Origin of the sequence: Vibrio aquimaris, assembly GCF_009363415.1 — a bacterium.
In the GTDB taxonomy this organism is placed as follows: Bacteria; Pseudomonadota; Gammaproteobacteria; order Enterobacterales; family Vibrionaceae; genus Vibrio; species Vibrio aquimaris.
In genome coordinates, this window is record NZ_CP045350.1 from 863,770 (window position 1) to 979,112 (window position 115,343).

General features: G+C 43.1%; 113 protein-coding genes and 2 pseudogenes (2 of these 115 only partly in view). 53 read left to right on the top strand and 62 right to left on the bottom strand.

The window, feature by feature from the left end:
• Positions 1-321 carry the beginning of a beta-barrel assembly-enhancing protease gene (bepA, locus tag FIV01_RS04085; RefSeq protein ID WP_152429851.1) on the bottom strand. It extends 1,134 nt beyond the left edge of the window, so the window shows 321 of its 1,455 coding nt (coding positions 1-321); it begins with the start codon at positions 319-321; its stop codon lies beyond the left edge, outside the window.
• A gap of 276 nt (positions 322-597) precedes the next feature.
• On the opposite strand from bepA, the gene FIV01_RS04090 reads away from it, so the two are divergent.
• From FIV01_RS04090 to FIV01_RS04100, 3 genes are all read left to right on the top strand, one after another.
• Positions 598-834 carry a sulfurtransferase TusA family protein gene (locus tag FIV01_RS04090; RefSeq protein WP_152429852.1) on the top strand — a complete coding sequence of 79 codons (237 nt, stop codon included), beginning with the start codon at positions 598-600 and terminating at the stop codon, positions 832-834.
• On the top strand, positions 827-1,903 hold the full coding sequence (locus tag FIV01_RS04095) for an AI-2E family transporter (RefSeq protein ID WP_152429853.1): 1,077 nt from the start codon (positions 827-829) through the stop codon (positions 1,901-1,903). Before FIV01_RS04090 ends, FIV01_RS04095 begins: the two co-directional genes overlap by 8 nt.
• A 203-nt stretch (positions 1,904-2,106) precedes the next feature.
• Entirely contained in the window at positions 2,107-3,978 is a 1,872-nt protein-coding gene (locus tag FIV01_RS04100; RefSeq protein WP_152429854.1) for a methyl-accepting chemotaxis protein, read from the top strand.
• Positions 3,979-4,061: 83 nt separating this feature from the next.
• On the opposite strand, the gene hydA is transcribed toward FIV01_RS04100, so the two are convergent.
• The 5 genes from hydA to aptA form a co-directional block, all read right to left on the bottom strand.
• Complete coding sequence (gene hydA, locus FIV01_RS04105; protein ID WP_216649455.1) at positions 4,062-5,504, bottom strand: dihydropyrimidinase; 1,443 nt, start codon at positions 5,502-5,504, stop codon at positions 4,062-4,064.
• A 52-nt stretch (positions 5,505-5,556) separates the two neighbouring features.
• Entirely contained in the window at positions 5,557-7,029 is a 1,473-nt protein-coding gene (locus tag FIV01_RS04110) for an NCS1 family nucleobase:cation symporter-1 (RefSeq protein WP_216649456.1), read from the bottom strand.
• A gap of 55 nt (positions 7,030-7,084) precedes the next feature.
• Complete coding sequence (locus FIV01_RS04115) at positions 7,085-8,353, bottom strand: Zn-dependent hydrolase (protein WP_152429856.1); 1,269 nt, start codon at positions 8,351-8,353, stop codon at positions 7,085-7,087.
• A gap of 184 nt (positions 8,354-8,537) precedes the next feature.
• Entirely contained in the window at positions 8,538-10,034 is a 1,497-nt protein-coding gene (locus tag FIV01_RS04120) for a CoA-acylating methylmalonate-semialdehyde dehydrogenase (protein ID WP_152429857.1), read from the bottom strand.
• A 19-nt stretch (positions 10,035-10,053) separates the two neighbouring features.
• A complete protein-coding gene (gene aptA / locus FIV01_RS04125) occupies positions 10,054-11,376 on the bottom strand; it encodes an omega-aminotransferase AptA (protein ID WP_152429858.1) in 1,323 nt (440 codons plus the stop codon).
• 67 nt (positions 11,377-11,443) lie between these two features.
• Here aptA and FIV01_RS04130 point away from each other — a divergent pair, with 67 nt between their 5' ends.
• The 9 genes from FIV01_RS04130 (at position 11,444) to FIV01_RS04170 (ending at position 19,918) form a co-directional block, all read left to right on the top strand.
• Entirely contained in the window at positions 11,444-12,445 is a 1,002-nt protein-coding gene (locus FIV01_RS04130) for a LysR family transcriptional regulator (RefSeq protein WP_202408469.1), read from the top strand.
• Between the two features lie 11 nt (positions 12,446-12,456).
• Complete coding sequence (locus FIV01_RS04135) at positions 12,457-13,119, top strand: TetR family transcriptional regulator C-terminal domain-containing protein (protein WP_152429859.1); 663 nt, start codon at positions 12,457-12,459, stop codon at positions 13,117-13,119.
• 301 nt (positions 13,120-13,420) lie between these two features.
• Positions 13,421-14,566, top strand: coding sequence for a 7,8-didemethyl-8-hydroxy-5-deazariboflavin synthase CofG (gene cofG, locus FIV01_RS04140; RefSeq protein ID WP_216649457.1), 1,146 nt, complete (start codon positions 13,421-13,423; stop codon positions 14,564-14,566).
• A gap of 20 nt (positions 14,567-14,586) precedes the next feature.
• The gene (gene cofH / locus FIV01_RS04145) at positions 14,587-15,825 is read left to right on the top strand and encodes a 5-amino-6-(D-ribitylamino)uracil--L-tyrosine 4-hydroxyphenyl transferase CofH (protein WP_152429860.1); all 1,239 of its coding nucleotides are present in this window, start codon (positions 14,587-14,589) and stop codon (positions 15,823-15,825) included.
• Positions 15,822-16,781, top strand: a complete 960-nt coding sequence (gene cofD, locus FIV01_RS04150; protein WP_152429861.1) for a 2-phospho-L-lactate transferase — start codon at positions 15,822-15,824, stop codon at positions 16,779-16,781. The genes cofH and cofD overlap by 4 nt, the downstream gene beginning before the upstream one ends.
• Positions 16,757-17,404 (top strand): 2-phospho-L-lactate guanylyltransferase, encoded by a 648-nt coding sequence (gene cofC / locus FIV01_RS04155; protein ID WP_152429862.1) that lies wholly within the window; start codon positions 16,757-16,759, stop codon positions 17,402-17,404. Before cofD ends, cofC begins: the two co-directional genes overlap by 25 nt.
• The gene (gene cofE / locus FIV01_RS04160; protein WP_152429863.1) at positions 17,397-18,209 is read left to right on the top strand and encodes a coenzyme F420-0:L-glutamate ligase; all 813 of its coding nucleotides are present in this window, start codon (positions 17,397-17,399) and stop codon (positions 18,207-18,209) included. The genes cofC and cofE overlap by 8 nt, the downstream gene beginning before the upstream one ends.
• Positions 18,206-18,886, top strand: a complete 681-nt coding sequence (gene npdG / locus FIV01_RS04165; RefSeq protein ID WP_152429864.1) for an NADPH-dependent F420 reductase — start codon at positions 18,206-18,208, stop codon at positions 18,884-18,886. Before cofE ends, npdG begins: the two co-directional genes overlap by 4 nt.
• Positions 18,887-18,910: 24 nt before the next feature.
• A complete protein-coding gene (locus FIV01_RS04170) occupies positions 18,911-19,918 on the top strand; it encodes a TIGR03842 family LLM class F420-dependent oxidoreductase (RefSeq protein ID WP_152429865.1) in 1,008 nt (335 codons plus the stop codon).
• Between the two features lie 75 nt (positions 19,919-19,993).
• On the opposite strand, the gene bcp is transcribed toward FIV01_RS04170, so the two are convergent.
• Together bcp and FIV01_RS04180 are read right to left on the bottom strand one after the other, a co-directional pair.
• Positions 19,994-20,461 (bottom strand): thioredoxin-dependent thiol peroxidase, encoded by a 468-nt coding sequence (bcp, locus tag FIV01_RS04175; protein WP_152429866.1) that lies wholly within the window; start codon positions 20,459-20,461, stop codon positions 19,994-19,996.
• Between the two features lie 13 nt (positions 20,462-20,474).
• Positions 20,475-21,017: a glycine cleavage system transcriptional repressor gene (locus tag FIV01_RS04180; RefSeq protein ID WP_152429867.1), complete on the bottom strand. Its 543-nt coding sequence runs from the start codon at positions 21,015-21,017 to the stop codon at positions 20,475-20,477.
• Positions 21,018-21,267: 250 nt separating this feature from the next.
• On the opposite strand from FIV01_RS04180, the gene dapA reads away from it, so the two are divergent.
• Positions 21,268-22,146, top strand: a complete 879-nt coding sequence (gene dapA / locus FIV01_RS04185) for a 4-hydroxy-tetrahydrodipicolinate synthase (protein ID WP_152429868.1) — start codon at positions 21,268-21,270, stop codon at positions 22,144-22,146.
• A gap of 53 nt (positions 22,147-22,199) precedes the next feature.
• Positions 22,200-23,225 (top strand): outer membrane protein assembly factor BamC, encoded by a 1,026-nt coding sequence (gene bamC, locus FIV01_RS04190; protein ID WP_152429869.1) that lies wholly within the window; start codon positions 22,200-22,202, stop codon positions 23,223-23,225.
• A gap of 70 nt (positions 23,226-23,295) precedes the next feature.
• On the opposite strand, the gene FIV01_RS04195 is transcribed toward bamC, so the two are convergent.
• Both FIV01_RS04195 and rnt read right to left on the bottom strand, forming a co-directional pair.
• Positions 23,296-24,621 (bottom strand): Na+/H+ antiporter family protein, encoded by a 1,326-nt coding sequence (locus tag FIV01_RS04195; protein ID WP_152429870.1) that lies wholly within the window; start codon positions 24,619-24,621, stop codon positions 23,296-23,298.
• A 26-nt stretch (positions 24,622-24,647) separates the two neighbouring features.
• Entirely contained in the window at positions 24,648-25,307 is a 660-nt protein-coding gene (rnt, locus tag FIV01_RS04200; RefSeq protein ID WP_114786834.1) for a ribonuclease T, read from the bottom strand.
• 194 nt (positions 25,308-25,501) lie between these two features.
• Here rnt and motY point away from each other — a divergent pair, with 194 nt between their 5' ends.
• On the top strand, positions 25,502-26,386 hold the full coding sequence (gene motY / locus FIV01_RS04205; protein WP_152429871.1) for a flagellar protein MotY: 885 nt from the start codon (positions 25,502-25,504) through the stop codon (positions 26,384-26,386).
• Between the two features lie 57 nt (positions 26,387-26,443).
• Here the strand turns inward: motY and gloA are convergent, their stop codons facing one another.
• From gloA to FIV01_RS04270, 13 genes are all read right to left on the bottom strand, one after another.
• A complete protein-coding gene (gene gloA / locus FIV01_RS04210; protein ID WP_152429872.1) occupies positions 26,444-26,860 on the bottom strand; it encodes a lactoylglutathione lyase in 417 nt (138 codons plus the stop codon).
• A gap of 12 nt (positions 26,861-26,872) precedes the next feature.
• On the bottom strand, positions 26,873-27,514 hold the full coding sequence (gene nth / locus FIV01_RS04215; protein ID WP_152429873.1) for an endonuclease III: 642 nt from the start codon (positions 27,512-27,514) through the stop codon (positions 26,873-26,875).
• Between the two features lie 33 nt (positions 27,515-27,547).
• Positions 27,548-28,240, bottom strand: a complete 693-nt coding sequence (locus FIV01_RS04220) for an electron transport complex subunit E (RefSeq protein ID WP_152429874.1) — start codon at positions 28,238-28,240, stop codon at positions 27,548-27,550.
• 1 nt (position 28,241) lies between these two features.
• Positions 28,242-28,868 carry an electron transport complex subunit RsxG gene (gene rsxG / locus FIV01_RS04225; RefSeq protein WP_152429875.1) on the bottom strand — a complete coding sequence of 209 codons (627 nt, stop codon included), beginning with the start codon at positions 28,866-28,868 and terminating at the stop codon, positions 28,242-28,244.
• Between the two features lie 8 nt (positions 28,869-28,876).
• Complete coding sequence (gene rsxD, locus FIV01_RS04230) at positions 28,877-29,923, bottom strand: electron transport complex subunit RsxD (RefSeq protein WP_152429876.1); 1,047 nt, start codon at positions 29,921-29,923, stop codon at positions 28,877-28,879.
• Complete coding sequence (gene rsxC / locus FIV01_RS04235) at positions 29,923-32,319, bottom strand: electron transport complex subunit RsxC (RefSeq protein WP_152429877.1); 2,397 nt, start codon at positions 32,317-32,319, stop codon at positions 29,923-29,925. Before rsxC ends, rsxD begins: the two co-directional genes overlap by 1 nt.
• An 8-nt stretch (positions 32,320-32,327) precedes the next feature.
• Positions 32,328-32,912, bottom strand: a complete 585-nt coding sequence (gene rsxB / locus FIV01_RS04240; protein WP_152429878.1) for an electron transport complex subunit RsxB — start codon at positions 32,910-32,912, stop codon at positions 32,328-32,330.
• On the bottom strand, positions 32,912-33,493 hold the full coding sequence (gene rsxA / locus FIV01_RS04245) for an electron transport complex subunit RsxA (RefSeq protein ID WP_114786865.1): 582 nt from the start codon (positions 33,491-33,493) through the stop codon (positions 32,912-32,914). Before rsxA ends, rsxB begins: the two co-directional genes overlap by 1 nt.
• Positions 33,494-33,742: 249 nt before the next feature.
• Positions 33,743-34,423: a lytic transglycosylase domain-containing protein gene (locus tag FIV01_RS04250; protein WP_152429879.1), complete on the bottom strand. Its 681-nt coding sequence runs from the start codon at positions 34,421-34,423 to the stop codon at positions 33,743-33,745.
• A gap of 7 nt (positions 34,424-34,430) precedes the next feature.
• On the bottom strand, positions 34,431-34,871 hold the full coding sequence (gene flgN / locus FIV01_RS04255; protein WP_152429880.1) for a flagellar protein FlgN: 441 nt from the start codon (positions 34,869-34,871) through the stop codon (positions 34,431-34,433).
• A gap of 20 nt (positions 34,872-34,891) precedes the next feature.
• Positions 34,892-35,173, bottom strand: a complete 282-nt coding sequence (gene flgM, locus FIV01_RS04260) for a flagellar biosynthesis anti-sigma factor FlgM (protein WP_152429881.1) — start codon at positions 35,171-35,173, stop codon at positions 34,892-34,894.
• A gap of 236 nt (positions 35,174-35,409) precedes the next feature.
• The gene (locus FIV01_RS04265) at positions 35,410-36,918 is read right to left on the bottom strand and encodes an MFS transporter (protein ID WP_152429882.1); all 1,509 of its coding nucleotides are present in this window, start codon (positions 36,916-36,918) and stop codon (positions 35,410-35,412) included.
• 478 nt (positions 36,919-37,396) lie between these two features.
• Complete coding sequence (locus FIV01_RS04270; protein ID WP_152429883.1) at positions 37,397-37,924, bottom strand: EthD domain-containing protein; 528 nt, start codon at positions 37,922-37,924, stop codon at positions 37,397-37,399.
• A 243-nt stretch (positions 37,925-38,167) separates the two neighbouring features.
• Between FIV01_RS04270 and FIV01_RS04275 the strand changes: the two genes are divergently transcribed.
• Entirely contained in the window at positions 38,168-38,533 is a 366-nt protein-coding gene (locus FIV01_RS04275; RefSeq protein ID WP_152429884.1) for a winged helix-turn-helix transcriptional regulator, read from the top strand.
• Between the two features lie 294 nt (positions 38,534-38,827).
• On the opposite strand, the gene flgA is transcribed toward FIV01_RS04275, so the two are convergent.
• Complete coding sequence (flgA, locus tag FIV01_RS04280) at positions 38,828-39,625, bottom strand: flagellar basal body P-ring formation chaperone FlgA (protein WP_152429885.1); 798 nt, start codon at positions 39,623-39,625, stop codon at positions 38,828-38,830.
• 79 nt (positions 39,626-39,704) lie between these two features.
• Between flgA and flgB the strand changes: the two genes are divergently transcribed.
• The 12 genes from flgB to FIV01_RS04340 are packed head-to-tail and all read left to right on the top strand — an operon-like array spanning position 39,705 to position 49,710.
• The gene (gene flgB / locus FIV01_RS04285; RefSeq protein WP_152429886.1) at positions 39,705-40,061 is read left to right on the top strand and encodes a flagellar basal body rod protein FlgB; all 357 of its coding nucleotides are present in this window, start codon (positions 39,705-39,707) and stop codon (positions 40,059-40,061) included.
• A gap of 2 nt (positions 40,062-40,063) precedes the next feature.
• Complete coding sequence (gene flgC, locus FIV01_RS04290; protein ID WP_152429887.1) at positions 40,064-40,498, top strand: flagellar basal body rod protein FlgC; 435 nt, start codon at positions 40,064-40,066, stop codon at positions 40,496-40,498.
• Complete coding sequence (gene flgD / locus FIV01_RS04295) at positions 40,498-41,178, top strand: flagellar hook assembly protein FlgD (protein WP_152429888.1); 681 nt, start codon at positions 40,498-40,500, stop codon at positions 41,176-41,178. Before flgC ends, flgD begins: the two co-directional genes overlap by 1 nt.
• A gap of 27 nt (positions 41,179-41,205) precedes the next feature.
• The gene (flgE, locus tag FIV01_RS04300) at positions 41,206-42,402 is read left to right on the top strand and encodes a flagellar hook protein FlgE (RefSeq protein ID WP_152429889.1); all 1,197 of its coding nucleotides are present in this window, start codon (positions 41,206-41,208) and stop codon (positions 42,400-42,402) included.
• A gap of 11 nt (positions 42,403-42,413) precedes the next feature.
• Positions 42,414-43,145, top strand: coding sequence for a flagellar basal body rod protein FlgF (locus FIV01_RS04305; RefSeq protein WP_152429890.1), 732 nt, complete (start codon positions 42,414-42,416; stop codon positions 43,143-43,145).
• A gap of 21 nt (positions 43,146-43,166) precedes the next feature.
• Entirely contained in the window at positions 43,167-43,952 is a 786-nt protein-coding gene (gene flgG / locus FIV01_RS04310) for a flagellar basal-body rod protein FlgG (RefSeq protein ID WP_152429891.1), read from the top strand.
• 31 nt (positions 43,953-43,983) lie between these two features.
• The gene (gene flgH / locus FIV01_RS04315; protein ID WP_152429892.1) at positions 43,984-44,652 is read left to right on the top strand and encodes a flagellar basal body L-ring protein FlgH; all 669 of its coding nucleotides are present in this window, start codon (positions 43,984-43,986) and stop codon (positions 44,650-44,652) included.
• Between the two features lie 53 nt (positions 44,653-44,705).
• The gene (locus FIV01_RS04320; protein WP_172971843.1) at positions 44,706-45,812 is read left to right on the top strand and encodes a flagellar basal body P-ring protein FlgI; all 1,107 of its coding nucleotides are present in this window, start codon (positions 44,706-44,708) and stop codon (positions 45,810-45,812) included.
• Positions 45,813-45,821: 9 nt separating this feature from the next.
• Complete coding sequence (locus tag FIV01_RS04325; RefSeq protein WP_152429893.1) at positions 45,822-46,367, top strand: rod-binding protein; 546 nt, start codon at positions 45,822-45,824, stop codon at positions 46,365-46,367.
• Positions 46,368-47,741, top strand: coding sequence for a flagellar hook-associated protein FlgK (gene flgK, locus FIV01_RS04330; protein WP_152429894.1), 1,374 nt, complete (start codon positions 46,368-46,370; stop codon positions 47,739-47,741). It begins immediately after the preceding gene.
• Positions 47,742-47,756: 15 nt separating this feature from the next.
• Positions 47,757-48,653 carry a flagellar hook-associated protein FlgL gene (flgL, locus tag FIV01_RS04335; protein ID WP_152429895.1) on the top strand — a complete coding sequence of 299 codons (897 nt, stop codon included), beginning with the start codon at positions 47,757-47,759 and terminating at the stop codon, positions 48,651-48,653.
• A 13-nt stretch (positions 48,654-48,666) separates the two neighbouring features.
• The gene (locus FIV01_RS04340; RefSeq protein WP_152429896.1) at positions 48,667-49,710 is read left to right on the top strand and encodes a flagellin; all 1,044 of its coding nucleotides are present in this window, start codon (positions 48,667-48,669) and stop codon (positions 49,708-49,710) included.
• Here the strand turns inward: FIV01_RS04340 and FIV01_RS04345 are convergent.
• The gene (locus FIV01_RS04345) at positions 49,707-50,708 is read right to left on the bottom strand and encodes a metal-dependent hydrolase (RefSeq protein WP_152429897.1); all 1,002 of its coding nucleotides are present in this window, start codon (positions 50,706-50,708) and stop codon (positions 49,707-49,709) included. The two genes, FIV01_RS04340 and FIV01_RS04345, sit on opposite strands and share 4 nt — an antisense overlap.
• A gap of 200 nt (positions 50,709-50,908) precedes the next feature.
• On the opposite strand from FIV01_RS04345, the gene FIV01_RS04350 reads away from it, so the two are divergent.
• Positions 50,909-51,679: a substrate-binding periplasmic protein gene (locus FIV01_RS04350; protein ID WP_152429898.1), complete on the top strand. Its 771-nt coding sequence runs from the start codon at positions 50,909-50,911 to the stop codon at positions 51,677-51,679.
• A 147-nt stretch (positions 51,680-51,826) separates the two neighbouring features.
• Here the strand turns inward: FIV01_RS04350 and FIV01_RS04355 are convergent, their stop codons facing one another.
• Positions 51,827-52,261 carry an Ail/Lom family outer membrane beta-barrel protein gene (locus FIV01_RS04355; RefSeq protein WP_343040065.1) on the bottom strand — a complete coding sequence of 145 codons (435 nt, stop codon included), beginning with the start codon at positions 52,259-52,261 and terminating at the stop codon, positions 51,827-51,829.
• Positions 52,262-52,611: 350 nt separating this feature from the next.
• Between FIV01_RS04355 and FIV01_RS04360 the strand changes: the two genes are divergently transcribed.
• Positions 52,612-56,211, top strand: a complete 3,600-nt coding sequence (locus tag FIV01_RS04360; protein ID WP_152429899.1) for a hypothetical protein — start codon at positions 52,612-52,614, stop codon at positions 56,209-56,211.
• A gap of 87 nt (positions 56,212-56,298) precedes the next feature.
• Here the strand turns inward: FIV01_RS04360 and FIV01_RS04365 are convergent, their stop codons facing one another.
• From FIV01_RS04365 to fliD, 10 genes are all read right to left on the bottom strand, one after another.
• On the bottom strand, positions 56,299-57,252 hold the full coding sequence (locus FIV01_RS04365) for a catalase (protein WP_246210420.1): 954 nt from the start codon (positions 57,250-57,252) through the stop codon (positions 56,299-56,301).
• A 156-nt stretch (positions 57,253-57,408) separates the two neighbouring features.
• On the bottom strand, positions 57,409-57,696 hold the full coding sequence (locus tag FIV01_RS04370) for a hypothetical protein (protein ID WP_114786884.1): 288 nt from the start codon (positions 57,694-57,696) through the stop codon (positions 57,409-57,411).
• Between the two features lie 50 nt (positions 57,697-57,746).
• Positions 57,747-58,742: a flagellar motor protein MotB gene (locus FIV01_RS04375; RefSeq protein WP_152429901.1), complete on the bottom strand. Its 996-nt coding sequence runs from the start codon at positions 58,740-58,742 to the stop codon at positions 57,747-57,749.
• A gap of 2 nt (positions 58,743-58,744) precedes the next feature.
• Complete coding sequence (motA, locus tag FIV01_RS04380) at positions 58,745-59,599, bottom strand: flagellar motor stator protein MotA (RefSeq protein WP_152429902.1); 855 nt, start codon at positions 59,597-59,599, stop codon at positions 58,745-58,747.
• Positions 59,600-59,608: 9 nt separating this feature from the next.
• Positions 59,609-60,337, bottom strand: coding sequence for a FliA/WhiG family RNA polymerase sigma factor (locus FIV01_RS04385; RefSeq protein ID WP_152429903.1), 729 nt, complete (start codon positions 60,335-60,337; stop codon positions 59,609-59,611).
• A gap of 11 nt (positions 60,338-60,348) precedes the next feature.
• Positions 60,349-60,846, bottom strand: a complete 498-nt coding sequence (locus tag FIV01_RS04390) for a flagellar basal body-associated FliL family protein (RefSeq protein ID WP_152431651.1) — start codon at positions 60,844-60,846, stop codon at positions 60,349-60,351.
• A 20-nt stretch (positions 60,847-60,866) separates the two neighbouring features.
• Entirely contained in the window at positions 60,867-61,880 is a 1,014-nt protein-coding gene (locus FIV01_RS20700) for a flagellar hook-length control protein FliK (protein ID WP_246210421.1), read from the bottom strand.
• Between the two features lie 2 nt (positions 61,881-61,882).
• A complete protein-coding gene (locus tag FIV01_RS04400) occupies positions 61,883-62,197 on the bottom strand; it encodes a LafD (RefSeq protein WP_114786889.1) in 315 nt (104 codons plus the stop codon).
• Positions 62,181-62,567: a flagellar export chaperone FliS gene (gene fliS / locus FIV01_RS04405; RefSeq protein WP_152429904.1), complete on the bottom strand. Its 387-nt coding sequence runs from the start codon at positions 62,565-62,567 to the stop codon at positions 62,181-62,183. Before fliS ends, FIV01_RS04400 begins: the two co-directional genes overlap by 17 nt.
• A 9-nt stretch (positions 62,568-62,576) precedes the next feature.
• Positions 62,577-63,923, bottom strand: coding sequence for a flagellar filament capping protein FliD (gene fliD, locus FIV01_RS04410; protein ID WP_152429905.1), 1,347 nt, complete (start codon positions 63,921-63,923; stop codon positions 62,577-62,579).
• Between the two features lie 611 nt (positions 63,924-64,534).
• On the opposite strand from fliD, the gene FIV01_RS04415 reads away from it, so the two are divergent.
• Genes FIV01_RS04415 through FIV01_RS04425 form a run of 3 tightly spaced genes read left to right on the top strand, consistent with a single transcriptional unit; the run spans position 64,535 to position 70,326 of the window.
• Complete coding sequence (locus FIV01_RS04415) at positions 64,535-64,990, top strand: hypothetical protein (RefSeq protein WP_152429906.1); 456 nt, start codon at positions 64,535-64,537, stop codon at positions 64,988-64,990.
• A gap of 56 nt (positions 64,991-65,046) precedes the next feature.
• Positions 65,047-69,381, top strand: coding sequence for a PAAR-like domain-containing protein (locus tag FIV01_RS04420; protein ID WP_152429907.1), 4,335 nt, complete (start codon positions 65,047-65,049; stop codon positions 69,379-69,381).
• 12 nt (positions 69,382-69,393) lie between these two features.
• On the top strand, positions 69,394-70,326 hold the full coding sequence (locus FIV01_RS04425; RefSeq protein ID WP_152429908.1) for a hypothetical protein: 933 nt from the start codon (positions 69,394-69,396) through the stop codon (positions 70,324-70,326).
• Positions 70,327-70,464: 138 nt separating this feature from the next.
• Here FIV01_RS04425 and FIV01_RS04430 read toward each other — a convergent pair whose 3' ends face one another.
• From FIV01_RS04430 to FIV01_RS04440, 3 genes are read right to left on the bottom strand one after another with little or no spacing between them, the layout of a single operon-like run.
• Positions 70,465-71,535, bottom strand: coding sequence for an RES family NAD+ phosphorylase (locus tag FIV01_RS04430; protein WP_152429909.1), 1,071 nt, complete (start codon positions 71,533-71,535; stop codon positions 70,465-70,467).
• Positions 71,536-72,447 carry a sce7725 family protein gene (locus tag FIV01_RS04435; RefSeq protein ID WP_152429910.1) on the bottom strand — a complete coding sequence of 304 codons (912 nt, stop codon included), beginning with the start codon at positions 72,445-72,447 and terminating at the stop codon, positions 71,536-71,538.
• Positions 72,405-73,292 (bottom strand): sce7726 family protein, encoded by an 888-nt coding sequence (locus tag FIV01_RS04440; RefSeq protein WP_152429911.1) that lies wholly within the window; start codon positions 73,290-73,292, stop codon positions 72,405-72,407. The genes FIV01_RS04435 and FIV01_RS04440 overlap by 43 nt, the downstream gene beginning before the upstream one ends.
• Positions 73,293-73,617: 325 nt before the next feature.
• Here FIV01_RS04440 and FIV01_RS04445 point away from each other — a divergent pair, with 325 nt between their 5' ends.
• On the top strand, positions 73,618-77,931 hold the full coding sequence (locus FIV01_RS04445) for a toxin VasX (protein ID WP_246210422.1): 4,314 nt from the start codon (positions 73,618-73,620) through the stop codon (positions 77,929-77,931).
• Between the two features lie 9 nt (positions 77,932-77,940).
• On the top strand, positions 77,941-78,885 hold the full coding sequence (locus tag FIV01_RS04450; protein WP_152429913.1) for a hypothetical protein: 945 nt from the start codon (positions 77,941-77,943) through the stop codon (positions 78,883-78,885).
• Between the two features lie 91 nt (positions 78,886-78,976).
• Here FIV01_RS04450 and FIV01_RS04455 read toward each other — a convergent pair whose 3' ends face one another.
• Positions 78,977-79,399 (bottom strand): PD-(D/E)XK nuclease superfamily protein, encoded by a 423-nt coding sequence (locus FIV01_RS04455; RefSeq protein ID WP_152429914.1) that lies wholly within the window; start codon positions 79,397-79,399, stop codon positions 78,977-78,979.
• 278 nt (positions 79,400-79,677) lie between these two features.
• A complete protein-coding gene (locus tag FIV01_RS20575) occupies positions 79,678-79,848 on the bottom strand; it encodes a hypothetical protein (RefSeq protein WP_172971808.1) in 171 nt (56 codons plus the stop codon).
• Positions 79,849-80,061: 213 nt separating this feature from the next.
• On the opposite strand from FIV01_RS20575, the gene FIV01_RS04460 reads away from it, so the two are divergent.
• Positions 80,062-80,991 (top strand): WYL domain-containing protein, encoded by a 930-nt coding sequence (locus tag FIV01_RS04460; protein WP_246210423.1) that lies wholly within the window; start codon positions 80,062-80,064, stop codon positions 80,989-80,991.
• Positions 80,992-81,123: 132 nt separating this feature from the next.
• A complete protein-coding gene (gene aphA, locus FIV01_RS04465; protein WP_152429915.1) occupies positions 81,124-81,813 on the top strand; it encodes an acid phosphatase AphA in 690 nt (229 codons plus the stop codon).
• A 171-nt stretch (positions 81,814-81,984) separates the two neighbouring features.
• Here the strand turns inward: aphA and FIV01_RS04470 are convergent, their stop codons facing one another.
• Entirely contained in the window at positions 81,985-82,233 is a 249-nt protein-coding gene (locus FIV01_RS04470; RefSeq protein WP_152429916.1) for a hypothetical protein, read from the bottom strand.
• A gap of 41 nt (positions 82,234-82,274) precedes the next feature.
• Positions 82,275-82,766: a hypothetical protein gene (locus FIV01_RS04475; protein WP_152429917.1), complete on the bottom strand. Its 492-nt coding sequence runs from the start codon at positions 82,764-82,766 to the stop codon at positions 82,275-82,277.
• Positions 82,767-83,141: 375 nt separating this feature from the next.
• Here FIV01_RS04475 and FIV01_RS04480 point away from each other — a divergent pair, with 375 nt between their 5' ends.
• The gene (locus tag FIV01_RS04480) at positions 83,142-84,593 is read left to right on the top strand and encodes a hypothetical protein (protein WP_152429918.1); all 1,452 of its coding nucleotides are present in this window, start codon (positions 83,142-83,144) and stop codon (positions 84,591-84,593) included.
• 134 nt (positions 84,594-84,727) lie between these two features.
• Here the strand turns inward: FIV01_RS04480 and FIV01_RS04485 are convergent, their stop codons facing one another.
• On the bottom strand, positions 84,728-85,354 hold the full coding sequence (locus tag FIV01_RS04485) for a LysE family translocator (protein WP_152429919.1): 627 nt from the start codon (positions 85,352-85,354) through the stop codon (positions 84,728-84,730).
• 296 nt (positions 85,355-85,650) lie between these two features.
• Here FIV01_RS04485 and FIV01_RS04490 point away from each other — a divergent pair, with 296 nt between their 5' ends.
• On the top strand, positions 85,651-86,349 hold the full coding sequence (locus FIV01_RS04490) for a cytidine deaminase (protein ID WP_152429920.1): 699 nt from the start codon (positions 85,651-85,653) through the stop codon (positions 86,347-86,349).
• Positions 86,350-86,437: 88 nt separating this feature from the next.
• On the opposite strand, the gene FIV01_RS04495 is transcribed toward FIV01_RS04490, so the two are convergent.
• On the bottom strand, positions 86,438-87,055 hold the full coding sequence (locus FIV01_RS04495; RefSeq protein ID WP_152429921.1) for an acyl-homoserine-lactone synthase: 618 nt from the start codon (positions 87,053-87,055) through the stop codon (positions 86,438-86,440).
• 293 nt (positions 87,056-87,348) lie between these two features.
• Here FIV01_RS04495 and FIV01_RS04500 point away from each other — a divergent pair, with 293 nt between their 5' ends.
• Positions 87,349-88,113 carry a PAS domain-containing protein gene (locus FIV01_RS04500; RefSeq protein WP_152429922.1) on the top strand — a complete coding sequence of 255 codons (765 nt, stop codon included), beginning with the start codon at positions 87,349-87,351 and terminating at the stop codon, positions 88,111-88,113.
• Positions 88,085-89,374, top strand: a complete 1,290-nt coding sequence (locus FIV01_RS04505) for an MFS transporter (protein ID WP_152429923.1) — start codon at positions 88,085-88,087, stop codon at positions 89,372-89,374. Before FIV01_RS04500 ends, FIV01_RS04505 begins: the two co-directional genes overlap by 29 nt.
• 80 nt (positions 89,375-89,454) lie before the next feature.
• On the opposite strand, the gene FIV01_RS04510 is transcribed toward FIV01_RS04505, so the two are convergent.
• Entirely contained in the window at positions 89,455-90,183 is a 729-nt protein-coding gene (locus tag FIV01_RS04510; protein WP_152429924.1) for a hypothetical protein, read from the bottom strand.
• 405 nt (positions 90,184-90,588) lie between these two features.
• Here FIV01_RS04510 and FIV01_RS04520 point away from each other — a divergent pair.
• Positions 90,589-91,290, top strand: a pseudogene (locus tag FIV01_RS04520) (IS5 family transposase).
• Between the two features lie 308 nt (positions 91,291-91,598).
• The gene (locus FIV01_RS04525; RefSeq protein WP_152429925.1) at positions 91,599-91,928 is read left to right on the top strand and encodes a hypothetical protein; all 330 of its coding nucleotides are present in this window, start codon (positions 91,599-91,601) and stop codon (positions 91,926-91,928) included.
• 293 nt (positions 91,929-92,221) lie between these two features.
• Here the strand turns inward: FIV01_RS04525 and FIV01_RS04530 are convergent.
• Both FIV01_RS04530 and FIV01_RS04535 read right to left on the bottom strand, forming a co-directional pair.
• A pseudogene (locus FIV01_RS04530) lies at positions 92,222-93,302 on the bottom strand (ISAs1 family transposase).
• Between the two features lie 141 nt (positions 93,303-93,443).
• Positions 93,444-94,160 carry a class I SAM-dependent methyltransferase gene (locus FIV01_RS04535; RefSeq protein WP_152429926.1) on the bottom strand — a complete coding sequence of 239 codons (717 nt, stop codon included), beginning with the start codon at positions 94,158-94,160 and terminating at the stop codon, positions 93,444-93,446.
• Between the two features lie 555 nt (positions 94,161-94,715).
• Between FIV01_RS04535 and FIV01_RS04540 the strand changes: the two genes are divergently transcribed.
• Positions 94,716-95,534 (top strand): alpha/beta hydrolase, encoded by an 819-nt coding sequence (locus FIV01_RS04540; RefSeq protein ID WP_152429927.1) that lies wholly within the window; start codon positions 94,716-94,718, stop codon positions 95,532-95,534.
• Positions 95,535-95,700: 166 nt separating this feature from the next.
• On the opposite strand, the gene FIV01_RS04545 is transcribed toward FIV01_RS04540, so the two are convergent.
• Positions 95,701-96,219 (bottom strand): hypothetical protein, encoded by a 519-nt coding sequence (locus FIV01_RS04545; RefSeq protein WP_114786906.1) that lies wholly within the window; start codon positions 96,217-96,219, stop codon positions 95,701-95,703.
• A gap of 420 nt (positions 96,220-96,639) precedes the next feature.
• Positions 96,640-97,128 (bottom strand): substrate-binding periplasmic protein, encoded by a 489-nt coding sequence (locus FIV01_RS04550; protein WP_152429928.1) that lies wholly within the window; start codon positions 97,126-97,128, stop codon positions 96,640-96,642.
• Between the two features lie 207 nt (positions 97,129-97,335).
• Between FIV01_RS04550 and FIV01_RS04555 the strand changes: the two genes are divergently transcribed.
• The 3 genes from FIV01_RS04555 to FIV01_RS04565 all read left to right on the top strand — a co-directional run bounded on the left by FIV01_RS04555 (position 97,336) and on the right by FIV01_RS04565 (position 99,081).
• A complete protein-coding gene (locus tag FIV01_RS04555; protein ID WP_152429929.1) occupies positions 97,336-97,881 on the top strand; it encodes a glutathione peroxidase in 546 nt (181 codons plus the stop codon).
• Complete coding sequence (locus FIV01_RS04560) at positions 97,878-98,345, top strand: DUF3429 domain-containing protein (protein ID WP_152429930.1); 468 nt, start codon at positions 97,878-97,880, stop codon at positions 98,343-98,345. The genes FIV01_RS04555 and FIV01_RS04560 overlap by 4 nt, the downstream gene beginning before the upstream one ends.
• Positions 98,346-98,595: 250 nt before the next feature.
• Positions 98,596-99,081, top strand: a complete 486-nt coding sequence (locus tag FIV01_RS04565; protein WP_152429931.1) for an outer membrane beta-barrel protein — start codon at positions 98,596-98,598, stop codon at positions 99,079-99,081.
• Between the two features lie 84 nt (positions 99,082-99,165).
• On the opposite strand, the gene FIV01_RS04570 is transcribed toward FIV01_RS04565, so the two are convergent.
• Positions 99,166-100,182 carry a bifunctional glycosyltransferase family 2/GtrA family protein gene (locus tag FIV01_RS04570; RefSeq protein WP_172971809.1) on the bottom strand — a complete coding sequence of 339 codons (1,017 nt, stop codon included), beginning with the start codon at positions 100,180-100,182 and terminating at the stop codon, positions 99,166-99,168.
• A gap of 430 nt (positions 100,183-100,612) precedes the next feature.
• On the opposite strand from FIV01_RS04570, the gene FIV01_RS04575 reads away from it, so the two are divergent.
• Both FIV01_RS04575 and FIV01_RS04580 read left to right on the top strand, forming a co-directional pair.
• A complete protein-coding gene (locus FIV01_RS04575; RefSeq protein WP_152429933.1) occupies positions 100,613-101,116 on the top strand; it encodes a Spy/CpxP family protein refolding chaperone in 504 nt (167 codons plus the stop codon).
• Positions 101,117-101,459: 343 nt separating this feature from the next.
• On the top strand, positions 101,460-102,383 hold the full coding sequence (locus tag FIV01_RS04580) for a protein-glutamine glutaminase family protein (RefSeq protein WP_152429934.1): 924 nt from the start codon (positions 101,460-101,462) through the stop codon (positions 102,381-102,383).
• A gap of 161 nt (positions 102,384-102,544) precedes the next feature.
• Here FIV01_RS04580 and katE2 read toward each other — a convergent pair whose 3' ends face one another.
• Positions 102,545-103,981 carry a catalase KatE2 gene (gene katE2, locus FIV01_RS04585; RefSeq protein ID WP_152431653.1) on the bottom strand — a complete coding sequence of 479 codons (1,437 nt, stop codon included), beginning with the start codon at positions 103,979-103,981 and terminating at the stop codon, positions 102,545-102,547.
• A gap of 418 nt (positions 103,982-104,399) precedes the next feature.
• On the opposite strand from katE2, the gene FIV01_RS20860 reads away from it, so the two are divergent.
• Positions 104,400-104,531: a hypothetical protein gene (locus FIV01_RS20860; RefSeq protein WP_281361357.1), complete on the top strand. Its 132-nt coding sequence runs from the start codon at positions 104,400-104,402 to the stop codon at positions 104,529-104,531.
• 456 nt (positions 104,532-104,987) lie between these two features.
• Positions 104,988-105,239: a hypothetical protein gene (locus tag FIV01_RS04590; protein ID WP_152429935.1), complete on the top strand. Its 252-nt coding sequence runs from the start codon at positions 104,988-104,990 to the stop codon at positions 105,237-105,239.
• A gap of 98 nt (positions 105,240-105,337) precedes the next feature.
• Here the strand turns inward: FIV01_RS04590 and FIV01_RS04595 are convergent, their stop codons facing one another.
• On the bottom strand, positions 105,338-105,520 hold the full coding sequence (locus FIV01_RS04595; RefSeq protein ID WP_152429936.1) for a hypothetical protein: 183 nt from the start codon (positions 105,518-105,520) through the stop codon (positions 105,338-105,340).
• Positions 105,521-105,539: 19 nt separating this feature from the next.
• The gene (locus FIV01_RS04600) at positions 105,540-106,172 is read right to left on the bottom strand and encodes an alternative oxidase (protein WP_152429937.1); all 633 of its coding nucleotides are present in this window, start codon (positions 106,170-106,172) and stop codon (positions 105,540-105,542) included.
• 524 nt (positions 106,173-106,696) lie between these two features.
• On the opposite strand from FIV01_RS04600, the gene FIV01_RS04605 reads away from it, so the two are divergent.
• A complete protein-coding gene (locus FIV01_RS04605) occupies positions 106,697-107,368 on the top strand; it encodes a hypothetical protein (protein WP_152429938.1) in 672 nt (223 codons plus the stop codon).
• A gap of 174 nt (positions 107,369-107,542) precedes the next feature.
• On the opposite strand, the gene lafA is transcribed toward FIV01_RS04605, so the two are convergent.
• The 8 genes from lafA to FIV01_RS04645 all read right to left on the bottom strand — a co-directional run bounded on the left by lafA (position 107,543) and on the right by FIV01_RS04645 (position 114,886).
• Positions 107,543-108,412 (bottom strand): lateral flagellin LafA, encoded by an 870-nt coding sequence (lafA, locus tag FIV01_RS04610; protein ID WP_152429939.1) that lies wholly within the window; start codon positions 108,410-108,412, stop codon positions 107,543-107,545.
• Positions 108,413-108,625: 213 nt separating this feature from the next.
• Positions 108,626-110,716, bottom strand: a complete 2,091-nt coding sequence (flhA, locus tag FIV01_RS04615; protein WP_152429940.1) for a flagellar biosynthesis protein FlhA — start codon at positions 110,714-110,716, stop codon at positions 108,626-108,628.
• Positions 110,717-110,747: 31 nt separating this feature from the next.
• A complete protein-coding gene (gene flhB / locus FIV01_RS04620) occupies positions 110,748-111,875 on the bottom strand; it encodes a flagellar biosynthesis protein FlhB (protein WP_152429941.1) in 1,128 nt (375 codons plus the stop codon).
• Complete coding sequence (gene fliR, locus FIV01_RS04625; RefSeq protein WP_152429942.1) at positions 111,872-112,648, bottom strand: flagellar biosynthetic protein FliR; 777 nt, start codon at positions 112,646-112,648, stop codon at positions 111,872-111,874. Before fliR ends, flhB begins: the two co-directional genes overlap by 4 nt.
• Positions 112,648-112,917, bottom strand: coding sequence for a flagellar biosynthesis protein FliQ (fliQ, locus tag FIV01_RS04630; RefSeq protein WP_152429943.1), 270 nt, complete (start codon positions 112,915-112,917; stop codon positions 112,648-112,650). The genes fliR and fliQ overlap by 1 nt, the downstream gene beginning before the upstream one ends.
• A 12-nt stretch (positions 112,918-112,929) precedes the next feature.
• Complete coding sequence (gene fliP / locus FIV01_RS04635) at positions 112,930-113,688, bottom strand: flagellar type III secretion system pore protein FliP (RefSeq protein ID WP_152429944.1); 759 nt, start codon at positions 113,686-113,688, stop codon at positions 112,930-112,932.
• Between the two features lie 14 nt (positions 113,689-113,702).
• Positions 113,703-114,071 carry a flagellar motor switch protein FliN gene (fliN, locus tag FIV01_RS04640; protein ID WP_152429945.1) on the bottom strand — a complete coding sequence of 123 codons (369 nt, stop codon included), beginning with the start codon at positions 114,069-114,071 and terminating at the stop codon, positions 113,703-113,705.
• A 2-nt stretch (positions 114,072-114,073) separates the two neighbouring features.
• Positions 114,074-114,886, bottom strand: coding sequence for a FliM/FliN family flagellar motor switch protein (locus FIV01_RS04645; protein ID WP_152429946.1), 813 nt, complete (start codon positions 114,884-114,886; stop codon positions 114,074-114,076).
• Positions 114,887-115,300: 414 nt separating this feature from the next.
• Here FIV01_RS04645 and FIV01_RS04650 point away from each other — a divergent pair, with 414 nt between their 5' ends.
• Positions 115,301-115,343, top strand: the 5' portion of a protein-coding gene (locus FIV01_RS04650) for a MotY family protein (protein ID WP_152429947.1). Its footprint extends 869 nt past the window's final position; 43 of the gene's 912 nt are visible here — the first part of the coding sequence; the start codon lies at positions 115,301-115,303; the stop codon falls past the right edge of the window.

Genomic DNA, 115,343 nt, shown 5'->3' on the forward strand with positions numbered 1-115,343 from the left:
GAAAAAGGCAAACGCATTGATGTTGCGATCGCGAATCATAAAAAAAGTGAAGGGCGTTTTGACGTCATTAGCATTAGCAACCAGTTGATGACCAAGGCTGTCAATGTACTCATTGATAACAGGATCGCTGATGATCGGATGGCTACTACGCAGCATACGCATATAGGCATCACCATATTGAAGTTCCTGATCTATGGTTAGTGTACTGCTAGCAGTCGTACCTATATCAGGTAAATCGATATTATTTGCGTAGATAGGGAGTTGCATGCCTAGAGAGGCCGCTACACATAAGCAGACGAGTGAGCGTGTACGTTTAAACATATATTAATGAATGTACTCCATAATCGTAGGGCGTTTTGCTGAGCCTACTATCTATAATAACAGGGTTGAGTATGGGATATCGAGTTTGACTCTCTTTTTGTGATAAGGTTTCACTTGCTTATGCACACAGTCGACCTTCACATAATGAATTTTAGGGTAATTCTTATGTTGACAGTCAGTATAATGTGAAACTTGCATTGTTGAGGGAATTTGCCCTGACGTTGAAAACAAAACACTATACAATATTCGGCTCAATGTTACACATTAGGCTAAATAATGGAACAGAATGTGTTGGACTTACGTGATGAACGTTGTCCAATGGCTTTATTGCTAGTGAAACGTCGAGTCAAAGATATGGTCACGGGCCAAGAGGCGATCATATACGTGGCAGACCAGCAGTCTTTCTTTGATATAAAACGCTTTTTGCTTAAGCAATCTTTTCGTGTGTTCTGTGAAGAGTGTGATGATTATTATCGTGTAAAGCTAATTAAAGGAACCCTACCGAATGTTTGAAATGGTGAGTCGCTGGTATAAACGACGCTTTTCCGATCCACATGCCGTAAGCTTGGTCGCGATCCTATTGGTTGGCTTTGTCACGATTTATTTTTTTGGTGATTTAATTGCGCCGCTTTTGGTTGCGATCGTTTTGGCCTATTTATTAGAGTGGCCAGTGACGCAGCTTTCTCGCTTTCACATTCCAAGAAACCTCGCTGTTATATTGGTGATTGCGGGTTTTACCAGCCTAATGCTAATCGCTGTATTTGGGCTTGTTCCGACGATTTGGAAACAGGTAGGAAATTTGATTAACGATATCCCAACCATGTATCAGGGAGTGCAGAGAGCGATTGCTGAGCTGCCGCAGCGATACCCGGAATTAGACAATTTTCAGATTGTCGAATCGGTCGTAACTAACGCGAAAAATCAAATTATTGTAATGGGAGAGACAGTGGTAAAAGGCTCTCTTGCATCCTTAATAAGTATCGCTACTTTGGCTGTCTATCTGATTTTGGTACCTTTACTGGTTTTTTTTCTGCTTAAAGACAAGCAGGAGATGATTTCTCTTGCAAGCAGGGTTCTGCCGAGAAATCGTAAGCTCGCGACTAAAGTATGGCATGAAATGAATGAGCAAATCTCAAACTATATTCGTGGAAAAGTCATGGAGATCCTTATTGTTGGTAGCGTAAGTTACGTGACATTCGCTCTTTTAGAACTGCGTTATTCTGTATTGCTTGCGGTAGCTGTTGGTCTCTCGGTACTTATTCCGTATATAGGAGCGGCTGCTGTGACAGTTCCCGTAGCAATCGTTGGCTTGTTCCAATGGGGCTTTACTCCAGAGTTTTACTGGTTACTTTTGGCATATGGCATCATACAGGCTCTTGATGGTAACGTGTTGGTTCCCATTCTCTTTTCAGAGGCCGTAAATTTACATCCAGTGGCGATCATTGTTGCCGTATTAGTATTTGGTGGTTTGTGGGGGTTCTGGGGGGTGTTTTTTGCCATTCCTCTGGCCACTTTAGTCAAGGCTGTATGGAATGCTTTGCCAAGTCACGACGAAGAAGATGCTTATAGCCATCCAGGTTAATGATAATTTTCATATATATACAACAAAAAGCTCGAATGCATATGCATTCGAGCTTTTTTATTGCGTAGAAGGTATATACTTTTTAAAAGAGTGTTTTACAAAACATCAGTTTTGTAGGAAATTTCTTAAGTCTGCGTTGGTTAGGACGATAATAATAAATGACAAGATAACAACTACAAACGAATTACTCTTTGAGGGACACTATGAGATTCAGTCAAAAGATTGTCGCAGCATCTTCACTGCTGTTGTTGGTCACCGTTGTGTTACTGTCTATTCAGCAGTTAAGCACTGTTAAAGAAGAAGTTGAAGACTTGGTTGATACCAGTCTAACGGAGATGGTGAAAGGGGTAAAAAACACCGTCGTATCTGAAATGGCGAGTAAAAAATCCCTCGCTATGTCGACCACCGAAGTGCTGGAGCTTGACCCGCAGAACAAAACTCGAGTTAAGGATGTACTTGAAAAGCCCAACCTTAAAGGTACTTTTTTAGCGGTCGGTTATGCCTATGAAGCTGATGGTTTTGTAGTTGAAAATGACGATGGTTGGGAAGCTGGTTCTGACTATGATCCAAGAGTTCGCCCTTGGTATAAGGCGGCGAAAGCACAGGGCAAGTTAGTAGTTACAGCACCTTATGTCGATGTTTCCTCAAAAAAGGTCATCATATCAATCGGTACTCCAGTGAAAGATAGCGGCCAATTTACCGCTGCTATGTTCTATGACTTAGAATTAACTGGCTTGGCTGATTTGGTCAATAGTGCCAATCTTCTAGATGCTGGCTATTTATTTATTGTGTCATCTGATGGAACCACAATTGCCCACCCTGAAGCGGAGAACAACGGTCAAAAGCTATCGACTTATCTTCCCGATATTACACTTAAAGAAGGTGAGCAACGGTTTGAAAAAGATGGACGTTCATATATGGTGCATCTTACCCCAGTTCCTAGTGAAAACTGGTTTATAGGAGCTGTTGTCGATGAAGATATCGCCTTTGCCGCTGTTTCAGATATGCGTAACAGCTCTATTCTTTACACAATTATCAGTGTTGTTTTAAGTGTCATTGTACTCAGTTTCTTAATTAAAGTGCTGATGCGCCCACTTGGTACCTTAAACGAAGCCATTAAAGATGTTGCCTCAGGCCAAGGAGATTTAACTAAGCGGCTAGATACCAATACTGATAAAGAGTTCGCTGAACTTGCTGAAGGCTTTAACACCTTTACTGAGACACTGCAAAAGCAGATCCAGCAATCGAAAGCCATCGGTGCTGAAATCTTACGCGGCACAGAAATGACAGTTCAGGGTTCAGAAGAGTCTGCTGAAGCGATGCGCAGTCAGCTTCATGAGCTAGAGCAGTTAGCAACAGCGATGAACGAGATGGCCGTGACAGCGACGGAAGTTGCCAACAACGCCCAAGGAGCTGCTGGGGCGGCAAAAGAAGCCGATGAGGCGACACAAATGGGGTCGTCTGTGGTGAGTGATACTACAGCATCAATAGATGCGCTATCTGCCAGAATTGACCAAGCGGTGGAAGAGGTGCAAGGGCTTGAGTCGGCGACGGCAAACATCGAAACCATTTTGAAAGTAATTAACGATATCGCTGACCAAACGAATTTACTCGCATTGAATGCTGCCATCGAAGCTGCAAGGGCTGGTGAATCTGGCCGAGGCTTTGCGGTGGTTGCTGATGAAGTGAGAACCTTGGCCCAGCGCACTCAGGAATCAACAACTGAAATTCGCAATATGATTGAGCAGCTACAATCTGGTGCTAGTTCAGTATCTGCTGCGATGCGTGAGAGTAAAACTACGGCTGTCGATGCGGTGGAAAAAGCAAAAGCTGCTGATGAGTCTCTACAGCGCATTCGCGAGTCAATTCAGAGTATCACAGATATGAATATGCAGATTGCTTCAGCGGCAGAGGAGCAAAGCTTAGTGGCAGAGGAAATCAATGCGAATACAGTGAAGATTAAAGACCTGTCCACTCAAGTTGCCGATGCTGCAGAAGACGCCAATGTTGCAATGCAAGTTCAAACCGAAAACGTGCGTGAGCAAGATTCTATCTTAAATAAATTTATTGTTTAGAGTGTTGATAAAAGTACAACGCCAGCGACATCGCTGGCGTTTTTTTCAGTGCTTACCATCACTCACTTTATTAACAGTAGCACTCAGCGACTCACCGCTTCTGGTTCTTCAAGCTGATTGCGCTTGAGTTGACTTTGATAGAAACTCGCATACGGAGGGCGGGTAATGTATTGACCATCGCCTGGTGCTGATTTCAGCTCTCCTTTATCCCAAGCAACCTTACCATTACAGATGGTCATAACGGGTTTACCTTGAACCTGCATACCTTCAAAAATATTGAAGTCGATTTTAGACATCTGTTCGCTAACCGTGAAGGTTTTCTCCTGCTTAGTATCCCATATAACGATATCGGCATCGGACCCAACAGCAATCACGCCTTTACGAGGGTATAAATTAAAGATTTTGGCAGCATTAGTGGATGTCATTGCAACGAACTCATTGGGTGTGATTTTACCTTGATTAACGCCTTTATCCCACATCACCATCATGCGCTCTTCCACTCCTGATGTGCCATTTGGGATCATGGTGAAATTGTCTTTGCCCATGGCTTTTTGCGAGGCGCAGAAAGCGCAATGATCAGTGGCTGTGGTCTGAATAGCATCACTTTGCAAGCCTTTCCACAAAGCGTCTTGATGCTTTTTAGGCCGGAAAGGAGGACTCATTACGTGCGCGGCAGAGTAGTTCCAATCTGAGTTTTTATAAACGCTATCATCAATGACTAAGTGACCAGCAAGACACTCGCCAAATACGATTTGTCCATTGTCTTTGGCGTATTTTATCGCATCAACGGCTTCTTCCGTTGAAACATGCACTAAGTAAATAGGCGCTCCTAAAGTACCTGCAATATTGATGGCACGATTAGCGGCTTCACCTTCAACCGCTGGTGGGCGAGAGAGTGGGTGTCCTTCAGGACCTGTGATCCCTTTTTCTAACAGCTTTTGTTGCAGATGATGAACCAGCTCACCATTTTCTGCGTGTACAGTCGGTATTGCCCCCAACTCAAGGCAGGTACTAAAACTTGACACCAAAATATCGTCGGTAGCCATGATGGCATTTTTGTAGGCCATAAAATGCTTAAAACTATTCACACCATGGTCTGCAACCAAGGTTTTCATTTCATTTTTTACCGATTCATCCCACCATGTAATCGCAACGTGAAAGCTGTAGTTACATTGAGATAGCGACGCCCAATCTTGCCATTGGTGATAAGCTTCGATTAATGACTGTTTGGGAGAGGGAATAACAAAGTCAATAATGGTTGTTGTGCCGCCAGCAAGGGCGGCTGCTGTCCCTGAGGCAAAGTCGTCGGAAGCCACTGTGCCCATAAAAGGCAATTGCATATGAGTATGGGGGTCGATTCCGCCAGGCATGACCAGTTTGCCATGGGCATCAACTGTTTCAGTGTCTTTTGGAATATCAAGGTTTTGACCTATCTGACTTATTTTGCCATCCACGCACAGTATATCGGCTGAGTAGGTTTGTTCATGGGTGACGATATCGCCCCCTTTGATTAAAAGATTCATCATAACTCCTTGTTTAATATGGCCACTAGCGCTAAGCACTAGTGGCCGTTCTTGTTCAGGCTTTTTCCGGTTGAGCATTGATTGCTGGATGTGTACTGGCCGAGGCGATTAGGTAGTACAACATTGCCCCAGAAAAGGCGCCGGTAAACCATCCGTAGTTGTAAAACCAAATTAAGACATCAAAAGTGAGGGCAATAATGGTTAGGGTTACTGGGATGAAGAAGGCAATGAAGCCTGCATAGTTAATTGATGGGCTTTGTTCTTGGTCAGAGTAGAGTGCGGGAATATCTAAGTGTTGTTTTTTGATCAGAAAATAGTCGACAATCATGATCCCTGCTATTGGTCCTAGAAGGCTAGAATATCCAAGTAGCCAATTAGAATACATAGCTTCGACGCTGACATCAGACTCTATCCAGTTGAGCTTTTTTAGAAGCTCCCAACTCATCAGTCCCAAACCAACCAGTCCTGTGAGCATGACTCCACGAGTATGGTTGATTTGTTTAGGAGCGATATTTTGAAAGTCATTGGTCGGCGATACCACATTAGCTGCCGTATTGGTCGATAGCGTCGCAATTATAATCAAAACCATGGCAATAACGACCCAAAATGGGCTTTCAATTTTACTGATCAGAGTGATGGGATCAGATATGGTTTCGCCGAACAGTGTGTATGAGGCAGAGGTAAGTACAACGCCTAATGCAGCAAAAAAGAACATGGTCAGAGGTAGGCCAATGATTTGCCCGACAATTTGATCCTTTTGCGATTTTGCGTAGCGGCTAAAGTCTGGAATATTGAGCGATAGTGTTGCCCAAAAGCCGACCATAGCCGTGAGTCCTGCAAAGAAGTAACTGGCCAGTCCCGCTTCTTCAGGGCGATTGGCTGGAGTCATAATGATTTCTGTATAAGAGACCTTATCACTTGCCCAAAATATCAGACCGAATCCCACTGCAAGCAGCAGCGGTGCTGAGAGAGTTTCGAGCCATTTTATAGACTCAGAACCTTTGAGCACTATACCTATATTGAGCACCCAAAAGATAAAGAACCCGAGTACTTCTCCGACACCTGCAAGGCTGGCCCAGCTTGTCGAAAGCTCTGACAAAAGTAGGTGAATGGCTAAACCACCGAACATGGTTTGGATACCAAACCAGCCACAAGCAACTAGCCCTCGGATTAGACATGGAACATTAGAGCCGAGAGTACCAAATGACGAACGCAGAAGAATTGGAAAAGGTATGCCGTATTTGGTGCCAGCAAAGGCATTGAGAGTGAGGGGGATTAATACAATGATATTAGCAAGTAAAATGGTAAACAAGGCTTCAAGTACTGACAGGCCAAAGTAGGCCGTGAGTATGCTTCCGAGTGTATAAGTTGGCACACAGATGGCCATACCAACCCACAATGCGGCAATGTTTACTTTACTCCAAGTACGCTCTGAGACTTTGGTGGGGGCGAGGTCTTGATTAAAGTATTTACTATCGATTAAATCTTTGGCGACCTCTAGCTCGTAGAAGTTGCCAATTTTTTTCATGCTTGATTGCTTCATTAACTTCTCATCCGTTTGAGAATTTGTTTCGAGCAGAGATTTACCCTGCGGTGTCATATTCAGCCGGGCTAACAGATTCTTTTGCAATCCGTTCGCTCGCTTCGAGCATGGTATGGAGAAGAACGTTAGCTCCAGCCTCACACTCTTCAGGAGAAGTATTTTCGATTTCGTTGTGACTAATGCCATTTTCACAAGGGGTAAAGATCATGCCAGTAGGAACTAGGTCAGCCATATAGCAAGCATCGTGTCCTGCACCTGCGTAGATATCCATATTCGAATAGCCAAGCTTTTCTGCAGCAGATTTAACATCGTCAGAGGCATTAAATTCAACAGGAGCAAAATACCAGAAGGGGTCAATATCGATTTGTATCTCGCGCTCTTTCGCTACCGACTCGCAGTACTTGGTAAATACGCTGTCCATCTCAGCCAGTGTATCGGCATTGGGGTTGCGTAGGTCGACACTAAAGGTAATTTCACCTGGGATCACATTGCGAGAATTTGGAAAAACTTGCATAAAGCCGACTGTACCAAGTCCATTTTCGTAGCGGTGAGCGATTTCCTCAACCTCGGTAATAATTTTGGCACTCGCTACCATGGCGTCGTTACGCAAATACATAGGCGTGGTGCCTGAATGAGACTCACGACCTTTAATTGTCACGTTATACCATCGAATACCTTGCCCCAGTCGTACTATACCTATGGTTTTTCCTTGGTCTTCCAAGATTGGGCCTTGCTCTATATGAGTTTCAAAAAAGGCACCAATGTTGCGGCTGCCGGGCTCTTCCTTACCTAAATAGCCGATTTTCTCTAGCTCATCTTTTAATCGAATGCCATCGACATCTGTTTTGTTTAACTCTGTTTCTAAATCGAACCGACCAACATAGACCCCAGAGCCTTGCATGGCTGGCTGAAATCGAGAGCCTTCTTCGTTGGTCCACACCGTAAACTCCATTGGTGTTTCGGTGACAATATTGTTGTCATGCAAGGTGCGCAGCACTTCAACTCCTGCCAATACGCCAAACACGCCGTCAAATTTACCACCGGTTGGCTGAGTGTCTAAGTGACTGCCCGTTGCAACGGCTGGCAGTGAATTGTTTTTGCCTTCACGGCGAGCAAAAATATTACCCATTTTGTCGACACTGACAGTGCAGCCGCAGGCTTTACACCAGTCGACAAACAAATCTCTGGCTTTACCATCTAATTCGGTTGCGGCTAAGCGAGCGCATCCCCCTTTTTCCGTTAATCCAAATTGAGCCATCTCCATAAGGCTTTGCCATAGTCGATCGCCATTGACGCGTAAGTTTTGCATACAAACTCCTTTTTACTTGTTTTTAGGCCATGCTCAGGCCGTGAACTCTTGGCCGTCATTCATTGAAATAACAGAGCTTGAGTGTTCAAATAGACAATAAATGGATACTTTAAATCTGACATTGGCCTGTGGATTGTTCAGCCGCAGGCCAATGTTAGGCTTGATAATTTGTTATTGTTACAGGTTACAAACTTGGGAAGGAAAACAAGGTTCCATCCTTCGCTTCGCCTGTTGGCCACCTTTGACTGATGGCTTTACGTCTAGTGTAAAAGCGAACCGAATCAGGACCATATGCATGCAAGTCACCAAACAAGGAGCGCTTCCAGCCACCAAAACTATGGTAAGAAACAGGGACTGGCAGAGGTACATTGATCCCCACCATGCCAACCATAACTTGGTCAGAGAAATAACGGCTAGCTTCCCCATCTCGGGTAAATATACAAGTGCCGTTGCCATACTCATGTTGGTTAATAAGTGAGACTGCTTCTTCTAAAGAGTTGACTCTTACCACCACAAGCACAGGACCAAATACCTCTTGTTGATAGATGTCCATGGCGGGTGTTACTTTGTCAAACAGCGTGCCGCCAAAGAAGAAACCTGACTCATAGCCTAGAACAACAAGGTTTCTGCCGTCAACAATAAGTTCGGCTCCCTGCTCAACGGCCTGAGTCACATAGTTAGTGACCTTGTCCTTTTGTGCTGCTGTGATAAGTGGCCCCATCTCATTGGTATCATCACTGCCAGGGCCAACTTTAAGTGCTTCTACTTGATGCTTGAGTTTGTCTACAAGAGCATCGGCAACCTTATCACCAATAGCAACTGCAACTGAGATAGCCATACAACGCTGACCGCAAGAGCCGTAGGCTGCCCCCATTAACGCACTGGTTACATTGTCAATATCAGCATCTGGCATAATGACCGCATGGTTTTTTGCACCGCCCAGAGCTTGGCAGCGTTTCCCTTTCTCTGATGCGCGTTGATAAATGGTTTCTGCAATTGGGGTCGAGCCGACAAAGCTAATTGCTTGAATCGTGTCATCATCAATCAGTTGATTGACCGCATCAGCCCCCCCGTTAACCACGTTAAGCACCCCTTTGGGTAGACCAGCTTGTTCAGCGAGCTGAGCAATGTATAGCACACAGGAAGGGTCGCGTTCAGATGGTTTGAGCACAAAAGTATTGCCACACATTACTGCACTTGGCCACATCCAAAGTGGGACCATGGCTGGAAAGTTAAAGGGGGTAATTCCAGCTACTACACCTAAAGGTTGTAGCTCGCTCCAAGCATCAATATCGCGTCCAACATTGCGGCTATGCTCTCCTTTGAGTAACTCTGGGATCCCACAAGCAAACTCGACATTTTCTATACCACGAGCCAATTCGCCTTTTGCGTCGCTAAGTACCTTACCATGTTCTCGTGAGACCAATTCACAAATGGTATCTTGGTTGTCTTCTAGTAGTTGTTTAAAGCGATACATAACCTGAGCGCGAACCGCTGGTGGAGTATTTCGCCAAGCAGGATAAGCTTGCTTAGCCGCGCTAATTGCCATAGCGACGGTTTGTTCTGATGCCATACATACTTGCGCACATGGCTCGCCCGTTGCTGGGTTATATACAGCTTGCGCTTGTTCTTCTTCTGAGTGGATCTCGCCGTTAATCAGGTGACCAATACTTTCTAACATGTTTACTTCCTTATGGGGTTTAAGCTGTTTGCTCTATGGCGTCGCCCATTGCATTGATTAGGCGGTCTATTTCATGTTCTTGAGTGATAAAGGGCAGGCCGAGTTGAATGGTGTCTCCTCCATAGCGCACATAGAAACCCTGTTGCCATAAAGTGGTGGCGATTTCGACGGGGCGAATGGTTGGGTCTCCATCACGTGGCGCTATGGTAAGACCTGCTGCAAAGCCAAAATTACGAATATCTAAGATGTGTTTGGTGCCTTTAAGACTGTGGATAGACTTTTCAAACACAGGAGAAAGCTCGGCAACTTGCGGTATAAGCTGCTCTTTTTCCAATATATCTAAGGTAGCCAGTGCACAAGCGCAGGCGACAGGGTGTCCAGAGTATGTGTAACCGTGAGGTAACTCGATATTGTGTTCAGCCCCTCCAGCATGCATGAAAGTGTCATAAATGCCTTGTTTAGCCAATACGGCTCCGAGAGGAATGGCGCCATTGGTGATTTGCTTAGCAATACAAATCATGTCAGGAGTGACGCCAAAAGTTTGTGCGCCAAAGTAGTCGCCAGTACGGCCGAAGCCTGTGATCACCTCATCGAAGATAAGCAGAATGTCATGTTGATCACAAATCGTTCTCAAGCGCTGTAAGTAGCCTTCGGGGGGCACGATAACGCCAGCCGAGCCAGAAAAAGGCTCAATAATGACAGCAGCAATGTTGGAGGCATCATGTAATGTGATAAGTTCAAGTAACTCGTCTGCCATCTCAGAACCTGTCGGCGCCATACCTCTGGTAAATGCCATGTTAGGCTGTAGGGTGTGGGCGAGGTGGTCTGCTTCCATTGCTTGACCCCACATTTTGCGATTGCCGTTGATGCCTCCCCAACTTACGCCTCCCCAACTCGCGCCATGGTAGCCCTTGATACGGCCGATAATACGAGTTTTAGTGGGCTTTCCTCTCTGGCGCCAGTAAGCGCGGGCAATTTTGGTTGCGGTATCCGAGGCTTCAGAACCTGAGTTAACAAAAAAGACTTTATTGATATCTTCAGGTGCTAAAGCTGCCAAACGTTCGGCCAGCTCAAAGGCTTTAGGGTGGCCATATTGGAAAGCGGGTGCATAGTCGAGTTCGAGGAGCTGCTTCTCTACGGCATTGGCGATTTCTGTTCGATTGTGACCAGCGCCACATGTCCATAAACCGGAAAGGCCATCAAATATTTTGCGTCCTTTATCGTCTATGTAATAAGCGCCTTGGGCGCCAGTGATGATGCGTGGATCGGCTTTGAATCTTCTATTTGCGGTATACGGCATCCAGTAGGCCTGCATCCCGTATTCACTCTGTTGAGTGTCCATATACTGTGACTCTCCCTTATTAATTTTCCATTTTCTTTGTAAAAAACATGGACTTGGCTTTTACTTTATGCACGAGATTTGGTTTGATAAATCACAAATAATCGAACTAAAGATGCGGGTTTATGAAACAATGAAGGCGTTATTGGGACAGTTATCCGATATGGATATTCGCTTGCTGCGAGTGTTTATGGCAGTGGTTGACAGCGGTGGCTTAAGCGCGGCAGAGATGGAGCTTAACATTGGACGCTCTACTATTAGCCGCCATCTTAAAGACTTAGAACAACGTTTGGGGTTAGTACTTTGTCTGCGAGGACGTTCGGGGTTCTCTCTCACCAGTGAAGGGCTTCACATTTATGAATCAGCGCAGCGTTTGGTGCTTTCTATGGATGAGTTTCGCCATGAGGTAAACGGTTTACATCACAGCTTAAAAGGGCACCTTATTATTGCCATGTTTGATACTACGGTGACCAATTCCATGTGTCAGGTGGACAAAGCGATTGCAGACTATGCTTCGAGAGCGCCAGATGTCGCAATCGATATCCATGTCTTGCCTGTTAATGAAATTGAGAAAGGGGTGTTGGAAGGCAAATATCATATTGGAATTATCCCACCTCATCGCCGTTCGGCCAGTCTTGAGTACTTGCCTTTATTTGGTGAGCAGATGTATATGTACTGCGGAAAAGGCCATCCATTGTTTGATGTTCAACGATTAGTCAGTGATGACGAAGTGATGGCGCAGAAATATGCAGGATTAAGTTTTAGTAGCCCAAATATGGAGATTGGGCGAGCTCTTAACTTAGATAAGAGCGCTACGGCAACCAATCAAGAAGGGATCGCGACACTGATTCGATCTGGACAATATATTGGATTTTTACCCGAACATTTTGCCGCCATTATGGTGGTGCAAGATAAAATCATTAGAGTAAATAATCCAAATTTCTCGTATTATTGCCAATTTACTGCGATTCATCGAAAGTCGCCTAAACCGACTCGAATAGTACAAGAGTTTCTCGATTCGCTGATGCGCTCAAAAACCTTGGTTGATGAGGAGCAGCAACAATACACCTAAGGTGAGTGATTATGGCTATTATCTCTTCTCCGTTGTCGGCACCAAAAAGACAAGACACCAAATCTTCGTCTACCCGTTTGGCACTGGAAGCCAAGATACAAAAAGCAGCAGAAAGCGTGTTTGCTGAATTTGGCTTCATGGGTTCAACCATGGAGCGAATTGCCCAGCAAAGCGGTATTTCTAAGCAGAATTTGCTGTATTATTTTTCATCCAAAGAGGTTCTGTATAGAAAAGTTTTACAGAATATTGTCGATCTTTGGTTAGAAAGGATGGTATTTGCCGAGCAGAAAAATGCTACGCCAGAGCAGCTGATAGAGGCATACATTCGAGGTAAGTTACAGCTTTCGCATGACAAGCCAGATGCCTCCAAAGTCTTTGCTCAGGAAATCATAGCTGGCGCTCCTATGCTGCGTGATTACCTGAGAACCCATCTAAAGCCACTTTTTGATAGTAATATCCATTTGGTACAAAGCTGGATGGATCATGGTCAGCTGACCAATATTGAACCCGAGCACCTGTTCATTTCAATATGGGCGATGACGCAAACTTATGCTGATTTTGCTACCCAAATAGAGTTGGTGCTTGATAAGAAAAAACTCGAACAGCCTGATTTTGATCGGGCAGCTAAATTTCTCACCCATATGGTTTTACATGGTGTTTTAGCGCATAAATAAAGCCTTTTAGTATTAAGGGGCTAATGCCCCTTTCTGAGCCGTCGCTTATCCAAGAAAACCATGCCTTATTAACTCTTCTAACAAAATAGTATAAATTTAAATGTCACTAAGTTGTTGTAAATAAAAGATTTTTATCAACAGTGCCTTTATTTAGACTGCGCTTACATAACAAGAATTCTTCCATCTATTTTTTTTGCCATTTGGTAAAAAGAGTGTTAGTTCTACCTGCGAATAAGAAATGTGCAGTTTTTTTAGGGTCTTATCTAGGCATCATTTTAGGGCTAGGTGAGAGGACTCATCTATGGAGAAAAATATGCTGAGCAAGGATAAAGCGCTGCAGTTAGGTAATGCCACAAGTGAGCAGCTAGGTAGCCTCTGTCAACAAGCGAGCGATCTGCGTGACAGACACTGGGGGAAAAAGGTGTCCTACTCGCGTAAGGTATTTATTCCATTAACCAATATGTGCCGTGATACTTGCAGCTATTGCACTTTTGTTAAAACACCCGAATCTGGTCAAGCTGAGTTAATGACGCCCGAGCAGGTTCTCACTACGGCGCTTCAAGGCCAGAGAATGGGATGCAAGGAAGCGTTATTTAGTTTAGGTGAGCAGCCTGAAAAGCGGCATAAATTGGCTAGACATCTTCTTGCTGAGCAAGGGCATAAGACGACAGTTGGTTATCTTAAAGCAATGTCTGAACTTGTGTTGCAGAAAAGTTTGCTTGTCCCTCACATCAATGCTGGGGCACTTTCTTATCAGGAGTTAGAAACACTCAAACCTGTCGCTGGCTCCATGGGAATGATGTTAGAGAGTTTAAGCCCAGCCTTAACTAAAAAAGGCGGGGCGCACTATGGCTGTCCAGATAAAACGCCTCAACGTCGTATTGATACCTTAGAGGCGGCTGGCGAACTTGCTATTCCTTTTACCACGGGGTTGCTGATTGGGATTGGTGAATCATGGCAAGACAGAATCGAAAGCTTGTGTGAGATTGAGCGTTTGCATGCCAAGTATGGTCATATCCAAGAGGTTATTATTCAGAATTTTCGTGCCAAAGCCGGAACGGCAATGGCGGATGCGCCAGAACCTTCGAAAGTTGATATGCTGCGCACTTTGGCTGCGGCTCGTTTGATCCTATCTCCCTCAATCAGTTTGCAGGCACCGCCTAACCTAGAGCAGGACTACCAAGACTATTTGCGCGCAGGCATTAATGACTGGGGCGGAATTTCGCCACTGACCAAAGACTTTATCAATCCCGAACGCGCTTGGCCGCAGATAGAGCGTTTGGCACAGCACTGCCAATCGGCAGGCTATGAACTAATAGAGCGTTTAACCGTTTACCCAGAGCATCAGTCAACTATCGAAACAATGACTGATAGTTTGGTCCACTCAAGAATCCGTTCACAGGCGTCAGTTGATGGCTTTGCCATGATACAAAGCCACACCCATTAAGTTGTAAAGCTAAGGAGAAGATGATGTTGTCACGGAGCGACCAGCCTACAGCTACTCATACACCATTTAGCCAGTTGAATCCCGAGATTAGAGATACTCTTAGACGAGCATTGGATGGCAAGGAAATATCACCAAAACAAGCAATAAGCCTCTTCAATGCAGAGGGGCGTGATCAACAGGCATTGCTTGATGTGGCTGATCAGGTTCGTCAAAATTTGTGTGGTGATAGAGGCAGTTTTATCATCACCCGAAACATCAATTTTACCAATGTGTGTTACATGGGATGCAAGTTTTGCAACTTTGCCAAGCCAATAAAACACAAAGAAGCGGAGCTTCTTTCTTTAGATGAGATAGCAGAGCGCGCGCAGCAGGCTTGGGATCGCGGTGCGACTGAGGTGTGTATTCAAGGCGGGTTGCATCCACAGATAGGTGCTGATTTTTATCGCAATATTGTTTTGGCTATCAAATCACGCCTACCCAAGATGCATATCCATGCCTTTTCCCCGTTTGAGATTTGGTATGGCGCGCGTCGTGCCAAAATGGGCTACAAAGAGTTTTTGCACGATCTCAAATTATGCGGTCTGGATACCATGCCAGGTACAGCGGCTGAGATTTTGGATGTCGAGATTCGCCAGCAATTAACTAAAGACAAGCTCAGTACTCAAGACTGGGTCGCCATTATTAAAGCGGCGCATGAAGTAGGTATTAAGACCACATCAACCATAATGTATGGTCATATCGACCAGCCTTACCATTGGGCAAATCACCTTGAATTACTGCGTAATACCCAAAAAGAAACGGGTGGTTTTACCGAGTTTGTCCCCCTTGGATTTGTGCACTATAAAACCAAGCTCTACAACGAGAACCCAGGAAAAGTAAGGCCCGGCCCGACACGCAGTGAGCACTTTAAAATGCATGCTGTAGCGCGACTTATGCTGCAAGGTCATATCAATAATATTCAGGCTTCTTGGGTCAAGATGGGTTCTGATGTCGCAATACAAATGTTGCGCTCTGGAGCCAATGATCTTGGCGGTACCCTGATGAATGAGAGCATATCTCGAGCAGCAGGCGGTGAACATGGCCAAGAAATTCAACCACAAGACATGGTGAGCTTTATCCATCAAGCGGGGTTAGATGCTTTTCAGCGCTCTACCTCCTATCAGGTGTTAGAGGAATACCCGTTGCAAGCGCAGTGCAAGAAAAAAAGTCAGTTGGTTTTGCCCTCTCAAGAGATTGCCCGTTTTGAGGCCGTATTATGACAAGTCTTAATATCACGCTACTTGCGGGCGGTGTTGGCGGGGCGAAAGCGGCGGAAGGTTTGGCTAAAAGTACTTATGCCGATGGCCTAAAGATTATTGGTAATATCGGCGATGACCAAGCTTTTCATGGTTTGTGGGTCTCACCGGATATCGACACCCTTATCTACACTTTGGCAGAGCGGATAGATCGCAATCAAGGTTGGGGACTCGCGGGTGATCAGCAAAATGTCTTAAATGGTCTCAAACAACTCGGTGTCGATACATGGATGCAATTAGGAGACATGGATTTTGCGACACATATCTTTCGTACAGAGCAGCGCCACCAAGGTATTCGCGCACAAAAGATTACCGAGCAAATTGCCGCTGCAAATGGCGTAAATGTGCCGATATTACTGCCTACTGATGATGTAGTACAAACCAAGCTGAAATCAAATGGGCAATGGCTGAGTTTTCAGGACTATTTTGTTCGTCTTCGATGCCAAGCAAATGTGGAAGAGATTTGTTATTTCGATTACGAGAAGGCGTCAGCAACACCTGAATCTCTTGCCGCTATAGACAGTGCTAATTTGGTATTGATTGCCCCGAGTAATCCGCTTCTTAGCATTGGCGCTATTTTGTCGGTTGGGGATATTCGTCGTCAATTACAAGCACTTTCAAAGCCTATTGTTGCCATCTCTCCGCTCATTGGCAACCAAGCGATTAAAGGACCAGCAGTCAAGCTAATGCAATCACTCAGTTACCGCCCAAATGTTGTCGGAGTAGCGACTTATTATCGTGAGCTGGTCGATGTATTAGTTATTGACTCAACCGATGCACATCACGCGCCGGAAATTGAAGCAATGGGGATTCAGGTCATCACCCAGAATATATGGATGCGTGATGAAGCCGAGAAGGTTGATGTCATGACCAGTATTGTTGATGAAGTACTGAAGTGGCAGTTGGAAAGGGCAAGTTGATGTTAGATAAGCTCAATATTGTGATTCCAATGAAGGCGCCAAGCCGAGCTAAGCAGCGACTTATGGGCGTACTTAATATCTCCCAGCGCGAGGCTCTTGCCCTAAGCCTTTATCGTCAAACACTGCGGTTTTTTGCCCAGCACTACCCACAGGTCAACTGCCTTGTGGTGACAAACTCCCTTAAGATTGCCGATATTGCATCAAGTTTTGGTGCCTCTCCCCTAATCGAAAGACAAGCAAAAGGCTTAAATGCGGCCGTTGAACTAGCAACTCATTGGAGCCTTAAATTGGGGTATCAATTTCAAATGGTTGTGCCTGCTGATATCGCCAAGCTTAATTGCTGTGAGATAGATGCTTTGTTTCAAGCTGTGCAAGCGGGCAATCAGGTAGTGATAGCAAGAGCTAAGGACTTAGGGACCAATGCGCTTATCACCACACCACCCAATGCAATTGAGTTTCAATATGGTAGTCAGTCTGCGCTTGCTCATGTTCAACAAGCGCACATCAATGGGCTCAAGGTTGAGGTATTAGACCTTCGGGATTTGAGCCAAGATATCGATTTACCAAAGGATTTGATCAAAGCCTTTCCCGATTATCCAAATAAGGAATATTGCTATGAATAACTGCGCAATGACAAAACCTAGGGTTGTGCCAGAGGTCAATTCTATGCAGATGTTTCGTGTGTCTGGTCTGCCAGATTTCAAGCCTGATATGGATTTAGCTCAGCATGTGATTCGGGCATTAACTGCAGAGGGTCAATCACTGCAGCATGGCGATATCTTAGTCGTGGCGCATAAAGTGGTGTCGAAAACTGAAGGTGCTGTGGTGGATATTGAGAAGGTATCTGCGAGCACTCAAGCCATCGAACTTGCTCAGCAAGTCAACAAAGACCCTCGTAAAGTTCAAGTCATACTCGACCAATCAACTCGCATTGTGCGCAGTATTAAACGTGCAGAGCAAAATGAGGGCCTTTTAATCGCCGAGCACAAACTTGGCTTTATTTGTGCCAATGCAGCGGTTGATGAGTCCAATGCGGATTTCGAAGGTCAGTTGATCACGCTACCAGAAAATCCTGACCGCAGCGCCATGCAATTGTGCGAGCGTTTGGAAGCGCATTTTGACTGTCAATTAGGTGTGGTTGTGAGCGATACCTTTGGCAGACCTTGGCGACTTGGTCAAACCAATGTGGCGATTGGATTAGCGCGCGTACCTGCCATCCAAGAAATGTGTGGTAATGAAGATGCATGGGGACGAGAGCTAAAAGTGACCGCCCCTGCTTTTGCCGATGAACTAGCAGGCGCATCTGGGCTTTTAATGGGCAAAAGTGATAAATGCCCAGTGATTATTTTTCGTGGATTGAACTGGCAAGCATGCAACAGCTCAGCCAAGCAAATCCTAAGACCGATCAAGGAGGATTTATTCCGATGAATGAAGATAACAAGATAGCAATTTTGGGTGGTACAGGCCCGCAAGGAAAAGGATTGGCTAAGCGTTTTGCTCTGGCTGGTGTGCCGGTTGTTATTGGTTCGCGTGACAGCGTTCGCGCCGCTGAGGTTGCTGCTGAATTGAACTCAGTATTACCGCAAGGAAGTGCAAATATAGAGGGAATGGAAAATTTAGAAGCGACAAAAATGGCTAACGAGATGGTTATTTTGTCTGTGCCTTATTCAGCACATGATGCGACCCTGGCTGATATAAAGCCGTTACTGAGCGGCAAAATATTAGTCGATATTGTCGTGCCACTTGCGCCTAAAAATCCAAAAGCTGTAGTAATGCCACCAGAAGGTTCGGCAACAGAAGCGGCTCAGGCACTATTGGGCGATGAGGTTTCAGTAGTCGGTGCTTTGCATAATGTATCTGCGGTGACGCTAAATAATACCGATCAGCCGATCAACTGTGACGTTCTCGTCTGTGGTAATCAGCTTGAGGCCAAAAAAGCAGTTATGGCGCTTATCGAAAAGTTAGGGGTTAAAGCCTACAACGCGGGCCTTGCGGAAAGTGCTCGCTGTATCGAGGCGCTAACTCCAATCCTAATCAGGCTAAATATCTCAAAAGACGTGCCTTTTACCCATGCTGGCGTCACCATTGCGCCGCCTGTTCACTAACCTTATTGCGAAAGGAAATAAGAGATGGAATTTGGAATTACCTTTAAAGGCTTTGTAAGCCCAAATCGTGCACGAAACTTAGTACGTCAGGCGGAAGAAGCGGGTTTTAGCTACTGCTGGTTCTATGATTCACACATATTATGGCGTGAGTCTTTTGTGGCGATGGCGATGTGTATGGAGCACACTAAAACCATGCGCTTTGGCCCATGTGTGACGAACCCTAATATTCGAGATTGGTCGCTTGCGGCAAGTTTATACGCAAGCTTGGCATTGCAAAGTGAAGGGCGTTTTGACCTTGGTGTTGGACGGGGCGACTCATCGATGCGCGTTATGGGCAAAAAGCCTGCGCCTTTGGCTCGCTTGGCTGAGTTTACTCATAAAGTTAAAGCCATGGTCAAAGGTGAAGAACCCGTGAATTACGATGACTGCGCGTCAGAGGTGAAATTCCCATGGGCGGTTGGTTATGACCTTCCTGTGTGGATTGCTGCTTATGGGCCCAAAGCCCTTGCGACAGCGGGCGAACACGGCGATGGTTTGATTCTTCAGCTTGCTGAGCCAAGTTTGGTGAAATGGTTTACTGACCAAACATTAGAAGCAGGAAAAAATGCTGGCAAGGATATGAGTAATTTCAAAGTGCAGGCAGCGGCTCCGGCTTACTTTGGTGACAAGCAAGAGTGTTTAGATAAAACTCGTTGGTTCCCAGCCATGGTAGGTAACCATGTTGCTGATATTGTTGAAAAGTATGGAAGTGACTCAGGTCTGGTTCCCAAGAGCCTGACTGACTATATCGAGAAGCGCAAAGGTTATGATTACTCTAAGCATGGTCAAAGCGATAACCCTTATCTAGAGTTTATTTCTGATGATATCATCGAAAGCTTCTCTGTTCTGGGCAGTCCGGATGACCATATCGCTAAAATCAAGCAGCTTGAAGAAGTCGGTGTCACTCAGTTTAATATCTACTTAGATAACGGTGACGAAGAGAACATCATTGCCCAATATGGCCAACATATTATTCCAGAATTTAGTCAGTGATTACTGGACTTTTAGGCCTTTATTTATGATGCAAAACAGCCAGTGATAGTGACTGGCTGTTCTATTAGGTGGGTATTACTTGCTGTTTAGATAGTCTAGAACTACCTCATGGTGATCTTTGGTTTTAAACTTGTTAAATACATGCTCAATCACACCTTCTTCGTTAATGAGGAAGCTGATGCGATGCAGGCCATCAAATGTTTTACCCATGAATTTCTTTTCACCCCACACACCGAATTGTTCAGCGACTGCGTGATCTTCATCAGAAAGCAAAGTGAAGTTGAGATTATCACGTTCAATAAATTTACCCAGACGTTTAACAGGATCGATACTCACACCCAATACAACGATATTGTGTTTGTCTAATTCTGCTTTTACATCGCGCAGGCCTTGTGCTTGAACTGTACACCCAGGCGTCATGGCTTTGGGGTAGAAATAAAACAGTACTTTTTTACCCGTGAAATCACCGAGTGAAACCGTATTATCATTTTGATCTTGAAGCGAAAAAGCTGGGGCCTTAGCCCCCGCGGTTAGCGTGTTCATTGGTTGTCCTTTTTTATTGACTGTTTTTGATAAAATTGAGTGAGCCTTGTACTTTAAGGTTGGTGCATAAATCGTCAAATTCTTCGTTAAGTTGCATCAGATTAAAGTGGGCATCAACCTTAGCGGTAATCGCAATATGAAATTGCTTTTTTGCCGACAGAGTTTTGTCTTTGTGGATTGTTTGTGCACTCAGCGATGAAAGACCTATACTCTTGTCTGCAAAAAATTGAGTAAACTTTTCGGTGATACCTGATTGGTCTTCTGACTCTATGAATACCTCAACGTGATAGGAATCATCAGTTTGTTCATGCTCAGATGTACGTTTCATCATGGTAATTAGATCAAGTTCTTGAGCTAGCAACGGCAGTCTTGTTTCGACACGAGTAATATTGGCATTTGTACCTGAAAGTAACATGATTAGGGTGAACTCATTACCAAAAAGAGCAATTCGGCTATCAATAATGTTACAGCCAGATTTTGTCACCAGTTGTACAATATGGTTACAGACTCCTGGTCGGTCTGCTCCTACCGCTGTTATCACCAAATGTTGAGTCATAGTATCACTATCGAATCATAGTTATGGGTGTTAACCAAACAGCTTAGCATAGTTAGTCTGGGGTCAATAGACCTAGGTAAAAAGTACGATTTATGACCTTGTCATGACACCTATTGCGGGCTTAATTTGGCAAAGTTCTAACATCTGGTAAATATTCATTCAAATAGGTGATTTAAGCGGCTTTAATCGCTTGTGTTTGTTAATCGCCTTACAGTAACATGCAATCAGTATCTATATTAGGGAGAAAGACATGTTTTCGGGAAGCATTGTAGCGCTAATTACCCCCTTTACCCATGATGGCGAAGTTGACTACGTTAGCCTGAAGAAATTGGTCGATTTTCACGTTCAAGCAGGCTCAACTGGCATAGTTGCTGTCGGTACAACAGGAGAATCGGCAACGTTAACCGTTGAAGAGCATGTCAAAGTTGTGGCTAAGACAGTAGAGTTCGCTGATGGGCGCATTCCAGTTATTGCCGGAACAGGTGCGAATGCGACGCATGAGTCAGTTACTTTCAGCAGACTACTCAACAATTCTGGTATTTCAGGTTGCTTAAGTGTCACACCATATTATAACAAGCCAACTCAAGAAGGTTTGTATCAGCACTATAAAGCCATCGCTGAAGAAAGTGATGTTCCGCAAATTCTCTATAACGTACCTGGCCGAACTGCGGTTGACTTGCTGCCTGAAACGGTTGCCCGCCTTTCAGAGATTGAAAATATTGTCGCTCTTAAAGATGCAACGGGTGATTTAAGTCGAATTGAAATTCATCGTGAACTTTGTGGCAAAGATTTTATCTTACTTAGTGGCGATGACTCGACAGGCCTAGAGTTTGTTAAACAAGGTGGACAGGGGGTTATCTCTGTAACTAATAATATTGCTGCAGCTGATATGGCAAGCATGATGAAACTTGCCCTTGCAGGCAACTTCGATGAAGCTGAAGCGATCAATCAGCGCCTAATGACACTGCATAAAAATTTGTTTATTGAGTCGAGCCCGATCCCTGTCAAATGGGCAGCGCATAAAATGGGCTTGATAGAGTGCGGTGACTTACGATTACCGTTAACCGAGTTATCGGAGTCTGCTCGTCCCATTGTGACACAAGCGATGGCAGACGCCCGTATCGACTAAATTTACTATGAATTGCCGAAGGTGACTTCGGCATTTACTTATCAGGAGTTTCAATGAAATTGTCTCATCAGCTAGTCGTGAGTTCGCTAGCTGTTTTTGTTTTGAGCGCATGCTCTGGTGGACCTACTCAGCGTCGCCAAGCCAAAGATGACTTTGAGTATCTCGATGCTAAGCCACTAACAGAGTGGAAAGATGTTGCAGGGGCTGAAACTCAAGTTTATCCCAACTACCAAATCCCATCTGGAAACTTTTCTGGAGGAGTTGGGAAAGATGTCGATATTCGTCCTCCTCAGCAAGTGCTTGAGCTTATCCCTGGTGCTCGTGCTGAACGTCATGGTGGAGAGGTAGTACTATGGTTGCTGAAGAAAGATGAACTAGATAAGGTTTGGCAAACCGTACAAACCATGCTTGCAGAACGCAAGGTTTCTATTCGTGAGGAAACTGATGATCGTATCGAAACTGACTGGGTGACTTGGGTTTCAGAAGACGAAGATGGGGAGATCGGTTCCCGTTACGAAATCACCAAAGTGGAAGCAAACAGCCGTTACGGCTTTAAAATTTCCTTAATTGATTGGCGTGAAGCTGGGAAAACAAAGCCTGTTTCTTCGACCAACAAAGAACGCTACAACGTATTAATGACCAACTTAGTGACGGCTCGTTATGATCTAGAAGCTCGTCAAGAAGCTGCTCGTCGAGCAGAACAACTGGTTAAGAATATCCCAATTACTATGGGTACGGATCGCAGTGGCTTCCCTGTGATTATTGCACGTTCTCCATATAATACACTCTGGTCTCGCTTACCTAAGCTATTGCCAGAAATGGGTTTTACCATTGAAGATCGTAACCAGTCACAAGGAACCGTTAAGGCAAAATACGCAGAGCCTAACGATGAATTCTGGGCTAAGGTTGGTATCAAGCCGATCAATTTGCCATCGGGTAAATATACTTTCCTATTTGGTGACTTAGGTAACCGTACTTCAATTAATGTGACTGACTCGTCTGGAAAACCAGTCGAAGAGAAGTTATTAAAAGATATGGTGCCTGTATTATCAGCCGTTGCTGATAAGCACACTGACTAGCGAGTTTGGATACTTGAAAAGAAAAAAGCTGACTTTTTATAGTCAGCTTTTTTAATGCGAGATAACCAGATTACAGAACCATGGCGGCTACCCAGCCAAATAGAATTAAAGGGATGTTGTAGTGGATAAAGGTTGGTACCACAGTTTCCCATATGTGTTCATGTTGACCATCAGCGTTGAGACCTGAAGTTGGGCCTAAAGTCGAATCAGAGGCGGGTGAACCTGCATCTCCTAATGCGGCTGCAGTACCCACTAGGGCGATAGTTGCCATGGGTGAGAAGCCAAACGCGGCAGCCAGAGGAACATAAATGGTTGCAATGATAGGAATGGTTGAAAAAGATGAGCCTATACCCATGGTGACAAGTAGGCCAACAACCAGCATCAGAAGCGCAGCCAGAGGTTTGTTATTACCAATGCTTGTTGAAAGCGCTTCAACTAGAGACTCAACACCACCTGTTTGCTTCATTACCGCAGCAAAACCTGCTGCTGCAATCATGATAAAGCCTATCATAGCCATCATGTGTACCCCTTTGGTGAACACATCATGGGTTTCTTTCCAAGCGATGACGCCACCAAAGGTAAAGACCATAAACCCAGCTAAAGCACCAATGATCATTGACCCAGTAGTTAGCTGAACTGACAGGGCTGCTAAAATACCCACTGCTGCAATCATAATATTTTTCTTGTTGATTGACGCGGTATTTTCTTCTACGTGAGTGAGTTCAGTTTCTTGGTATTGGCGAGGGCGACGGTAACTAAAGAAAATCGCAACTAAAAGACCAAAAATCATACCAGCCGCAGGCAGTAACATAGCGACAGGGACCTGACTTGCAGTCACGGATTCTAGACCGTTATCATGAAGGTTTTTGAGCAAAATGTTGTTTAGAAAGATCCCACCAAATCCTACCGGAAGTACCATATAAGGTGTGACCAAACCAAATGTTAGAACACAGGCGATCATTCGACGGTCCAGGTTGAGCTTGGCAAATACCCCAAGTAACGGCGGGATAAGAATTGGAATAAATGCAATATGTACGGGAATGACATTTTGTGATGACATAGTGACTAGCACTAATGCAACTATTACCGCATATTTTAGCCCCGTAGATGCGGCGCCGTTCTCTTTGCCATGGATACGCTTGATGACGCTATTGGCTAACAAATCGGTGATACCGGATTTGGAAATAGCCACGGCAAAGGTACCTAACATAGCGTAGCTCAGTGCTATAGTTGCCCCTCCACCTAGCCCGCTTTCAAAGGCTGCGACTGTGTCATTTAATCCCATGCCTGCGACTAGTCCACCTATGATGGCACTGAATGTCAGGGCGACCACGACATTCACGCGCATCAGTGCTAGCAGCAGCATGATACATACAGAAATTACTACAGGATTCATAGTTTACTCATCAGTTGTGTTTACTTTTATTTATTATTTTCAGCATCTAGGTCAACAATAGGCCAGCCGCCTAGCGCTTTCCATTTGTTAACGATGCCGCAAAATAGCTCTGCTGTTTTTTGTGTATCGTATAGTGCAGAGTGGGCTTCTCGGTTGTCAAAATCCATCCCGGCGACTTTACATGCTCTCGCTAATACGGTCTGACCATAGGCAAGTCCGCTCAGCGTTGCGGTATCGAAAGTGGCAAAGGGATGAAAAGGGACACGTTTAAGCTTGCTACGCTCACTGGCCGCCATCACAAAGTTATGATCAAAAGTGGCGTTATGGGCGACAATGATAGCACGGCTGCAGTCAGCTGCTTTTTGTTCCTTGCGTACAAGCTTATAAATTTCTTTGAGTGCTTCAGACTCTGTCACCGCACCTCGCAGAGGGCTATATGGGTCGTGAATGCCATTAAAGTCGAGCGCTTCTTTTTCTATATTTGCCCCTTCAAATGGCTCAACGTGGAAATGCATGGTTGAAGCTGGTTTTAGATCACCATTAGAATCCATGGCTAGAGTGACAGCGCAGATCTCCAAAAGAGCATCAGTCTTGGCATTGAATCCTGCTGTTTCGACATCTATTACCACGGGGAAATATCCGCGAAAGCGTTTTTTAAGCGTTAAAGCTTCGTTCTCTGCACTCATGTTGGCCTAATATTATGTGACAAAGCCTGCATTATTGCAGATTCTTGGGATAAGAAAAACCTCATAATCACTTATGAGCAAGTCCGATTCTATTAAATATGGCAGCGTGTGTTCTGGCGAGGATTTTGCATTGTTTCTGCTGTAGTAGTACTGACGGCAACAATAAGCCGCATTTTTAAGAGAGTCTACAAACGATGAAGAAACGGTTAGCCACTCATTTAGCAACCATGGTTATTACCTCTATTGCCACTCCTATTATGGCAATGGATGTGCATTATGGTGCTAAGCCAGAGCAGTCAAAGTGGCAAATGATTACCAATACTCCTCTGGAGTGTCGTATGGTGCATCCAATACCTAATTATGGAGATGCGGTTTTTTCTTCTCATGCGAGTAAGAAAATTAACCTCGACTTCGAGCTTAAAATGAAACGTCCGATGGGCAAAACAAGAGACGTTTATTTGGTGTCTCAACCCCCTGCTTGGCGGCCGGGTGATAAGGGAGAACGTATTACTAACATTCAGTTTTTCCAACAGTTTGATGGGTATGTTGGTGGACAGACCGCTTGGACCTTGCTGACGGAATTAGAAAAAGGGCGTTATCCGACTTTCAGCTATCAAGAATGGCAGAGTCGAGATCAGCGTATTGAGGTCGCCTTGTCTTCGGTTTTATTTCAAAACTCATACAATGTGTTTAGCGATTGCATTGCTAACCTATTGCCTTACAGCTTTGAAGATATAGCCTTTACTATTTTGCATTATGACCGTTCAAGAGTAGAGCTCAGCAAAGCTTCACAAAAACGCTTGGCCCAGATAGCTGAATACATAAAACACAATCAGGATATAGATTTGGTCTTGGTATCTACTTATACAGGTAATGAAGATCCTAAGAGTATGAGCCAAAATTTATCTGAGCAGCGAGCAGAGGTACTGCAAACGTATTTTCAGTCTTTAGGCCTGCCTGAAGATAGGATTCAAGTGCAGGGGTACGGTCGACGTCGGCCTGTAGCCGATAATAACTCACCGCTAGGAAAAGATAAAAACCGCAGAGTGGTGATATCTTTGGGTAGGACTCAGGTCTAGTCGTGACTCTCTAGAGGAGGAAAAGGCAGAGATGGCTGCCTTTTTCAATTGTGCTAGTTATCCAGCCAAGCCAGCAGAGGCTTGTTTGTTTTGGATAAGTTCCAACATGTACCCGTCAGGATCTTTGACAAAGGCAATATGTGTTGAGCCACCTTTCACAGGTCCCGGCTCACGAGTGACATTGCCTCCAGCAGCTTTGATAGCATCGCAAGTGGTATAGATATCATCAACACCAATAGCAATGTGACCAAACGCTGTACCAAGGTCATACTCAGTTTTTCCCCAGTTGTATGTCAGTTCTATCACGGCACCTTCTGACTCATCACCAAAACCTAGGAATGCTAGCGTGTACTCGTATTGCTTGTTTTCGTTGGTGCGCAGGAGTCTCATTCCCATGACTTTAGTATAAAACTCGATTGATTTATCTAAGTCACCAACGCGCAGCATGGTATGTAAAATACGTCCATTTGACATTGCTATTTTCTCCTAATTCTCAGGGTAAACCTTATCTTTAAACTCACACAAGTCTTCTATAATGCAGCTCCCACAGCGGGGTTTTCTGGCCACGCATGTGTATCTGCCATGAAGAATTAACCAGTGGTGTACGTCGAGTTTGAATTCTTTAGGTACAACTTTAAGTAGCTTTTCTTCTACTTGGTCAACGTTTTTCCCCATGGCAAACTTGGTGCGGTTTGAGACGCGAAAAATATGAGTATCGACAGCGATGGTTGGCCAACCAAAGGCTGTGTTCAATACAACATTCGCAGTCTTGCGTCCGACACCGGGCAGAGCTTCAAGAGCAGCGCGATCTTCGGGGACTTGTCCATCGTGCTTATCAAGCAGGATACGGCATGTCTTAATCACGTTTTCAGCTTTTGAATTAAACAAACCTATGGTTTTGATGTATTCCTTTACGCCGTCAACGCCTAAGTCAAAAAGACCTTGCGGAGTATTGGCGACTGGGTACAGTTTATCGGTTGCCTTATTAACACTCACATCCGTCGCTTGGGCTGAGAGAAGTACCGCGATGAGAAGCTCAAATGGTGTACTCCAATTTAATTCAGTCTGCGGATTAGGGTTGTTTTCCCGTAAGCGCTCCAGTATTTGTACTCGTTTTTCGTTGTTCATTTTTGTGCTGTTTTCCAGTGTCTCAACCAGATCTTACTGGTTGGTAACGCGAGCTCGTTCGATGGTTGGTTTTTGTACTTTTGGCTGACGAGCTTTTTGTTGTGCATCGATGACGTTTTTTAAGGCGATAAGTAATCCCACCCCAATAAAGGCGCCGGGTGGCAGTAGGGCAAGTAAGAAACTGCTTTCAAAATGAAATATCTCAATTTTTAGTGCGGTCGCCCAGCTGCCAAGTAGCAAGTCTGCGCCATCGAATAATGTCCCGTTGCCGATTATCTCGCGCATGGCGCCTAATACAACCAGAACGCTAGTCATGCCTAGCCCCATCCAAAAACCATCTTGAGCAGCAGGAAGGACATCATTTTTCGACGCGAAAGCTTCAGCACGGCCAATGATAATGCAGTTGGTCACAATCAAAGGAATGAAAATGCCAAGAGAGAGGTAGAGTCCATAAGCGTAGGCATTCATCAGTAACTGCACGCAAGTCACTAGCGCGGCAATAATCATAACAAAGATAGGAATACGGACTTCATTTGGCACGTGAGAGCGCACCAAAGAGACAATCACATTTGAGCCAACTAATACCAGCAAGGTGGCAATGCCAAGGCCAAGTGCATTAGTCACGGTCGAGGATACCGCAAGTAGAGGACATAGGCCAAGCAACTGAACCAATGCTGGGTTGTTATCCCACATACCATTTTTGATTAATGTTTTATGATCGCTCATTCTAGTCTCCACAATTTCGTGGCTGGTTTTGAATCTCATCACTATGGGCGTTAACAAACTGAACGGCCTTTTTCACCGCTTTGACTACGGCTCTTGGCGTTATAGTTGCGCCCGTGAATTGATCAAATTGTCCGCCATCTTTGCGCACTTTCCATTGGCCTTGATTGTCTTCGGTAACACTTTTACCGCTAAAGCTTAGGATCCAGTCTGTAATGCGTAAATCTATCTTGTCTCCAAGCCCCGGCGTTTCCTGATGGTTTAACACCCGAGTACCTAAAATAGTACCGTTTTGGTCAATACCAACGATAATTTTGATTGCGCCGCTGTAGCCGTCGGGAGCAATAGCTTCAATGGCAACCGCGGTAGGTTTCCCATCCTTAGTTGCTATATAAACAGGCATATCCGTGTCTGTGCCAAGGTCTGGATGATTAACTAAGGTACAAGACTGATACAGGCTGTTATCGTGCATGTCCTCAGGGATGACTTGGTTGAGCACAGACAGAAGCTGAGCCTGTTCTTGCTGGCTTATCTGATCTTTAGTCAAATAGTGAGTGAGGGCGACAACACCAGTTGAGGCACAAGCAAAAAGAGCGAGTACGACTCCATTTTTACGAATAGCGTTTAACATCTTGCTCCTCAGTGTCCGTAGGTTCGTGGCTTGGTGTAGTAGTCGATTAGCGGGACACACATGTTGCCAAGCAATACCGCGAAGGCTACGCCGTCAGGAAAACCACCCCAAGTCCGTATGATAAAGACCATGGCACCGATAAAGGCGCCGAAAATAAGACGACCTTTGACCGTGGTTGAAGCAGAGACAGGATCGGTAGCGATAAAAAATGCACCTAACATGGTCGCGCCAGACAATATATGAATGCTTGGCGATGCGGTTTCGCCCGGAGTAAATAAGCTAAACAAGGTACTAATAATCAATAAGCTGGTTATAAAGCTTACTGGTATGTGCCAATTAATGACTCTCAGCTTTACCAGCAATAAACCGCCTGCTAGATAAGCGAGGTTAACCCACTCCCAGCCCAAACCGGCTAAGCCACTAAACTGTGGCTGAGATAGAGCTTCTGCGGCAGTATTGCCTGAATGCAATGCGGTTTTAAACGCATCTAGCGGGGTAGCCATGGTTAGGCCATCTATACCTGTACGTATTTGTTGAAGCGAGAGTCCATCCAGATTGAAACCGGTAAAAATAAGCGATACAGCATCACTAAACGGGATGGTTGAGGGTTGCAACTCGGTTGGTGCAATCCAACTGGTCATTTGCACTGGAAAGGAGATCAGCAAAACTACATAGGCAACCATTGCTGGGTTGAATAAGTTCTGTCCAATCCCCCCATAAAGGTGTTTAGCTACCACGATCGCGAAGACAAGACCTATGGCGACAATCCACCAAGGTGAGAGTGGTGGAATTGCAATAGCAAGTAACCACGCTGTCACAATTGCGCTGTTATCACGCAGCGCTGACATAGGTGGACGCTTGCGCATCTTCATCACACCAACTTCAAGTGCCAAGCCTAACAAGATAGCAAAAAAGAGTTGTATTAGGGTGCCCCAACCAAAGAAGTAGGTTTGAGCAAACAAGCCGGGCAAGGCGCACAGGGCAACCCATTTCATAAGATCGGGTGTGCTCCTACGGCTATGAGCATGGGGTGAGCTGGCAATAAAAAAGGCCACTACTCGTCCTCCTCAAGTCTGTTGTTCTGTTGGTTTTGTGCCTTGCGCGCTTTGGCTCTGGCAATGGCTGCCGCTACTGCTGCTTTTTTGGGATCCTCTTCAGAAGGTACTGGTTCTGATTCAGATGGCTCCGCGGCTTTTGCTTGCTCTGCTTTGCGCGCTTTGGCTCTGGCAATGGCAGCAGCGACGGCGGCCTTTTTCGGATCGTCTTCAGAAGGTGCTGGTTCTGATTCAGATGGCTCTGCGTCTTTTGCTTGCTCGGCTTTGCGCGCTTTGGCTCTGGCAATGGCGGCAGCGACGGCGGCTTTTTTCGGATCGTCTTCAGGAGATGCAGGCTCTGAGTCAGATGGCTTTGCGTCTTTTGCTTGCTCGGCTTTGCGCGCTTTGGCTCTGGCAATGGCGGCAGCGACGGCGGCTTTTTTCGGATCGTCTTCAGGAGATGCAGGCTCTGAGTCAGATGGCTCAGAGGCTTTTGCTTGCTCGGCTTTGCGCGCTTTGGCTCTGGCAATGGCAGCAGCGACGGCGGCTTTTTTGGGGTCGTCTTCAGAAGGTGCTGGTTCTGATTCAGATGGCTCAGCAGCTTTTGCTTGCTCGGCTTTGCGCGCTTTGGCTCTGGCAATGGCGGCAGCGACGGCGGCTTTTTTGGGGTCGCTGTCATCAGATTCGGAATTGACTTCTGTTTCAGCTGCCTTATTGGCTTTCTTTTCACGGGCCAAACGCTTGCGCTCTTCACGAAGTTTACTCATTTCAGAGTTGTCAGGCTCAGCAAGTCCAGCTTCTTTTGCGGCTGCCTGTTTTGCTTTCGCTTTGGCAATCGCTGCTGCTACAGCCGGTTTTACTTTTGGTTCATCCGATGCTGAATCTGACTTTTTCGCTTTGACGCGAGCAATGGCGGCAGCGATCGCATCTTCACCATCAGGGGTTTTAACCTCTTTACGCCTATTCTCTGCCGCTTTCTTAAAGCGGTTCTCTCGTTCAATCTTATCGCGCTCTAAACGGCTCTTTCTTTCTTCAAAGCGAACTTTCGCCCGTTCGGCGGCTTGGGCCTCTTCTTTACGAGTGCGGATTTCGGCTTTGGATTGTCGATAATATTGCACCAGCGGAATTTCACTTGGGCAGACAAAAGCACAAGCACCACATTCAATACAATCTTTAAGGTTTAGCTCTTCACACTTTTCATACTCTTCGGCTTTCGAGTGCCAGTAAAGTTGTTGAGGTAATAAGGAGGCTGGGCAAGCATCAGCACATTGACCACATCGAATGCATGACATTTCATGTTGGTTTGGAGAAATCTCTTTCACCGTAGGAGCCAGAATGCAGTTCGCCGTTTTGGTTATCGGCACATTCGCATGGGGAAGAGTAAAGCCCATCATAGGCCCCCCCATAATAAGGCGAGGTAGTTTTTTGTCTGCTTTATACCCAAACTCATCTAGTAGAGCTTGGACAGGAGTACCAATAAGCGCCTTAACATTTTTTGGCTGCTTGAAAGTATTGCCCGTCAGGGTGACAATACGCTCAACCAAGGGTTCACCGTCACAGACTGCTCGTTTAATGGCTTGAAGCGACCCAACATTTTGTACTAACAAGCCAATGTCGGCAGGAATACCATTAGCGGGTACTTCTTTATTGGTTAGCAGTTTGATCAGCTGTTTTTCACCACCCGAAGGGTATTTGGTCGGCACAACGCGTATAACGATGTCTTTATGCTGGGCGGCTTTTTCAAGAGCTCTAATCGCGGCTGGTTTGTTATCCTCAATTCCTATGATAGTGAGCTTAGGCTTGAGAATATGTTCAACGATATCTATACCCTTGATGACTTCATCAGCGTGAGTTTGCATTAGCATGTCATCGGCTGTGATATAAGGCTCACATTCGGCGGCATTGACGATAAGTATCTCTGTTCTAGCAAGCCCAGATTGAATTTTTTTCGCGGTTGGGAAACCCGCTCCGCCCATGCCTGAAATACCCGCTTGGCGGATTACTTCAATCAATTCATCGGGCGTGCAATCGGTAAAATCGGTGGTTTTCTTTCGTTCGATCCAGCGGTCTTCACCATCGGGTTCAATCACGATGCACATTTCTGATAACCCTGAGGGATGAGCTATCGTACGTGGTTCGATTGCTGAGATAATACCTGATGTTGGCGCGTGGACTGGCAACATAAAGCTGGTGTCATATTTGGTGAGAGCTTGCCCTTTGAGGATTTTGTCCCCTTGACTGACGATCAGGTGGCCTGGCTTACCAATATGTTGCTTAATCGGTAAGATTATTTCCCTTGGAATACTTGCTGGCGCAATAGGCTCTTTCATCGATTGGGTTTTGTTTTCTGGAGGGTGTATTCCCCCCGGAAAGTCCCATAGTGCGCCCGATTTAATTTGTTCTATCAGTGACAACATACCAGCCCTTAATTCACATTATTCTGCGCGTTAGCAGAATCAGTAATATCGACAACAGGAATGGCGTTGAGTTGCCACTTCCAATTCGCTGTAGTGGTTTCTACAGGAATCATTTCAATACAATCTGTAGGGCAGGGCGCCACACAAAGATCACACCCAGTACACTCGTCTTTTATGACGGTATGCAGGGCCTTCGTTCCTCCAACGATGGCATCAACAGGGCAAGCTTGAATACACTTAGTGCAGCCAATACACATGTCTTCATGGATAAAGGCGACCGTCTTAACATTGTTTTCTAAATCATGGGCAGAATCTGTGGCTTCGACTCCCATCAGATCTGCCAACTTTTCAATCGTAGCCTGTCCTCCCGGCGGGCATTTGTTAATCGCATCGCCGCCTGCAATGGCTTCAGCGTATGGACGGCAACCTGGGTATCCGCACTGACCACATTGAGTTTGAGGCAGTATCTCATCGATTTGGTCAACAATAGGGTCAGCATCCACTTTAAAGCGGATGGAAGCAAAGCCCAATATAGCACCAAAAACTGCTGCGAGTGCTGCAAGTACTAACACAGCAATCATAATAGCACTCATTATAGTTTCACCAATCCAGTGAAGCCCATAAAGGCAAGGGACATAAGGCCTGCGGTGATCATGGCAATAGACGCACCTTTAAACGGCACTGGAACGTCAGCCGCCGTAATACGTTCACGCATAGAGGCAAACAGTATCAGGACCAATGAAAAGCCAACTGCAGCGCCAAATCCATAGATAATGGATTCTATGAAATTATGATTTTCGTTGATGTTGAGAAGAGCAACACCCAGTACAGCACAGTTGGTGGTAATGAGTGGCAGGAAAATGCCAAGCAAGCGATAGAGTGTCGGACTGGTTTTGTGCACTACCATTTCGGTAAATTGCACCACAACCGCGATGACTAAAATAAAGCTCATAGTACGAAGGTACTCAATACCTAAAGGCATAAGAATATAGCTTTCAACGAGATACGAACACACCGAGGCCAAGGTTAAGACAAAGGTTGTCGCTAACCCCATTCCTATTGCAGTTTCCAGTTTCTTTGAGACGCCCATAAAAGGACATAGCCCCAAAAACTTTACCAGTACAAAATTGTTAACCAGCACAGTGCCGACCAACAACAAAACATATTCGGTCATAATTATATTTTAAGAGATTCCGATCCCGATATTATCCTGCTTTGCTGAGTTAATAACAACCAAGTAAAGCTAGGGTTTTGTATTGTTGAATAAAAATTATACGGGATCTTGGTGGTTTTGGTGGCAAATTCAAGGTGAATAGCCTCTACTTGGTCCGAATCTCTTTTTTGAAAGAACGAAAGGATCTCAAAACTCTATATTTATAGCTGAAGAGAATATAAAAAGTCACTGTGATTGGGCTAGTTAAGCCTAGAGGTTCACTAGTGGTGGAAGAGGGGTAAGGTCAATCAAAGGTAAAGTGCTTTGGTGGCCAAACAAATAAAAGCGCTTAGAGTTTTGCAATAATTTTTCCGTCGATACGAGCTTTTGCAGTGCATAAAAGCGATGTACGTAGCGACGGGTTTCCTCGGGTAACCTAAGTTTGGAGAATTCTCTACTCTTAGCCTTGCTAATCGCTCTTGCGACACGTCCTTCTCCTGAATTATAGGCTGCCAGTGTAAGGGCTAAATCATTAAATTTAAGATAAAGAAATTGCAGGTAAGAAATTGCAGCGTTTGTACTTGCCTCGACATCAAATCTCTGATCGTTTGAATCGCTGACGTGAAGTCCAAAGCGCTCTGCCGTTTGAGGCATCAGTTGCCAAAGTCCCGCTGCCTTAGCATGAGACACTGCCGATGGTTCGTAGGAAGACTCAAGCATTGGAATGAGGACAAACTCTGTGGGGAGTGAGCTTTGTACTAATTTTTTAGCAATGTGATGTATTAGATCTTGATTGCTTTTGAGACGACCCTCTATTTGAGTTTTATAGGGTAATAATACTTGCGATTGAGCCGCAATGTCTGATGTCAATGATGAGGCCTTGGTGTGAGGCGTAGTAAAGCAATTTATCACCAGCAATATAGCAAGCAATGTATTGCTAGCTCTGTTCATGTATGAGTTATCCTATGGGTTGTTCGGTATAAGTGTGCTGCTGGGGCCTTGTCAAAGACACTATCAGCTCGTGGAAACTGGCACTGGTTTGACCATTTTCTTGGTTGAGTACTTGGCAATGTTTGATTAATGTTTCGAGCTGATGCCAAAGTGATTTGATTTTTTCTGCCGCAGCAGGAGGAAGCGCAGAGAAAAATCGCTCTACTCCTTGTTTGTCCATTTTTAGCTGGAAAGTGGCCATGATTTGGCTGCGCTGATGGGCATTCTGGCGCAGCAGGACGAGTAAAGGCTGTTGCTGAGCAATATTAGATTCAAGCTGGTCTGCATCAAAGTGAAGGTATAAAGCCTTTTGTTGTTTGAGCAGTATTTCGAGTTTTTGGTACGACTTAATATCTTGGACTAATGTATTGAAAAAGCTCTGGATTAAGTGCGAAGTTTTTGATGGCATTGCCCTTTCCTCAATCGTTGTTATTCATGTCCAGTATGGAACTGAAGTACGGCTTTGGAAAGAGCCTGAGTGTTTAGGGTTAACTCTCCCTTTGCCAGCGCATCACGCACTTTTTCGACTTTGACCATATCTACGTCGGCCAGTGACTGCATTTCTGCTTGAGCTTGTTCAATGGCTGTTGCGTTGATGTCTAATTGAGGTTGAGCATTTGTCTTGGCTTTGTTTGACTCAAGCGCTTTTTTTGGCGCTTGATCTAAGCGGCTTTGGGTGACGTGTCCCCCAGAAACTTTGTCAATTTTCATCAGTTGAATCCTTATTTGTCATGGTTACAGGTACACTGCGACCATTGTACGCTGACAATTAAGCCTGATTAATCTTATCGATGGATATGCTCCACCAAGAAGCATACCATCATCAGAAAACGCCGTCTGGAATACCTTGAAACCGTTAAACATCGGTTCTCTACATGACAACACAACCTCTATATATGTGAAGGTAATTGAAATCAATAAGACGACATCTTGCGCATAGAGTATGATTAATATTTGAGTGAATTGTTATTTTGACGCTCAAAAAGGAGTGCAGCTGCAATACATATAACTAGTGCTGAAATTGAAGCATAGAGTGTAACCCAACTAAACCCTGTGGTCATAATTTCATTAATCGCTTCTTTAGAGAATCCCATCATCCTAACCACTGAAAAATCGCCTGAAGCCATTTCACTTGCAATGGAGCTAATCTTGATATTGCCCAAACTGCTAGATTTTTGTATCTCTTCGGTAATACCTTTAATGAATACATACCCCATCAGTGCAATGTTAATTGCCAATGAAATCATCCTTGCACTGAGGTCCATACCTGATGCTAGCCCTGCTTGCTTTGGTGGCAATGAGATTGTGGCTGTATTGGTTGCTGGAGAGTTTACCAACCCGAGTCCTATACCTGCTATGGTACAGCTTGGTACTAACGTTACCCACGAAGGATACGGCGTTTGAACTGCTAGCCAAATTGCGGCAAAGCCCAAAGATATAGTAAACAAACCTGCAGGAATTACAAAACCAGCTCCTCTTCTCAAAAGCATGCTTTCGGCGTAAGGAGGAACTAAAATCGTAGGTATCGTAAGAGCTAATATGATTAAGCCTGATTCTATACCACTGTAGTCCAGTACTGACTGAAGATAAATTGGAAAATAGATTAAAAATGGCCAGAAACTGAAGTTCATACCACTTGAGCCTAATAATGCACCTGAAAAACTACGGATTTTAAATGCAGAAAAGTCAAACATTGGTTGCTGTACTTTATTCTCAATGATGACGAACAACGTGAGACTCAAAATGCTTGAAAGAAGAATTGATAAGCCAAGGTTACTAGATATATTGATTGCATGACTTTCAATGATCAAATAGACGAACCCTAATACACTTATCGATAGGGTGAGCATTCCCCCAATATCCAGCTTATTTGCAGTAGGGTTAGATGACTCCACCACTCCTTTTTTGGCAAGTACTAAGGTCACTACAGAGATAAATACGTGGATCAAGAATACCCACTCCCAGCTTGCATATTCAAGAACGACTCCTCCAAAAAGAGGGCCAAAGCCTAAGCCTAAGCCAAGCACAACTCCCCAAATAGAAAAGGCAGTGCCTCTTTCGGAGCCGTCAGGAAATTGATGAGACAGGATAGCAACTTGTGATGCTAACATAGCTGCGGCACTTAAACCTTGTAAAAAACGAGCGGCTATCAGAATAGGGGCACTGGTTGCCATACCGCAGAGTAATGAAGCGATTGCGAATACCAAAATACCTACCATAAAGACTCGTTTACGTCCAAATCGATCTCCTATGGATCCCATAGCAATTAACACGGAGCACGTCGCCAGGGTATAGGCATCCATAATCCACTGTAACTCTCGAAAGTTTGCAGGCAAAAGATCTTCCAAAGTTGGGAGTATAGAAGGAACACTAGTTATTTCTAATGCAAGCATCAACGTGGATAAACAAACAGCTGCCAATGCAACTCTATTTGTGGGTGGTATAGTGTTAAGCATATAAAACCTCGATAAGTTATTAAGCTTCAATCTACGTATTAAAACTTTAATTGAGCGGTCGGAATATATTTAGTACTGTCACATGGCCCGATATTTTGGTGTTCTGGCCAGTCGCGTTGTGGGTGATATGTCACCGACCGGGCACGGCGCACTGGATATGGCTCTCTTTTAGTGCATTCTGTGTGCTTGCCGACGGGCCGACAACACTTCGCTATAAGGCGCTAAGTCAGCGTTGTGAAGCCATCAAGTAGGGGACAAATTAGGATTATTGGCGAAATTAATGATAACATTCATTCCAACCATCAATCTTATGGATGGGTAATCCAGTATGCCTATCGATGAATCATAATCATCAGAAAACGCAGTCTGGGGAACTTTGAAAATGCTAAACACGAGTTATCTTTAGATGCGAAAGAACTATAAGTATGTATAGGAAACACTATCTTCTCGTCATTAATAAACTTTGTGACAGAGCTGTTTAAGGCATGTAAACCAATTCTTTTGACACCAAAATAGTTGAGCGAGACCAGTCAACGAAATTCAGTTCATCGGCATAAAACTTCTTAATGAAGTCCTGAACTTTTTTTGTCGGCCATTCTTTCTCAAGAAACTCTCGTTCTACCCAAATTTCCGCTACGCCATCAAATTCGGGAAGCAGTCCTGTACGTACACTCACTACGGCTTTACGCACTGGGACCTCTAAAGTGTGAGTCTGAATGTATCGTTTTACGCCTAGTGCTTCAAAAGAACCTTCACCTCCAGCTGCCGGATGTTGATTTGACCAATAATCCAGAAACTGTTCGCGAGTCATACCGGACTTGCGGCTCATGAGATAACTGATTTTAACCATTGGCTTCGCAGTGATACCTTCAGACACCGTCTTTTGAGGCGTCCCTGTTGCTGAAGAAACACTAGCAGCCGTACTCATTGATGGTAAGAGAAAAGCCAGTAACAGTATGCTGAATAGAGTTAGGCTCTTGTTGACATTGGGTAGTTTTTTAATCATCGTTCATGTTCTCTAGTTTTAATACAATCGAATTTATTCCGTTATAAAATAATTAAATGTTTAGTCTTTAGAAGTTGCATTCTTCGTTTTGATACCCATAGATATTATTTTTTAACCACAAGATAGTACAAAGCAACTCAAAAGATTCTTTTTGTTCCTTAGTATCATTAGTATACTTTAAGGTATTGGTATGCTAAGAACAAGTACGCACTGTTTGTAAACTAGGTATGGATAAGGTAACTAATGAGTAAAAACAATCACTTAAATGACGTAAGAGGCTGTACTGAGAATCATAAATGCCCGGTAACCAGCGCTATGGATGTGATTGGTGGGAAATGGAAGGTAATCATTTTGTATCATCTGAGAGATAATACGCTGCGGTTTGGTGAGCTTAGAAAGCGTATTCCTAAGATTACCCAAAAGATGTTGACGCAGCAGCTACGTGAGTTGGAGTTAAATCACCTTGTCGAACGTAAAATCTATGCTGAAGTTCCGCCAAGGGTTGAATATACAAGCACCTACATCGCAGATGAGCTGAGACCAATAATGGATATGCTGTGTGACTGGAGCATACGCCATCATGAAAAGCTACGTCCTGATGTAGAGTAAATATCCAAATTTTAAGGAAAATGATATCAACGCTTCTTCAACCTAGTGATGCTGTGATGATTCGGCTAGTGAGGAAGATACTGAGAAGCTCGAACACATATTGAATACACGCGGTCGAGCTTCGTTAGGATATCGGTCGCCAAATGATGTTTTTTAGAGCATTTGATGGTCGCTTAGTTTATAACAAGTGTTGCGTTTCAGGTGACGGAGGGCTGATTGGTACTTTTTTATAACTGCCTAAATCAGGACATTTGGTGATAAGAAAACTTAAAAAATGATAAGCCCAGCCCAAAATTAAAACTGAGTTTCTACTTGGTTAAGTCCCACGACTACCGCTTTAATCACCTTTCCTGAAGAGATATTTTTGACTTCGATTTGCTGTCCTAGGGCCCCTTCCTCCTGTGCCTGCCCTTTTGTTGTTGCTATAAAGCCGTCTTTGGCAGCACTAATGATCACCTGATTGCCCTTTTCGACCAATGGCGGGGATTTTAATTGCCGAGAATCTAACACTTGTCCAGAGCGGATGCGCCGGAGCGTCATCTTACCTGACGCTTGTGCTATCTGAGTCAAAAAGTCCTGCTCTTTGGTCAGTGTTCGCCATTCAAGCTTTAAATCGTTCGCCGCGAGGGTTTGCTTGCGACCAATTCCTGTTTTGGTCACTACCACATAGAGGCCGAGTTCTGATTTGATGGTGACATTGATTCGCCAGTCAGCAGAATTTGATTGACAACTCACCGAACGTTTTAGAGTGCCTACAGGGAGCGTTTTGCTGTCTGAACCTTCGATAATGAGTGGCTCAGAGCATAGCGGTAAGTGATCTGCTGAGGTCGGTATTCGAATTTGATAGTTAACAGTGTGTTTGCCCCACTGGCGAGTATGGGCTTGATTATTCACCTGGGTTTTGAAGCTCGCTTCAATTGCTTGATAAATGGCTCGGTAATTTAAGCTGTTTTCAGTCGCAGAAGCGGTATTAGATAACAGTGATAAACCTAGCCAAACAATTAATGATAGAGGGGAAATAATCCTATTTCCCCTGCTTTTAAACCCTTCCGTTATCCGGAAGTGGTATTTCCCTTCTTTGTTATAAGTCATTGTTATTTAATGTTTATTTTTGTGGCATACATTTTGTTTTAGTTAAGTCTATCTGAGCCGACAGCATAAGGAAACAGACATGGCTATTTCATTTGATAATGCGTTAGGTGTTCATCCTGACGCGCTGAACTTTCGAGTTCAGCGTACCAAAGTACTGGCCAGCAACCTAGCAAATGTTGATACACCGGGATATCTCTCTCGGGATCTTAGTTTTACGACAGTGATGGACAGCATGTCATCCACAAGTGCGAAGAATCCCAAGTTATTGGTCTCTTCCATGTACTCAATCCCTTACCAAAACAGCAAAAATGGTAACACGGTAGAGCTTGGGGTAGAGCAAGGCAAATTTGCTCAAAACAACATGGATTTTCAGACCAGCCTGACGTTTCTCAATATGAAATTCTCAGGGCTCGCAAAAGCGATAGAAGGACGCTAATTATGTCATTTACCGATATTTATTCGATTGCTGGATCGGCAATGAATGCTCAAACAGTGAGGTTGAATACGGTTGCCAGTAATCTTGCCAATGCCGATGCAGCCTCAGCGAATGCAGCGGATGCTTACAAAGCACTCAAACCTGTCTTCGCAACTGTCTATAACAAGACTCAGCTTAGTGCCAGTAAGGATGTGTACCCTAATGCAGAAGTACGTATTGTCGATGTTGTTCAGAGCTCAGGGCAAGCCGAGCAGCGTTTTGAACCAACTAACCCATTAGCCAATGAGCAAGGGTATGTGTATTACCCAGATATTGATGTTGTCGCTGAGATGGCTGACATGATGTCAGCAACGCGCAGTTTCGAAACCAATGTTGAGGTTCTGACTAATGTGAAAAGTATGCAGCAAGGTCTGCTCAAACTAGGGCAGGGCCGCTGATGACAATTGCACCGAATAACGCTTTAGCTTTTGATACTCCAATTGGCAAACCGTCAGGTATCAATGGTATATCAGGAAATCCCAAGGACGCCAACAGTACGGCATCACTGGAGAATGAATTTATTAGTTTGATGGTGGCGCAAATCCAAAATCAGGATCCTCTCAACCCGCTTGATGGAACGGAATATGTCGGTCAATTAGCGCAATTTTCTCAAGTTCAAAGTACTGAGAATATGGCGTCAATGATGAAAAACAACATGGTACTGCTTGATAACATGCAAGTTTTGTCTACCGCAGGCTTGGTTGGGCAAACCGTCTATGTTTCGTCCAATGAGTTTGAACTGTCTGATGGCCAGCAGAGAGGAAAAATAGAGCTGCAACACCCATCAAGTCAGGTCAATTTGGTTATTACTGATGAATTTGGCCAAGTCACTCCTCTCCCATTAGGAGCGCGACCCGCAGGGGATGTAGACTTCTCGATAGATCCAGACAAGCTGGGGCTTACACCCGGCAAATATACAGTCTCAGTCCAAGTTCAAGATGGTCAATCTCAACCGAATTTGTTGTTAGCTGGTGAGGTTGAGCAAGTGAGAATCCCCAGTTCTGGCGGTTCTGCTCAGGTCAATGTTCACGGTGTTGGCAGTGTACCTTTCTATCAAATCACTCAATTTGGTGCTTAACCAAAAAAGGAAATACAGAGGTTAATTATGAGTTTTAATATTGCCCTAAGTGGCCTTGATGCGACAAATACCGAGCTGAACACCATCAGCCACAATATCGCTAACGCATCGACTTATGGATTTAAAGGTGCACGCACCGAGTTTGCTGCTGTCTACAATGGCATGCAACCAGGCGGTGTTGAAGTCGCAGCTATTTCGCAGAATTTTGATACAAATGGTTCGGTGACGAGTACTGGTCGAGCGATGGATTTAGCCATAAACGGTGGCGGATTTTTTGTCACCAAAGATAGCGCTGGCCAGACGCTTTATACACGTTCAGGGGTATTTAATACTGACAAAGACAACTATGTGATGAGCAACACTGGTGCTAAGCTGCAAGGTTACAGTGTCGATGGCAACAATAATTTGCTCACAGGTGTAACAGGGGATATCAGGATCTCTACGTCATCACTGGCGGCGCAGGCGACAAATAAAATGGAATTTGTCGCTAATTTTGATGCGACCAATGAGGCGATTGATACGAGTGCTATTGCTTTTGACTCTGAAAACACCAACTCTTTTCATTCATCCTATACCACTAAGGTATTTGATTCACAGGGCAAGCCACATACGGTAACTCAGTATTTCACCAAAACCAGTGATAACTCATGGGAAGTTAATACGCTGGCAGACGGTAATAAGGCTCCGATATCATCGATTACTATGACATTTAACCCCGATGGTTCCTTAGTCTCACCGGTCAACTCCTACAATGTCTCTTTCCCTGCCGCGGGAGCGAACCCTATCAGTATCGATATCGACTTGTCGGGTAGCACGCAGTTTGGAACGGAATTTAGCGTCAGTACCAATAATCCCAATGGTTATACCTCAGGAGAGCTTGCCGGTGTGCGCGTTGAAGACAATGGCATGGTTTACGCAACTTACACTAATGGTCAATCACAGCTTCAAGGGCAATTAGTGCTGGCGGATTTTGCTAACCCTCAAGGGCTATCAAAACTCAGTGGTACGGCTTGGACTCAAAGCTTTAGCTCTGGCGCCCCTGTAATTGGTGTTCCCGGAGCTGGTACGCTGGGTGGCCTAGCTTCAGGCTCGCTTGAGCAATCTAACGTTGATCTAACCAGTGAACTGGTGAATTTGATGACGGCGCAACGCAACTATCAAGCCAATGCAAAGACAATTTCGACCAATGACAAGCTAACCCAAGCGTTATTTAACGCAGTCTAACGGAGTTTAATATGGACAGTTTGTTATTTACTGCCACCTCAGGTGCGAGCCGGGTACTTAAAGCGCAACATGTTCGTTCAAATAACTTGTCTAACGCGGATACGGCTGGCTTTCGCGCAGATATGGAACGCGTAGCCAGTGTTTCCCTGCAAGGCTCAGGTTTCGATGGTCGTACTTTAGCCGTAACTAACTCTGCATCGACTCGATTTGACTCAGGTGATGTGATTAAAACCGGTCGAGCATTGGATGTCGCTGTGATGGGAGAGGGCTATTTGACCGTCCAAACAACTCAAGGGCAAGAAGCATACACTCGGGCCGGCAACATTAGGGTAGATCAAGATGGTGCATTAACCATTAACGGTTTTGCTGTGATTGGTGACGGTGGACCTTTGCTGCTCCCCGATTATCAAAAAGTTGAGATTAGTGAGCGTGGGCGTATCTCAGTCATCCCTCCCGGAGGCGGTGCAGAGCTTGAAGTTGGGACCTTGAAACTGGTTAATCCAGATACTGCTCTACTTGAAAAGCGCAGTGATAGCCTACTTCACAGCGTCGACGGCAATCCTTTTGCTCAAGACGAGACAGTACAAATTGCCTCTGAGCATATTGAAGGGAGTAATGTATCTGCGATTGATGAGTTGCTTAATGTTATGTCATTGACACGTAACTTTGAAATGCAGGTACGCATGATGAAAACCGCCGAGACACTTGCTCAGGCTGGAAACAAATTAATATCACCGCGTTAGCGGCAAGACAAGGAGTAGACAATGCATTCAGCGTTATGGGTTAGCAAAACGGGCATGGCAGCGCAAGATACCAAAATGACTGCCATTTCAAATAACCTAGCCAATGTAAATACGGTCGGCTTTAAGCGCGATCGCGTGGTATTTGAAGACTTATTTTATAGCATTCAACGTCAACCAGGATCTCTTGTTGATCAAGTCAATCAATTGCCAACTGGGGTTCAACTTGGCAGCGGTGTCCGTGTGGTGGGAACACAAAAAGTCTTTACTCAAGGAAATACGCAAAATACTAATCAAGAACTAGATCTTGCTGTGATGGGCCAAGGTTTCTTTCAGATAGAAAATACAGACGGCCAAATCATGTACTCACGTAATGGCCAGTTTCATGTCAATTCTGAAGGTTTGATGGTCAATAGCCAAGGTTTACCTCTAGAGCCTCAGATTCAGATCCCTGAAAATGCCCTATCTATTTCCGTTGGTGTCGACGGCACGGTATCGGCGACCACGACAGACAGCAATGATCCCGAAGATCTGGGTCAAATTACCTTGGCAAAATTTATCAACCCAGCAGGTCTTGAAGCCATTGGCGGAAACTTGTTTCGAGAAACCGCTGCGAGTGGTCAAGCCGATGAGTTAACTGCTGGTGAAGACGGGGTTGGCCATATTAAGCAAGGGGCATTAGAAGGCGCTAATGTGCAGGTCGTCGAAGAGATGGTGGATATGATCACCACGCAGCGCGCCTATGAAATGAACGCCAAAGTCGTTTCTGCTGCTGACGATATGCTCAAGTTTGTTGCTCAGTCTTTGTAATGGCTCATTGAAGAAAAAAAAGGATCAAGGAATGCAGGTATTTTTGAGACTCTTGCCGCTTGTCATCCTACTTGCCGGATGTGCTGGTCGTCAGGAATTCACTCCTCCTAAACCCGATGAAGAGAAATATGCTCCTCCAGAGCTGGATTATTCCTTGCCTGCTGCAAGTAAGGGAAGTCTCTATCGTCATCAGTACACCATGACCTTGTTTCAAGACAGAAGGGCATATCGTGTTGGCGACATGCTCACTGTCTTACTGTTTGAAGAAACAGAATCAAGCAAGAAAGCTGATACAAAATATGGCAAGAGCTCCAGTGTTGGTTTTGCAGCCCCTACGTTTGGTACTAAGACAATTGATGAGTTAGCGGCTAGTTTAGACGCTGACCGAGGCTTTGATGGCAGCGCTTCAAGCTCTCAAGGCAATAAGCTTGAAGGTGCGATAACCGTAACCGTTCATGAAGTGTTGCCAAATGGTGTGCTGCGTATCAGTGGCGAAAAATGGATTCGTCTTAACCAAGGCGATGAGTTTATTCGCCTGACAGGGATGGTGCGTGTAGACGATATTAGCCGAAACAATCAGGTGTCTTCTGCTCGGATCGGTGATGCTCGCATTACCTATTCAGGGCGGGGAGCTTTATCAGACAGCAATGCCCCTGGATGGCTTAGCCAGTTCTTTAACAGTCCATGGATGCCGTTTTAATGAAACAAATTATGATTCGATGTATTAATCGCTTGGGTTTACTCAGCATGAGCATGACATTCTCAAGCACTCTAGTGATTGCACTTTTGGGGGTGATGATCCCTGCACATGCTGAAGTGAAGATCCCAGTGATGGATTTGGTCGATATTCAGGGCGTTCGTCAAAATCAGCTCGTTGGCTACGGTCTGGTGGTGGGGCTGGATGGTCAAGGCGATCGCAACCAAGTTAAATTCACCGCTCAATCAATCACCAATATGTTACGTCAATTTGGGGTCCAGATTGATGATAATACCAACCCAAAGCTGCGTAATGTCGCCTCTGTCAGTGTGACTGCCACTGTTGAGCCAATGGCTGGGGTTGGACAAGCGCTCAATGTCGTGGTGTCGTCGATTGGTGATGCAAAAAGCTTACGCGGCGGAACTTTGCTATTAACCCCGCTGCGCGGTATCGATGGTGAGGTTTATGCAGTGGCACAAGGCAATCTTGTAGTCGGAGGCGTGTCTGCAGAGGGAAACAGTGGCTCTAAAGTGGTAGTGAATACACCCACGTCAGGACGGATACCGGGCGGAGCAATTCTTGAGCGTGAAGTGCCAAGCGACTTTTCCGATAGCGATAGTGTGGTTCTCAACCTAAGAAAACCAAGCTTTACCACAGCCAAGAACATTAGCCGAGAAATTAATAATATCTTTGGCCCTAAAGTGGCGGTGGCTGAAAATAATGTTCGAGTCTCGGTCAAAGCGCCGAAAGATAGTCAACAGCGCGTGGTTATGATGTCGATGCTGGAAGAAATCAGTGTCGCGCAGGGTCGTAAGCCTGCTCGGGTGGTGTTTAATTCTCGTACAGGCACGGTCGTAATTGGCAAAAATGTCAAAGTCGGTGAAGCTGCGGTTAGCCATGGCAACTTGACCGTGACAGTTGCTGAGTCTCAGCAGGTAAGTCAGCCCAATGCCTTTGCTCAAGGAAATACACAAGTTGTTGATAATTCACAGCTAGATATCAAAGAAGAACGCGCGCAAATGGTGATTTGGCCACCTGGCACAGAGCTAAATACCATAGTCAATGCCGTGAACAGCTTGGGTGCTACGCCGACCGATCTTATGTCTATCCTACAGGCATTACATGAAGCGGGTGCGTTGAACGCTGAATTAGTCGTGATTTAAGGGGGAGTGATGAAACTAGACGAATTAAACCAAAAATCATCAGTGAGCTCTGTGCTTTATCACGACAACAGTGCCCTTGACCAGATAAAGCAAAACCCCCACTCCCAGCATGCGTTAGAAAAAGTGGCTGGTCAATTTGAAGCCATGTTTTTGCAAATGGTGCTTCGCCAGATGCGTTCGAGTAGCGATGTGCTGGCTGATGAAGACAGTCCTTTTTCTAGCCAACAGCAAGGTGTGTTTCGCGATATGTATGATGGCCAATTGGCGATAGAAATGGCAAATAAACAAGGTTCTGGGATTGCAGATATGTTGGTAAAACAGCTGAGTCCTTCTATGTCGGAAGTCGAATTTAAACTCTCGGCAGTTCAAGCACCAGCAAATGACAAAGCGTTAGGTTTGGAAGAGACGTCACAGCATAGACATCAATCAGACCCTCAGCCATCACAATCATTTCAGTCTATTGGAGAGTCGGTCGCCTCAATAAGACAAGTCTTAAGTGAAGCTAGTGTGACGACAGCATTTGCTCAGCCACTCAATCGTAAGGGAGAACTGTAAATGAACTTGGTCAATATTGCCATGTCGGGTCTGAATTCCAATCGGGTAGCATTGGATGTTACAGCACAAAACGTCTCCAATATAAATACGCCCGGATACAGTCGCCAGCAAGCGTTGATGGCATCGGTCGCGGGTTCAAAGCATGACAATTTCAGTGCAGGTCAGGGAGTTGAAGTCACCAGTATTCGCCGTGTAACGGATGAGTTTCTTATCAAACAGACTTGGGCGACCCAAAGTCAGTCGGCTTATGCTTCCCGTTATAGCACTAATATGAGCCAGTTAGAAAATACTCTGGGCGCTGATGGTTTTAGTCTTTCGGCGGGATTAGATACCTTGTTTTCCGCACTTAACGATGCCACGGTCAAACCTGAATCTGTTCCTTATCGTCAGCAAATCATTAATGAAGCGGAAGCCTTAGCAAGACGTTTTAACACGCTAACAGAATCTTTGTCTCATCAGCATAAAGACATGAATGATCAGCGCAATGCGGCTATTGCTCATGCTAACAGCTTGATGAGTAATATTGCTAATATCAACAAACAAATTGTTGAAACCAAGGGGACGGGAGGAAACCCAGCGCAACTTCTGGATACTCGCGATAATCTCATTGGTGAGTTGTCTCAAGTGATCACGATAAAAACCACCAATCAGGCCGATGGTAGCCTTCAAGTGACGTTGTCATCAGGCCAGCCTTTGGTTATGGGAGCGGATGCCGCGCAGCTTAAAGCCATCCCTAACCCTAGTGACTCTTACTTAGCCACAGTCCAAGTCGAGTTTGGCGAGCAAAGCTTTGCCACGGTAGGGGCGTTAGGTGGTCAAATCGGTGCGCTGTCTGATTATCAAACTCAAGTTCTTAAACCCTATCTTGGCGCGATTGACGATATGGCTAGGTCCTTGGCTGACGAATTTAACGATTTGCTTGTCACGGGCAAGGATCTTAATCGAGATAATGGACAGCCTTTATTTACTTATGATCCAGCAAATCCAGCGGCAAGTTTAAACATCACCGATCTCAAACCAGAGCAGCTTGCACTGTCTGCTGACGGAAACCCAGGTAATGCAGATGTGCTCGATAAGCTTATTGCTGTGAATAATAAAAGCGTGGCGATCAGTGGCTTTGGCTCTGTCAGCCTTAATGATGCATTTTCTGCCATAGTCGGCGAAACCGCTATTCAAGCTCGTCAGGCGAATGCTGACGAGCAAGCTAAACTGGCGATGAAACAACAAGCTGTCGCTGCGCGTGATAACGTCAGTGCAGTCAACAGCGATGAAGAAGCGGCAAACTTGATGACATTTTCTCATGTTCACCAAGCCAATATGAAAGTGATCAGTACAGCGAATCAGTTGTTTGACTCAATCCTCAACATATTTTAATTGCAGGGAATTAAGATGCGAATCAGTGATACTCAATTTAGCCAGATGATGCTGCAAAGTCTGCAACTGAATAATGCCGGTTTGGGCAAAGTAATGCAGCAAATGTCAACCAGCGAGCGCTTAACTAAGTTGTCTGATGATCCTATGGCATCGGTTAAATTGCTTAACCTCGATCGTGAAGGATCTGCGATTAGTCAGTACAAAAGCAATATTGCCAATGTGAAAACGGCGCTGACCAGTCAGGAAGTTCATTTGGAGTCGGTGAATGAGAGCCTAAAAAGAATGAACGAGCTTGTCCTCTGGGGAGCAAATGGTACGCTGTCGGACACTGAGCGCAGCGGGATGATCACTGAATTAGAAAGCTTGCGTGCCTCGGTTGTCTCTTCTTTTAATGCCCAAGATGAAGAAGGGCGTTACCTTTTCTCTGGTACCAAGACAGATATCCCTGCGTTAACCGACATTGGTGGAAGCTATGCCATACAGGGCAATAGTGATAAGCGGGTGGTGACAGTGGCCAAAGGGGTGACGATGGAAGCGAATATGACAGCCGCAGAAATCCTCAATCTTGGTGGTAATCACGTGCTTAACCAACTCGATACTGTGATTGCAGAATTTAAGTCACCAAGTACCGCATTTCGAGGAGCGGTTGAAGACGCGTTAACCACAATTGAAAACACGTCAAGTCAGGTTTTAGCTGCGATCACGGAAATAGGTGGTCGTCATAATAATCTTGATTTGATGAATAGTGCGCATGGTGAAAATCAGTTGTTTGTCGATAAGGTGAAGGGGGATTTGTCTATGCTTGATTATGGTGAAGCGTCGGTGCGTTTGAGCCGTTATATGACGGCGTTGCAAGCCACTCAAGCCAGCTATGTAAAAATCGACGGTTTGAATCTATTTGATCGTATCTAACGAGAGCACCAAGATGGTAATGAGTACAGTAGAGGTTCGTCCTCACAATGTGGCCTTGGCCACACATGATAGAACCTCGATTTCACCTCCGCGCTCGTCACAGCCCAATAGTGACCTTAGTCGTCCTCAGGCGTTAGCTCGTCAATATACGCCAGCATCGTATTCAGTCTCAGGCATGATGCTGACTCAAGGGCAGCAAAACGCAACCTCGGTGCAAATCGCTACGCGTTCTTATCAGGTGATAGGTGTTGAACTTAGCAAGATAAAGCAAGGTCTGACCCGTGCAATGCAAATGGGTCATGCGCAATCATCATCTTTGCAGCAAGGCCTATCAGGTGCGAAGAAAATCATTGAGCAAACCCTAGATGCTTCTCGATTTGATGGTCAAAAAGTGATTGATAATCAATTAGAGTTAAAATTGAATCGGGCGGATATACGCCGGTTTTCAATTCCGGGGCTCGATGTCAATCGTTTAAACGGCAAAGCTGAGCAGATTCGATTGGATTTTCCTCATGGGCAGTCTGTAATGGTTGATTTTGATGGCCAAGCCAATGGTGAACAAGTGGTGAAAATGCTCGACCGCAGTTTGATTCCACTTGGATTACGCGCGTCTCTTTCTGAGCAAGGAAGCATTATCTTTGAGGCCCCTGAAAAAGCATATGGTCAAATGCAAAAGCAGGTAAGAGTCACGGGTCAAGGCCATCGTTTCCCCGCAGGGCAATCGAATGTGATGACATTACAAGCTGAGCCAGAGGGTATTGCTGAGCTGAATTTTGACCTTGGATCTCGTGAGGGTCTTAAACGCAGTATTGCGAAGGTGAATAAGCTTTTGTGGCAAACGCGCACAGGACTTGAACAGGCAAATTCGATCAAAGCTGAACTCAATGGCCAAATACAGACATTACACCAGCAAGCTTCGGTGATTTCGCCAGATCAAGTCGAAGATAAATTCAAGGCGCTTGATTTACAAAGTGGCAGTTTTTCTTCAGCTTTGATGGCGCTCAGCGCACAAGCCAATGTTAAACGCCACTCTGTGGTGGCACTGCTGAGAAACTAGCTGCCCAATAACATCTTGAGAAAGGCTTTTCTGGTGCCAGGATCACTGTCCCTGTGAGTGTTGAACTTAACATGTTCGTCAACGCTAGCTGAGGGTGACAATTTTATACTCCACAGCGCTTTTAGCTGGTTAGGCAGCATAGAATAACGTACGTCAATGATGCTCAGCGGGTTGTTGGGATCTTGTGCGATAAATCCTTGTGAGAACCAACGGAAGCGTTCAATATCTTTAGCCTGTTGGGATTGGAGGCTAAGCCAAGGAAAGTCTCTTTCTATATTGAGTTTGGGTGTTGATTCACCGGGGTACACTTGCGTTGATGTACCAACTCGAACCGCATCGACAAAATACTTTTCATTGGTTTCATAAACGATCTTCCACACGAGAATATTGGCAAAGCTGGGTTTTGCTTCCAATCTTAATGGCTCATGCCCTCTCTGCTTTGCAACTTGCCAGCCTACGTCTTCAGCCCTTTCTTTTTGCACAAAGCCAAATACTGGATAAAGTAGAGCCCAAAAGACAGCGAGTCGAGCAAACCATAAGTTTGTTTTGACTAGTGTGAGTATAAGCAAGGCAAGGATAGGTAATGTGAACGCAGGATCGATAATAGAGAGGGTATTCCAAGCATAACGCTCGTTAGATAATGGCCAAAACAGTTGAGTGCCGTAAGACGTGCAGAAATCAAGTAAGCCATGTGTGCCGTAGCCTAACACGCAATACAGCCAAGTTTGTTGAAACGATAGTCCGCGCTTTCTAGCAATAATCGGATGTAAAACCAGTGAACAAATAAGGCTCCCTATGGGAATAAATAGCAGTGAATGGGTAAACTGACGGTGAAATTCTAAATACAATAAGGCGTCTTGCGACGACCGAATAAGCGTATCGAGGTCGGGAGCCATACCAGAGAGTAAGCCTAATAGCCCAGCGACAACTAAGTGTTGTTTTTTACCGACTGCTTGTGGCAATGACGCACCAAGTAACCCCTGTGTTAACGGATCCATTTCTTCTCCCAATCATGAGTTATCGATACTGACATCATAGCCTGCAGGTTATGACTAAAGTACTTGGTATGCTAGTAAGAAGTGCACAACTTCATATGATTCATGATGTTAAACCCTAAGCTTTTGCTGATATTGTGCTCTGAATTTGATTTATAGACTAGACTTTACTGGAATACCTGATGAGACCATAGGGGAAGGCAGTGAAGCCAAGAGTCTTGAGTTTGATGTTATTTTTTGTCGTGATGACCGCACCTGTAAAAGGTAACGAAGTGATCTTAAGTGCTGATTTGTGGTGCCCATATACTTGCGAACCATCTGCAGACGACAAAGGTATTTTGGTCGATGCGATTGACAGTATTTTACAACAATCTGGTCACCGACTTGATTATCAGTTGGTCAATTGGGCCAGAGCGATTAAGATGGCACGCAGTGGAAAGTATGACGGTCTAATTGGTGCCTATGTTAGCGATGCACCAGATTTTATTTTTCACACCGAACCAATTCAAATATCTAAAATGTGCTTTTTCGTCAAAAAAGATGACCCGTGGAAATATTTTGGTAAGGATACCTTAAAAAAACGAAAAATATCCGTGGTTAATGCTTACTCATATGGTGAGTACTTTGATAATTATATAGTGAAAAACCACAATCAAGGGGACAAGTCGATTGTGCAAATTTCAGGAATGGATATTACCAAAACACGAGTCGAGCAGCTTAAGAGTAACCAAATTGATACCGTGTTGGAGGATTGGCGAGTATTCCCCTACAACGTAGCGACGTATAAAAAAAATTCGGACACCCAATGGAAAGCTGAGTTTAGAAATGCAGGATGCCTACCTGGTGAAGGGCTGTTTATTGCTTTATCGCCAAACAGAGGTACGTCTAAAGAGTATGTTGAGATTATCAATAAAGGTCTTAAGCAGTTGGTGGATTCCGGCAAGCTAGATGAGATCATCAGTCGTTACGAATGATGTGATCCATTGTTGACTCCAGCATATCACCCCAAATAAATGAAAACCTGATACCAAAGGTTTGATATCGGATTTTCTATCGCTTACTAATCAAGATCATGCAGTTGATGATCCATTTAGCTTGGCTACTTGAGTCATCTTAGATAATTAGAAACGGTAGCCAAGAGAGACAGAATAAGTCAGTGCTCTAGAATCAACTAGGTGTTCACTGAACTCAACGCCCGTGTTGATGGCAAAGTTTCTCGAAAGGTTGAATTCAAAACCACCCCCTGCGGCAAAGCTTTCATCCTCAAGTTTTGATGTTGTGCGGCCTAATTGCTTGTTTTCTACTTCAAAGCGAGCATAACCAACGGTTGCATAAGCGCTGACTACTTCATTAATACGGTATGTCGGACCGATATGGAAGCTTCCATAAGAGCGTATTGTTTCTGAAACCGTAGTCACAGTTGGTCCTGGATCGACTCGAAGTTGATTGTCAGTATTAGCCGTACCGGTAAGGCTTGCAATAAAGCCTACTGGGCCACTGCCTTCATAACGGTACTTCAGCGTTAGGCCACGCAGCTTTTCATTGACGTGCTCGATGTCAGTTTGAGCCTTATAGTGTGGTCTGCTGCTTGGGCATTGATAGCTGCAGCGCTAAGCAGTGGGAATATTGTAATATTTCTTAAATATATGTTTCATTTTTTACATTAAATTTTATTTCTAAATTTTTAATTAATTTTTGATGTTATAGACTAGGAGATTGTTATATATTTTTGATTGTTATAAATATCGTATAAAATTAATATAATAGAGTTTTTTTCATATTATATTATTTCGCTGCATGTTAAAGTTGTCCTTATAGTTATTAATGTTTTCTGTTTACTAAGTAAATGGTCTTTTAATAATTTTATGTTTTTGATGAAGTAAATTACCATTTATAAGGAATTAATATGTCCGCAACGCCATTAATTATACCAAAGAATAATTTGAACCCATTGACCCGTGCAATTAGAGGAAATACAGATAACTGGTCGACTATGGTTTCACTTTTGGTTAGTGACAAAATGCGAGCGATGGACTCAGTGAGAAATATTTTCGAGTGTTTTAAGCTTAACAATTTTATGCCTCGGTTTTACCAGACTCTGTTTCAAAACCAAGATAATGTGGAGCTCCAAAAAAATGGGATTGGTCTAAGTTCAGGATTTGAGGCTATCCGTCACTACAGTGGTTCACAAATAGCAGCCAAATTACATGAAGAAGTGATGGCATTTGCTGGTTTACTGTGCGCTGAGGGTATTGAACACCATAATGGTGAAATAATCAGTAATCGACGCATTGATTATAGAGACACTAACCTCATTTATTCCGACAACGAAAAGTTTAGGCCTCACACTGGCAGTTTATATTTTACTAACCCAAATGGTGATGATTACCTATATTTTATGCACTTTTCGGAAATGGTTCGTCTTGTTGATGGTCGAGTTACAGATGAAGACCGTAAGCATGTTTTAGAAAGGTTAAGGTACTATTATTACTCATTTCAGTGGCCCTACAAGCAGCGTGGTGATAGTCAGTCTAAATCTGAGTTAGATGATAGATTGAGTACTTGGAGCGTGCCTCTACGGGAGAAAGTTAAAATTCCAACCACTGATGTTTTAAAGCAAAGGTACGAAGGTGATGTAGTACCAAAGCCTAATAAGGCTTTTCACTTACTTGAGCAGGCGGATATGCCTTCTGTGCATTCCAATGCTTTAGATGAAATGGCGGATGTTTTGGGTGAAGAACTTAAGCTCGAATATCAACGTAAAGTCAACGCTCTCGTTCTTGCTCGACAAGAACACTGTAAAAAGCAAATACCTGTAGGGATTATGCCCCGAGGGCTGCAAAAGGAATTCGAGATATTGGCCGAGACCTTTTCTGGTCAAAAGGAAGCTTTTATTATGTGGGATACTTGGGGGAAATGGGACTGGGACCTAATGGTCACAGATTGTTTCTATTTAGATTATTCCTACAAGCAGCATCCTGAATGGCTGGGTGTCTTGTTCGATGTAGTCACTGGCAAAACATTCGAAATCCCCAAAGATACTTGGCAATTCATTGAATTTATTTCCAGTAATGAAGATTACCAGAAAGTGATTCAGCGAGGCTTATCAGCTTCAGCCATACCAGATTTAAATAAACCAAAATCGGAGTTACCTATTAGTGCTGAAGGTAAGGAGCATTTTGCCAGCACGATCACTGTTAGACCGAGCCCTCCTAAGACCCGTTACCCAAATATTCACTGGGGTGTAAAGACCACGCTGCTTTCTGTTTCTATGGGGTTACTGACCCTGACAGACGACGAAAAACGCTACTTACAATCTGTTATCGATTCGCCTTTGATTAACCGATCAGATAATTTCTTTGAGCGTCTTGGCGGGACATTTCGCAGCTCAAATGAGCGCTTTATTGCTAATCTTGGCCTTGGCTTAAAAGATATGCTAATTAAGCGACTTGAGTTGGATATGGACTATCAAACTACCAGCAATAGTGAGAAAAAGGCTAATGCTGTACTCGATGTGCTCATTGATATTGGTAAAGTCTTAGTTCCCCTTATTAGTATTATTGCGGGGATCATTTTCCCTGGATTTTGGATTGGAGCAATGATAGGTATGGTTGCGACTATTGCTTTGGCAGTTGTACCAAAAATCATCAAAGGTGCCACCGGTGATGACCCCAATAAAGTATCCAGTGCTATTACCGAATCTGTTATTGATATCGTTGTTGAAGCTGGCGGAAATCTTGTTGGCCCTGCACTTGAGAAACTGAAATCTCTGATGACAAAAGTCTTCACGAAAATAAGTCGTAAGTTAGTAAAAGCAGGAGTGATTAGTGATACTTTCTTTAGTCGCTTGCGGCCACCTACTGATTGGCAAACGCCGTACCTAAGAAAAATGAAATTGGCCTCTGAAAATAGTGCTGGACCTTATGAAGGTAGGATTGGCAGTCGTTTGGAAGATGACTTTGACTTTGCAGCTGATTTTGTATACGGATTAGGTCCTTCTCGAGCTAAATATATCAGAGAGATACAAAGGGTAAGGCCTCATGTGGGTAACTATAACCCCATAATAGATCACTTCAACAATCACTTTAATAAAGAGGTCGTTGATATTATGGGGGCAGCAGCATGGAATGATGCCATCATCGCAGCTCACAGTAGGAACCTACCTTTGTTTAAGAAGAACTTTTCAGATCTTTCATTTTTTAGAACTCATAGGTCTATTAAGCAGGTACTCAAAGAAAACATATTTGAAGACGCTAAAAAGGCGCTGATGTACAGTGTTGATCAGTCGATTAACCCTGCCGGAAGAAATAATGAGTTGCTGTGGCGCTCCTATTTTGAGTTGGGTGAGCGGGACGCTAGATTTAAGGTGATAAACATCTATAAAGAGGTGCTGGAAAGTAAACGATTTAACGCAGTGAATAAGGGCTATAACTCTGTTGCAAATAATGTTGAGCCCTTTGCACCAAACAAGTTGTTTTTACGAGGTTCTTTAAATGGCATCATAAATGCTGAAAAATCTGGCGCAAAAATTCGCTTTATCCTTGATGACATTGATATTGAAAAAGTATTGACCGGTGCTCGTGGTTCCAATGGTATGGCAGTCACTAATGAAGAGTTAATCACTTCATTTGCCTATCGTGGCTTCGATAATGTGAAGTTTTACCGCGATGGACGACTGGTTGCACCACCATGGAAAGGAAATATAGATAAATGGAATGAAGCCTTGACCAAATACACGCGTCGCGATGCGATAGAATCGCTTAATGTGTCTGAAGGAACACTGGATGTAGCGACAAAACTTGGTGATTTTGTCGCAAGTCGCCCAACTCCGACACTCTGGTACTTTACCAAGAAAGGGGTAAACATTGCGGCCAAAGTGAATGTAAAGCCACCACTGAAACATATGCTGATTTACGATAATCCTACAGAGCCAATCCAACTAAGTAACATGATGTTTGACGAGCAAATCAAATCAGGTAATACGGTACGCAATCAGGTCTTGGTCAAAGCTCAGCGCTTTTTACACACTCACGCGGCGCTGAGCGACTTCCGAGAAAGGTTATTTGACAGACATACTGGTGTGATGAGTGAAAACTTAGTCTGCTTTTCAATGGATTACTTAGATGCTTATAACGACAGGAATAGTGCTTCGATTGCTTTGTCAGATGAAGAGCGCACTTACGCCGAACACTTGAAAGGGGGTGAAGAAACACAAGTGCTTTCGCAACGCCCATCGACCCCTACTGAGACTATGTCGACCATACTGTCTTTGCTTGATGTTTTGCGTAATGAGTTAAGGAGTCGTTACCCTTTACCTCCAGAAAACTGGCAGTTTATACGTCGTTATCCCGTTGCCTTTGAATATGCTTTTTCAGCGGAAGGACAACGTGCGGATATCAATAGAATATTTGTCGATGTTCGTGGAAGGCGAGAGTTTGAAAAAGCAAAACGAACATTTTCTAATGTGTTGAGCTTTTTGGATAATATCAACACCCTTTATATATAGATGGATGGTTTATACCTAAATTCTGTGTACTTATTTTGAAGTGTTCATAGTGGTGGTAGTTATAGGGAGGGAAATCCCTCCCTTCTATTACTGCTCAGAAAGTCGTCTTCCAAGCCCGACGGCATAGACTGCTGAGCGCGCAGCCAGCATAGGATCTTCTGATGGAGCAAAGCCTTGACTTATCGCCATGGGATCAAAGTTCATATTGGCGCAAATTCCCTCGCTTTCAGCAACAGCTTTGTTAACCGTCAACCTTGCAACGGTAATTTTCTGGTTATCATCACTCCACTTGATATGCGGATTTAAGATATCGTCATCTTGATTGGCGAGAGTTAACACCATATCCCAAGATACGCCACCATTTTTGATATTGGCTTGCATATTGTCCAAGAAGAAATCTGCTTGTGGTGTTTTGACTATGCCATGTTCTCCAGAAGGGACAAATGACCAACGCACTGGGGTTTTCTTGCCTTGATCGTTCACTAAGTAAAAGGTGTTAATACTGTTGTAGGTTGCCCCTTCATAGGGATGCAGCTCACTGCTCAGCGCTGAGTGGTATTTTTTATATTCTTGAATTTCTGGATGATCTTTCACAAATGCTTTAGTTGCTTCTGGCCCCTCTGCTTGGGCTGCAAGAAAGGCCATAAAGTCAGCCACAGTTGAGGTTGGAAAGAAATGTTCCGTATTCATACTCATCATATGGATCTGGTTATCAGCAGTGGTGATTTGAAATGCTAGACCGTAGTGACCAGGCTGATTATCAGCAGGGTTCGCTTTACCGCCTTTGTGAGAGACACGGCCATATACCTTGGAGGTGCCAGAAAAAATTGGGCTGTTGGATAACTGGTTCACAGTGCTATCGGTTGGTTTGAACTCACCTTCAAAGCAAAAACCTTTGGTGTGATTTCTGCGTTTTCCTTCGGTAACGCCAAACAATTTTTCAAATGTATCCAGATTTTGCGCTGGGCTTCTTTGTTCTTGAGCTAAGTTTGGTGTGCTCATAATCGCTAGGCTTGTGGCTAAGGCAACTTTATTCAACATAATCCTATTCCTATTTTGGGCAATTTAGTTGTGTACAATTTATTTTGTATCAAAAAAGAATCGTTATGTATAGAAAATAATGACAATTAGGTAACTAAATTTTTCTGAGTGCGGGAAATCCTAAGCAGAAGGAAGCCCCAAGAATGGTATTAAGTATCAGACAAGAAAGAAAAAATATAGGAAACAGACAAAGGCTAATAAGGTAGCCGACAAGGTAGGATAAATAATATAGGCGTCACGCTGATCGGTGCGCTGAAAGCACAGAAAGCTCAGTAGCACATTATAGATGACCAGTAAGGTACTGATGGCTGTGCCACCGTTTAGTGTCAGTTCGTACAACTGGAAGAGAAATAAAGACAACAATCCATAGTCGATAACGATAAGCCATAAGAAGGCTTTACGCAGTGGATCTTTTTTCACGGGCTGATGAACAAATTGAGGCATGTGGATAATTACGCTTGAGTTATCAGGCGCCAGTAAGGCGCCTGTTGAGGTTAAAGTTGTTGAAGAGGCGGTGGTGTAGCTTTCGAAGGTGCTTGGCGAGCATCAATCACCTTTTGACGAACCACAGGTTGGTTCTCTTTAGCTTGTTGCTTTGCCTGTTCGATTGGATTATTCGGTCTATTAGAAAAAAGCGTTTCTAAGACTTTGGCGGCTGGTGTGGTTAGCACAAAGAGTTCAATGCGGCGATTTTCGCTCGATTCAGGGTCGGCTTCATTGAGCAAAGCTTTGTCCGACATTCCCGTCACTTGCAATACGCGCCCGTCTGGCATGCCGCCGGCGACCAGAGTATGTCTAGCAACATTGGCTCGCGAGGCCGATAAGTCCCAGTTTGAGCGACGATCTAAGTGCCCAATGTAACGTGTTGAATCTGTGTGGCCACTGATGATAATAGGGTTTTCAACTCTTTTAAACACAGGCGCTAAAGCCAACAACAGGTCTTGAAAAAATGGCGTCAGTTTTGATGCGCCGCGGCTAAACATAAATTGTCGCTCATCATCTTGCAAAACGATTCTCAGGCCCTGAGGCGTCACCGATATATGAACATTGCCTTGGGCATTAATTTGTTTGACTAGGTCTTCAATTACCTTGGCCAGTGCGGCCAATCGCTCTTGAGTGTCGAACTTGCCTGGAATCAGAGAATCGGTTTCCGGACCATCGCCATCGCCTTGAAAAAAGGAGCTGACAACATGATTGGAGTCATGTCGACTTGGCACCGAAGAATCGGTTGCTAAATCAATCGGTGAAATACTTTTAAGAGTATCAAATGGATTACCATTACTTTTGTCAAACACGCTTGCGCTTTGAAGGTGAGCCATAATTGCTCTGCGATCTTCTTTATCGACAATTTGCATCACCCATAGCACCAAAAATAGGGCCATGAGGGCGATCATAAAGTCTGCAAATGCGACTTTCCACGCTCCGCCGCGATAGTCATCGTGCTCGAGCACCTTGCTTCGCTTGAACACAACCTGTTGTTGTCTTTGCATGTTTACTCCTGCTCAGCGAGCCATTTCTCCATTTGGTTAAATGTTGGTTTGATGTCTAGCTGAATGTGTTTACGGCCCGCATCAATAGCCAATAACGTAGGCTTTTTCGCCGCATAAGCGACCAATGTTGCTCTGACACACTCAAATGCTGTCATGTTACGTCTTACTCGTTGAGCCATCGCATTGCTTAATGGATCAAGACAACAGTAACAACCAAAGATACCGATAAAGGTCCCGACCAACGCCGCGGCGACATGGTAGCCGACCAGTGCGATCGAACCATCGATGGCTTGCATTGTGATAATAATGCCTCCAACGGCGGCAAGAATGCCAAAGCCGGGTAGGGCTTCTGCGGTTCTGTGCATAGAGCGCGAAGGTAGCAGCATTTCCGTTTGGATAGCTTCTATTTCTTGCTCTAGAAGGCCTTCTAATTCATGAGGCGACATTTGTCCCATCGCCATTAAGCGCAAATTGTCGGTAATAAAGGAAATCAGCCGATAATCTTCTCCCACTTTGGGGTAGGCGAGAAAAATTGAGCTGTGGTGAGGCGCTTCGATATGCGAATCGAGGAACTTAAACCCTCGGCTACGTCCTATTTCAAGCAAATGGTTAAGCAGCGCCATAAGCTCCATATAATACTGGTATTCCTCTTTTGGCGCTGACATGGTCGCTTTGACTTGGCGACGCATTTCTTTTAATACCTGAGGTGGGTTTCCTATGATCAGCGAGCCTGCTGCGGCGCCGATAATAATTAAAAATTCAGCAGGCTGCCAAATGGCGCCAAGCTGGCCGCCTGCCCACATATATCCGCCAAAGACACAGAGTAAGACGGTGATGGCTCCAAAAAACTTTTGCATGTGTGACTCCTAGGAGGATAAGTAGTAATTGAGTTGTTTGAGTGCTTTTTTATGTAGCTGACAAATTCTTGGTGGCGTTAAATCCAGCACCAAAGCGATTTCATTAAGATTGAGTTCGTGCTGATAAAACAAGGTCATCAAAAGCTGGTCGCGCTGGGGCAATTTAGCTAATGCAGCTTCAAGGCTGCGACGCGTATGCTCATGAGCCATGCCGTCGTATATGGCATTGGACTGAGTATCGACGCCGTTTTCAATCAGCTGATCTAGACTTTGCATTTCACCCGCCAATGCCGCGTTTTGCCTTGTCAGTAAATCCTTTTTGTCTGTACCGAGCGCTTGAATTATTTCGGCGTCCGAGGGTTGGCGCCCAAGCTGGCGCATTAAATCCCTTGTCACATCATTGAGTTCATGGGCTTGCTGACGGGTTTGGCGAGAGCGCCAGTCAAGGCGGCGCAACTCATCTAAAATAGAGCCTCGGATCCGGCAAACGGCAAAGGCTGGGAAGTGGTCATCATCAACATTGCCATAGCGTCTTCCAGCTTCAAGCAGACCAATTAATCCGATTTGCTGCATGTCCTCCACACTGCAATGCGGACTGACATGAACCCTAAGCTGATTGACGATTCGGTTAACCAGCACAGTATGCTTTTTCAGCAGCGCCGCTTCATCGATTGAGCTGTGCTCAGCAAGCGATTGGCTTTGCATGACATAGTCTTGTTCAACGTTCATATCCAACATGACGTCACTCCTTACTGCACGACATATTTGGTCAGCAGTACATCATCGATATCGCGCACTATGTCGGTTTTTTGAAAGGCGAGTAACACGGTTTGTTTGATTTCATTTTGCAGCTGTTCAATGGCGCCATCTTGGCGTAAATCTTCATACGTTTTATCGCTAAAGAGTTTGAGTAGCGCATTGCGCACTACTGGCATGTAGTCATTGATGTTGGTGATGCGCTGCGGCCGACGCGTTTCCACGGCCAAGCCCAACATCACAAAGTGCGACTGTCGCTTGCCTTTGATACTCAGCACCACTTTTTCTAATGGATGAAAACTGGGCTGAAACGCTTGGTCAGGATCGTCAGTTAAAAAAGCGAGCGGTGAATCCTCCACCCAAGAGTTGGCATTGGCTTGCTCATGAGATTGCTTTACCAACCAAATACCACCAAAGACGGTAGCAGCAGAAACCAGAGCACTGGTGAGGATCATGGCGGCAAATACCGCGATCAGTTGTTTTTTTGTCATAGTCATTGCACTATTCCTAATTAAGCGTGAGTACTGAGCCAATGCTCCGATGGGCTAAGAGAAAGTTGCTGGTCTGAATGCTCATTGCTGTCAATAATCATTGCCTGTTGCTCGTTGGAATGATTGGACGGATCCCGCGGGGTATTCCCAGAGCCGACATTGACATCGACATGCAAAAAGTTGTGATTTTGTAGCTCCGCTCTAAGCCTGTCTGAGACTTGCATCAGAGCTTCCCGCGTTGCTGTGGTACTGGCATTAATTTGCACGCTTAGCTTGTCGCCCTCAACGCGTACTAATAAATCCATCTTGCCAAGGTCCGGCGGGTCGAGGCGTATTTGTGCTTGCTGCATGTTTTGCTGAGCTTGAACCGAGACTCTGTCATGCAGCACTTGCATCATTTGCTCCCCCCATTTTGCTGAATTTGTATCTACCTTGATTGCAGCCCATTGTGCTGTAGGTGCTGCGCTTTCAACGCCTATACTGGCCTGCGCCGCAGCGGCTGGAGCACTTGGCGCAGCGTTTAACCCAGTGGTTAGGTTTGCCATAGTTAAAGATGAAGGGCTATCCATGGGTACACTAGTAACAGACGCGACTTTACTTGAAGCAGTGAGATAGTGGTTCGCTTGAGCCGAGTTAGTCTGTACAGCCAGCCCAATCCCTTCTTGCAGGGAAGTGACGGTTGGCCCTGCCGCTGCCATAGGTTTGTTAAAGCCTAACCTTTTGAGAGTAATCGGCTCATTTTGCCCTTTTACATTTTCGGCATGAGCTAACGCGAGTGTTGAGTGGATGTCTGGTGCACTAGGCATGTCTACCAAAGGCTGCGCAGCGTCCGCTTGGTTTGTCGCTTCTTTGTCACTCTCTTGGGTAGCCTGAGCGGATTTGACAGAATGTCGGGCCTTACTCGAATTGGCCGCTTTGAGCGAAAACGAGTCACTGGGCGTTTTGTCAGCGCTGGCTGGGTTAGCCTTTTTAACCAAGCCTTGAACATCGGGTGCTTTTGCCGCCTGCGGCGCGTCAAGTGATGGCGTTTGCATGGCTAATACTCCAGATTCATGGCCAAATGATAGGCTTGCGCTCTTTCGTGTTGAGCGTTCACCACATTCATGTCGGTTTGCAGCTCACCCATGGCTTTTTCAAGTGCCTCAATCGCGGCCTTATGCTCGGCTTTGACATCGGCAATGACTCCTACAAAGTTGGGTTCTTTAAGATAGGGTTTATGAACCTTGAGCAGCTCCCTTAACTGCAGGTCATAACGTTTTAGCGAGTGCCAGTCTTGAGTCTTGGTTGCAATGTGAATCAACTGAGCAAGATGGCGAAATCGCTCGGGGGAGACTTTATGCTTGCTGACCAAAACTCATCCATCCTTCACGTATGTTGTTCATCACATGCTCAACGCTAGTCAGTTTGTCGACATTGTTATCGACGCTGGCGTGGTAAAGCTCGATTTGGCAAAAGTCATAAAGCTGGTGAAGGCTTTGCGCGATTTCACCACCGTTATCACTATCGAGTGCGCTATCAAGGCCAACCAAAATATTCATGCACTTATTAATGCCTGCGCCTTTTTCAGCCAATCGGCCTGAGGTAATGTGTCCGCGCACGCGTTCAATTTCGTTGAGTAAACCATCGATCAGCATCACCACCAATTGGTGCGGGTTAGCCGCAGCAGCTTGTGCGTCGAGATCAACCTGTTGATAAGAGCTGTAACCTGAATCCATTAACATAAAAATCTCCTAGAGTGGTTGCCCAAACAATGATTTGGTTTGATTCATTTGGGTCATGATGGCGTTCATTTGGGTAAACTGTTTGAGGTAGCGCTCGTATGACATGTCGTACTTGCGATCGAGCGAGACCTTTTTGTCTTCAATCCGGTCAATATTTTGCTTGAGTGCGTCTTTGCGGGATTTAAACAGGCCATCGGAAAATTGCAGGTAAGGCTTAACCAAGGTATCAAGCGAGTCGAGCAAGTTGTCATCGCCGTTGAACATATCTTCAAGTACCGCGCTGTTGTTAGTTTGCGCTTTTTCAAAGGTGTCGGTGTCGAGTTTCATTTTGCCATCTCGACCAATTTCTATGCCGACTTGGCTAAGCCTCATGCCTGCAAACTCGCCGCGAACAGCGGATTTCACTTGGCTTTCAATTGAACGCAGGGTGGGGTCGCTTGCCAACGCGGCGCGAGTATTGGTTTCAACGTCGACTTTGCTGTATTTATCGAGCGTTGACATCAAAGCGTTGTAGGCATCAATAAACTGAGTGACTTGCTCCTTAGTGCCTTCTTTATCGCCTTTGACATTCATGGTGAGCGGCGCGTCGCCTGCATCTTGCGCTTTGGTGACAGTGAGTTCAACACCATCGATGGCATCATTAAAAGTATTGCTGCTGTTTTCAAGCTTGAGCCCATCGCCCTGTTCCCCAAGCCAAATGATGGCATTCTTAGCTGGGCTGAGCTCCTTGAGACTGGTAAACGCGTCTTCAAACCAGCTTTCACCTGTGCCAGAGGCAGAAACCTCAACGACGTTCTTTTTGCCCGTTTCTTCACTAGAGAGCATAAAGTGGGTTTTACTGCCAGATCGCACTAAGGTTGCGTTGACGCCGGGGTTATTTTCATGGTGGTTAATCGCAGAAGCGAGGTCAGCAATGCTGGCTTGGCCATCGCCATCACTGTCTAAGCTGGCTAAATCAAGCAGCAGTTTTTTTCCATCGACTTCTAATTCCAGAGTGCCCGTTAGCGGTACTTGGGTGCTTGGTTCTAAGGTCTCAGGCATTCCAACTGAAACTTGATGAGAGGTTGCCACTTGCTCGACAAAAATTTGGTAGCTTCCTGTCAGTGCATTCGATTCCGCGCTGGCGGTTAACACACCTTCGCTTGACACCTTGGCGCTGTTTTTGATGATCCCAGAGCTGCTATTGTTCATCTCATTGACGGCGGTGCGAAACTCACGCAGCGCTGATTCCACTTTGCCCAGAGCATCAAGCTTTGTTTGGTACTGAGAAGCTTGCTTGGTATAACGCTGCTTAAATGGCTGCACATCAAAGGTCGCCAGTTGCTGCGCCATGGTGGCTGGATCGATTGAACTCATTTGAATACTCCTTTGTTGTTTGCGCTGTGCCTTAGGGACACCCCAGACTTGATCCATTGGCTTACACAATTCGAAATCAGGTGTTTTGCAAGACAAGTGCCAGCTATTAAATCTTTAAAAATCAGCATCTTGAATGTGTTTTTAGGTGCTTGCGGAAGTGGTTTTTCCCATTTGGGTATTCCGCTATTTCCTGCTTTAGTTGGTCAGCTTCCTAGTAGGATTGCCCCAATCGATCGAGGCGACCTGTGGCTGTGTTTGATTAAATTGAAAAATAGGCTTTGGCATTGTGATTGGTGAGTGAAACGTGCGGCTGATGGCCGTGGAAGGCGATCTGATGATGGGGGATGAACAGAAGAAATCTGTTGACTGTCAGATCAAGTTGAAAAAATGTGTGAATTAGTACGGTATTTTAAATTAATTTCATAACCCAAAAATGCTTTTTGTCTGGCTGGTTTGTGGTCTATCAACGAGTGGCGGCGTAAATCTTGGTTTTAAAATGCAGGTTTTACTAGTGAAAAGCACGTTTTTGACTGTTATTTGGACACTTTTCATTTGGCACACGTGGTGGTAGATTCGCCCTCACATTTGATTATTTTGTGAGTATGATGGCCATGACTACGACTACGTTTGGTTCTAACCCCGCCTTTCGCTCTGCACGTTTCGGATTAATAAAACAGATCCACCCTGACAACCAACAAGTCAGCGTTGACTTTGAAGACAACCCAGCAGGTGAACCTATTTGGGCCTCGATTGGCCGACCATTTAGCCGCGCGCAGATTAATTTAGCGATCGATAATCAGCTCGAATGCAAGATCACATTTATGAACAGCGATCCTTCATTACCTATTTTGCGAGACATTTATTTCTCTTATCTTGATAAAAGAGAGCTAGTGATCAAAGCCGAAAAAGTGGTGTTGGAAGGCTCCAAGTCCGTCACCTTGCAAAGTAATAAAGCCTCAACTCATTATGATGGTCACAGCGGCCGAGTGACGACTAAAGCTCAGTACATCACCTCACAGGCGGAAAAGACGCAAAAAATTAAAGCCAGAAAAATCGACCTTAACTAGCTTTTTGCGCCTTTAAAACACGAACCAATCAATCGCTCCCACGACGAGAATAGAGTATGCCAGTTACTATCAATGCCAATGGATTAAGTATCGTTCACAAAGGGTCAGGCGGTGAAGCTAATGCGACCTCTCCTGATGTATGTTTAACGACAGTCGGCCCTGCGGTTGTGCCGATTCCTTATGGTAACAACGCCAAGTCCGCCGATCTTGTTGATGGTACCACGACAGTCAGCGCCGATGGTGGCAATAGCATTGCCATTAAAGGCAGTAAATTTGCCAAAAGTACTGGCGACGCTGATGGTGACCAAAAAGGCATTTCGTCTGGGACGATTGAAGATGAAGCCGAATTTATTTCTGCCTCAGCCAATGTGTTTATCGAAGGTAAAGGCGTGGCGCGCCTAAGCGATCAAATGACCATGAATAAGGGCAACACCATTTGTGACGGTGTGCAAAACCCAAGTGTGACGGTAGCCCCTGAGCTTGATATTCCCTCAACGTGCGAGATATGTGTGCGTTATCCCAACGGCAAGCGTCTGACCAATGCCCCTTACGCATTAACCGATGAAGGGATTACGCCACTTGGCGCTGGCGCGCTAGATGGTTCAGGTAAGTCTTTTGTTTCTAGTTTAATGCCGGGTAAAGTTAAACTCGTGATGCAAGAGAGCCAAGATGCTTTTTGTCTCTCTCCAGTTCGGCGCACCAATCCACATTGCATTGAAGAAATCAGCGACGACGACTTTTTCGATAAGGCGCGCAAACGTAATCAAGGCTTTTGGCAACCAACACGGGTAGAAACTGGGCTGGCGCCATGGGGCGCAATTGGCCATGAGCTTACCACCGACCGCTATTTTCAAGATATTGTTGGGCTGGAAACGCGCCTGCATTATACCCACTTGCACCCTGCGACCGAGTTCAGCTTAGAAAAATCCTGTGAAACTTTAGTTGGCAATCTAAATATGCCCCTGCCACACACCACAGAGGCTCTGCTTGCCTATAGCATGCCGATGATACTGGAAGAGGGTGAAATACTCTCGGCCATACTTCGCCTTGCGCCTTATGAAACCACAGATCGTTTGCTAGCTTTCATTCGCGCCCGTGGTGAGGGGAACCCGCAATCTTACCTAAACGATTATGATTGGGCGGCCGCGAAAAAAGCCGTCAATGAAAGCTTCGACAGCTTGCTGAAAAAGCTTCAATCTAGGCTAGAATTTTTGCGCGACCAAGCCAGTAAACTGAAATACGCCTATTTATCTGATGAGCTATTTAACAAGCACATCAACACCATTAAGACCTACGGCAAGGGGTTAACTGAGCTTATCGCGGGCGTGTTTGCCAAAATGCAGCTTAGGGTGTCTACGCTAATGAGCAACACCTCCAACGTTAAGGTGATTAAAGCCGCTGATAACGTCTATTCTGCTGAAGCAGGGGTAATTGAAACCGTAGTCAACACCACGCAAACCATCGACTTAGTTGAACCCTTTATGAACGAAGTGGCGGGTAAAATAGCCGATGTATTGCCGATTTACCCAGTGCGCTATGGCTATGCCAACTTCTTTGACACCATTATGCCCGCCCAAGCGCCGCCCACTCTGCCAGAAATGGCCAGCGCCTCTGGCCTTAATGAAACCGGCGGCTATATTTTGCGCCTGTTGCGTGAAGGGTGGATTTACATCAAAGAGGAAGAAGGCAAAGCCGATAATCAGCAAATCCATATCTTCCGCTACGCGCAAACCGAAACCGCCACTGGCGTGATTGAAAAGTTTGAGAAATACTATTTCACCAACGAAGAAAATGCGCAAGATGGCCTAACGCTGGATATCTCATCCGGCGCGACTTTCTATCCGTTTGCTTTTGTCACCAATGGCACACAAAAAATCTCGATTGCTTACTCAGAGCACGAATGGGCCGCCGACATCATAGATAAGATGAACAGCGACCAAGAATGGCGCACCCAAGCCATGCAGCAAGTTGACATGAGCGCCAGCGATGACTTTAGCGACACTGCTACTCAAGATACCTTAAGTAGTTTGGTGGAAGATTACCGCAGCCATGACGTGAAATGGCTAGCGGATAAAAGCAAAGACAAGCCCAGCAAATACGGCTTGGATGTGTTCACCACGGCGAAAAACTACTACCTTGCTGCTGATGAGCTGGTTGAAACCATGCAAAAAAGCCACAGTGAACAAAAAGACGGTACTCTTATCGCCTTGTTTGATCCTGTCGGGCGGCAGGCGGACATAGCATTTGCATTAACAGTGATGACGGTTTGGGAAGAAAAAGATCGATCAAACAAACGTTATCCTAGAGAGATTGCTAAATTTCTTAATCAATCATTCCTGAATGAAAAAGCGCACCCTGAAGTGAGAGAAGCCGCGCTAGAGCATCTTAATATGGAAGCTTTGAATGCTTTCAACAAAGAAACGACAGAACTACAAACGGCTTTTAGCGAATTTAGGGCTAAGGTGGTGGATCTATACGCAAGCTACGCCTATCAAGAATTATCAGATGGAGGTTTAGGGTCTTTAGATACTTACTTGAAAATGTACTTTGACGTTAAATCTGATGCGCTTTCACACCCTGAAGTGGAAGCAATGAAAATTGCGGGTTTAACAGAGAGCATTTTTGAAGGTGTGAGTTCTTCAAAAGAAGGACAAGCACTATTAGTTGAGATGATTGATGCCGCGTATGAAAATGACGAAGATCTGCAAAACTCAAACAACACTTACTATTTACTTATAGAGCAGCTTAAGAAGACCCTTACTCAATGTAGAGTTGGCACAGAATGGAGCGAAGTTATTCAGCGTACTCCAGAGGTGTTTGGTAACCTTTGGGCCAATGCTCGTGCCACAAAAATATATGGCAAGCAGTTGGCAAAAGAGTTTAGAACCAAGCTTTCTGCTAAAGCGATAAATGAAATAGCTGACTCCTTGTTGCCTACTTTTTACCACAAAGTCGCAGGTATCACTATTACGGGTAACTCGGTTAATGTTACGCAAGAGAAGCTTGCAGAAATTCTTGCAAGTCACATTGATTCTGGTGGGAAAAGTACACTTAATATATCTATTGCTCAAAAGCACTTAACTTGGGCTAAAAAGCTAACAAAATCGGTGAATGCGAAACAAGCAAATTACCAATCCAAAGTGTTCAGACTACCGGAAATATCAGTAGAGCTTGTACCTTTATTGAATGGTAAGCCTAAAGTTGGACCTGTTTCTGATTGGTTAGGGATTGTTGGAGGCGGCGCCACGACTGCTCTGTCATGGTTCGTAAACCAACATACTCTCTACTCAGTTCTTGCACAAAGTGATCATCAATCTGCTGATCCACTTGTAAGGTCTAAATTAGCCTATGATACCTTTAACCTAATTTCTGCGTTGGCTGCAATTACTGTTGACTCAGCATCCGTTGGTAAGACGGCACTGGATATTTCTGCTCGAGTGACTAAAGCATTGGGTAGCGATGCACTGGCTGCCAAAGTATTGCCGAAAATTAGCACTGGTCAGTTGAGGCTAGGAACGTTTCTGGCTGCGAAGCTTACTGCAAGCCTAATTATTGGAGCTAATTTAGCCATGGCCGTTATATCAGGGTTAGATAGCCGAAATGATTGGCAGAAAGGTAATATTGGGGGAGCTATTGGTAACGCGGCTTTTTCTGCTTCAGCGGTATCATTTGGTGTTGGGGCGGCTGGCTCTATCTTGGGTATATCAACAACTGGGATAGCCATATGTACTGGTATTGGCTTTGCCCTCCTAGCATTGGGTGGCCTAATTACATGGTTTTACAGTCGAAGTCAGATTGAAAATTTACTTGCGAGCTGTTTTTGGGGTAAAGATGAATTGTACTCATTTTGGTATTTTGAAAAAGGAGGTAGTTTGGATATTGCTACAAGAATTAATGTAGCCAGTACTATTTCTAAGCGGAAAGACATCCAAACTGCTTTTGCTATAGAGGTTCAGGAATTTGCGAACCTTTTACTACATCCTTCGGTTGAAGTTCAGAAGGAAGGTGATTTTCTTAGTCCGAACCAAAACGCTGTATACCAATTCAAGCTACCAGCTTATGTAGATAGGGTATCTGAAGTTTTTGGTTCTATACAGAAGCTAAAAGTAGATATTAGACAGCCTATTCAGAGTATGGGTCAAGTAGAGTTGGATGAAAACGCAACTCAAGCTTTCTCAAATGCCCTAAGTCTGGCACTAAAAGATCCTAGTAAACATAAACTTGAAGATGGTATGTTACATTTGACTGTAGAAGTTGAGCAACCTAAAGACTCATATTTGTATTGGTATTACCAACCAGAACCAAGTGTTATGGTTCCAAAGCGCATGCTCACCTACGATGGTCTTGCCAAGCAAGCATTTATTGGAATGAAAGACGATAAATTCCTATAGGAAAAAGAGACAATGAGACGTGGAAAATTTAAACCATTTTGGAAGTTAGAGCATGCTCGGCCATTTAATGAGTTGCGCACTTGGTTTAGTGAAAAAGTCACACTTGACGCTTATCAAGACCCTCTTAATTCCATTATGTACGTTGATGATAATTTTTTATCTATAAGCACGCCATATAATAACTTTCGATTAGCTTTTTTTATTCCTTGGGTCGTAGCATTCTGGATTTTGTTATTTTTGATGGTTAGTGACTTTGGCCCTAATACAGGTGAAATATCATCTGCCAATGCTATGGTTCAAGCTAAACGAGAGTTAGATATTAGAGGCGAGTCGTACGATCCAAGGGACTATGTTTACTATGAAATGCTTGTGGGTGATGATGGTAAAAGCTCTTTGGGTGAATACCTAAATGCCGTAAGCAAATACGGTGGAAAGCTTTATATCAAGAGGGTTTATACAGACATTGTCATTATATGCGTTCTTTTTGTTATATCGCTGACGAGTACTTTGGCTCTACTTCGGTTCCCTCGTATGGCCGATATCTATTTTGACCGCCGTAGAAGAATTGTTTACACGTGGCGTTTGGGTAAGGTGGCTGCCTGTCACTTTGATAACCTTGGTTTTCGTGAAACCGCGAATGGTCTTAATTTGTTACTCATGAGTGAAAACAAAAAGCGCCAATACTGGCCAGCGAACTTTACTGTTCAACCAACTGGCAGGCCACACTTAAACACTGAGAATGATAACACCGAGTTTATCGCACAAGTTTTTGCTTTTATGGATAAAGGAAAAAAGGCGGTTATTACAGGGGAGCGATTTGAGCGCGCTTACCCTAAATCCTACTTATTTGTTGATAAAAAACCAGACAACTTTGACTATAGAGTAGAAGAAATTCTAAAAAGAGATAGTGAGCTACCAGCTCTCTATGCTAAGCATTTGTTTTAGTTTTTTAACATGTACTCAAAAACTAAGCGTAACACTAACAGAGATAAAATTGGCATTAATAAAACTAGTCGTTGTAAAAAGTGAAATGTCAGAATCAGAACTTCTATATCTGACCTATAAGCAACTTTGCCATTTCAATCAACTTAAAACCTGCTCCACCTCTACAGAAACAGAGGTAACCGTATGCGCAATGGGCTCCTCGATTGTTACTGTATTATCGGAAAATAGTACAACGTTTTGCCCTGAACCATAAGAGCTATTGAAGACAATACCATCATACGACTGGGTTCCTTGGTAGGAGCTAATAGTCCTAAGATACTCACAAATAAACTGTGTTGGAAGGTAATCCAATTGTGATTTCTCTGGGAGTACTGGTTTTGATAGTTCTTCAGAAAACTGTTGTAAAAGGTTTAAACATTTTAGTGTCAGTTCAATTTCTTCTTCTTGAAATTTCAAAAGGGCAACTTTCTGTTTTGGGGCAGTCAAATCTACTAGCTTCAAATCCTTTTCAGCTATAACTCTCGATACGAAAACTTTCGCGCCATTGTTTGGCCTTACTTCTTGGCAACAAGTATCAAAGTCTTCGGCAACATACAGGTATGGAATACCGACAGGATTAGCCCTTCCTGCTGAAGCTATTTCGGCTGGGGGGCTTCCCATTTCATGAGCTCCCAGAGCACTCTCAGAAACTCTTGCTCTATAAAATATAGAACCGTTGTCTCGAGGACGACTCAAAGCGTCAACCGTTTGAAGAAAAACAGTAGCTTCTTTTGTTATTGCTTCTTCATTGTTGATCTCGTTGATGAAAATTTTTCCGTAAAGAGAGTTATTCGGGAAAAAACGATTTTCTCTAATCAAGTGATTTTTAAAAGCATTCCACGCATCTTGGTACTCGACAATTCCTTCATTAAGAGAAAACCTTCTTTCGTTAAATACATCTCCCATTATTTGCGAAATTAGTTCATAAGGGCGCCGAACAGTTTCTGATACTATTTTCAATTCATCAACATAGACGTCTTGAATTTCGTTTCCAAGAGCATCTTCAACTATGCAACCAAGAACTAGCTCAAAAAGATCTGTCAACTTATAAGGATCAACACACAAAACCTCATCTGAATCGCAAAAAGAGCAACGAGTAATATTACCTTCCCTTTGTATTAGCTCGATTATGGCTCTATCTGTAAAACAGTTTAAGCAACACTGAGCCATTTATTCACCCTGTAGATAGTTGCATACTGTTTCAATGTGATGTTCCATCGAAAGTTTTTTAACCTGACCTAGCCCAGGAAAGTGTCCGCTGCTATGTAGCTTACGGAACTCATCTAATGCTCTTGATTGATAAAAAATGCTTGGCTCTTCATCTGCTTCAGTTATGAATTTAGCTAATGCTTCTGCAAACTTCCCAGCAGGGTCAGTTGGTGTTCCATCATCTGTAGACGAATAATGGCGGATAAACATTTCATCAAACATTTCTTCATTAACATACGATGCGTGGATAGTTACCACATAGGCAGGACCACCAGATTCACTATATTCACTTCCTATTATTGTGTAATCACCAAAGCCAATAACGTTTTTCTGAGACGAATACGTTGCGTGCAGGTGTGAAAATGAGGATTCTTTAAAGTAATCCGCATTTCTTTTCTGTTTGCGAAAGAAATCACCGATGAGGACCACATTGTTGAGCTTATTTATGGCGAGCGGTGGAAGGTCATGGTCAACCACGACCCACTCCGCATCTTGAGCGAGTTCTATACCCTCCTGATCAACCCCTTCCGTAATGAGTATTGCGAAAGGCTGTTGTAACTGATTTATACTCTCACGTGCCGAAATTGATTCTCCACCTCGTAAAACCACGCAGGGTAAGTAGTTAAGTTCGTTACTTTCCAACTCGTCTAGTAAAGATTCACGATTAGGATAGAATTCACCGACCTGAGGGTTTATTACAATAAGTGGGGAGAAGTCTTTCTCATTGAGGTGTTTAACAGTCCTTATCAGAGGGGATAAGTTGCGTCTTACTGGCTCGATTATCGGCTTAAAATAATCCTTTGAAATGAACTCTGATAACTCTCTAAGAGCTATAAGTTCAAACTGCTTTCCTCTGAGGTATGGGAAATACATTTACTCTCCTTACAAGCCCCAAATATGCCCTTTAGAGCCTCAATTTGGAGATTGGAAAACTGGTAGCTAATCGCTGCATTGATCAAGGAACTAGGTAACGCATTCAATAATTTGCCATCATTAAAACGCTTTTCCTTTAGAACTTCAATGAAACTTGTTGCAATTTGCTCTGGTTCTACAGTTTTGAGAGCTGACTTACAAAAGCTAACTAGTTTGCTATTGGGAACCGAGGGTATTTCACCCGTATTTCGTCGAGCTAGCTCTATATACTCTTCTTTCCGCAATGACTTGATCAACACATCAATATCTATAGGGTCAACACGAGGTGTTGCTGCACGCCGTTCGCTAAAATAGTTCTTCGGAGTGAGTTCCAAAACACCAACTCTTTTATCAGTATTTTTCAAGACATTTTCGAGATTTTTTGGAGAACACACCACATAAACTTCATCAAACAACTTGAGATAATCATTCAATTGCTCTTCTAAACGATTGAGAGTGTCATATTCTGATTTAATTTCATAACATGTAGACTTGCCATTTAGGATGACACAATCTGCTTTACTTTTGCCCACTCTAAACTCAGATAGCATTGTTGCAGTATTTAAGGAATGGCGCCCTAGTAACCTTCGATGAGCTATCGTATTCTTGAAATAGTATTCCGAACGATACTCTTGGCTTAACCGCTTATATGTGTGCTCATAAACGTCACATACAGCAACTTTACCAATCTCTTGATTCAAAAACTCTTCGGCCACTTTCTCTACATAGGAATAGTCACCGTCAGCCAATGCTGCCAGTTTATTGCTATTGAATAATTTTGATGCTTCTCTCGCTGTAATTGTCATAAAGTAAAACTAGGTCTCATGGAGATGCGGAACTATACCTGTTACATGTGATGATAAACAATAGCCCACATGATATCTTTTAAGTATTTCTGAATACTCAATATTACGCACACTTAATATAAAGCATAGATGTATATATAGTGTCCTGCTCACTGTTACTGCATAAGAGATGGGCAGATATCTTACTTGTTTTATTCTCCGTGACTAACGAGGACATATACTACATCACATTTCCAAGGTATTAAGCACTGTTCACAAAGGGTCAGGAGGCGAAGCTAACGCTTCTTCTCCGGATGTGTGTTTAACGACAGTCGGCCCTGCGGTTGTGCGTATTCCCTACGGTAACAACGCAAAGTCCGCCGACCTTGCCGAGGGCACGGCGACAGTCTGCGCCGATGGTGGCAATAGCATTGCCATCAAAGGCAGTAAATTTGCCAAAAGTACTGGCGATGCTGATGGTGACCAAAAGGGCATCTCTTCTGGGACGATTGAAGACGAAGCCGAGTTTATTACCGCGTCAGCCAATGTGTTTATCGAGGGTAAAGGGGTGGCGCGCCTAAGCGATCAAATGACCATGAATAAGGGCAACACCATTTGTGACGGTGTGCAAAACCCAAGTGTAACGGTAGCCCCTGAGCTTGATATTCCCTCAACGTGCGAGATATGTGTGCGTTATCCCAACGGCAAGCGTCTGACCAATGCCCCTTACGCATTAACCGATGAAGGGATTACGCCACTTGGCGCTGGCGCGTTAGATGGCTCAGGTAAGTCCTTTGTTGCTGGTTTAATGCCGGGTAAAGTTAAACTAGTGATGCAAGAGAGCCAAGATGCTTTTTGTCTCTCTCCAGTTCGGCGCACCAATCCACATTGCATTGAAGAAATCAGTGACGACGACTTTTTTGATAAGGCGCGCAAACGTAATCAAGGCTTTTGGCAACCGACACGGGTAGAAACGGGCCTAGCACCATGGGGCGCAATTGGCCATGAGCTTACCACCGACCGCTATTTTCAAGATATTGTTGGGCTAGAAACGCGCCTGCATTATACCCACTTGCACCCAGCAACCGAGTTTAGCTTAGAAAAATCCTGTGAGACCTTGGTTGGCAATATCAATATGCCCCTGCCACACACCACAGAAGCCATGCTCGCCTATAGCATGCCGATGATACTGGAAGAGGGTGAAATACTCTCGGCGATACTTCGCCTTGCGCCTTATGAAACCACAGATCGTTTGCTGGCTTTCATTCGCGCCCGTGGTGAGGGGAACCCGCAATCTTATCTTAACGATTATGATTGGGCGGCCGCGAAAAAAGCCGTCAATGAAAGCTTCGACAGCTTGCTGAAAAAGCTTCAATCTAGGCTAGAGTTTTTGCGCGACCAAGCCAGTAAACTTAAATACGCCTATTTATCCGATGAGCTATTTAACAAGCACATCAACACCATTAAGACCTACGGCAAGGGGTTAACTGAGCTTATCGCCGGCGTGTTTGCCAAAATGCAGCTTAGGGTGTCTACGCTAATGAGCAATACCGCCAATGTTAAGGTAATTAAAGCCGCTGATAACGTCTATTCTGCTGAAGCAGGGGTAATTGAAACCGTAGTCAACACCACGCAAACCATCGACTTGGTCGAGCCCTTTATGAACGAAGTGGCGGGCAAAATAGCCGATGTGCTGCCGATTTACCCAGTGCGCTATGGTTATGCCAACTTCTTTGACACTATTATGCCCGCCCAAGCGCCGCCCACCCTGCCAGAAATGGCCAGCGCTTCCGGCCTTAATGAAACCGGCGGCTATATCTTGCGCCTGTTGCGTGAAGGTTGGATTTACATCAAAGAGGAAGAGGGCAAAGCCGATAATCAGCAGATCCATATCTTCCGCTACGCCCAGACCGAAACCGCCACCGGCGTGATTGAAAAGTTTGAGAAATACTATTTCACCAACGAAGAAAACGCCCAAGACGGTTTAACGCTCGATATCTCATCCGGCGCGACTTTCTACCCATTCGCCTTTGTCACCAATGGTACACAAAAAATCTCGATTGCTTACTCAGAGCACGAATGGGCCGCCGACATCATAGACAAGATGAACAGCGACCAAGAATGGCGCACCAAAGCCATGCAGCAAGTTGACATGAGTGCCAGCGATGACTTTAGCGACACTGCTACTCAAGATACGTTAAGCAGTTTGGTGGAAGATTACCGCAGCCATGATGTGAAATGGCTAGCGGATAAAGAAGCGCAAAAGCCGACCGATATTGGCATGGATATAGTGACCACTCAAAGAAGCTACCATCTTGTGGCGGATGAGTTAGTCGAAACCATGCAAAAAAGCCACAGCGAGAAAAAAGACGGCACTTTAGTGGTGTTATTTGACCCTGTCGGCCGACAGCGAGACATTGCCAATAAGCTCAAAATGACGGTGGCTGAGGGACAAGCCTATCAAAAGAACAACCTCTATCCATTGACAATTGGTACTTATGCTAAAGCTTGTATGGACAGTACAGAGCCTTCAGTCAGTCAATTCGCGCAAGAAAACCTTGATACTCAAGCCCTCACTGAGTTTTTGGATAACAGTGAAGTCAAAATGGATAAGGTTCAGGAGCAGACTCAGCAGTGGCTTGATATGATGGATTACTTTGTCTCCGGAGAAGGGGCAAAAAATGAGCTAGGTTCACTCACTTTTTACGTGCAATATTATATCGATACTCGCCAAGAGGGTTTAAAAAAGCCGGTAGATGAGTTAGTCAAACTGTTCTTCTTACTCGGCGGGATTTTTGATGGAGTGACCGCCAGTGAAGAAGGCATGGCCGCTATGGATGAGTGGGTAAGTCAAGCATTTACTACTGAGGCCCTTACGCCAGAGGACAATGCGGCGGGAGCGGGTTTTAAAATCGCAGAGCGTATTTTTACTCAGTGCCAAGGGGGAGATTGGAGTGAGTGGATTGATCTCTTGGGTAATCATGTGTTGAGCACTATGGGGACATTTTTGGCCCGTCTACCGATAGCGTTTGATTATGTAGGCAAGCAAAGTGAAAAATGGGCCAGAATAGCGGGCAATGTGGGTCTAGAGAAATTTTATCGCACCACTTTTCCTTCGATACTCGATGCACTGTTGGGGTTAAAAGTCACTGGGAATAGGGTGCCAGTACCTTTTGATGACGTTGAGGCGCTAATGAAAAAGCAGGCAACCCAAGGACGCGCTGCTTCTATTTGGCAAAAAACGAAAACCAACTGGTATGATAAGTTAATCGATTGGTCAGAAACGAAAGTGGATGAGAAGCAGACCCGTATTTTGCAACTGCTTGAATTTGAGGTCACGCCGAACTGCCCTAAGATAATCCAAACCATGATTGATAAGCTTAAGAAATCGGTCAATCCTGCCAGTAAAACAGCCGTGCACTTAACCGCCTCTACTGCCAGCGCAGGCTTTACGGGTTGGTCTTTTTTCCTCAATGTAGCGTCCATGTATGAGATGGGCACTCAAGAAGAGTTTACGACTCTTGACCCCATTACCAATAAAGATGAGCTTTACCGCATGTTTCAAGTGAGCGCGACATTAGGTGCTTTGGCGGCCGATAGTATAGAGCTGGCTAAATATGGTGCGAAATCAGCCAATGCCACTGCTTCAATGCTCAATAGAGGGTTTAACTCCCAATTGATGCAAAAATACCTGCCTACCCTGAGCGTCAAAATGGCTGAAAAGCTTGGGCTGGCCAATGTGATGGCCTATAGCCAGCATATGAACAATACCCTCACTAAAGCACCAGTCACTGGACTGGTTGTAATCGCAACGGTAGCCTACGCGTCTTGCTATGGTTGGGATGCATATAAAGCAGGCCAAAGTGGGAATGTGGGATTAATGAAGGGCAACTTGATAGCGGCAGGCTTCACGTTAGTTCTGTTTGGGACTGTCTTCTCTGGTGTTGTTGGTTTGGTATTTTTTTGCATCAGTATGGCAGGCTTACTTTGGAGTGGTAGCATTATCTCGCGTCATACCAAAACGGGGATTGAAAATCTACTTTTCAGATGTTTTTGGGGTAAAAGTGAAGACTATTCGTTTTGGAATTTTATTGACAGAGAAGAGGTAGATACAGTCAAAAAAAGACTCAACTTGAAGCCATCGAGAAAAAAGGCTTATTCGAGCTACCTTAGCGCAGCTTTCGAGATAGAGTCTCAAGAGTTTATTAATTACTTCTACTGGCCACAGTTAAAGGTTGAAAACACGATGACGGAGCAGGGTGCTTTCAGTGCAGAGCAGCTTCGCACTTTTAGTTTTATTTTACCTGAATTTAAAATGGGTATATCGCAGCTCCATGGTACTATGTGCAATACCTTTATTTCTAAAACAGGCACAATGGCAGTGGTTCCAAATGAGCAGATGACCAAGACGTTTAAACTCGCCTTGCTTGCCGCTTTCGAAGACCCGAAGCAGCACGAGCTTAAAGAGGATGGTCTGCATTTGACTGTGATGGCTAAGTTTCCAGTAGGATTAGGTATAAGTCCAAGTTTGCCGACACTAAAGTGGTGTTATGAGCCTGCCCCAGCACTGGTTGTACCTAAGCGTATGTTAACCTCATCAGGCAGTATCGACGGTCATATGATAGGTATGCTTGATGAGCGTCCTAACGATAACTACTAAGGATTACTGATGAAACGCAGATTTTGGGGCATATTCACCACCAAAGCCCAGCCTTTTTCCAAATGGTGGCAGGAGTTTCGCGCAGAGGTAGCTGTGATTCCCATGGAAGACCCTCTTGACCCCATAGTCTCAGTAGATGATAGGGTGCTTACCTTAAGAACCGGTTATCACAGTCTGCGCAACGCCATTATCGTGCCGCTGATGATGGTGTTTACCTTTATGCCGCTTTATATGTTTTATGATTGGCTGCCTAACTTTGAAAGTCGGCAGGAATACGCGCATGAGATGCTAGAGCATTTTGAGCAACAAAAGCCTTTTAGGGATACAATGTATGGTGCTGACGAAGTCGAAAAATATGCTAGAGCTTTGCTAAATGAAGAGGGTGAGGTGACATGGGCAACTTATTTAAGGGCTAAGGAAGTGGAAGGAAAGCTTGAAAGTTTCCTCACTAGTTTTCTACTGATAAGTTCTTTTTTGTTAGTGGGTATTGTTATGTGGCTGCTTTTCCTTTTAAAGCCCAGAGATGCCGAAGTGTATTTTGATCGTCAGCGCAAAATTGTGTATAGCTGGCGTCATGGCAGGGTGGGCGCGGCCTACTTTGATAAAATGGGCTTAATTGAAAACCAAGTTGGTATCAATCTTGTGTTGCAGTTTGAAAACAAAAAACAAAAGGGCTACCACCCGATGGCGATTGTTGGAATTGATACAGGTAAGCTGACCTTTCACTCTGAAGCCGATACCACGTATCCACTCGCGCAAATCCTTGCCTTTATGGACCATGGCAAAAACGCAGTGATCACTGGCCCTTCTTTTAAGCGCAAACCCGCCAAGTTTTTCTGGCGTATCGATCCTAAACCAGATAACTTTGAGCAACGCGTTAACGCCGCCCTAGAAGCTGAAGGTGATTTTGTTCATCAATACCAAACCCGCTGGGTAAAAGGGCACGCGATATAGTCATAAGTGATATATAACGGTGAAAAGAAAACAAGTCACTGTTTAAATGAATGTGTGCCCAAATGTGGCACACATCTGCGAGTCACATTATTTAGGCTGCGTTACTGCCTAGATCTGGCTCTATAAAGGAAGCTAATTCTTTTACTGTAATAGCTGTTAGCTTTGGTGCTGACGAACGATAAGAGTTTAGAAACTCAACTGCTCGATCATGCTTAAGCAACTCACTTCCTCCACAGACAACTAAATAGTCATCGTAAGAGGATCTAGCTGCATCTATTATGGTGTAACCCAGTTTCTCTATTGCAGTACCATTAGACTCTTGAAATTTGGCTACAACTTGAATCGTACGCATTGTCGTGTACAAAACAAAGTGCGCGTAATCACTTTTATTAGAAAAAATACTGGGATACTTAACATTTCGTTGGTAAGTCATCGGTTGCTTGGATTTACTCTCATGAAACCCTAGCTCTTCAAAAGTATTAGAAATATCACTTAGTAGGTCTTTTCTACACATTTGTATCTGCCTCAAATTAGGTTTATTACTCTCCGATATAACCTAGGTAAAAGGTTTTACCTCGGAGAAGATGCCGTTCCTTCAAATTTTTGTTAAAGAAACGAATCGCTATATTGAGGTGAACATTAAAGAAAGGTACTATCATTTGTCTCAAAGGTTTATAGTCTGTTCTTTAATGGACAAACACCTAGGGTGTTTTGCCTTATCCGTTCTGTTGGCGCAGAATCAGTAAATCACCTCATAATAAAAGCACTTTTCAGTCAAGCTGATAAGTGCTTTTACTTCTCTTTTCTAACTCCCTTAAATGGTTTTCCATCGCTCTTGACGTTTATAAATCTCCCAGTGTTAGCATCACGTTTTACCCAATGACCAGATCTGGTTTGAGTTTGAGAACGTTCACGAACAGCCCCATGACGGTAGCCATCACCAGCTTTTCCATTAGTTGCCATAAACAACCTCCTATTTCCACAGTTGAAGACCAATTCCACAACCCTGAACGATTCTATGATGAAAAAGTGAGCAGGTCAATGGTTGCGTATATTTTTTATAAGTGAAATTAATTGTTGACGATTTGAAAATCTATCTCAAGTTTGTTTTTGATTATCATAAATGGACTTTTATCGGGTGTAAGAGTAATATTTAAAGCACATATAAAGAGAGCTATGGTAGCAATGTACACATACAAAGAACTTAAAGAAGAGCATACAAATAACGCAGATCGGTTAGCATATATAGATTTCATGCTGCGCTTTACTGGTATTGTAAAACGTTCCGACATTGGAGGTATGTTTAATTTATCCGATGCTGCCGCTTCTAAGGTTTTGGCGGATTACAGTCGTGTTTGGGGACGTAACATTGAGTATAATAGGAGTCTTAGAGCTAACGCTATTGTTAGAAATAACTACAATCCTGTGATCGAACTTGATGCTGAAACATCACTTGGGATGCTAGCTCACGGTTTTAATAAGAATAAGCTACACCAAGTTGCTAAAACGACTATCCCGTTTGAGAAAATTGGTAGAGTATCAAATGAATTGTCAGTCGAATTTATAGCGAGAATTACTCGGGCAATTAATGGCAAATACGCTATCAGTTGTGAGTATCTTTCTGAAAATAGTAACAATCATAGTAGGCGAATGATTATTCCACTTGCGATAATGCATGATGGCGTGAACTGGATGTTTAGAGGTTACCACCGAGACGATAATAATAAAATTTTCTTTAAGAACTTCCATTTTTCTAGGGCGTTAGATGTTGTTGAACATTTCGAAGGTGGAGAATACAAGGCTCTCCCACATGAAACCTTAGAGTCTGACAAGGAATGGAATTTAGTCCTTCCTCTGCAATTGAGAATCCATCCAGACAGAGATGAATCTCAGAAAAGAAGAATACGAATTGATTTTGGTATTCCTGAGAACAAAGATACCCTAACTACGTCCGTACGTTGTGCTTTTCTCTGGATTATGGAAAGAGAATGGTTTATCGATAGTAAGAACGATGAAGAAAACTCAGATACAAAAAGATCGAAATTCTTCAAGTTTGAGCTTTTAAATGCAGAAATGTTAAAGCTTGTTAAACAAGGCAACCTTTAGAAACGAGGAAGGAAAGTCCAGAGTATCCCCTAAAAACACCATAAACAAAAACTAATTTTGCTCGAATGAATAGCATTATAAAAGGTGTAAGATCGCTAGGTTTAAGCGTACGAACTCTCACTAGGATGAAAAATGAAGACGTCTACCATCATTGCACTTAGCTCACTTTTTTCGGTATCAGTACTTGCCAATACTCCTGCAACCCTTGATATGCATACTCTTTCTGCTCAGGCATCAACCCAGTACCCAGATATTACTTGGACCACGGTTGATAAGATTGCATCAGAGCTTCCGAAGCATCCTATTAATGTGGGTTTAGATATTGATGACACTATGCTGTTCTCAAGTCCGGTTTTTTACTACGGTAAACAAAAGTATTCTCCAGATTCCTTTGATTACTTAAAAAACCAAGATTTTTGGAATGAAGCTTCAACGGGGCTTGATCGTTTTTCTATCCCCAAAAAATCAGCGATTGAATTAGTCTCCATGCACTTAAAACATGGTGATACCGTTTACTTCATTACTGGTCGCACTGCTCCAGAGGGGCAAGAGACAGTCACTGAAACCTTGCGTAATATTTTCCCTAAAGAGTACGAGAAGCAAATTAAACCCGTCATTTTCGCAGGTTCGTTAGATAAAGTTCAGCAACTCAAAATGGCAAAAATTGCTCAATACTATGGCGACTCAGACGAAGACATTACCAGCTCTCGTGAGGCTGGTGTCAAAGCGATTCGGTTCCTAAGAGGCGCGCAGACTACCTATACTCCACTACCTCATGCAGGTAAGTATGGTGAAGAAGTTCTGATTAACTCGAACTACTAAAATTGGTGGGCGTCATCTAATCTGAACTGAAATCAGAGGTGTTAGCTAGCGCACTATACTTATTGCGCTAGCTGCCAAAAAGTGACCTTTTGATACTTAATAAAAGAAAGTTCGTGGTACGCATTTCAAGGCCCTTTCGAGGGGCTGACTGTGATCCTGAGCTGATGACGTTTAAAACTCTTTTCTTACGGTGCTGGCTTTTACCCATTGGGATACCTTGCCAGTGGCTTTATCAAAGCTTGAGTCCAAACATCTCGCCTTCGAGATATAGTCGACTCCTCGACTGATCCCTAAACCGTGATATCCGAATACCCGAGATTCAGGAAAATGCTTACTCGCTTCTGCTTTTGCACTTTTGGCCAAAGGCTCTGTACCGTTTCTTCTCTGTGAAATATCATTTGTATTGTTAAAAGACTGCAATGTTTCTCTGTCGGCACTCTCACATGCAGTTATTTTAATCTTTACTTGTGGTTTGATTTTTTTCTAACCAGACTGCTGATATCGCTGATGACATCCGATATAGGCTTACTGCCACTGCCTTCTATCGTGTCGTATAAATGTGGTCTGCCTGCTTCACCATGGCCGATGACATATATAGTGTCAATTGTGTTCTCAGGTAGTGTTTTAGGGTCAATCACATTAAGCTGATTAATAGCTTTATACTCTCCAAGTGTTTTAGTTTCTAACGGGAAGTTATTGTGAACCATCTCTACACCCAATGACTTAATACAAGAACTCATTTTTTCTTCATAGAAGCCACCTTTTTTCAAACTGCTCTGTAATTCTTTGTCTTTGAATTCCGCAATTGAAGATGTTAAAGCACCCCGACTGAGCGTAGAGCAAATCATAGGTAAGGGTTCTTTTCCTTTAAGAACTCTTGCACTGTTGATTGCCATGGCTTGGACCACCATATCCTCATTATAAAATGGACTATATATAACGCCATTTGGCACGTGACGAACACTTTTGACGTTGGATGGAAAATCACCTGAACGTTTTGCAGAGTCTTTTGGTGTAAACCTAGTTTCATGGCGGAGAGGTGTAACAGTGGGTAAAGGTATAAATATCTCAAGACAGTATTATAGAGACATAATCCTCTCTCTCCTAAGTAATTAAACTCAATAGAATAATTCTGAAATGTGTTCAAAATTTATTCTGCTGAGGCGTGAGCTTGATTAAGTGTTATGACATCAAGTCGCTATCAGTACGCCCTTCTTCTATCCTCTCTCCCCAAAAAACTCATCTTAATTCCATTAATATCAATTCTCATAAAATTTTCTAATGATAGTTTTATCTTTAAAGTCAGAGGAAATAGGCGATGCCAACACATGAATACATTCGTAAATATAGGTCACTCAACCCCAAGTACCTTAGCTGGCCGATCTCATGTAATAGAGAATCAAACTGACAAAATAGAGGTCAAGAGTGTTACTGCAAATTGCGATGGAGGTAAGACTTCTCTCGAGGGTATACCATCGCTTACCAAGGTCTCTAAAGGTAAAGATAACTTTAAATGCAAAGTGGCATCTTCAGAGGAAGCCCATAACTTAGAGCTGAGATCTAATGCGGCCGCCACAAAAAGATCTGACAATACCTACAAGTTCAGAAGGAATAATACAACCTTCATTGATAGCCCTATACCGGGAAAGCTCTACAGCTTGGATGACTTGCTAACAGAAGGCATATACATGCCCAAGGTATCGAATTGGAATGAAATTCCATGCTGTAAAAAATCCGATGCCTACGAGGCTTTACTTTTTAGAAACAGAGTTCTTTCAAAAAAAATTAACGACAGACAAGATATATATAGAATCATAAGGGGCCATGTTAACCCAGAATTTACCCCATTCTATGATGAGGCCACAAACAGGGTTTTGTTGGTTAAGTTTGATTCAAAACTTCAAGGACTGGGGATAACTGCGGGAACTATTTACGACTGGAAAGGGGGTAAACTAGGTAACATTATTTTAAGAAAGGACTGTCTCTGGTCCACTCAATCAAATCAAGAGCTTAGTCATAATATCATTAGTAAAGATGATGCAGCATCATTCTTAAATTTCGGTCGCGAACCGTCGGGTGATAAGGGTGAAGTAGAAGCTAAGACTGCCAAGTGGATCGAATCAATTGCACAGAAAAATACGTTATTTTCGCAGGGTGATTTGGCGTTTAAAATCTATCCATCTGAGAGAAACTATACCGAAATCGCATTAAAATCTAAGCTGAGCCATATGGTAGATAGTCGCAATTTGTATTTTGACAAATATGGAAACTTTGATGAGAAAAGCTGGAAAAAATTCATAAAAAATAATGGTATCTCTATCTTAGGTACTAAGAAGGAACCAGTACGGAGGATGTTAAAAGACCTTTATTTTAACAGTCAAAGCTTTAGGCGTATGTTCAATCAAAATATAAATCAACATCAAAAACTTGAGATAATTTTCCCAGCGAGTGATACATATCACTCGCCCAATATTCATGAAAATGCTCCCAAAAGTCGCCAAGTTTACCTTCAAGAAACGCCAGCTGTTAATGAACTAGGTATGCACAATAGTCTTGCTCATGAACTCACACACGCTTTTGCACGCTTAGATGATTACCCTAGGTATTACCGTTTCTTGTTGACTCCCCAAGAGCGTGAAAGCTTTAAGGTTGCATTTCCAGGTCCAGTAGAATTAATAAACCATAAAATAGCGGAAGAATTAGCCTCTAATGGGATTGGAATAGCGTACAAGCTTCACCCTTATGGAAGTGCGTCTAGGGTTTATAAGAGGTTTAGTTAAGATATATAAACACGTTTAGTAACCTTTAAAGAAACCGCCATCAAGCAATATGTATTGCCCTGAAATATGGTTGGTTAAATTGCCTAATAGGGTTTCTAAAGAGTCAACAATATCTTCACTTTTCATTGATGTGACTATTCTTGCTTTAACGCGGCGACAGCAAAACCTGAAGTGATGAAAGTTAAGCCTGCTCCTATATTGAGTCCGTTCACCACCCGCGGCGTTTTATTAAGCCAACCTGCCAATTTAGATGCAAATATTCCCATCAACGCAAAACCTATCGCTGTTAGAAAAGCAAACCACGCGCCGTAGACGATCATCTGAGTTGTTACTGAGCCAAGTTGAGGGTTTACAAATTGCGGTATGAAAGCGAGTACGAACATTCCTGGCTTAGGATTTAGCGATGCGGATAAGAAACCAGTCGTGACAATACTGGTGAGTGGCTGTTTTTCACTGGGGGATAAGTTAATAAGGCTTCGAGACCGTAGTACTTTGATGCCCAGCCAAATAAGGTATCCAGCGCCTACGGTTTTTACAATAATAAATGCTAGCTCTGAAGTTTGTATTAATAGTGTTAATCCAAATGTCGCGGTTAAAACATGGAATAAAATACCGGCCCCAGATGCTAATCCAGACAAGCTTGCAGCAAGTTTACCTTGGCTCAAGCCTCTACCTATGGCCAAAATATTATCTGGGCCCGGTGATATAACTAAAACTAAACATGCCAACGTATACGTTATCCAAACTTCTATCGGGAACATGGCCCCCTCCTTGAGTATGATTATATTTTTGAGTCGATAGGCTTACATGACTACCAGTTAGTCATCGATAAATATCATGGTAAGTACATAACTTACCATATAAAACTATTTGACAAAGCAAAGATATAAGCTGTCTCGAACTTTGGAATAGCGGCATATTTCACGTTTACCAGTATCAATAGCAATACTGCCTGTGTAAAAACGATTAATTCTATATATTAATGTGTAATTAGCCATTGATTGGTGAAGTTAATGTTGTTAGCCTCTCCGCGCTTTGAAGTTCTACGGAAAACATAATGAAAAATATAAAGTTATTTACTGCTATTTTAAGCCTTGCAGTGTTAAGTGGTTGTGCGTCAAGAATTGTAGAAATGCCCGATAATTATTGGGAAAAGGAGTCGGTTGAAACGGTCGTTGTTGCATTTGTTAAACAGCCTCAAATGAGTGCCTCACGCAGTGGAGCGCAAGGATTACTCGACATGGCCATCAATGAGGCGATTACAGATTCCGTTGAAAATCATATCGAAACGTTAAATTACGAGACACTTGAGGGGCATCAGCCACGTATTGCTGAAATATTAAAAGCAAAAGGTGCGAAAGACGTCATCGTTCTTCAAAAGTATTTTGATGTTAGTGATGCCAATGAACTGCCTGAAGCAGAGCAAAAAGAAGGCTATTTTAACTTCGACGTTTCTAAATTAAGAGAAAAGCATAATGCCTCTCATTTACTGGTTATTCAGGTAATAAATGCAGGAACCATTCGCGATTATTATGGCTTTATTCCGCTCAGCGACCCACGTGGTTATGTGAATGGAGAGGTTACTATCGTTCGTCTAAGTGACAATAAAATTCAAATGCGAAACCCTATCCTTGTTGAAATCGAAGTCCCAGAAGGTATTGAGTGGGATGATGAAGAGAATGGTTACCCAGCGATTTCGAAAGTTGTGAATAGCGCTCTTGATGAGGCAGGTCATCAGGTTGGAAACATGCTTTAATTGCGATCATGGGCCGCGGATGCGGCTCTTTTTGTATTAAATAGTGCAAGGAGATTAAGAGGTATACACCTTAAAAAAATTCAGTGCGTTACTGCTCTCCAAAGCAAAGTACATTGTCAGATATACCAGTTTTTTCTTTCACAGAATTGAGAGTGTCTTTATTAACGGCCATTTTTCCAGCACGAACTTTTTTTCCATCACCTGCAATTGAGAAATCACCTAACCAAGAGATTGGGCAGCCATTATTTATAAAGACGTTTCTCCAGTATATAGGGAGCATAAGACCAACAATATGGGTTATTCCATGTGTAAGGCTATATTCTAGGTAAGCAATGACAAGCTCTTGCATCGCACGCCTCCTCTGAGCGGGTGCCAAGTTCTTATCCAAGCAAAATCGGCTTCCCTCCCAAACATCAGGGTCTGAGGGTAAAGGTTCATCTGTTACTAGATGCGGGAATACCTCTTGCAACATGTAAGGCCGAGTTGTTGGATATAACCTAGCGACCCCCCTTACTTTTTCGTTTTCACGCCACACAAAGTATACAGTTGCAGGGTTATCGTATTGGTCATACTCCATGCTGTTAACAAAAGGTACATCCCATGATTGCCTTTCAATTAAACATCGGTATCTAAGTTGAAACTGCTCTGCGAGAGGGTTTCCTTTGAAGTTATGAAGGGTGCTTATTGTTATACATTCAACTGTCATTGCCAAGCCTGATTACCACTTAATATATTTATACTATTAATATATTTATACTATTAATATTAAAATCGAGTCTTATGAAAGCAGGAATAGTTATTTACCTATATTGTATGAACAATAGCGATATTATCTTTTTGTGAACTAATAATTAATATTATGTAACTATCAAATTTTTTATTTCATATAAATGCAATTTAAGTCATGAAATTACAGAATGTAACAACACACTTCTCACTTATTCGATTTTCTTCTTAGTAAAGAGATTCACTTTAATGGGTAGATAGTTATGTGATAGAGTGCACTGCATTCAAGGACACACAGCTGTGCTACCCGATTTGGACAATAAGTTAGCGCTTAACTCTTATGTTATCGACGATGTGGTAGATTTAGCGGACCAGATGTCTAACCCTGTTATGTTAAAAGACAGTAGGGGACGATATTTGTATGCGAATCAATCAAGTATCTCTTTATTTGGCTTAAGCCACCAAAATGAAATAGTGGGTCTGAACTCGAAAGAGCTTAAAGGGAAAGTGACTCACCGCTGGCATGATTCATTTGAACGTGCCATTTCAGATTTAGACTCATTTGTGGTGAAAAAGCGCCTTTCGGGGCGAGATAATATGAGAGCGATTCCTTGCCAAGACGGCACGTTGCGTGTTCAGAACATGATCAAAAAGCCGATGGTTAGCCAACTATCAGATAAAGTCACGTCTATTTTTACCTTCAGTGAAAACTTAACCGATGAGATAGATAGGCTGTCTTTACTCAGCCTTTATGTCGACTTTTATTCTTCCCACCTTGTCGCAGTTCGCTATTTTCTCAAGTATCTTTGCGTTGAATCATTATTTATTAAGACGCCGTCGCTTCGAGAAATGGAAACCATATTACGTATTGCTGCTTTGGGTAATCAAAAATCTGTATCAACTCAGATGGGGATCTCGACAAGAACAGTGGAAGAGAACATTCGAAAAATTAAGCAAACCAAGCTTGCCAATGAATACCTATGGTCTGTACTTTTGGAACTAATAAGAAATGAACGCCGAAACCTTAAAATTAAGTAAAGTTATACAAATTACTACTGTATCCAATGTTTTTGAATGGTATGAATACATTATTTTTGCCTATTTATACGCTTCGATTGGTCAGTATTTCTTCTCTTCATCGGATCCTATCTCTGCGGCTATAGAAACATTTGGTGTGTTCGCGCTCAGCTATCTGGCAAGGCCATTTGGTAGTATGTTCTTTGGTTGGCTATCAGACAGTGCTTCCATCTCGAAAGCGGCTAGAATCTCTATGATGATGATGGCAATACCGCCAATTATTATCGTGTTGATACCCAGCTACGCCAGTATTGGTATTGCAGCGCCTATCGCTTTAGTGGCCGCACGTTTAGTGCAAGGCTTTGCCGCTGGTGGTGAGCTGCCCGTAACGGCGACCTTTGCCTATAACCATACGGAGACAAAATTTAAACGTTTTGCCTGCGCTTTAGTTAATTGCAGTTCTTTGATTGGTGTATTGCTCTCATCGTTGACCATTACACTAATGAACACGTTTCTCACCCAAGAGCAAATTATAGCGGGTGCATGGAAATATCCATTTTATCTTTCTATCCCTTTAATATTGTTCTTATTTTGGTTGCGAAAGGATTTATTTCTACTCGATTCCACAGCCACAAAAGACTCAGAGGGCCGAAAAGAGACGGGCTATCTAGCGCAAATTTATCAACATAGGCACGCTTTTCTGGTCGGCTTCTCAGTGATTGCTTCTTTGCAAATCTCTTTTTATCTGATGTTTATCTGGTTCCCGAGCTATTTAAATCTCTTTCTTGGCGTGCCAAAGCTTACAGCCTCTGCGTTTAATACCATAAGTCTTTTTATCATGGTGATCACAGTGATATTGACGGGTTTGGCTTTAATTCGTTTTGAAGGAAAGAAGCTGCTATTTCACTTTCTTTATATTGAAGTTGTTGCGGTGATTGGCGCCTTCTATTGGCTTATCCATGATCAAAGCTATGTAACACTGGCATGCATTAGTGTGGTTTTCTCGATTTTAATTGGGGTTATCGATGCCATTGCGCTTGGATTTTTAGGCGGGTTATTTAAGTCGAGTATTCGTGGAATTGGAATGAACATGACATTTACACTGCCTGCAGTGTTCTTTGGCGGTTTTTCTCCACTGATTGCGACTTGGTTAATCGATCAAACTGGGGTGCTGATGGTCCCAGCATCGATGATTGCAGTGGTATTGATGTTAAGTTTATGTGTGATTGTTAAGTTTGAGCGTGAACTAGACAACCACCTAGAACTCCAGTATCAAGATTAACAGCCTGTTTAGTAAAGGAGTCATGGACTCTATCAAACGCCTCTTTGCCATGATAGTGGCAAAGAGGTGATTTTTAAACACTATCTTTGATGGTGACGAAAGGCCATAGGAAAATCTTGATCGCGCGTGAGAAGTTTCTTGAATGTTCTTTTTTCCTGTATAACGCTAGAGGGAGTGGCAACCTCTTTTATTTTTTCAGGAAACTCGTTATTTACAAGCAGGTTTACATATTGCGTAACTTCTTTTACCGAATAAGTATCGAGCTTCTGAGTTCTAATGATTTCATCAATATTTTGGTCAAGTTGTTTATATGCCAGACTAATAAGTTCTTCTCTTTCCTTTTTACTCAAACGTGCCATATTCTTTTCCATTCCAGAAACCAGATAAGTACGGAGTGGTCCTGAATTCATTAGACAATCGGTATTTAAGTGGTTTTTTAAGTTTTTCTCAATATTACGCTGAGCTTGTTTTATTCTATCTGGATTTTTAATTTCATTAGCTTTTTTTTCTAAATGTGCATTCACTTCAGAGGTTGCTCGGAAAACAACATGATTATAAAGAGTTTCATATTGTATATTACTCTCTTTTTTGGTGGGTTTCTTTGCTTCGGCTAAAGTCTTCTTCATGGCTTTATCGATAATACGCTGATGAGTTCCATTTCTTTCGGTGGACTTAACTGCAGAATTGATTTCTGTATATGGTGCTTTAGATTTTTTGCTAAAAACCCTCCTAACTTGGAATGAAGTATTAGTACTTCCACATTGGTAAGCAGGGCGTTTTGCTTCTGAAGTAAATAGGTTGAGTTTCATAGCGCCTTCACAAATTCTAATTTTTGACCCTTACTATTGTTGTTTTTGTTATTTGTGGGATCAAATGATAATTTATGACATATCATGCTAAAATGCGGGACAGAAGTTAAAGAGGCTCACTGTATTAATAGGCTTTTTGGCGGGCTTTGAGGGGGTATACTTTTACCATACTAATTTTGAGTTTATGTGTGATTGCTATGTTTGAGCGTGAACTAGACAACCACCTAGAACTCCAGTATCAAGATTAACAGCAAGTTTAGTAAAAGAGTCATAGACTCTATCAAACGCCTCTTTGGTCATGTGTCATTCCTGTTTTGTATATTCTACGGCGTTGTTGCCTAAATCAGTTGAACCTTTTTCGAGTCCTGCGATCTGACCCTTTATGATGGTTCGAGCGGTGACAACATGGGTAAGGCGAAAAAGAAGATAACTAACTGGGCGGAGTACAATAAGGCTTTGTGCAAAAGGGCTCGGTTACGTTCTGGATAGATGATACAGCCGTGGAGGCATGGCGATGCAAAACCCATCATGGTAAGCGTGGTAGAGGCTTTCAGTACTCTGATACCGCGATTGAAACTGCCTTGATGATTAAAGGAATATTCTCACTACCATTACGTGCTCTCCAAGGTTTTATCGACTCTATCTTTGAGTTATTGGAGACTCCGCTGACTTCCCCAGACTACACCTGTATCAGTAAACGCTCGAAGACAGTCTAGGTCAAATACCGTAATAAATCTAAAGGGGTTATTCGTCATATAGCCATTGACTCGACTGGCCTCAAAGTCTTTGGTGAGAGTGAGTGGAAGGTGAAGAAACACGGTACCGAAAAACGTAGAACATGGCGCAAGTTGCACTTAGCCGTTGATGTAGATACCCATGAAGCCATTAGTGCCGAGGTCAGTCTGGTCAATATTGGTGATAGCGGAGTGGAAATCCGAGACTGGTTATCACTATCGCTCAATATCTGAGACCGCAATGTCTCGATATAAAGGACTAACTAGCGGTAAATTGAGCTTGAGATGTTATAACGCTCAAGTGGGTGAAATCATGGCGAATGTCAAAGCGATAAACAAAGTCATAGGACTAGGCATGCCTGTTCGAAGCTAACGGAAAGTTAAATATGGCGTCGTTGATCTTGAAACCGATTTGCTCAACAACGCCCTTTTCTGGTATAAATCACATAAATAAAAAATGATAATACGCAGTCTCGTTTTTATGGCTTGGTAGGATGTGCAATGTGACGTATATTCGATAGTTTTTAATGAGTTATGGTAAGTTGATTGAAAATCAGGCAGACAGAAAAACGAGACGAGCTGTTATTAAAAATGTTGTACCAAGCACAAGATTAAGAGGGAAACACTATTTTAGTTGGTATCCGGTTATTTTAAAGTGCCGAAAAAATGAGAGGTAAAATAATGAAAAAGTATTTACTAAGTATGATGTTTATCGCGATGCCGGCAATCGGAGCACTAGAGAAGTCAGGTACAACCCAAGTCGACTCTGTACTGTCATATAGTGTATTTGGAAGTGGCGATCTTACTTTTAACATTAAGGACAGGCTAGGAAAGTGTGAAGGAGGCTTTTGGTTTAATAAGAACGATCCTGGTTATGAAGCAAACATAAGTACTTTGCTATCTGCGTTTCATGCTAACGCAAAAGTTAATGTTCAGGGACATTCTGAACAAAGATGGGCAGGCTCACACAGTAATTATTGTCACCTCTACTTGATCCGCCTAGTAAAATAAGGGTTATCGTCCTTAGCTGGTATAACACATATGAGCCTTCTTCTGCCTGTCAATAGAATATGCAATAACATCCTATTGGCTGCGCGAGCAGCCAATGCTCTTTGAACAACAAAGTTATCTATTTCACTTTGTTATTTCGCTCGTTAAGCATTGCTTACGACAAACACATATTGAGGAGCTCTTATTGCAGTCTGGCTTGTTTTTCGAAAGAACGGTCTCGTTTAGTAGAGAGAAGATTTAATAAGTTATTGGCTAATAAAAGGATTGCCACTCCAGGGCGTCCGCATGAATGGTTAGGATTTAGCCATTGACGTCAGTCCAGCAACCAAAACTTGCTTCAAGAAGCTGGGGTTCACCATGCAACGTTTCTGCTTCATTGGCACACTAATTTTGGTTGGCTCAGCTCTTAACATGTTAAGCGCCATGTGTCTTAATCCTGCCAAATTTTCAGCCGCGTTTTGCCGGTAAATCTGACAAGCATCTTCTCGCATGCTCACATCTAAAATCCAGTGCATTGACTCTATCCCCCAGTGGGCTCTAATGGTATTTCCTGCCTGCTTCGGGGTTAGATCAGCTGAACTTATATAGTAGCGGTACTCCAACACTGGCGAGTCCGCTCCACGTTGAGAAGTCACCCTCTAACTCGCTAGCCTTGAGTACATGGCAGGTACGCGCTTCTACGCGGCCCTTTTGCTTCTTGATTTGATAGGTAGTTTTGTCAATAGGGGCTCGACGGTGTGAGGCGAAGGCTGTTTGTATGGCTGCCGACAACTTACCTTGATTACCTTTTACTGCCAACAAGTAATCTCCGCCCTTGCTAGTGATCACTTTGGCAATCTTCGTCTGGCAGGCCATCGCATCAATCGTCACGATAGCTCCTCGCAAGTCGAGCATCTTAATAAGCTCGGGAATCGCGGTTATTTCATTGCTTTTATCGTTGATTTTGAGTTGACCCAGTACCAGTTGGCTAGCACTTGCGTAGGCGCTCACCATATGGATAGTGCTTTGCCTGTCATCTCTATCGTAGGAGCCGCGCAAAGTCTTGCCATCAATGGCAACCACCTCACCACACGTCAATGTATGTACCGCGTTCATCCACCCCAGAAAGCAATCGCGAAACTCGGCCGGATCAATATTTGCTATCAGACGAGCAAAGGTATCGTCGACAGGCACGCCGTTTTCAACCAGCCCCTGTTTAAGAAACCACTCATGGTGGCCAAGAACATATTCACGAATGTCAGTCCAGCCTTGACCTCCGGCTATCACGGCGCAGATTGAGCCAAATAAAATATCAAACAGTGGATAATCTACTTTTGCGTTTTATCGCTCGTCACGGATGATGCTGGAATGCGCTTTGATGGTCTCTAAATTTATGTGCCGCTCCTCAAAAGAGGAGCATAAGATCACATTTGGCTCATCAGGTCAATTTTAAACCGAGATTGGACAAAAAACGTTCATGATCTTGCCCTGGGGGGGACACCTTTACCATACTAATTTTGAGTTTATGTGTGATTGCTATGTTTGAGCGTGAACTAGACAACCACCTAGAACTCCAGTATCAAGATTAACAGCAAGTTTAGTAAAAGAGTCATAGACTCTATCGAATGCCTCTTTCCCATGATGGTGGCAAAGGGGAGATTTATGTTCTCGCATGGTCTTAAGTACACTTTGGTAGCTTTCAAAAAACATCTCCGATAAGTCGTGTACCTCAACGATGGACCAAGGCGAGAAAATAGTATCGAGTCTATCTAAGGCAATTGGGTTGAAAGGGGAGTGGTCATCATCAAAGAGATTGCCTTTAAATGGCGTTTTTGAGCAGTACTCAAAAACGAGTAAATCGGCCTTTTCCCTTGCTCTTCCCATTAATGCATTACATGCTTTGTTCTGGTCTTCAAATGCATAGAAAGAGGAAAATAGTGTAAAAAGATCAAAGGTTTCTTCAGTGAGTTGGTCGATATCTAGCACATCGCCATGGAGAAATTCGCAATCTTTGTATTGATTTCTGGCGTAATGTACCGCTTGGATATCTTTGTCTAGCCCAGTGGTTGTTACTATTTGGTTGAGCATATCCACTGTGCCACCTAAGCCGGATCCCACATCTAATACGCGTTGCTTTGATGCAAAGTTGATTTTGCTTGTGGCAAACTGAACCGCTTCTCTGTCTTTTGGGTGAGTGAAATCGCCATTTCTTATTTCCGCCAGCAGATGCTTTTTTTGAATAAAAGTGTTCATGAAAAATAACCCATTGAAACCTATTGATTGATTTTGCTTTGATTAAAGATGAAAACCAATGAGTATTACAAACCACGAGTAGAAAAACATACGGGATTTCCCCGTATGTTAAATGATACCAGATTGTATATTGTATACCCGCGCTTAACCTGATTTGTCCCTACTCGGAAAATCATGATAAGCATTAGATATAGGTCTTTCTTTTTTCCTTATATCAACCCGGTTTTAGAGCCCGGAAACCTTTATATAGCCAATTGTTGATATGGTCCGGATTTTGGACATCCACGTGAAAGCGTTCCCCACTTAGTTTAAGTGGGGATTTTTTATAATAGTAAAGTCAATGTGGCTGCTATCACTCAATAATATGAATTATTAGATAAGACATTGTGTGGGTTAGTGAGTGAATCTAGTCCTTTTATGATGTTTCACCACCAATTAGCTCGATATCAGTATGAGACCTTCATTCATTTCAAACTCGAATTTGTTGTCTAAATATTCAATAAAGCGATACATTAATGGTCAGAAAAATAATTTTACTGCCCGTAGGAGCTTGATTTGGACAACTATGACCACGAATTTAATTTGCGTAGAAAACACCCATTTGGTCGAGTTCACTTAATAGCTAACCAATTACAGAGCGCATGGGCACGGGCTACTATGACTTGTCATCTTGATATTGCTTATGGACCGACGACTGGCCAAACGGTTGATATTTTCCCTGCGGCTCAACCTAATGCACCTGTATTGCTGTTTATACATGGTGGTTATTTTAGGGCCTTAGATAAAAATCAGTACAGCTATATCGCTCGCCCTTATGTTTCTGCTGGCTTTACGGTTGGTGTTATTAACTATGACTTGGCGCCTAGCGTCAGTATAACTGAAATTATTGAGCAAAACTTGGCTGGATTTGAATGGTTAAAAGAAAACATCCATCACTGGAATGGCGATTCAAGAAGAATTGTTCTTTGTGGCCATTCAGTAGGGGCTTATTTGGTGGCTAAAATCACGCAGAATGCGGTAAAAAATGGGAAGGGTGAGTGTATCTGTGCGCAAGTATTACTCAGTGGTATTTTTGATTTAACTAAGGTGCAAAAGTCTTACCTTAACGATGTTCTGTCAGTGACTGAATCAGAGATAGAAGCCAGCCCTATTTTTGTCGACTGCTTCCAACAGCCAGAAACCCTGATTTTAGTTGGTGGAAGTGAAACAGCAGAATTCATTCGTCAGTCAGAGCGCTATCATCAAAAAATGTTGGCTTGTAAAACACGCAGCGAGTATCACTGTGCCGAAAGTCTCAATCATTACACAGTATCACGCCTTCTTGCATCAAGACGAAACTTTCTCCATCACAAGATAGGGGATTTTACCCGTTGAGTTATGTAAGCTTATGGTAGAGAATAGGTATAAAAAGGAAGATTTTTATCTATTTCAAGTTGCTATAGTTTAGATTCAGTGATTACATCTCTGTGTTTAATTTATTTAGAGTATCTTGGCTGGCCAATAAAAAGCGGTGAAGGACTAGGCTTCACCGATTATAGGATTAGTGAATTTCCGTAGTTTTGATGAAACCATCGCCACGACTGCCGGTAGAGCGGTTGATGACTACCCAATAATATGTGCCTTTGCCGGGGTTAGCATAGACTGAGCGACTTGGTCCACCTACAACAGAGCCACTGCCATCAACAAGTTGTAAACTGAGCCAGGCATTGGATAAGTTTGTTAATGAGCCAGATGCACGTTTGTAAGCGCAGGTTTGATCAAACGAGTACAGCATGGTTGAATCGCCAGGCTTTAACTCAGTGAAGTAAAATTTATTTGACAGGGTAAGTCGACACAAGAAGTTGAAAGATTTTGAAAGCTCTGCGAATCCTTTGCTATCCATCTTCTGGCGTTCTTCTTTGTTGAGATCTATTTCGACAGAGCTTTTGGTGACGACGTCTGATTCGAGCTCAACCACGGGATAAGCTTTGCCATCAAGATAAACATTAGTAGGGGCAAAGCTTGCTTGTGCGGAGAATGAACATGCTGCAAGTAATAAAGATAAGTTAATAATTTTCATAATAGATACCTTATTTATAGGAGGAATAATAATTATTTATATCTATTATTTAAACAATATTTATAGCTCTTATTTGTGAGTAAATAATCTATAATGTGTAATGATTAAAATTAACATTTCAAATATTAATATATTGGGTCACATAACATATAAATTAAAAAATAGAAGCGATTATTTTTTAATTCATGGTTTGTCAGTCTTGGTATTGCATGGTTTGTTGGATATTAGAGCCTGATTAAAATTTGCCATAATTGATTTTGATAGGGCATTGTTTTTACTAAAAGCAAGGTACAGTGGTAAAACATCTACCGCCTGTTCTGATACGTGAAACTGGTTTCTATCGAACGATTGCTGTTCTATGTTCCAATTAAAAACCTCTTCATCCATAAGTACGGCGTCAACACGATGTTTCAGCAAAAATTAAATATTTTCGTTAGCAGATTTGGTCTGAAAAAAGTTCACATGCTTGTTGCTAATGTTTCGCCCGTATGCATAACCGGAGACAACCGCTATGCTAATCGAGCGCTCTTGTTGTAAATCTTTATATTGGACTGGCGAGCTTTGTAGGCTGATGAGCTTTATCTGATTGGTGTAGTAGGGCTCGCTAAAGTAGAAATCTTTTTCTCTTTGCGATGTTTTCCAAGCGCCTAGTATCACATCAACTTCACCTGACTTTGCCATCTTATAGGCGCGATTCCAAGGTAATATTTCCACCGCGAGTTCCATCTGTGCTGCGCAAAAAATTTCGTCAACTTGCCGGTGTAGCTTACCTTTGTTCATCGTATCTTTATGAAAATAAGGTGGCCATTCATCTTGAACCCCCCTGACGATTAGAGAAGAAGCACTTGGAGATAGTGTTAGTGTAAGTACAAGACACAGTGATGAATATTTACGCTTCCTCTGCACCATTTCACACTCTTGTTGATATCGAATTATCTTACATTATAGCTAAGTAGACCATGTTGTTGAGACCAATCGGTAATTGATAGGTTTCGTTTTCAACCGATTTGTATTTACAGATCTCGCTATCAGAATGAGCAATGATGCGAATCGAAGTGATCGTTTTATTTGGCGCTATAGTAGTAATAGTAAAAATCACTCACATAAGTTAACCCTATGAAATATCCCATCCTTTGTTGTATTAGTTTACTTGGTAGTTTGACGGCGTTTACTTCCTCTGCAACCACATGTCCAGAGATATTGAGTAGCAAACAACGCCTGCTGAACTCGACTGAAAACATCGAGTTGTGCGAAGCGTTTCAAGGTAAAACGCTTTTGGTGGTCAATACGGCAAGTCAATGTGGTTATACCTCTCAGTTTGAAGAGCTTGAAGAGTTATATCAGACATACAAAGATAAGGGCTTTACTGTCATTGGTTTTCCAAGCAATGATTTTCGCCAAGACAGGGGAAGCGAAGAGCAATCTGCTAAGGTATGTTACCTCGATTACGGCGTCACTTTTCCAATGATGGCGCGTTCTTCTTTAACAGGCAGTAGCGCCAATCCGGTCTTTACCCAAATACAATCTCAAGCCGGAGTGAAGCCCAAATGGAACTTCTATAAATTCCTTATTAATAAACAGGGCAAGGTGGTGGCAACCTTCCCTAGTTCGACATCGCCGGTGAGCTCGACTCTTAAAAATGCTATCGAGCAGCAATTATGAAGTCTGATGGCGTAGTAAGGACTCACACTAGAGAGACCATGACCAAGCTTGGCTACATGGGGCTGATCCCTTTTGTGGCTGGGTTGTTTGTATCTCTGACAGGTAGCACACTGTTTGGGCTCAGTGGTGAAGCACTTTTTATCACCTACAGTGTTGTGATTTTAAGTTTTTTGTCGGGCATCTTATGGGGTAGTGGCATTGAAAACTTTGAAAATCCATGGAGCAATAAAGCGCTAGTTTTGAGCAATGTTATCGTATTAGCAGCTTGGTTGTCTGTCTTGGTTGGAGAGAACAATGAGTTAGTCAGTTTACCGATTTTACTTACGGGGTATATTGCTGTTTGGCGGGCTGAAAAGTTAATGCGTACAGAAAACCAGAGCGCTGGGCCAGACGGTTATTTTGATATGCGGACAAGGCTGACATCCAGCGTTGTTTTGATGCATGGTATAGTGCTGTTGACTTAGGCATTTCAAGGTAGGTGGTTTATCTGATATTGCACCAGACAGCTATGATGGGGGATAGGTGTCCTCATAGTATGGTAAAGGAGGTTCAAACCTTAACCATATTTATAGGTAAACCCGTCATGTGTTTTCCTGATAAATCCTTATATTTTAATATATTACTTTAATTTGACATATGTACAACGCGCTATACATATAGTATTTTGACATTTTTGTTCTTAAGCAATGTAAGAAAGTCCATTAAAGGTGTTAAATGAAAAATACAATTATAGCGCTAGCGTTAATCGGTGTATCGGCGTCTGCTTCTGCCGACTCTTGGTTATACGGAGGGGCATCTATTGGTCAATCTGACCTTAACTCGGAAGATACCACCACATACTCAGTTCATGTAGGGACTGGAATCTTACCTTTTATCGGTGTTGAAGCGGGTTACAACAATTTTGGTGAGTTTGATTTTGGTAATGGCAAGGTTGAAGCTTCATCATTTTACGCTGCGCTCAAGCCGAGTATTAACTTTGGCCCTTTACAGGTATATGCAAAAGCAGGAGCTCACTATTGGGAGCAAGATTCAAGTACCATTAGCTACAAAGATGAAGACGATTTAGACTTTATGTGGGGAGTCGGTGCTGACTACGCCATATTTGGTCCTGTATCTCTGGGTGCGAACTATATGAACTACTCAGTTGGTAATAATGATATTGATACAGTGTCACTGACAGTATCTTTTAACTTCTTATAAGTTAAATTTCGGTTTATATTAAATGATATCCTGCCTCATAATAGGCAGGATAGTTTATTTATACTTGAATTATTATATGGATAGTTAATTTTTACGAAACACAAAATACCTCTGAATAAAAAAGCTGGAAATAAACAGTAAGCATTCTGCTATGAGTTTCGCATACATGGTTGAAATGCCACTCCCTATGAGTGATTGCGTTAAAATCATGGATGAAATCAGGAGTATAATTGCTAGAAAAACGTACTTTACTATTGAATGATAACCTTCCCCATCTGATTTAAAAACAATCCGTTTTGACATTGTGTAGTTGTAAAAAGCAGAACACACTCTTGCGACAATAAAAGATTTCATCGTTGAGTCAGTAGACAATAAGATGAGGTAAAAAAGTAGGTAGTCTATCAATGCACTTGATATTGAAATGCCCGTAAAACGCAAAAAGGTCCAGTAAATTCTCATTGAGTCCATGAATGGATTAAAGTGGGAGGAGCTATTGTCATCAATGTATATAGTCTCAATATCGATTTGTTTTATCATGCATTTCTCACGAGTAGCCAAGAGCAGCATTTCTGTCTCAAACTCATAACCATTAGATTCAATCGACAAACACTTATTGGCAAGATCAGTTGATAGGTATCTAAGTCCTGTTTGAGTGTCGGTAATAGGAATTTTGGTCACGAGTTGGAAGATTTTTTCCGTGATCGCATTACCTATTCTACTTCTAAATGGCACTTTGCCATTAAAAGCACGAGCACCGAGTAATAGACTATTGCTTTGACCACATTGGTACCTTGACTCGTTTAAAGTTCGTATGATGTCTTGTGGTGAATGTTGTCCGTCTGCATCTGCGGTAATGATGCCAGTGACTTCTGGCATTGTGTTAATAATGTAGGAGAAACCGGTTTTTAGCGCTTGGCCTTTACCCAAGTTTGACTTGTGGTTAAGGATAACGAGCTGGCTAAGGCTTTTTAACTGTTTGAATATATAGTTACATTTATCACTTGATCCGTCATTTACCACCACAATAGAACACCGACATAGTGTTTTTATTTCCGAAACTAGGTGTATAATGGCATCACTTGGGTTATATGCCGGTATCAATATTACCTTTTCATTTGAAATTATAATAATAGCCTCTCTATTATTTATAAGTGATGTTTATGCGGATTGATTTTATCTACATTTTTTTAAAAAAACTTTTAAAATCTGATTAATGATTATTTACTTATGGTTTTAAACCATAATAAAACCAAATGATATGTTTCAATATTTAAATCATAGGTAAAATTAACACTTGATCCGGTAATCTATCTTAAATAAACATACAGAACTGACAAGAACATTTTGTCAAAGTTATGTTTTAAAAGCACTTGATGAGTATAGAAATGTAGTAACTAGGTAAATTTTTAATATAAATAGGAACTTTTACTATGAATGCATTGTCTAGAGAGTTCATAGTATTATTTTAACTAGTCAGGCTTATTTATATTTGCCATGTCTATTTATATTTTTAATTTATTTGTGAGGATATATGAAACATTATTTAATTGCTGCGGTATTGACCTTTGCGAGCTTACCCACTTTTGCTGATAATAATCAACCCGATACTGTTGAGTTGAGCCAGCAAGCGAATCAGACTGTGAAAACAGCGAAAGTCGCACCACCAAAGCCTTTTGGTTTAGAGAGTATTACACTAGAGCAAGAAAGCAAAATTAGACAGATACAGATTGATCTACAAACTAAAACTCAAGCTTTAAACCCGAGTCAGGAGAAAATGGCCAAGGAAGTAGAGCAGTGGACCAAGTTGGTGCAAAACGAGAAGTTTGATGAAGAACAAGTAAAGCAAATCCTTCGTGGCTACAACGAAAAGCAACTTGATATTCAGGTGATGAAAATTAAAGCAGAGCATGATATGTATCAGGTGCTCACTCCTGAGCAGAAAAACACTCTAGCTGAGCGTCGTAAAAAGCAGCAAGAACAAATGAAATTAATCATGCAAAAGGCACAAGAAAAAGCAAAGGCACAAAATAAGTAGTGCCATTTTAGCTCCCTCTTAATAAAAAGCTCGCTTGCTCTATCATTGGTAGAAAAGCGAGCTTTTTCTTTATTTATAGCAGTTCTAACTTGCTGTTACTCGTCGTTTAATCCCAATTATAATTTTGTTCTATTGTCACATATGCATTTATAATGGTTATACAAGAAAAAAATATTAGGATGTATTCCAAACATTTAAATATTAAAAACCACCTCATGCTTAATAAGATTTATATTTAAAAATCGTTTTTATTTACTTATTAAAATGAAATTATAAATATGAAAGGAATCACGATTATGAATGATAAATATTTATTTATTAAAAACCGCGTAGGGGTATGCTAGTGAGGTATTTAATATGTTTATGGATTGCAAGCTTTTCTGTATATTGCAGTGATGACTTGGAAAGTTCAAGCACATATGTACGTCATGAGTTATTTTCTTCTGCAAGAGCTAGTGATGAAGACTATAAAGCCAATCTAGAAATGAAGAGAAAACTCTATGAGAAATTCTATGAAGTCGAGTCAAAAGGTTCAGCATATGATCTAAGCCTGCCAATAGAGGAAGCAGATTATAGCTCAGTTCAAGAATTAACCAGCATAGAAGAATTGCACCAAATGTTTTTGATCGCTAGAGATACCAAGTTTCTTCAGCAAGCAACGTATGATGGTTTAGAGGTTCAACCTGATCCTAGCATTGAACCTAGAAGAATATCTTGGCTTTATCCTCATGATGGGTGTTATGCCAGAGCAGGAATGGCGGCAATTTATATCGATAGAAATTTTAGTATCAGACTAAGTAAAGTATTTGTTTATGGCAATCTTAGTGCTTATTCCGATTATGAAGAAGATCATGTGGCTACGTGGAATTATCACGTAGCTTTGGGAGCTAGGGTTGAAGACAAAGTATATATTATCGATCCTGCTTTGAACTTTGACGAAGCAATACCAATTGAAGATTGGTATGAACTTATTACGTATGACTCTCCAGAGGAAATTAGCAATTTAACGGTCAGCGTTTGTGATACGAATACTTACGGACCATACCAAAGTTGTCATCATCCATTTGCACCTGTTGTATCTGGACCACCGGGTATGCAAACGGTTGAGTTCATGAATAACTCAGACGCGAAAGAAGATGAAGAAGGTGTTAACATAGAAGGGTATTTATACAGAGAGTGGGACAATCTGACACTGCTAGGCTATAACCCTAACGAGCTTCTTGGAGACAACCCTCCTTGGCTTGATTCTAGCGAAGCTGTTAAGTAGAGCAAAGCTGTTTAGTTGATTTTGTGTTTTCTCTTATAAAACAGATACCACTATATGATGTGGTATCTGTTGTTTGGATAGTGCGATAAGGCTTGTTATTCAACTAGAGGTTTGCTCTAAGCATAAGATTGTAGCTCTCGAATGATCGTCTTATCTAAACTTTAATCAAGTCCAAGAGCTGCTCTGAGTCCTTTCCCATAATCTTCATCAGCTTGGAAAGCATGGTTAATATGGCGTTCTTGAATTTCTTTTGGCACCCCTTGCATGGCGCGAGCCGTATTATCAAACAATGCTTGGCGCTGTTCGTTATTCATTAGGCGGAATAAATCACCAGCTTGACTAAAGTAATCTTCATCGACTCTATGATCATAATGATCCGCGTCCCCATGTATACGCAGTGGTGGCTCTGAAAAATCAGGTTGTTCGACCCACTCTTGTTTTGAGTTTGGTTGATAACCGATAGTAGACCCATAGTTACCATCTACTCGCATTGCTCCATCACGGTGGTAGCTGTGAACTGGACATTTAGGTGCATTGACAGGGATTTGATGGTGATTGACGCCAAGACGATAGCGCTGCGCATCGCCATAGGCAAACAAGCGTCCTTGTAACATTTTGTCTGGTGAGAAGCTAATACCTGGGACGACGGCTGCCGGATTAAAGGCAGATTGTTCAACTTCTGCATGGAAGTTTTCTGGGTTTCGGTTTAGCTCAAACTCACCGACAGGTATAAGCGGGTAGTCCGTTTGTGACCATATTTTAGTTAAATCGAATGGATTAAAGTTAACCTTATCTGCCTCGAGCTCTGGCATGATCTGTACATACATCTTCCATTTTGGAAAGTCTTTATTTTCAATTGCTTGATAGAGATCTCTATGGTAGCTTTCCCGATCGCTGCCTATTATTTCAGCGGCCTCTTGGTCTGTCAGGTTCTTAATACCTTGTTGAGTTTTAAAATGAAACTTAACCCAATAGCGCTCTTTATCGGCATTGATGAAGCTAAAGGTATGACTGCCAAAACCATGCATGTGACGGTAAGATGCAGGAATACCACGATCACTCATAACAATCGTGACTTGGTGAAAGGCTTCAGGAAGTGAGGTCCAAAAGTCCCAGTTGTTGATGGCACTTCGCATATTGGTGCGAGGATCTCGTTTCACCGCATGGTTTAGGTCAGGGAACTTTAGTGGGTCGCGCAGAAAAAATATCGGTGTGTTATTACCGACCAAATCCCAGTTTCCTTCCTCGGTATAAAATTTGAGTGCAAAGCCTCTAATGTCACGCTCTGCATCTGCAGCGCCTCGCTCACCCGCAACAGTGGTAAATCGAGCAAATAGCTCGGTTTTTTTGCCGATTTCTGAGAAGATCTTTGCTCGCGTGTATTTTGTAATATCATGAGTGACGGTGAAAGTACCATAAGCGCCAGAGCCTTTGGCATGCATACGTCTTTCAGGTATCACTTCGCGATCAAAGTGAGCTAATTTTTCAAGAAACCATACATCTTGGAGTAGTTGTGGACCCCGAGGCCCAGCCGTCATTACATTTTGGTTATTGCTGACAGGGCAGCCTGCAGCAGTAGTTAGCTTTTTAGTCATTATCTCTTCCATATTAAGTTTCAGTGTTAAGGTCAATTCGCCTTATTTGAACTGCTTTGCCATAGGGCATTACACCATGTATATCTCTGATTTGAATGTGGTTAAAGATAAAATTATTAATAATGGAATAAGTAATACTTATAGGCTAGATAGTAAATTTTATGTCTTTGAATTTTTCTTCAATTCGATAGGTGTCATGTTTTATATTGAAGGGTTAAATATTGGTTAATGTGATAAAAAACCAAAATATAACGAGTCTAATAACCATATTTGGGGTTTAAGTCTAACTATATGTTTTTTATGGTTTTAGATAATTAAATAATCCATTATATTTTCGATCTCTAATTAACAAGTTGTTAGCAATGGGTTCGCATTTATAAAACTACAACCTATCGTGACGCTTTACATATAAGGTCATACAATGTCTAAAAAGCTAATTTTATCTCTTGCTATTCTTTTCTCTGCTGCCACTTCGACTGCTGCTGGTCTTTGCCCTGATGGTGAAGTCTCCTTTTGTGACGGATTTGGTACCTGCTTTTGTTCACCTCTATAATGTTACGAGCTTAGATTAAGTAACACCGCATCTGGCATGCTCTCATAACAGCTTCATGATATAAATCAACAATATCGAGTGACGTTTTCCTATAAAAAGCAAACCAGCTGGTGTGAGGCGATCTCTTGATAACTGGTTGGAGTGTAAAGTAATTAACACTTTTGATGCATTGCCTTATGTAAATGTTGAGGTTGAAAGGCTGTAGTTAAAATGAGTACTTGAGGGAGTACTATCTCTTCTTGTTTTATCATTTAACCTTAAAGAGGGGCAAATCGACAGATTAGAAAAAGCGGCAATTTAATGACTGTTATCAGCGTCGTTTTTTTGGCAAATCAATCATTATGCCGTTAGCTCCTTTCATAACTTTATGACTAATATCAAGATTAATCGGATCGCTACCTCTGTGGCACAGGATATGCTTCTCTGACGATATGAGAAGTACTGGAGTCACAAACAATGAGCGTAAATTTATTATATTTGATTAGTAAAGGAATTAAGGTATCGACACCCTTCCATTTAATGATGGACTTTTTAGTGTTGGTTATGTGTGTCTGTATACCAAAGATGATTTTCTTTATTTTACCAGCGATACCAGAGCATATTGCTATGGGTACCATGGTAATGACAATCGGTGTCTTTATGGTGGCTCTGACTAAGTTCGGTCTTATGGGATGGTGGTCAACCGAAGATGAACGTGACGCTATATAAAGGTCAGACGTTTATTTTTCTTTGAATACCTAGCTAAATCACAGGTACATGTTTACGGTAAAACCTGTCCTGTGATCTTCTATCCATAGCCTGCGATTTTATTGATTGAACGTTAGATAATGTTTGATTTTCTGCCAGCTTGATGACATAAAGTTTTGGCGAGATTTGCTATCTCTAGATTCATTAGCGTAAAAAAGCTCACCTTTTTCTGTCATCAAGTGTGAAATACCCACTGAAAGTCCAAATTCAGCTTCATCAATATTGTGGTTGTTTTTTGCCATAATTCCTCCTAACAGGGAGCTAGCTTTGGTGCTCTGGAAGGTCTTGAAATTTATAGGCATCAGCAATGTCGTGGTTTTTATCTCTATGTTTGGCCTCATCTTGGCGGATGCACTCTAATACATCTAACAGCATGGCATTTTCACCCAACTGGTAATAGCGAGCAGCGATCTCTGGCGCGGGAGAGTTTTCAACCGTGCCGTCCAATACCTTATCGATAAATTCGCTATAGCTATTGCAGGCTTCTTCTTCGAAATAACCAACAATGCGGTGAGCGGTTTTTGAAGAGATAATGTAAATGACACCGTAAACTAGAACGAAGAAGAACTGTATCAACATTACTAACGCACGTTCTAAGATTGAGGGCCGAGTAATGCGTAAAAATATCATCAGATGCATGCGTTCGTTGTCGGCTTCGTCAAGTAGCTCTTTTATCCAACCACCATCATCTTTCATTCTGCGCAGTGCTTTGAGGTGATTAAATACGCCTGCTACCATGCCGGGAACGGCTGCAATGGTTTCAAGTAACATAGCCCGTCGAGCATACTTACCGCCGTAGAAAAGGTTTAATGTCTTTTTAAGCAGCTTGGTTACCAGCAACGCAATCTTTTCTGAAATACTATTAGGTTGGTAATGTTTATGTTCAAATTTCATAGCAAAGTCTCCTATTCTGATAGTTAACTTACATATTTCATGCCATGTACTAAATCTATGTATATAATGACCTTTCTTATAATTTAGATGTCATTATGACTCTTTGAGGTTGGGTCATTATGACTCTTGAGGTCTGTTTGACTCTTTTGGGGCGGTTGTAAAATAGTCATTAATAATTTTTGGGTGGAGTGTTAGAAGGGCTGGTCTAAGTAAATTTTGTGAGGTGGAGTAAAAGTCTTGAGTAGAAAATAAGATCAACCATGTTGCTAACATTGCAATGTCAGGTTTTTACCTGATTAAATTCTAACCGGTTAAGTGCTATTTTCACTGGGAACTATGCGTTTATCTCCAGATAAACTCTTCTTTAGTATTAATTAGTAAGCACAATGAGGCTACAAATGAGTTCGATTTCACCCACACATTTATTTCATCGATCTTGCCAAGATAACTTGCCTGACAAATTATCAGATCCCGTTGAGGACACGGTGCAACTTACCAGAAACAGCTCGTTCAGTGATCTTCATATGGAAAACGATCCTGCTGTAATTTCGAATGAATTCTGGCGTAGTCGTGACGGCGATAGGATTGTAAAATCAGCTTGCGAAAAAGCCTTTGAGGATCTGGGGAAAGAAAAAGACGTGGGGTTTAAGAGCAGAGCTATTAGCATCTTTAAACCATCACAAGCTGAGAAGCAGAGGCAATGTAAGGAGTTTGAGACCAAGCGAGATGCAGTTAATCAGCATTTAATTAGTTATGCTGCGCGCAAATGGGATTTATATCTTGAACAACTTCCTCCAGAGTTGGCACGAAAATATGCATCTGAAGATAATAAACGTTCAGTATTAGGTGAAGTATCCACTTGGTTAAATGTAAGCTCAGGGGCTGGTAAAAGTGCACTAGAGAGTGCTGCCATGAAAGAATTGGGTCAATACAACTTGACCGATATTACGTTGATTTTCGAATTTAAAGATTTGCGCAAAAATGTAAGGGATTCTTTAACTCAAAAGCAGTTTATCGCTATACATCGAGAGTTGAATAACATAGTCGATGAATATTGTGAGAAAATGAATATCTCTGTAAATGGAAAGTCACTTACTTGTTCTTCGGTAGATGAAATATTCAATCAGGCAAAGGAAAAGCTTGAAGCAAAAATTTCAAAAGAGAACAGACAGGCCTTTCAAACACTGAGGTGTTAATTTTATCTATCTCGCGCGAATTGATAGAAGTGTTGAGTAAATGTGCCTTTGAGCATATTGAAAAAAGCCCTCAAGCTGCGCTTGAGGGCAAAGTTACCTGAGGCATTCAACGGGTATGATAGAATGCGGAGTAACAAGTTTACGGAGTAAATATTAGAAGGGTATGGATGTCTATTAACGAAGTAGAGACATTGCCATTCCAGGTAGCTGATTAGTTTGAGAAAGTACAGTTGTACCCGCTTGCATCAGCATCTGGTTCTTCGTCATGTTAGAAGACTCAACAGCAAAGTCTGCATCAGTGATACGACCTTTCGCCGCAGCTGTGTTCTCAGAGATATTTGCTAGGTTGTTGATTGTGTGCTCAAGTCGGTTGATATTTGCACCTAGAGTCGAACGAACAGTATTGATTTTATCAAACAAACCATCCACAACAGCGATTTGAGCGTTAGCGTTAGCGTTAGAGTCTAAATCACCTGTTGATGAAAAGTCGATGCCTTGTAAATCAGCTGCAACATTTACTTCGAGAGTTTCGCCGCCAGAAGCGCCAATTTGGAAAGTAACCGCTTCAGAAAGTTTACCGTCAGAAGTTGCTGCACCGCCGCCAGCACCACCAGTTGTTGTACCTGATAGCAGCTTTTGTCCAGCACCGTATGTGGTTTGCTCCATAATACGTACCGCTTCTTTTTCAAGCTCTTGGTACTCTGCGTTTAACGCAGCAAGCTCAGTTGTGCCGTTTGTGCCGTTCGCACCTTGAGTTGCAAGATCTTTCATGCGGTATGCAATGTTAGTCAACTCTTCTAGAGCACCATCTGCAGTTTGAAGCATAGAAATGGCATCTTGAGAGTTACGCATAGCAACAGACATACCACGAGTTTGCGCTTCAAGTTTGTTAGCGATAGTTAGGCCAGCTGCATCGTCAGATGCAGAGTTAATACGCATACCTGTACTTAGGCGCTCCATCGCAGTCGTCAGTAGGTCGTTTGTGCTGCTTAGCGTGTTTTGCGTAACAAGTGATGCGTAGTTAGTGTGCATTGATAAAGCCATCTTGGTCTCCTTGGTTGGTAACAATACTCAGATGTTGGCTTCAGGATTTCCCCTGGTCACTAACAAGAGGCGGACGCTGCTTGTTTGAAATTAATAAAAAATTTAACTTTCGATTAAAATTGATGATTATTAGACGTTTTTAGTGATATTCATTCCATTAACTGGCCCGTTCGGACCAATTAATGGAGATTGAGAATCAATCGATTATTGCGATTACCCTAAGTTTCCGACAATATTAATTTGCTTAGTTTCGGGAATTTCGTTGTAAGATAAAACGGCCAGACCTGCTGAAAAAGTACGAGCATATCTGGCAAGTAATGGGCGAAGCTGCGGCATGACAAGTAAAATAGGTGCTAGCCCTTGCTGTTTTAGCTGCTGCTTAATCAAAGGCAAGTTTTGCTGAAATTGCCCAAGAATATTAGGCTCTACTGGAAAGCTATCTAGATTCACACTACCGTTAGACTGTGCTTGCTGGAGTGACGTCATCAGCATCTGTTCCAATTCATCTGATAAGGTATAGACCTTTAGCTCATCGTTGGTTCCGGCGATGAGACTAACCAGAGTTCGCCTTAATGCACAGCGAACATCAGCGGCCAGTAATATTGGATCCGTTGTCTTTTCTGATGACTCAAGCATAGTGTTGGCTATGGTTCTAATGTCTTGCAGAGGCACTTGGTCAAGCAGTAACTGACGAAATACTTTTAGTTGCTGAGCTGGATTTAATGCTGCCCCTAAAGCTTCAGCGAGTTTGGGGGCTTGTTGGGTGAGCCTTTGCATCATGGCATCAACATCATCGTGATTAAACAGCTCTGAGAGATGAGTTTTAATGACTTTACTTATATGAGTTGCAATGACGGTTGCGTCATCCACGACCTGATAACCCATATTGAGTGCTTTGGCTTTATCACTGTGCTCGATCCACACCGCAGGTAACTGATAGGCGGGATCGCTGCCAAGAATGCCATCTACTTCCCCATAGGTTTCTCCTACGGCAATCGCCATTAAGCGCTGAGGCTCAATCAAACCTTGTTCAATCACTTCTCCATTTAGGGCTATCGTGTATTGATTTGGCTTAAGGCTTAGATTGTCACGGATACGAACTTCAGGCAGTAAAAAGCCAACTTGCTCTGAAAGGTTACGTCTTACACCTCTTATTCTTTGGGTGAGTGGTGCGCCTTGCTCTTTATTCACTAAGTGAACCAAACGATAGCCAAGCGAGAGAGAAAGTGTGTGTACATGTGGAATATCCTCCCAACTTAGCGGCGTTTCATCTTGCTGCATCGCTTGGGTCATGACTTCAACTTGCTCAAGCTCGGGATCGTAAAAAGCGGTTTTGTTTTGTCGCCAACCTGCAAAAGCTAATGCCGCCGCGAAGCTAAAGAAAGCAAGGTGCGGCATGCCGGGTACCATGCCAATAATCAACATTACTGCCGCGACCGTAAACAGGGTTTTAGGAGAGGCTAACAATTGTTTTTGCATAGTGTCTGATAGCGCGTTATCACTATCGTTAATGCGAGTCACTATGATTGCAGCAGCGGTTGCAAGCAACAGCGAGGGGATTTGTGCGACTAGCCCGTCACCAATGGTCAGCAGGGCATAGGTTTTAAATGCTTCAGACGCGGCAAGCCCGTGCTCAAAAACCCCAATACTGATACCGCCAATAATATTGATGAATAAGATCAATAGACCAGCAATGGCGTCACCCCGTACAAATTTAGATGCGCCATCCATAGAACCATGAAAATCGGCTTCATTGGCGACTTCTTGTCGGCGGCGGCGAGCGCCTTGTTGATCAATCAGCCCCGCATTGAGATCCGCATCTATCGCCATTTGTTTGCCGGGTAAGGCATCCAGCGTAAAGCGGGCTGACACTTCTGAAATACGCTCTCCCCCCTTGGTAATAACAACAAAGTTAATGATCATCAAAATAACAAAAATGACCATACCCACCACATAGTTACCGCCAATGACGACTTCACCAAAAGCTTGAATGACCTTACCAGCAGCATCACCGCCATTATGACCTTCAAGTAATACCACACGAGTAGAAGCAACGTTGAGGGTGAGCCTGAGTAGTGTAGCGATCAGCAAAATAGTTGGGAAAATTGAAAAGTCCAACGGCCTCTTGGCTGTCGTGCTGACGAGTAAAACCAAAATGGCGAGCACAATGTTAAAGGTAAATAAGGCATCAAGTAACAATGGTGGAAGAGGGAGGATAACCATCGCCAATATCATGAGTAAGACCAGCGGTATACCGACATAGCCTTTGGTGGAGTTTTGTATCTGCGCTATCCGATTGAGCATGAGCGGGTGTCCTTGGGTTAATAACGGATGATCAATGTTGTAAGTGCTTGGGAATTGCTAAATGAGGTAAAGGCATCGGCTTTTCACCTTTGCCCGTTTTGAATGCTTTTAGTTGCATCACGTAAGTAAGAATATGAGCAATGGCAACGTATAACTGACTTGGTATCGCTTGTTCTATCGCTGTGGTGTGATAAATGGCACGGGTTAGGGGCGGAGTATTGATGATTTCAACTTGGTTATCGCGCGCCACCCTTTGAATGTGCATTGCTGTTTCATCGATACCTTTTGCTACAACGAAGGGCGCATCTGAGCGGCTTAAATCATATTTGATTGCCACAGCATAATGAGTGGGGTTGGTGATCACGACATCAGCATCTGGCACCATTTTATTAATCTTCCGGCGAGCAAATTGCTGTTGAATTTGACGGATGCGCTGCTTGACTTCAGGTCGACCTTCGTTGTTTTTAAACTCTTCTTTTAGCTCTTGTTTCGTCATTTTGAGCTCTTTTCCATGCTCCCATTTTTGGTAAGGAATATCGATCACACCAAATATGAGAAGAGCGAGTCCCATGAGTAGTAGGCCGTCGAACAAGATTTGCATGATATTTATGACTCCTTGTGTAAGAGGCAGTCTTTGCATACCTAGCAGAGGTTGAAGGTGATTGCTCAAATAGGCATAAAGAATGGAGAAAATAACCAAGACTTTAATAAATGACTTGATAAGCTCAACCAAGGAACGGCTCGAAAACATTCTTTTGATTCCCGTAACAGGGTTCAACTTACTCAGTTTTGGTAGCGTATTGGCCACCCGAAATATCCAGCCTCCAAGCACCATAGTACTGGCTAATGTCACTAAAATAATGACGACAAACAAGGGTAGGAGCAAAGTGATGATCACGCCGAGGCTATGTCCAAGTTGCTCGATCATTTGCATTGGATTTTCTAGATCTTGCCTTGTCAGGGACATATTAAAACGAAAGATACCGGCGATATTGTCCCAGATCACAGAGATTTGACTGTCAAAATACACTGCAACCACCAGAAATAGCGCGGCAGTGGTGAACTCTTTCGCTCTAGGAACTTGGCCTTGTTCACGTGCTTTTTTAATCTTCTGTGGTGAGGCTTTTTCCGTTTTATCTTGAGAAGAAGATTCGCTCATCCGCCCCCCGTCATATATTGGTTTAGGAATCTCAGCGTATCGTTGACCAATATGGTGTAACGACCCGGTACGCCAGAAATTGAAATTAAGACGCTGAATAAACCCAACAGCATAGTCATAGGAAAACCAAGAGCATAGACGTTGAGGGAAGGCGCGGCTCTGTTCATGACGCCAAAGCTGATGTTTGCCAGTAACATGGAAACAATCGCAGGGAGAGCGAGTGCGAGTGCTGAAGCAAACATCCAGCCAAAAATGTTGATTACCCCTTTGAGTGAAGCAGAGGTTAGCCCGGAGCCGACGGGCCATAGGGTGAAACTCTGGATAAGAACATCAATAACAATAAGGTGCCCTTCTAGAGACAGAAACAACAAGGTACTGAAGATCAGAAATAAACGACCGAGAATGGCGACCGACATACCGTTAACAGGATCGTTCATAATGGCCATACCCAGCCCCATTTGCATTGAAATAGTTTGGCCTAGAGTGGTGAAAATACTAAAGAGTAAATGGAGAATTAGACCAAAGAACAGGCCCCAAATTGCTTGCTCAAAAGCCAAATAAAGCGATGTGAATGAAAAAAGGTCAACCGCTGGCATAGCAGGCATTAGAGGAGCAGCAACCACCACAATCGATAGCGCTAATAGGCTACGAACCCAGACAGGTATCAAAGCATCACCAAAGAAGGGCATTGAGATAAATACTGTACCCACTCGAAAGAATGGCCACCAAAATTGGCCAATCATGCGTGAAATGTCTGCAAAGGTAATATCCATTAGCCGATCATTCCCGGAATGTTATGGAACAAGTAATCAAATAGCTCCATGATTTTTCTTAGCATCCAGTGACCTGAGAATATCACCATAAGCAGAGTGACAAGCAAGCGTGGTAAAAAGCTCAGGGTTTGCTCGTTGATTTGTGTGGCAGCCTGAAAAATAGCAATACCCAGTCCGACAATCAGCCCAGGTAAAACTAATACCGCAACCATTAAGATGATTAACCATACTGCGTTGGAGAACAGAGTAACCGTCATTTCTGGTGTCATGATGTCTCCTTGCTATCCAAAACTGGCCGATAGGGTACCCACTGTCATGGCCCATCCGTCGACTAAGACAAAAACAACCAATTTAAAGGGTAAGGAAATAATCAGTGGTGACAGCATCATCATCCCCATCGCCATCAAGACGCTCGCCACAACCAGATCTATGATTAAGAAAGGAATAAACAGCATGAAGCCAATTTGGAACGCAGTTTTGAGTTCACTGATCACAAAGGCTGGAAGAATGATAGCCAGTGAAATGTCCTCAACTTGTGAGTCTATGGGCTCATTAGCAATGCGCATCATTTGCTCTAACGAGTTTTGCTGAGTTTGAGCCAGCATGAAATGTCTAACGGGCTTTTCTGCTATCGAAAAGGCTTCTACTAACGTGATGTCACCTTTATCGTACGGTTGGAAAGCATTTTGGTAGATATCGGTCCAAACAGGTCGCATGATCAGCAAAGAAAGTGCCAGAGCAATACCCACCAACACCCTATTGGGAGGGCTTTGCTGAAGGCCAAGAGCCTGACGAAGAATGGCCAGTACGACGATTATGCGCGTGAAGCTGGTGGCCATAAGAATAAAAGCAGGCAGAAAACTTAGCGCAGTCATCAAAAGCAGAATTTGCAATTTAACGCTGTATTCTTGCTGTGATGTACCATCAGAAACAGAGAGGATGGTTAAGCCAGATTCACTGGCAGCACAAGGGAAACCAATGAAGAGAATTAACCAACCAATATGCGCTATCCACCTCATCAAAGAAGAAGATTTAGTCATTTTTGTCTTAGCCTTTACTGAATCGCAGAGGTAAGAGCTGAATCGACAACATCAATAAGTCTTAGGCCATATTTTTCGTTGACCACCACCACTTCAGCATGTCCCATTAATGATCCATTGACTTTAACATCAAGCGGTTCTCCGTTGAGTTTATCAAGTTCAATAACGCTTCCTGAACCTGCTTTCATCAGCTCGCCAAGAGCAATATCTTTACTGGCGACCTCTAATGTGACGGTAACAGGGATATTTTTGAAAAAACTTAAGTCACGCTCTGGAGTGTGAGAGGTGAAATCTAAGTCTTCGTTAGGTGTTTCCTCAAGTTGAAAATCATCGAAGTCCAATTCATCGGTATTAAAAGCTGGGATATCCGTTGACTCGCTCATTACTAAGATTCCTTATCATGGTTAAGAATTAAAACTAGTTGACCGTCATTGTCTGCCACTGTGCCATTGAATAAATGCTGCTGCCCAATGCTGACAGGAACCGAGGAGAGTAACTCTACGGGCAAGATATCTTTGGGCTTTAGTGATAAGAGCTCACTAAGGAGCATGCGTTTTTGACATAGTAAAGCGTTGAGTTTGACTGGTGTGGACTCGAGAGATTGGCAAAAAGGAAGATACATGGACTCCTTAGGTTGTAAATCTAACTCTTGAGTCAGCGTATCGACGAGCGCTTCATCTAGCTTGATATGGATGTTACCTTGGTGATCGTCGAAGTTGATATTGATAGAGGCATACAGCCCCGTTCCTTGAGCTGGCTCAAAGTCACATCGAGTCCACATTTCCTGCGGTGCCAACCAAGTCGCGATAATGGTCCCGACTTTTTCTTGAAGGCGAAGATCGCTGTTACTAAGCTCACTACAGTTTCGCTCTAATTTCGTAGCATAAAAACTATCGGCAAGTTTAATTAAGGTTGGAGTATCAATAGAAGTAAAAATCTTACCGCCAGACTGATGATTAAATGTACTTATTAATGATTTATTCATTTCATCCACTGAGAAGGTGTGAAGTGAAACAATATTGATATTACATTTGATATTATATGATTTTAACCAGTTCTGAAGTTCATAGGTTAAAATATTGCACGAGTTTGATATTAGATAATCCAGTTTATCTCGAATTATGTGAATTGGCTTTCCCAGAGACTCAACACCTAGGGTTTGAAAGTCTGGAATAGATATCTTTCTGAGAGGTTTCATTTATATTTTACCATTTCATGACAAATCGCTTATATAAATTTCTACCTTAATTTATTGCATTATTCATAGATTTTTTTGTTGCAAATAAGTCTTGTTTATTAAATTTGTGACTTTACTCCATATGTTGATTTTAATTCCTAATTCACATCTTCTCATTAAAAATAAAAAAGGTTAGTTTGCAATACATGCAAGTTATGAATGTCTTATAGAGGAACTTGATGCATATTAATATTTTGTATGCAATTGGTTTTAAATGATTTTTAATGATTTGTTACACATTTAGTGGCATCGAATGAAAAATGTTTAAGTTATTGAGCTTGTTGGTTAAATATTATGACTCTTACAGTCGCCCATACTAAATAACATCTATAAAAATAAATTCATCAATAATAAGTTGGTTCCAAAAGAATAGTTATGAATATCAAAGTCAAAAAAAAATATTTGTTTCTTATTATTT

What these genes read in the sequence shown, in the direction of transcription:
- FIV01_RS04420 (WP_152429907.1), top strand. Translation starts at nt 65,047, where the DNA reads ATGCCAGTTACTATCAATGCCAATGGATTAAGTATCGTTCACAAAGGG.
- rnt (WP_114786834.1), bottom strand. Translation starts at nt 25,307, where the DNA reads ATGAGTGCAGAGAACGAAGCTTTAACGCTTAAAAAACGCTTTCGCGGA.
- flgN (WP_152429880.1), bottom strand. Translation starts at nt 34,871, where the DNA reads ATGCCATCAAAAACTTCGCACTTAATCCAGAGCTTTTTCAATACATTA.
- FIV01_RS04460 (WP_246210423.1), top strand. Translation starts at nt 80,062, where the DNA reads ATGGTAGCAATGTACACATACAAAGAACTTAAAGAAGAGCATACAAAT.
- FIV01_RS04550 (WP_152429928.1), bottom strand. Translation starts at nt 97,128, where the DNA reads ATGGTGCAGAGGAAGCGTAAATATTCATCACTGTGTCTTGTACTTACA.
- flgH (WP_152429892.1), top strand. Translation starts at nt 43,984, where the DNA reads ATGCAGGTATTTTTGAGACTCTTGCCGCTTGTCATCCTACTTGCCGGA.
- FIV01_RS04535 (WP_152429926.1), bottom strand. Translation starts at nt 94,160, where the DNA reads ATGAACACTTTTATTCAAAAAAAGCATCTGCTGGCGGAAATAAGAAAT.
- flhB (WP_152429941.1), bottom strand. Translation starts at nt 111,875, where the DNA reads ATGAGCGAATCTTCTTCTCAAGATAAAACGGAAAAAGCCTCACCACAG.
- FIV01_RS04370 (WP_114786884.1), bottom strand. Translation starts at nt 57,696, where the DNA reads ATGCCTCAATTTGTTCATCAGCCCGTGAAAAAAGATCCACTGCGTAAA.
- bcp (WP_152429866.1), bottom strand. Translation starts at nt 20,461, where the DNA reads ATGAACACGCTAACCGCGGGGGCTAAGGCCCCAGCTTTTTCGCTTCAA.
- FIV01_RS04320 (WP_172971843.1), top strand. Translation starts at nt 44,706, where the DNA reads ATGACATTCTCAAGCACTCTAGTGATTGCACTTTTGGGGGTGATGATC.
- FIV01_RS04485 (WP_152429919.1), bottom strand. Translation starts at nt 85,354, where the DNA reads ATGTTCCCGATAGAAGTTTGGATAACGTATACGTTGGCATGTTTAGTT.
- motA (WP_152429902.1), bottom strand. Translation starts at nt 59,599, where the DNA reads ATGCAAAAGTTTTTTGGAGCCATCACCGTCTTACTCTGTGTCTTTGGC.
- FIV01_RS04450 (WP_152429913.1), top strand. Translation starts at nt 77,941, where the DNA reads ATGAAACGCAGATTTTGGGGCATATTCACCACCAAAGCCCAGCCTTTT.
- FIV01_RS04220 (WP_152429874.1), bottom strand. Translation starts at nt 28,240, where the DNA reads ATGAGCGATCATAAAACATTAATCAAAAATGGTATGTGGGATAACAAC.
- FIV01_RS04270 (WP_152429883.1), bottom strand. Translation starts at nt 37,924, where the DNA reads ATGATTAAAAAACTACCCAATGTCAACAAGAGCCTAACTCTATTCAGC.
- flgL (WP_152429895.1), top strand. Translation starts at nt 47,757, where the DNA reads ATGCGAATCAGTGATACTCAATTTAGCCAGATGATGCTGCAAAGTCTG.
- rsxB (WP_152429878.1), bottom strand. Translation starts at nt 32,912, where the DNA reads ATGAGTGCTATTATGATTGCTGTGTTAGTACTTGCAGCACTCGCAGCA.
- cofH (WP_152429860.1), top strand. Translation starts at nt 14,587, where the DNA reads ATGATGTTGTCACGGAGCGACCAGCCTACAGCTACTCATACACCATTT.
- FIV01_RS04265 (WP_152429882.1), bottom strand. Translation starts at nt 36,918, where the DNA reads ATGCTTAACACTATACCACCCACAAATAGAGTTGCATTGGCAGCTGTT.
- FIV01_RS20575 (WP_172971808.1), bottom strand. Translation starts at nt 79,848, where the DNA reads ATGGCAACTAATGGAAAAGCTGGTGATGGCTACCGTCATGGGGCTGTT.
- FIV01_RS04135 (WP_152429859.1), top strand. Translation starts at nt 12,457, where the DNA reads ATGGCTATTATCTCTTCTCCGTTGTCGGCACCAAAAAGACAAGACACC.
- FIV01_RS04360 (WP_152429899.1), top strand. Translation starts at nt 52,612, where the DNA reads ATGTCCGCAACGCCATTAATTATACCAAAGAATAATTTGAACCCATTG.
- flgD (WP_152429888.1), top strand. Translation starts at nt 40,498, where the DNA reads ATGACAATTGCACCGAATAACGCTTTAGCTTTTGATACTCCAATTGGC.
- fliR (WP_152429942.1), bottom strand. Translation starts at nt 112,648, where the DNA reads ATGGATATTACCTTTGCAGACATTTCACGCATGATTGGCCAATTTTGG.
- cofG (WP_216649457.1), top strand. Translation starts at nt 13,421, where the DNA reads ATGGAGAAAAATATGCTGAGCAAGGATAAAGCGCTGCAGTTAGGTAAT.
- FIV01_RS20860 (WP_281361357.1), top strand. Translation starts at nt 104,400, where the DNA reads ATGTCTAAAAAGCTAATTTTATCTCTTGCTATTCTTTTCTCTGCTGCC.
- FIV01_RS04440 (WP_152429911.1), bottom strand. Translation starts at nt 73,292, where the DNA reads ATGACAATTACAGCGAGAGAAGCATCAAAATTATTCAATAGCAATAAA.
- flgK (WP_152429894.1), top strand. Translation starts at nt 46,368, where the DNA reads ATGAACTTGGTCAATATTGCCATGTCGGGTCTGAATTCCAATCGGGTA.
- flhA (WP_152429940.1), bottom strand. Translation starts at nt 110,716, where the DNA reads ATGCTCAATCGGATAGCGCAGATACAAAACTCCACCAAAGGCTATGTC.
- FIV01_RS04575 (WP_152429933.1), top strand. Translation starts at nt 100,613, where the DNA reads ATGAAACATTATTTAATTGCTGCGGTATTGACCTTTGCGAGCTTACCC.
- rsxG (WP_152429875.1), bottom strand. Translation starts at nt 28,868, where the DNA reads ATGTTAAACGCTATTCGTAAAAATGGAGTCGTACTCGCTCTTTTTGCT.
- rsxA (WP_114786865.1), bottom strand. Translation starts at nt 33,493, where the DNA reads ATGACCGAATATGTTTTGTTGTTGGTCGGCACTGTGCTGGTTAACAAT.
- motY (WP_152429871.1), top strand. Translation starts at nt 25,502, where the DNA reads ATGAAGAAACGGTTAGCCACTCATTTAGCAACCATGGTTATTACCTCT.
- FIV01_RS04645 (WP_152429946.1), bottom strand. Translation starts at nt 114,886, where the DNA reads ATGAAACCTCTCAGAAAGATATCTATTCCAGACTTTCAAACCCTAGGT.
- FIV01_RS04340 (WP_152429896.1), top strand. Translation starts at nt 48,667, where the DNA reads ATGGTAATGAGTACAGTAGAGGTTCGTCCTCACAATGTGGCCTTGGCC.
- FIV01_RS04455 (WP_152429914.1), bottom strand. Translation starts at nt 79,399, where the DNA reads ATGTGTAGAAAAGACCTACTAAGTGATATTTCTAATACTTTTGAAGAG.
- aptA (WP_152429858.1), bottom strand. Translation starts at nt 11,376, where the DNA reads ATGGACACTCAACAGAGTGAATACGGGATGCAGGCCTACTGGATGCCG.
- FIV01_RS20700 (WP_246210421.1), bottom strand. Translation starts at nt 61,880, where the DNA reads ATGCAAACGCCATCACTTGACGCGCCGCAGGCGGCAAAAGCACCCGAT.
- FIV01_RS04120 (WP_152429857.1), bottom strand. Translation starts at nt 10,034, where the DNA reads ATGTTAGAAAGTATTGGTCACCTGATTAACGGCGAGATCCACTCAGAA.
- FIV01_RS04595 (WP_152429936.1), bottom strand. Translation starts at nt 105,520, where the DNA reads ATGGCAAAAAACAACCACAATATTGATGAAGCTGAATTTGGACTTTCA.
- FIV01_RS04115 (WP_152429856.1), bottom strand. Translation starts at nt 8,353, where the DNA reads ATGCAAAACTTACGCGTCAATGGCGATCGACTATGGCAAAGCCTTATG.
- lafA (WP_152429939.1), bottom strand. Translation starts at nt 108,412, where the DNA reads ATGGCTTTATCAATGCACACTAACTACGCATCACTTGTTACGCAAAAC.
- flgE (WP_152429889.1), top strand. Translation starts at nt 41,206, where the DNA reads ATGAGTTTTAATATTGCCCTAAGTGGCCTTGATGCGACAAATACCGAG.
- FIV01_RS04090 (WP_152429852.1), top strand. Translation starts at nt 598, where the DNA reads ATGGAACAGAATGTGTTGGACTTACGTGATGAACGTTGTCCAATGGCT.
- FIV01_RS04415 (WP_152429906.1), top strand. Translation starts at nt 64,535, where the DNA reads ATGACTACGACTACGTTTGGTTCTAACCCCGCCTTTCGCTCTGCACGT.
- gloA (WP_152429872.1), bottom strand. Translation starts at nt 26,860, where the DNA reads ATGTCAAATGGACGTATTTTACATACCATGCTGCGCGTTGGTGACTTA.
- FIV01_RS04430 (WP_152429909.1), bottom strand. Translation starts at nt 71,535, where the DNA reads ATGGCTCAGTGTTGCTTAAACTGTTTTACAGATAGAGCCATAATCGAG.
- cofD (WP_152429861.1), top strand. Translation starts at nt 15,822, where the DNA reads ATGACAAGTCTTAATATCACGCTACTTGCGGGCGGTGTTGGCGGGGCG.
- FIV01_RS04130 (WP_202408469.1), top strand. Translation starts at nt 11,444, where the DNA reads ATGCACGAGATTTGGTTTGATAAATCACAAATAATCGAACTAAAGATG.
- FIV01_RS04095 (WP_152429853.1), top strand. Translation starts at nt 827, where the DNA reads ATGTTTGAAATGGTGAGTCGCTGGTATAAACGACGCTTTTCCGATCCA.
- FIV01_RS04390 (WP_152431651.1), bottom strand. Translation starts at nt 60,846, where the DNA reads ATGACAAAAAAACAACTGATCGCGGTATTTGCCGCCATGATCCTCACC.
- FIV01_RS04490 (WP_152429920.1), top strand. Translation starts at nt 85,651, where the DNA reads ATGAAAAATATAAAGTTATTTACTGCTATTTTAAGCCTTGCAGTGTTA.
- FIV01_RS04555 (WP_152429929.1), top strand. Translation starts at nt 97,336, where the DNA reads ATGAAATATCCCATCCTTTGTTGTATTAGTTTACTTGGTAGTTTGACG.
- FIV01_RS04195 (WP_152429870.1), bottom strand. Translation starts at nt 24,621, where the DNA reads ATGAATCCTGTAGTAATTTCTGTATGTATCATGCTGCTGCTAGCACTG.
- FIV01_RS04385 (WP_152429903.1), bottom strand. Translation starts at nt 60,337, where the DNA reads ATGTTGGATATGAACGTTGAACAAGACTATGTCATGCAAAGCCAATCG.
- FIV01_RS04170 (WP_152429865.1), top strand. Translation starts at nt 18,911, where the DNA reads ATGGAATTTGGAATTACCTTTAAAGGCTTTGTAAGCCCAAATCGTGCA.
- FIV01_RS04110 (WP_216649456.1), bottom strand. Translation starts at nt 7,029, where the DNA reads ATGAAAAAAATTGGCAACTTCTACGAGCTAGAGGTCGCCAAAGATTTA.
- FIV01_RS04590 (WP_152429935.1), top strand. Translation starts at nt 104,988, where the DNA reads ATGAGCGTAAATTTATTATATTTGATTAGTAAAGGAATTAAGGTATCG.
- FIV01_RS04600 (WP_152429937.1), bottom strand. Translation starts at nt 106,172, where the DNA reads ATGAAATTTGAACATAAACATTACCAACCTAATAGTATTTCAGAAAAG.
- rsxC (WP_152429877.1), bottom strand. Translation starts at nt 32,319, where the DNA reads ATGTTGTCACTGATAGAACAAATTAAATCGGGCGCACTATGGGACTTT.
- FIV01_RS04305 (WP_152429890.1), top strand. Translation starts at nt 42,414, where the DNA reads ATGGACAGTTTGTTATTTACTGCCACCTCAGGTGCGAGCCGGGTACTT.
- aphA (WP_152429915.1), top strand. Translation starts at nt 81,124, where the DNA reads ATGAAGACGTCTACCATCATTGCACTTAGCTCACTTTTTTCGGTATCA.
- bamC (WP_152429869.1), top strand. Translation starts at nt 22,200, where the DNA reads ATGAAATTGTCTCATCAGCTAGTCGTGAGTTCGCTAGCTGTTTTTGTT.
- FIV01_RS04345 (WP_152429897.1), bottom strand. Translation starts at nt 50,708, where the DNA reads ATGGATCCGTTAACACAGGGGTTACTTGGTGCGTCATTGCCACAAGCA.
- FIV01_RS04100 (WP_152429854.1), top strand. Translation starts at nt 2,107, where the DNA reads ATGAGATTCAGTCAAAAGATTGTCGCAGCATCTTCACTGCTGTTGTTG.
- nth (WP_152429873.1), bottom strand. Translation starts at nt 27,514, where the DNA reads ATGAACAACGAAAAACGAGTACAAATACTGGAGCGCTTACGGGAAAAC.
- FIV01_RS04560 (WP_152429930.1), top strand. Translation starts at nt 97,878, where the DNA reads ATGAAGTCTGATGGCGTAGTAAGGACTCACACTAGAGAGACCATGACC.
- hydA (WP_216649455.1), bottom strand. Translation starts at nt 5,504, where the DNA reads ATGATGAATCTTTTAATCAAAGGGGGCGATATCGTCACCCATGAACAA.
- fliD (WP_152429905.1), bottom strand. Translation starts at nt 63,923, where the DNA reads ATGAGTTCAATCGATCCAGCCACCATGGCGCAGCAACTGGCGACCTTT.
- FIV01_RS04325 (WP_152429893.1), top strand. Translation starts at nt 45,822, where the DNA reads ATGAAACTAGACGAATTAAACCAAAAATCATCAGTGAGCTCTGTGCTT.
- flgB (WP_152429886.1), top strand. Translation starts at nt 39,705, where the DNA reads ATGGCTATTTCATTTGATAATGCGTTAGGTGTTCATCCTGACGCGCTG.
- dapA (WP_152429868.1), top strand. Translation starts at nt 21,268, where the DNA reads ATGTTTTCGGGAAGCATTGTAGCGCTAATTACCCCCTTTACCCATGAT.
- FIV01_RS04275 (WP_152429884.1), top strand. Translation starts at nt 38,168, where the DNA reads ATGAGTAAAAACAATCACTTAAATGACGTAAGAGGCTGTACTGAGAAT.
- FIV01_RS04505 (WP_152429923.1), top strand. Translation starts at nt 88,085, where the DNA reads ATGAACGCCGAAACCTTAAAATTAAGTAAAGTTATACAAATTACTACT.
- fliS (WP_152429904.1), bottom strand. Translation starts at nt 62,567, where the DNA reads ATGTTAATGGATTCAGGTTACAGCTCTTATCAACAGGTTGATCTCGAC.
- flgM (WP_152429881.1), bottom strand. Translation starts at nt 35,173, where the DNA reads ATGAAAATTGACAAAGTTTCTGGGGGACACGTCACCCAAAGCCGCTTA.
- FIV01_RS04510 (WP_152429924.1), bottom strand. Translation starts at nt 90,183, where the DNA reads ATGAAACTCAACCTATTTACTTCAGAAGCAAAACGCCCTGCTTACCAA.
- FIV01_RS04425 (WP_152429908.1), top strand. Translation starts at nt 69,394, where the DNA reads ATGAGACGTGGAAAATTTAAACCATTTTGGAAGTTAGAGCATGCTCGG.
- FIV01_RS04435 (WP_152429910.1), bottom strand. Translation starts at nt 72,447, where the DNA reads ATGTATTTCCCATACCTCAGAGGAAAGCAGTTTGAACTTATAGCTCTT.
- FIV01_RS04250 (WP_152429879.1), bottom strand. Translation starts at nt 34,423, where the DNA reads ATGAACAGAGCTAGCAATACATTGCTTGCTATATTGCTGGTGATAAAT.
- cofE (WP_152429863.1), top strand. Translation starts at nt 17,397, where the DNA reads ATGAATAACTGCGCAATGACAAAACCTAGGGTTGTGCCAGAGGTCAAT.
- fliN (WP_152429945.1), bottom strand. Translation starts at nt 114,071, where the DNA reads ATGAGCGAGTCAACGGATATCCCAGCTTTTAATACCGATGAATTGGAC.
- FIV01_RS04365 (WP_246210420.1), bottom strand. Translation starts at nt 57,252, where the DNA reads ATGTTGAATAAAGTTGCCTTAGCCACAAGCCTAGCGATTATGAGCACA.
- flgG (WP_152429891.1), top strand. Translation starts at nt 43,167, where the DNA reads ATGCATTCAGCGTTATGGGTTAGCAAAACGGGCATGGCAGCGCAAGAT.
- FIV01_RS04525 (WP_152429925.1), top strand. Translation starts at nt 91,599, where the DNA reads ATGAAAAAGTATTTACTAAGTATGATGTTTATCGCGATGCCGGCAATC.
- FIV01_RS04180 (WP_152429867.1), bottom strand. Translation starts at nt 21,017, where the DNA reads ATGACTCAACATTTGGTGATAACAGCGGTAGGAGCAGACCGACCAGGA.
- FIV01_RS04545 (WP_114786906.1), bottom strand. Translation starts at nt 96,219, where the DNA reads ATGAAAATTATTAACTTATCTTTATTACTTGCAGCATGTTCATTCTCC.
- flgC (WP_152429887.1), top strand. Translation starts at nt 40,064, where the DNA reads ATGTCATTTACCGATATTTATTCGATTGCTGGATCGGCAATGAATGCT.
- npdG (WP_152429864.1), top strand. Translation starts at nt 18,206, where the DNA reads ATGAATGAAGATAACAAGATAGCAATTTTGGGTGGTACAGGCCCGCAA.
- FIV01_RS04480 (WP_152429918.1), top strand. Translation starts at nt 83,142, where the DNA reads ATGAATACATTCGTAAATATAGGTCACTCAACCCCAAGTACCTTAGCT.
- fliQ (WP_152429943.1), bottom strand. Translation starts at nt 112,917, where the DNA reads ATGACACCAGAAATGACGGTTACTCTGTTCTCCAACGCAGTATGGTTA.
- FIV01_RS04605 (WP_152429938.1), top strand. Translation starts at nt 106,697, where the DNA reads ATGGAAAACGATCCTGCTGTAATTTCGAATGAATTCTGGCGTAGTCGT.
- flgA (WP_152429885.1), bottom strand. Translation starts at nt 39,625, where the DNA reads ATGACTTATAACAAAGAAGGGAAATACCACTTCCGGATAACGGAAGGG.
- FIV01_RS04375 (WP_152429901.1), bottom strand. Translation starts at nt 58,742, where the DNA reads ATGCAAAGACAACAACAGGTTGTGTTCAAGCGAAGCAAGGTGCTCGAG.
- FIV01_RS04495 (WP_152429921.1), bottom strand. Translation starts at nt 87,055, where the DNA reads ATGACAGTTGAATGTATAACAATAAGCACCCTTCATAACTTCAAAGGA.
- fliP (WP_152429944.1), bottom strand. Translation starts at nt 113,688, where the DNA reads ATGACTAAATCTTCTTCTTTGATGAGGTGGATAGCGCATATTGGTTGG.
- FIV01_RS04565 (WP_152429931.1), top strand. Translation starts at nt 98,596, where the DNA reads ATGAAAAATACAATTATAGCGCTAGCGTTAATCGGTGTATCGGCGTCT.